At 60.1% G+C, this 113,936-nt stretch carries 108 protein-coding genes (2 of these 108 cut by a window edge); 85 read left to right on the top strand and 23 right to left on the bottom strand.

What is annotated here, in order from left to right; translation table 11 throughout:
- The 17 genes from ACFFT4_RS09170 to glnA form a co-directional block, all read left to right on the top strand.
- Positions 1-469: the 3' portion of an outer spore coat protein CotE gene (locus tag ACFFT4_RS09170; protein WP_378046959.1), read on the top strand. The gene continues 95 nt to the left of window position 1, outside the view; the window shows 469 of its 564 coding nt (coding positions 96-564); the start codon falls outside the window, past its left edge; the stop codon is at positions 467-469.
- A gap of 195 nt (positions 470-664) precedes the next feature.
- Positions 665-2,272: a putative amidoligase domain-containing protein gene (locus ACFFT4_RS09165; RefSeq protein WP_378046957.1), complete on the top strand. Its 1,608-nt coding sequence runs from the start codon at positions 665-667 to the stop codon at positions 2,270-2,272.
- A 287-nt stretch (positions 2,273-2,559) separates the two neighbouring features.
- Entirely contained in the window at positions 2,560-3,627 is a 1,068-nt protein-coding gene (gene fni, locus ACFFT4_RS09160; protein WP_378046955.1) for a type 2 isopentenyl-diphosphate Delta-isomerase, read from the top strand.
- Positions 3,628-3,939: 312 nt separating this feature from the next.
- Positions 3,940-6,612, top strand: a complete 2,673-nt coding sequence (gene mutS, locus ACFFT4_RS09155) for a DNA mismatch repair protein MutS (protein WP_378046953.1) — start codon at positions 3,940-3,942, stop codon at positions 6,610-6,612.
- Positions 6,609-8,036 (top strand): S41 family peptidase, encoded by a 1,428-nt coding sequence (locus ACFFT4_RS09150; protein ID WP_378046951.1) that lies wholly within the window; start codon positions 6,609-6,611, stop codon positions 8,034-8,036. The genes mutS and ACFFT4_RS09150 overlap by 4 nt, the downstream gene beginning before the upstream one ends.
- A 40-nt stretch (positions 8,037-8,076) precedes the next feature.
- Positions 8,077-10,032, top strand: a complete 1,956-nt coding sequence (mutL, locus tag ACFFT4_RS09145; protein ID WP_378046948.1) for a DNA mismatch repair endonuclease MutL — start codon at positions 8,077-8,079, stop codon at positions 10,030-10,032.
- Complete coding sequence (locus ACFFT4_RS09140; protein WP_378046946.1) at positions 10,029-10,805, top strand: class I SAM-dependent methyltransferase; 777 nt, start codon at positions 10,029-10,031, stop codon at positions 10,803-10,805. Before mutL ends, ACFFT4_RS09140 begins: the two co-directional genes overlap by 4 nt.
- The gene (gene miaA, locus ACFFT4_RS09135) at positions 10,798-11,787 is read left to right on the top strand and encodes a tRNA (adenosine(37)-N6)-dimethylallyltransferase MiaA (protein ID WP_378046944.1); all 990 of its coding nucleotides are present in this window, start codon (positions 10,798-10,800) and stop codon (positions 11,785-11,787) included. Before ACFFT4_RS09140 ends, miaA begins: the two co-directional genes overlap by 8 nt.
- A 29-nt stretch (positions 11,788-11,816) precedes the next feature.
- Positions 11,817-12,059: an RNA chaperone Hfq gene (gene hfq, locus ACFFT4_RS09130; protein ID WP_378046942.1), complete on the top strand. Its 243-nt coding sequence runs from the start codon at positions 11,817-11,819 to the stop codon at positions 12,057-12,059.
- A gap of 216 nt (positions 12,060-12,275) precedes the next feature.
- On the top strand, positions 12,276-14,801 hold the full coding sequence (locus tag ACFFT4_RS09125; protein WP_378046940.1) for a transglycosylase domain-containing protein: 2,526 nt from the start codon (positions 12,276-12,278) through the stop codon (positions 14,799-14,801).
- A 405-nt stretch (positions 14,802-15,206) separates the two neighbouring features.
- The gene (locus tag ACFFT4_RS09120) at positions 15,207-15,767 is read left to right on the top strand and encodes a ribonuclease FAU-1 family protein (protein WP_378046939.1); all 561 of its coding nucleotides are present in this window, start codon (positions 15,207-15,209) and stop codon (positions 15,765-15,767) included.
- Between the two features lie 28 nt (positions 15,768-15,795).
- On the top strand, positions 15,796-16,428 hold the full coding sequence (locus ACFFT4_RS09115; protein WP_378046938.1) for a YdcF family protein: 633 nt from the start codon (positions 15,796-15,798) through the stop codon (positions 16,426-16,428).
- A gap of 71 nt (positions 16,429-16,499) precedes the next feature.
- Complete coding sequence (locus ACFFT4_RS09110) at positions 16,500-17,486, top strand: AAA family ATPase (RefSeq protein ID WP_378046936.1); 987 nt, start codon at positions 16,500-16,502, stop codon at positions 17,484-17,486.
- Positions 17,487-17,504: 18 nt separating this feature from the next.
- The gene (hflX, locus tag ACFFT4_RS09105) at positions 17,505-18,800 is read left to right on the top strand and encodes a GTPase HflX (protein WP_378046934.1); all 1,296 of its coding nucleotides are present in this window, start codon (positions 17,505-17,507) and stop codon (positions 18,798-18,800) included.
- 43 nt (positions 18,801-18,843) lie between these two features.
- The gene (locus tag ACFFT4_RS09100; protein ID WP_378046932.1) at positions 18,844-20,112 is read left to right on the top strand and encodes a methionine gamma-lyase family protein; all 1,269 of its coding nucleotides are present in this window, start codon (positions 18,844-18,846) and stop codon (positions 20,110-20,112) included.
- 104 nt (positions 20,113-20,216) lie between these two features.
- Positions 20,217-20,630, top strand: coding sequence for a MerR family transcriptional regulator (locus ACFFT4_RS09095; RefSeq protein WP_378046930.1), 414 nt, complete (start codon positions 20,217-20,219; stop codon positions 20,628-20,630).
- Positions 20,631-20,658: 28 nt separating this feature from the next.
- Entirely contained in the window at positions 20,659-21,987 is a 1,329-nt protein-coding gene (gene glnA / locus ACFFT4_RS09090) for a type I glutamate--ammonia ligase (protein ID WP_378046928.1), read from the top strand.
- A 105-nt stretch (positions 21,988-22,092) separates the two neighbouring features.
- Here the strand turns inward: glnA and ACFFT4_RS09085 are convergent, their stop codons facing one another.
- The 3 genes from ACFFT4_RS09085 to lexA all read right to left on the bottom strand — a co-directional run bounded on the left by ACFFT4_RS09085 (position 22,093) and on the right by lexA (position 23,713).
- Positions 22,093-22,422 carry a type II toxin-antitoxin system HicA family toxin gene (locus ACFFT4_RS09085; protein WP_378046926.1) on the bottom strand — a complete coding sequence of 110 codons (330 nt, stop codon included), beginning with the start codon at positions 22,420-22,422 and terminating at the stop codon, positions 22,093-22,095.
- On the bottom strand, positions 22,419-22,634 hold the full coding sequence (locus tag ACFFT4_RS09080) for a type II toxin-antitoxin system HicB family antitoxin (protein WP_378046924.1): 216 nt from the start codon (positions 22,632-22,634) through the stop codon (positions 22,419-22,421). The genes ACFFT4_RS09085 and ACFFT4_RS09080 overlap by 4 nt, the downstream gene beginning before the upstream one ends.
- Before the next feature lie 455 nt (positions 22,635-23,089).
- Complete coding sequence (gene lexA / locus ACFFT4_RS09075) at positions 23,090-23,713, bottom strand: transcriptional repressor LexA (RefSeq protein ID WP_378046922.1); 624 nt, start codon at positions 23,711-23,713, stop codon at positions 23,090-23,092.
- A 172-nt stretch (positions 23,714-23,885) separates the two neighbouring features.
- Here lexA and ACFFT4_RS09070 point away from each other — a divergent pair, with 172 nt between their 5' ends.
- From ACFFT4_RS09070 to ACFFT4_RS09055, 4 genes are all read left to right on the top strand, one after another.
- The gene (locus ACFFT4_RS09070) at positions 23,886-24,281 is read left to right on the top strand and encodes a LysM peptidoglycan-binding domain-containing protein (protein ID WP_378046920.1); all 396 of its coding nucleotides are present in this window, start codon (positions 23,886-23,888) and stop codon (positions 24,279-24,281) included.
- A gap of 189 nt (positions 24,282-24,470) precedes the next feature.
- Positions 24,471-24,659, top strand: coding sequence for a DUF896 domain-containing protein (locus ACFFT4_RS09065; RefSeq protein WP_378046919.1), 189 nt, complete (start codon positions 24,471-24,473; stop codon positions 24,657-24,659).
- 102 nt (positions 24,660-24,761) lie between these two features.
- Positions 24,762-25,280 (top strand): hypothetical protein, encoded by a 519-nt coding sequence (locus ACFFT4_RS09060; protein ID WP_378046918.1) that lies wholly within the window; start codon positions 24,762-24,764, stop codon positions 25,278-25,280.
- Between the two features lie 11 nt (positions 25,281-25,291).
- Positions 25,292-26,092, top strand: a complete 801-nt coding sequence (locus ACFFT4_RS09055) for an HAD family hydrolase (protein WP_378046916.1) — start codon at positions 25,292-25,294, stop codon at positions 26,090-26,092.
- Between the two features lie 110 nt (positions 26,093-26,202).
- Here the strand turns inward: ACFFT4_RS09055 and mtnD are convergent, their stop codons facing one another.
- Positions 26,203-26,742 (bottom strand): acireductone dioxygenase, encoded by a 540-nt coding sequence (mtnD, locus tag ACFFT4_RS09050; RefSeq protein WP_378046914.1) that lies wholly within the window; start codon positions 26,740-26,742, stop codon positions 26,203-26,205.
- Positions 26,743-26,885: 143 nt separating this feature from the next.
- Here mtnD and metH point away from each other — a divergent pair, with 143 nt between their 5' ends.
- Positions 26,886-30,341: a methionine synthase gene (gene metH, locus ACFFT4_RS09045; protein ID WP_378046913.1), complete on the top strand. Its 3,456-nt coding sequence runs from the start codon at positions 26,886-26,888 to the stop codon at positions 30,339-30,341.
- A 79-nt stretch (positions 30,342-30,420) separates the two neighbouring features.
- Here the strand turns inward: metH and tlp are convergent, their stop codons facing one another.
- Positions 30,421-30,642: a small acid-soluble spore protein Tlp gene (gene tlp / locus ACFFT4_RS09040; RefSeq protein ID WP_378046911.1), complete on the bottom strand. Its 222-nt coding sequence runs from the start codon at positions 30,640-30,642 to the stop codon at positions 30,421-30,423.
- A 199-nt stretch (positions 30,643-30,841) separates the two neighbouring features.
- Here tlp and ACFFT4_RS09035 point away from each other — a divergent pair, with 199 nt between their 5' ends.
- The 13 genes from ACFFT4_RS09035 (at position 30,842) to ACFFT4_RS08975 (ending at position 44,574) form a co-directional block, all read left to right on the top strand.
- The gene (locus tag ACFFT4_RS09035; protein WP_378046909.1) at positions 30,842-31,810 is read left to right on the top strand and encodes a metal-dependent hydrolase; all 969 of its coding nucleotides are present in this window, start codon (positions 30,842-30,844) and stop codon (positions 31,808-31,810) included.
- A gap of 340 nt (positions 31,811-32,150) precedes the next feature.
- Entirely contained in the window at positions 32,151-34,430 is a 2,280-nt protein-coding gene (locus ACFFT4_RS09030; protein WP_378046908.1) for a DEAD/DEAH box helicase, read from the top strand.
- A complete protein-coding gene (locus ACFFT4_RS09025) occupies positions 34,427-35,722 on the top strand; it encodes a ribonuclease H-like domain-containing protein (protein ID WP_378046906.1) in 1,296 nt (431 codons plus the stop codon). Before ACFFT4_RS09030 ends, ACFFT4_RS09025 begins: the two co-directional genes overlap by 4 nt.
- Positions 35,719-36,555: an HAD-IIA family hydrolase gene (locus ACFFT4_RS09020; protein WP_378046905.1), complete on the top strand. Its 837-nt coding sequence runs from the start codon at positions 35,719-35,721 to the stop codon at positions 36,553-36,555. Before ACFFT4_RS09025 ends, ACFFT4_RS09020 begins: the two co-directional genes overlap by 4 nt.
- Before the next feature lie 56 nt (positions 36,556-36,611).
- Complete coding sequence (gene mutM / locus ACFFT4_RS09015; RefSeq protein ID WP_378046904.1) at positions 36,612-37,430, top strand: bifunctional DNA-formamidopyrimidine glycosylase/DNA-(apurinic or apyrimidinic site) lyase; 819 nt, start codon at positions 36,612-36,614, stop codon at positions 37,428-37,430.
- Positions 37,431-38,273, top strand: a complete 843-nt coding sequence (locus ACFFT4_RS09010) for a deoxyribonuclease IV (RefSeq protein WP_378046903.1) — start codon at positions 37,431-37,433, stop codon at positions 38,271-38,273. It begins immediately after the preceding gene.
- The gene (locus ACFFT4_RS09005; RefSeq protein WP_378046902.1) at positions 38,270-38,614 is read left to right on the top strand and encodes a cyclic-phosphate processing receiver domain-containing protein; all 345 of its coding nucleotides are present in this window, start codon (positions 38,270-38,272) and stop codon (positions 38,612-38,614) included. Before ACFFT4_RS09010 ends, ACFFT4_RS09005 begins: the two co-directional genes overlap by 4 nt.
- Entirely contained in the window at positions 38,607-38,927 is a 321-nt protein-coding gene (locus ACFFT4_RS09000) for a thioredoxin family protein (protein WP_378046901.1), read from the top strand. The genes ACFFT4_RS09005 and ACFFT4_RS09000 overlap by 8 nt, the downstream gene beginning before the upstream one ends.
- Positions 38,924-39,703 carry an ABC transporter ATP-binding protein gene (locus ACFFT4_RS08995; protein WP_378046900.1) on the top strand — a complete coding sequence of 260 codons (780 nt, stop codon included), beginning with the start codon at positions 38,924-38,926 and terminating at the stop codon, positions 39,701-39,703. Before ACFFT4_RS09000 ends, ACFFT4_RS08995 begins: the two co-directional genes overlap by 4 nt.
- Entirely contained in the window at positions 39,700-40,722 is a 1,023-nt protein-coding gene (locus tag ACFFT4_RS08990; RefSeq protein WP_378046898.1) for a 23S rRNA (cytidine(2498)-2'-O)-methyltransferase RlmM, read from the top strand. Before ACFFT4_RS08995 ends, ACFFT4_RS08990 begins: the two co-directional genes overlap by 4 nt.
- Positions 40,723-40,845: 123 nt before the next feature.
- A complete protein-coding gene (locus tag ACFFT4_RS08985; RefSeq protein ID WP_378046896.1) occupies positions 40,846-42,483 on the top strand; it encodes a serine/threonine-protein kinase in 1,638 nt (545 codons plus the stop codon).
- Between the two features lie 40 nt (positions 42,484-42,523).
- Positions 42,524-43,225 carry a response regulator transcription factor gene (locus ACFFT4_RS08980; protein WP_378047182.1) on the top strand — a complete coding sequence of 234 codons (702 nt, stop codon included), beginning with the start codon at positions 42,524-42,526 and terminating at the stop codon, positions 43,223-43,225.
- The gene (locus ACFFT4_RS08975) at positions 43,222-44,574 is read left to right on the top strand and encodes a sensor histidine kinase (protein ID WP_378046894.1); all 1,353 of its coding nucleotides are present in this window, start codon (positions 43,222-43,224) and stop codon (positions 44,572-44,574) included. The genes ACFFT4_RS08980 and ACFFT4_RS08975 overlap by 4 nt, the downstream gene beginning before the upstream one ends.
- 321 nt (positions 44,575-44,895) lie before the next feature.
- Here ACFFT4_RS08975 and ACFFT4_RS08970 read toward each other — a convergent pair whose 3' ends face one another.
- Positions 44,896-45,381, bottom strand: a complete 486-nt coding sequence (locus ACFFT4_RS08970; RefSeq protein ID WP_378046892.1) for a C40 family peptidase — start codon at positions 45,379-45,381, stop codon at positions 44,896-44,898.
- 288 nt (positions 45,382-45,669) lie between these two features.
- Here ACFFT4_RS08970 and ACFFT4_RS08965 point away from each other — a divergent pair, with 288 nt between their 5' ends.
- Positions 45,670-46,335, top strand: coding sequence for a GNAT family N-acetyltransferase (locus ACFFT4_RS08965; protein WP_378046890.1), 666 nt, complete (start codon positions 45,670-45,672; stop codon positions 46,333-46,335).
- Position 46,336: 1 nt separating this feature from the next.
- Positions 46,337-47,008 (top strand): GNAT family N-acetyltransferase, encoded by a 672-nt coding sequence (locus tag ACFFT4_RS08960; protein ID WP_378046889.1) that lies wholly within the window; start codon positions 46,337-46,339, stop codon positions 47,006-47,008.
- Here ACFFT4_RS08960 and ACFFT4_RS08955 read toward each other — a convergent pair.
- From ACFFT4_RS08955 to ACFFT4_RS08945, 3 genes are read right to left on the bottom strand one after another with little or no spacing between them, the layout of a single operon-like run.
- Positions 47,003-48,160 carry a Ger(x)C family spore germination protein gene (locus ACFFT4_RS08955; RefSeq protein ID WP_378046887.1) on the bottom strand — a complete coding sequence of 386 codons (1,158 nt, stop codon included), beginning with the start codon at positions 48,158-48,160 and terminating at the stop codon, positions 47,003-47,005. The genes ACFFT4_RS08960 and ACFFT4_RS08955 overlap by 6 nt on opposite strands.
- A gap of 14 nt (positions 48,161-48,174) precedes the next feature.
- Complete coding sequence (locus ACFFT4_RS08950) at positions 48,175-49,599, bottom strand: spore germination protein (RefSeq protein WP_378046886.1); 1,425 nt, start codon at positions 49,597-49,599, stop codon at positions 48,175-48,177.
- The gene (locus ACFFT4_RS08945; RefSeq protein ID WP_378046885.1) at positions 49,596-50,672 is read right to left on the bottom strand and encodes a GerAB/ArcD/ProY family transporter; all 1,077 of its coding nucleotides are present in this window, start codon (positions 50,670-50,672) and stop codon (positions 49,596-49,598) included. Before ACFFT4_RS08945 ends, ACFFT4_RS08950 begins: the two co-directional genes overlap by 4 nt.
- Positions 50,673-50,754: 82 nt before the next feature.
- On the opposite strand from ACFFT4_RS08945, the gene ACFFT4_RS08940 reads away from it, so the two are divergent.
- Entirely contained in the window at positions 50,755-51,528 is a 774-nt protein-coding gene (locus ACFFT4_RS08940) for an MBL fold metallo-hydrolase (RefSeq protein ID WP_378046883.1), read from the top strand.
- On the opposite strand, the gene ACFFT4_RS08935 is transcribed toward ACFFT4_RS08940, so the two are convergent.
- Positions 51,525-52,178, bottom strand: coding sequence for a thiamine diphosphokinase (locus tag ACFFT4_RS08935; RefSeq protein WP_378046882.1), 654 nt, complete (start codon positions 52,176-52,178; stop codon positions 51,525-51,527). The genes ACFFT4_RS08940 and ACFFT4_RS08935 overlap by 4 nt on opposite strands.
- Positions 52,179-52,332: 154 nt before the next feature.
- Here ACFFT4_RS08935 and ACFFT4_RS08930 point away from each other — a divergent pair, with 154 nt between their 5' ends.
- The gene (locus ACFFT4_RS08930; RefSeq protein ID WP_378046881.1) at positions 52,333-52,968 is read left to right on the top strand and encodes a trimeric intracellular cation channel family protein; all 636 of its coding nucleotides are present in this window, start codon (positions 52,333-52,335) and stop codon (positions 52,966-52,968) included.
- Positions 52,965-53,441, top strand: coding sequence for a low molecular weight protein-tyrosine-phosphatase (locus tag ACFFT4_RS08925; protein WP_378046879.1), 477 nt, complete (start codon positions 52,965-52,967; stop codon positions 53,439-53,441). Before ACFFT4_RS08930 ends, ACFFT4_RS08925 begins: the two co-directional genes overlap by 4 nt.
- On the opposite strand, the gene ACFFT4_RS08920 is transcribed toward ACFFT4_RS08925, so the two are convergent.
- Positions 53,442-54,194, bottom strand: coding sequence for an alpha/beta hydrolase (locus tag ACFFT4_RS08920; RefSeq protein WP_378046877.1), 753 nt, complete (start codon positions 54,192-54,194; stop codon positions 53,442-53,444).
- 243 nt (positions 54,195-54,437) lie between these two features.
- Between ACFFT4_RS08920 and pdhA the strand changes: the two genes are divergently transcribed.
- The 10 genes from pdhA to ACFFT4_RS08870 all read left to right on the top strand — a co-directional run bounded on the left by pdhA (position 54,438) and on the right by ACFFT4_RS08870 (position 64,966).
- Complete coding sequence (pdhA, locus tag ACFFT4_RS08915) at positions 54,438-55,541, top strand: pyruvate dehydrogenase (acetyl-transferring) E1 component subunit alpha (RefSeq protein WP_378046875.1); 1,104 nt, start codon at positions 54,438-54,440, stop codon at positions 55,539-55,541.
- Between the two features lie 62 nt (positions 55,542-55,603).
- Positions 55,604-56,581, top strand: coding sequence for an alpha-ketoacid dehydrogenase subunit beta (locus ACFFT4_RS08910; RefSeq protein WP_378046873.1), 978 nt, complete (start codon positions 55,604-55,606; stop codon positions 56,579-56,581).
- Between the two features lie 85 nt (positions 56,582-56,666).
- The gene (locus ACFFT4_RS08905; protein ID WP_378046871.1) at positions 56,667-57,995 is read left to right on the top strand and encodes a dihydrolipoamide acetyltransferase family protein; all 1,329 of its coding nucleotides are present in this window, start codon (positions 56,667-56,669) and stop codon (positions 57,993-57,995) included.
- 3 nt (positions 57,996-57,998) lie between these two features.
- The gene (lpdA, locus tag ACFFT4_RS08900; protein WP_378046869.1) at positions 57,999-59,420 is read left to right on the top strand and encodes a dihydrolipoyl dehydrogenase; all 1,422 of its coding nucleotides are present in this window, start codon (positions 57,999-58,001) and stop codon (positions 59,418-59,420) included.
- 174 nt (positions 59,421-59,594) lie between these two features.
- The gene (locus ACFFT4_RS08895; RefSeq protein ID WP_378046867.1) at positions 59,595-60,089 is read left to right on the top strand and encodes an acyl-CoA thioesterase; all 495 of its coding nucleotides are present in this window, start codon (positions 59,595-59,597) and stop codon (positions 60,087-60,089) included.
- A gap of 203 nt (positions 60,090-60,292) precedes the next feature.
- Positions 60,293-61,087 (top strand): thymidylate synthase, encoded by a 795-nt coding sequence (gene thyA, locus ACFFT4_RS08890; RefSeq protein WP_378046866.1) that lies wholly within the window; start codon positions 60,293-60,295, stop codon positions 61,085-61,087.
- Between the two features lie 27 nt (positions 61,088-61,114).
- Entirely contained in the window at positions 61,115-61,606 is a 492-nt protein-coding gene (locus ACFFT4_RS08885; protein ID WP_378046864.1) for a dihydrofolate reductase, read from the top strand.
- A 130-nt stretch (positions 61,607-61,736) separates the two neighbouring features.
- The gene (locus tag ACFFT4_RS08880) at positions 61,737-63,227 is read left to right on the top strand and encodes a glutamate synthase subunit beta (RefSeq protein WP_378046862.1); all 1,491 of its coding nucleotides are present in this window, start codon (positions 61,737-61,739) and stop codon (positions 63,225-63,227) included.
- A gap of 80 nt (positions 63,228-63,307) precedes the next feature.
- Positions 63,308-63,634 carry a hypothetical protein gene (locus ACFFT4_RS08875; protein WP_378046861.1) on the top strand — a complete coding sequence of 109 codons (327 nt, stop codon included), beginning with the start codon at positions 63,308-63,310 and terminating at the stop codon, positions 63,632-63,634.
- Positions 63,635-63,865: 231 nt separating this feature from the next.
- Positions 63,866-64,966, top strand: a complete 1,101-nt coding sequence (locus tag ACFFT4_RS08870) for a serine/threonine-protein kinase (protein WP_378046859.1) — start codon at positions 63,866-63,868, stop codon at positions 64,964-64,966.
- A gap of 114 nt (positions 64,967-65,080) precedes the next feature.
- Here ACFFT4_RS08870 and ACFFT4_RS08865 read toward each other — a convergent pair whose 3' ends face one another.
- Positions 65,081-65,833, bottom strand: a complete 753-nt coding sequence (locus tag ACFFT4_RS08865) for an HAD family hydrolase (RefSeq protein ID WP_378046857.1) — start codon at positions 65,831-65,833, stop codon at positions 65,081-65,083.
- Positions 65,834-65,968: 135 nt separating this feature from the next.
- On the opposite strand from ACFFT4_RS08865, the gene ACFFT4_RS08860 reads away from it, so the two are divergent.
- Complete coding sequence (locus ACFFT4_RS08860) at positions 65,969-66,106, top strand: hypothetical protein (protein ID WP_378046856.1); 138 nt, start codon at positions 65,969-65,971, stop codon at positions 66,104-66,106.
- Positions 66,107-66,138: 32 nt separating this feature from the next.
- Here the strand turns inward: ACFFT4_RS08860 and ACFFT4_RS08855 are convergent, their stop codons facing one another.
- Positions 66,139-66,369 carry a hypothetical protein gene (locus ACFFT4_RS08855; protein ID WP_378046854.1) on the bottom strand — a complete coding sequence of 77 codons (231 nt, stop codon included), beginning with the start codon at positions 66,367-66,369 and terminating at the stop codon, positions 66,139-66,141.
- Positions 66,370-66,503: 134 nt separating this feature from the next.
- Here ACFFT4_RS08855 and ACFFT4_RS08850 point away from each other — a divergent pair, with 134 nt between their 5' ends.
- Complete coding sequence (locus tag ACFFT4_RS08850) at positions 66,504-67,232, top strand: phosphonate ABC transporter ATP-binding protein (RefSeq protein WP_378046853.1); 729 nt, start codon at positions 66,504-66,506, stop codon at positions 67,230-67,232.
- A gap of 223 nt (positions 67,233-67,455) precedes the next feature.
- Here ACFFT4_RS08850 and ACFFT4_RS08845 read toward each other — a convergent pair whose 3' ends face one another.
- Positions 67,456-67,593: a DUF6254 family protein gene (locus tag ACFFT4_RS08845; RefSeq protein ID WP_378046851.1), complete on the bottom strand. Its 138-nt coding sequence runs from the start codon at positions 67,591-67,593 to the stop codon at positions 67,456-67,458.
- 112 nt (positions 67,594-67,705) lie between these two features.
- Between ACFFT4_RS08845 and ACFFT4_RS08840 the strand changes: the two genes are divergently transcribed.
- The 5 genes from ACFFT4_RS08840 to ACFFT4_RS08820 all read left to right on the top strand — a co-directional run bounded on the left by ACFFT4_RS08840 (position 67,706) and on the right by ACFFT4_RS08820 (position 74,033).
- Positions 67,706-68,395, top strand: a complete 690-nt coding sequence (locus ACFFT4_RS08840; RefSeq protein ID WP_378046850.1) for an MOSC domain-containing protein — start codon at positions 67,706-67,708, stop codon at positions 68,393-68,395.
- Between the two features lie 875 nt (positions 68,396-69,270).
- Positions 69,271-70,188 carry a polysaccharide deacetylase family protein gene (locus ACFFT4_RS08835; RefSeq protein ID WP_378046848.1) on the top strand — a complete coding sequence of 306 codons (918 nt, stop codon included), beginning with the start codon at positions 69,271-69,273 and terminating at the stop codon, positions 70,186-70,188.
- 140 nt (positions 70,189-70,328) lie between these two features.
- On the top strand, positions 70,329-71,333 hold the full coding sequence (locus tag ACFFT4_RS08830) for a 2-oxoacid:acceptor oxidoreductase family protein (RefSeq protein ID WP_378046846.1): 1,005 nt from the start codon (positions 70,329-70,331) through the stop codon (positions 71,331-71,333).
- Between the two features lie 59 nt (positions 71,334-71,392).
- The gene (locus tag ACFFT4_RS08825; protein WP_378046844.1) at positions 71,393-73,702 is read left to right on the top strand and encodes a thiamine pyrophosphate-dependent enzyme; all 2,310 of its coding nucleotides are present in this window, start codon (positions 71,393-71,395) and stop codon (positions 73,700-73,702) included.
- Positions 73,703-73,724: 22 nt separating this feature from the next.
- Positions 73,725-74,033, top strand: a complete 309-nt coding sequence (locus ACFFT4_RS08820; RefSeq protein WP_378046842.1) for a hypothetical protein — start codon at positions 73,725-73,727, stop codon at positions 74,031-74,033.
- 143 nt (positions 74,034-74,176) lie between these two features.
- On the opposite strand, the gene ACFFT4_RS08815 is transcribed toward ACFFT4_RS08820, so the two are convergent.
- Positions 74,177-74,689 carry a hypothetical protein gene (locus tag ACFFT4_RS08815; protein WP_378046840.1) on the bottom strand — a complete coding sequence of 171 codons (513 nt, stop codon included), beginning with the start codon at positions 74,687-74,689 and terminating at the stop codon, positions 74,177-74,179.
- Positions 74,690-74,848: 159 nt separating this feature from the next.
- On the opposite strand from ACFFT4_RS08815, the gene ACFFT4_RS08810 reads away from it, so the two are divergent.
- From ACFFT4_RS08810 to ACFFT4_RS08800, 3 genes are read left to right on the top strand one after another with little or no spacing between them, the layout of a single operon-like run.
- Positions 74,849-75,373, top strand: a complete 525-nt coding sequence (locus ACFFT4_RS08810) for an ADP-heptose synthase (protein WP_378046838.1) — start codon at positions 74,849-74,851, stop codon at positions 75,371-75,373.
- 57 nt (positions 75,374-75,430) lie between these two features.
- A complete protein-coding gene (locus tag ACFFT4_RS08805; protein WP_378046836.1) occupies positions 75,431-77,395 on the top strand; it encodes a tetratricopeptide repeat protein in 1,965 nt (654 codons plus the stop codon).
- A gap of 25 nt (positions 77,396-77,420) precedes the next feature.
- The gene (locus ACFFT4_RS08800; RefSeq protein WP_378046834.1) at positions 77,421-78,428 is read left to right on the top strand and encodes a CobW family GTP-binding protein; all 1,008 of its coding nucleotides are present in this window, start codon (positions 77,421-77,423) and stop codon (positions 78,426-78,428) included.
- On the opposite strand, the gene ACFFT4_RS08795 is transcribed toward ACFFT4_RS08800, so the two are convergent.
- From ACFFT4_RS08795 to ACFFT4_RS08785, 3 genes are read right to left on the bottom strand one after another with little or no spacing between them, the layout of a single operon-like run.
- Positions 78,422-79,582 carry a Ger(x)C family spore germination protein gene (locus tag ACFFT4_RS08795; protein WP_378046832.1) on the bottom strand — a complete coding sequence of 387 codons (1,161 nt, stop codon included), beginning with the start codon at positions 79,580-79,582 and terminating at the stop codon, positions 78,422-78,424. The genes ACFFT4_RS08800 and ACFFT4_RS08795 overlap by 7 nt on opposite strands.
- 1 nt (position 79,583) lies before the next feature.
- A complete protein-coding gene (locus tag ACFFT4_RS08790) occupies positions 79,584-81,131 on the bottom strand; it encodes a spore germination protein (RefSeq protein WP_378046830.1) in 1,548 nt (515 codons plus the stop codon).
- The gene (locus tag ACFFT4_RS08785) at positions 81,094-82,209 is read right to left on the bottom strand and encodes an endospore germination permease (RefSeq protein WP_378046828.1); all 1,116 of its coding nucleotides are present in this window, start codon (positions 82,207-82,209) and stop codon (positions 81,094-81,096) included. Before ACFFT4_RS08785 ends, ACFFT4_RS08790 begins: the two co-directional genes overlap by 38 nt.
- A gap of 186 nt (positions 82,210-82,395) precedes the next feature.
- On the opposite strand from ACFFT4_RS08785, the gene ACFFT4_RS08780 reads away from it, so the two are divergent.
- The 3 genes from ACFFT4_RS08780 (at position 82,396) to ACFFT4_RS08770 (ending at position 85,980) form a co-directional block, all read left to right on the top strand.
- A complete protein-coding gene (locus ACFFT4_RS08780) occupies positions 82,396-82,839 on the top strand; it encodes a GNAT family N-acetyltransferase (protein WP_378046826.1) in 444 nt (147 codons plus the stop codon).
- 332 nt (positions 82,840-83,171) lie between these two features.
- Positions 83,172-85,001 (top strand): copper amine oxidase N-terminal domain-containing protein, encoded by a 1,830-nt coding sequence (locus ACFFT4_RS08775; protein ID WP_378046824.1) that lies wholly within the window; start codon positions 83,172-83,174, stop codon positions 84,999-85,001.
- Between the two features lie 178 nt (positions 85,002-85,179).
- Positions 85,180-85,980 (top strand): hypothetical protein, encoded by an 801-nt coding sequence (locus tag ACFFT4_RS08770; protein ID WP_378046823.1) that lies wholly within the window; start codon positions 85,180-85,182, stop codon positions 85,978-85,980.
- Here the strand turns inward: ACFFT4_RS08770 and ACFFT4_RS08765 are convergent.
- Positions 85,977-87,512, bottom strand: coding sequence for a sensor histidine kinase (locus tag ACFFT4_RS08765; protein ID WP_378046822.1), 1,536 nt, complete (start codon positions 87,510-87,512; stop codon positions 85,977-85,979). The two genes, ACFFT4_RS08770 and ACFFT4_RS08765, sit on opposite strands and share 4 nt — an antisense overlap.
- Positions 87,509-88,195, bottom strand: a complete 687-nt coding sequence (locus tag ACFFT4_RS08760; protein ID WP_378046820.1) for a response regulator transcription factor — start codon at positions 88,193-88,195, stop codon at positions 87,509-87,511. The genes ACFFT4_RS08765 and ACFFT4_RS08760 overlap by 4 nt, the downstream gene beginning before the upstream one ends.
- Positions 88,196-88,389: 194 nt before the next feature.
- Here ACFFT4_RS08760 and ACFFT4_RS08755 point away from each other — a divergent pair, with 194 nt between their 5' ends.
- From ACFFT4_RS08755 to ACFFT4_RS08695, 13 genes are all read left to right on the top strand, one after another.
- A complete protein-coding gene (locus ACFFT4_RS08755) occupies positions 88,390-90,039 on the top strand; it encodes an efflux RND transporter periplasmic adaptor subunit (RefSeq protein WP_378046818.1) in 1,650 nt (549 codons plus the stop codon).
- Positions 90,039-90,752 carry an ABC transporter ATP-binding protein gene (locus ACFFT4_RS08750; RefSeq protein ID WP_378046816.1) on the top strand — a complete coding sequence of 238 codons (714 nt, stop codon included), beginning with the start codon at positions 90,039-90,041 and terminating at the stop codon, positions 90,750-90,752. Before ACFFT4_RS08755 ends, ACFFT4_RS08750 begins: the two co-directional genes overlap by 1 nt.
- Complete coding sequence (locus tag ACFFT4_RS08745) at positions 90,749-91,924, top strand: ABC transporter permease (protein WP_378046814.1); 1,176 nt, start codon at positions 90,749-90,751, stop codon at positions 91,922-91,924. The genes ACFFT4_RS08750 and ACFFT4_RS08745 overlap by 4 nt, the downstream gene beginning before the upstream one ends.
- Before the next feature lie 32 nt (positions 91,925-91,956).
- Entirely contained in the window at positions 91,957-92,529 is a 573-nt protein-coding gene (locus ACFFT4_RS08740; RefSeq protein WP_378046812.1) for an RNA polymerase sigma factor, read from the top strand.
- Between the two features lie 117 nt (positions 92,530-92,646).
- The gene (locus tag ACFFT4_RS08735; RefSeq protein WP_378046810.1) at positions 92,647-93,804 is read left to right on the top strand and encodes a metallophosphoesterase; all 1,158 of its coding nucleotides are present in this window, start codon (positions 92,647-92,649) and stop codon (positions 93,802-93,804) included.
- Between the two features lie 513 nt (positions 93,805-94,317).
- Positions 94,318-94,782 carry a GNAT family N-acetyltransferase gene (locus ACFFT4_RS08730; RefSeq protein WP_378046808.1) on the top strand — a complete coding sequence of 155 codons (465 nt, stop codon included), beginning with the start codon at positions 94,318-94,320 and terminating at the stop codon, positions 94,780-94,782.
- A gap of 35 nt (positions 94,783-94,817) precedes the next feature.
- Positions 94,818-95,420: a hypothetical protein gene (locus tag ACFFT4_RS08725; protein ID WP_378046807.1), complete on the top strand. Its 603-nt coding sequence runs from the start codon at positions 94,818-94,820 to the stop codon at positions 95,418-95,420.
- A gap of 43 nt (positions 95,421-95,463) precedes the next feature.
- Positions 95,464-96,255 (top strand): lipid II flippase Amj family protein, encoded by a 792-nt coding sequence (locus ACFFT4_RS08720; RefSeq protein WP_378046806.1) that lies wholly within the window; start codon positions 95,464-95,466, stop codon positions 96,253-96,255.
- 35 nt (positions 96,256-96,290) lie between these two features.
- On the top strand, positions 96,291-96,842 hold the full coding sequence (locus tag ACFFT4_RS08715) for a YfiT family bacillithiol transferase (RefSeq protein ID WP_378046804.1): 552 nt from the start codon (positions 96,291-96,293) through the stop codon (positions 96,840-96,842).
- Complete coding sequence (locus tag ACFFT4_RS08710) at positions 96,839-97,345, top strand: metallophosphoesterase family protein (protein ID WP_378046802.1); 507 nt, start codon at positions 96,839-96,841, stop codon at positions 97,343-97,345. Before ACFFT4_RS08715 ends, ACFFT4_RS08710 begins: the two co-directional genes overlap by 4 nt.
- Positions 97,346-97,438: 93 nt before the next feature.
- Positions 97,439-98,317, top strand: a complete 879-nt coding sequence (locus ACFFT4_RS08705) for a radical SAM/SPASM domain-containing protein (RefSeq protein ID WP_378046800.1) — start codon at positions 97,439-97,441, stop codon at positions 98,315-98,317.
- A gap of 57 nt (positions 98,318-98,374) precedes the next feature.
- Positions 98,375-99,445 (top strand): M42 family metallopeptidase, encoded by a 1,071-nt coding sequence (locus tag ACFFT4_RS08700; RefSeq protein WP_378046798.1) that lies wholly within the window; start codon positions 98,375-98,377, stop codon positions 99,443-99,445.
- Positions 99,446-99,453: 8 nt separating this feature from the next.
- On the top strand, positions 99,454-99,969 hold the full coding sequence (locus ACFFT4_RS08695) for a DinB family protein (RefSeq protein WP_378047181.1): 516 nt from the start codon (positions 99,454-99,456) through the stop codon (positions 99,967-99,969).
- A gap of 172 nt (positions 99,970-100,141) precedes the next feature.
- Here the strand turns inward: ACFFT4_RS08695 and rsgA are convergent, their stop codons facing one another.
- On the bottom strand, positions 100,142-101,260 hold the full coding sequence (gene rsgA, locus ACFFT4_RS08690) for a ribosome small subunit-dependent GTPase A (protein WP_378046797.1): 1,119 nt from the start codon (positions 101,258-101,260) through the stop codon (positions 100,142-100,144).
- A 537-nt stretch (positions 101,261-101,797) separates the two neighbouring features.
- Between rsgA and ACFFT4_RS08685 the strand changes: the two genes are divergently transcribed.
- Together ACFFT4_RS08685 and ACFFT4_RS08680 are read left to right on the top strand one after the other, a co-directional pair.
- Positions 101,798-103,282: an MDR family MFS transporter gene (locus ACFFT4_RS08685; protein ID WP_378046796.1), complete on the top strand. Its 1,485-nt coding sequence runs from the start codon at positions 101,798-101,800 to the stop codon at positions 103,280-103,282.
- Between the two features lie 161 nt (positions 103,283-103,443).
- The gene (locus ACFFT4_RS08680; RefSeq protein ID WP_378046794.1) at positions 103,444-104,697 is read left to right on the top strand and encodes a DUF445 domain-containing protein; all 1,254 of its coding nucleotides are present in this window, start codon (positions 103,444-103,446) and stop codon (positions 104,695-104,697) included.
- On the opposite strand, the gene ACFFT4_RS08675 is transcribed toward ACFFT4_RS08680, so the two are convergent.
- Positions 104,682-105,557, bottom strand: a complete 876-nt coding sequence (locus tag ACFFT4_RS08675; protein ID WP_378046793.1) for an alpha/beta fold hydrolase — start codon at positions 105,555-105,557, stop codon at positions 104,682-104,684. The genes ACFFT4_RS08680 and ACFFT4_RS08675 overlap by 16 nt on opposite strands.
- Positions 105,558-105,723: 166 nt before the next feature.
- Here ACFFT4_RS08675 and ACFFT4_RS08670 point away from each other — a divergent pair, with 166 nt between their 5' ends.
- A complete protein-coding gene (locus tag ACFFT4_RS08670) occupies positions 105,724-106,674 on the top strand; it encodes a helix-turn-helix transcriptional regulator (RefSeq protein ID WP_378046791.1) in 951 nt (316 codons plus the stop codon).
- A gap of 121 nt (positions 106,675-106,795) precedes the next feature.
- On the top strand, positions 106,796-107,980 hold the full coding sequence (locus tag ACFFT4_RS08665; RefSeq protein ID WP_378046789.1) for an MFS transporter: 1,185 nt from the start codon (positions 106,796-106,798) through the stop codon (positions 107,978-107,980).
- Here the strand turns inward: ACFFT4_RS08665 and ACFFT4_RS08660 are convergent.
- Positions 107,977-108,834 carry a helix-turn-helix domain-containing protein gene (locus ACFFT4_RS08660; protein ID WP_378046787.1) on the bottom strand — a complete coding sequence of 286 codons (858 nt, stop codon included), beginning with the start codon at positions 108,832-108,834 and terminating at the stop codon, positions 107,977-107,979. The genes ACFFT4_RS08665 and ACFFT4_RS08660 overlap by 4 nt on opposite strands.
- 171 nt (positions 108,835-109,005) lie before the next feature.
- Between ACFFT4_RS08660 and ACFFT4_RS08655 the strand changes: the two genes are divergently transcribed.
- The 5 genes in view from ACFFT4_RS08655 to ACFFT4_RS08635 are tightly spaced (at most 14 nt apart) and all read left to right on the top strand, a layout consistent with a single transcriptional unit that may run on beyond the window.
- Positions 109,006-109,836, top strand: coding sequence for an amidohydrolase family protein (locus tag ACFFT4_RS08655; RefSeq protein ID WP_378046786.1), 831 nt, complete (start codon positions 109,006-109,008; stop codon positions 109,834-109,836).
- On the top strand, positions 109,833-111,323 hold the full coding sequence (locus ACFFT4_RS08650; protein WP_378046785.1) for a tagaturonate reductase: 1,491 nt from the start codon (positions 109,833-109,835) through the stop codon (positions 111,321-111,323). Before ACFFT4_RS08655 ends, ACFFT4_RS08650 begins: the two co-directional genes overlap by 4 nt.
- A complete protein-coding gene (locus ACFFT4_RS08645; RefSeq protein ID WP_378046783.1) occupies positions 111,320-112,813 on the top strand; it encodes a UxaA family hydrolase in 1,494 nt (497 codons plus the stop codon). Before ACFFT4_RS08650 ends, ACFFT4_RS08645 begins: the two co-directional genes overlap by 4 nt.
- Positions 112,813-113,757, top strand: coding sequence for an aldo/keto reductase (locus tag ACFFT4_RS08640; protein WP_378046781.1), 945 nt, complete (start codon positions 112,813-112,815; stop codon positions 113,755-113,757). Before ACFFT4_RS08645 ends, ACFFT4_RS08640 begins: the two co-directional genes overlap by 1 nt.
- A 14-nt stretch (positions 113,758-113,771) precedes the next feature.
- Positions 113,772-113,936, top strand: the start of a protein-coding gene (locus ACFFT4_RS08635) for a zinc-binding alcohol dehydrogenase family protein (protein ID WP_378046779.1). It continues 849 nt past the right edge of the window; 165 of the gene's 1,014 nt are visible here — the first part of the coding sequence; it begins with the start codon at positions 113,772-113,774; its stop codon lies beyond the right edge, outside the window.

Raw genomic sequence — 113,936 nt, 5'->3', positions numbered from 1 at the left:
AACGCCGCCGCATCATCCGACCAGCATTCTGGGCGCGTGGATCATCAACCACCAGTATGAGGCGGTGAAATCGGGGAACGGAATCGAAGTCATCGGGTCTTACGATATCAACATCTGGTATTCGTACAGCAAAAACTCGCAAACCGACGTAGCGAAAGAGACGATCTCCTACGTGGAGCACGTCCCTTTGTCTTACGTCGATCCGAGGCACCGCGCCTCCACCGAAGAGGTCTCCGCGGACGCGACCCAGGAGCCCAATTGCGTGGAAGCGACGGTCAGCTCGAACGGCACCTCCGTCCTGATCCGCGTCGAACGGGAATTCGCCGTGGAAATGGTGGCGGAGACGAAAGTGTACGTCATCGTCGATCCGGTCGGGGGCGAGGATGACGGCAAAGACGTCGATTTCGGCGTGGGCGAAGATGCGGATTATGAGGATCTCGATTCCGATCTCCTGGAAGACGATTTGTGATCGGTTCGGTCATCGGCCGGTACTTAAGTCTATGCAGACGCGGATCAAAAGTCGAGGGCGGATGCCCTGTCGAATCAACGGGATAAGCCTGATTGCAGCAGGGGCGAACATGGGGAAGGGTCATTCGGCTTCGGCGTTTACGCGCCGCCTGCGGGACGGCCCTTCCCGTGTTTGGCTGCGGATGGAGGGAGCCGTATGACAGGCGGGGCCGGAGCGTTGAAAATGTGGATCGCCGGAGGCGCCGGAGCGGGCGCCTGGCAGGAGCTTGCTCGCGAGGCGGGCATTCCGCTGCTGCGGTCTTTGGCGGACGCCGGGCCGAACGATTGCGTGATCGTTGGCGGGGCCCCTGCCGGAGGCTGGAGGGCGGCGGGTTATCCCGTCGGGTCAGTGGAGGCTGCGAGCGGGAGCGGGGACAAATCTGGCGGGCTTACGCAGCAGGAACGGGCGGGTTATCCCGTTCGGTCAGGAGCGGTCGGGCGGGCGGTACAGTCAGCAGAGTCGGTACAGGCGAAACAGTCGGAACAGTCGGAGAAATTGCCGCTTTTGCCGGTATCCCCTTGGCTCATGAACGCCGCGGCGTCGGAGGTGGCGGCGCTGAGCGATCAGGAGCTGGAGCGACGGCTGCGGCGCGAAGGCGTATCGGCGCGGATCGGAGAGCAAGGCGGCATGAAGCTTACCACTGCCGTGTGGGGCTTCGGGGCGCTGGAGATGCGCAGGGCTGCGGTGGGCGAAGGAGCCATTCGCGGCACAAATCGGATGAGGAGCGCCGCCGGTCAATCCGCAATTTCGGACGAGCATGCGCTGTGGAAGCCTGCGCAGAAACTCGCTGTTCGCGCCGTCTATGCGTTGGGACTCGATTTCGGACAAGTCGAGCTGCGGGTAAGCGATCAGGGCCGGCTTGCCGTCACGGCGGTCGATTCGCGGCTTCGGCTACAGACGCCGGAAGGCAGGCGGAGGTGGCGGGAGGCGGCGAAAGCCTTCGCGGCCGAATGGGCCGCCGAGACTGCATCGGACGCTAGCGTACGGACGCTGCTCGGGGCGGACCCGGAGTTTGTGCTGGTCTCTTCCGCCGGTCGGGTCGTTCCGGCATCGCGCTATTTTCCTTACGAAGGGGAGGCGGGCTGCGACTCGATGCGCGTGCGGGGCGAGAAAATATGGCCGCTTGTCGAGCTGCGGCCTCGCCCGTGCCCGGAGCCGGCGCAGCTGACGGCCGAGCTGCACGCTCTGCTGCGCGAGGCGGCCGGACGCACCGCCGGCGTCGAGCTGTCCTGGCGCGCCGGCGCCCTTCCCGTGCGGGGCGTGCCGCTCGGCGGGCACGTGCACGTGAGCGGCGCCGCACTGCATGGCGAGCGGCTGCGCGCGCTCGACAACGCCGTGGCGCTGCCGCTCCGGCTGCTCGAGCCGCCGGGAGCGGGGAGCCGCCGCCCGCGGTACGGCGCGCTCGGCGACGTGCGGCGTCAGCCTCACGGCGGCTTCGAATACCGTACGCCGCCGAGCTGGCTTGTCTCCCCGAGGCTTGCGCTCGGGGTATTCGCGCTGGCGAAGACGGCGGTCGAGCATGCGCGCGAGCTGGCGGCCTGCGGTCGTCCTCTGGACGAGGAGCGAGCTCGCGAGGCGTTCTACTCGGGCGACCGCCGGACGCTGCTGGCCGCGGCCGGACGGGTGCGCCGCGCGCTTGCGGGAACGGCGGGCTATAAGGCGTACCGGGAAGCGATCGATTTCGTATTCGATGCGATCGAGCGGGGCAGAAGCTGGAACGAAAATGCGGATATTCGCGCGAAATGGCGGATTCCCGTTCGCTGATCGGGAGTTCGCCGGCGTCTGTCCGAGTAAAGAGGGCGGTATTTGGGTTAACCTAACTCCATTCGCGTGGTTACGTACATAAAGAAGGTTCGATTGATTTTTAGCGGCGGGTGCCGCTGGAAAGAAACTTACATCGGCGCCCGGACGGGACGCGGACGGATGGAGCAGCTCGAAAAAACCGGGCAAATGAGTCGCAATTCAGTATAGAAAACGTGTAGTATGAGGGTAGACGGTCGTTTTTTAATCGATAGCAGGAAATCTTACAAGACGGTTGGAGGTTCCGGGACATGGACGATGGGAAAGTCGAAGCGGCAGATCAGAACCCGGAGACGGAAATTAAACGCAGAAAACAAGAACATATCGAAATTTGTCTGCGCGAGGATGTGGACGGCTGGGGCGAAGGGACGGGCTTTGATCGTTACCGCTTCCGCCATCTGGCGCTGCCGGAGCTCGATTTTGCGGACATTCGGTTGAATTCTTCCTTTTTGGGGCGCAACTTGAAGGCCCCGTTCGTCGTAAGTTCAATGACGGGCGGGACGGACGAAGCGGGCCGCATCAATTTGCGGCTGGCGGAGGCGGCGCAGCGGCACGGCTGGGCGATGGGACTCGGCTCGCTGCGAGCGGCGATCGAAGCTCCGGACTCGGCGGCGTCCTATCGGGTGAGACAAGTCGCCCCCGACGTGCCTTTGCTGGCCAACCTGGGCGCGGTGCAGTTGAACTACGGCTACGGAATCGCGGAATGCCGCAGAGCGGTGGAGATGACGGGCGCGGATGCGCTCGTTCTGCATCTTAACGGGATGCAGGAGGTGTTTCAGGACGGAGGGAACACCGCTTTTCGCGGACTGGCGCGGCGGATTTCCGAATTGTGCAGGGAGGCCGACTTCCCGGTCGGCGTAAAAGAGGTCGGCATGGGAATTGACGGCGATACGGTGCGGACGCTCGCCGATCTCGGCGTGGCGTTCGTGGACGTGGCGGGAGCGGGCGGCACCTCCTGGATCAAAGTGGAGAAATACCGGACGAAGGACCGGCTTCGGGAAACGGCGGCGGATGCGTTCGAGGAGTGGGGTAATCCGACGGCGGAGTGCATCCGCGAGGCGCGAGAGGCAGCACCGGACATGACGATAGTCGCCAGCGGCGGCATGACGAACGGCGTAGAGGCGGCCAAAGCGCTGGCGCTCGGAGCCGACGCCGTCGCGTTCGGAAAAGCGCTGCTGGCGCCCGCGCTCGATTCCGCCGACAAACTGGACGAGCTGTTCGCAAGATTAGAGTTTGAACTGAAAGCGGCTATGTTCGGCATCGGGGCCGGAAGCTTGGCGGAGCTTCGAGGCACGCGGCGTCTCATCCGGCGGAACTGAGGCTTGGGGAGTGGCGGAAGGCGTGGAGGCGGCGTGCTATTGCCTCGTCAGACGGCTCCATTGGCGTGAAAGATGGCAGTATGGCAGACTTAAGCCCGTGTGACGGCTCTATCGGCGTGAAAGTTGGCAGTATGGCAGACTTAAGCTCGCGAGATGGCTCTATTGGCGGGGGAACCGCTGAAAGATATCCGGCATATAGACGCGTCACACGAGACGATGGAGGGAATCGGCCGCAGGGTGTCCCGGTCGGATACGATTTGATATAATGAGATATTGAACCTTGCACTGTTGCAAAATACCGGGAGGAAGACCATGGCTGGATATACCCCCATGATGGAGCAGTATTTATCCGTCAAAGCGACGGCGAAGGACGCTTTGCTGTTTTTCCGGTTGGGCGACTTCTATGAAATGTTTTTCGAAGACGCGATCACGGCGTCGAGAGAGTTGGAGATTACGCTGACGGGGCGGGGAGCGGGCCTGGAGGAGCGGGTTCCGATGTGCGGGGTGCCGCACCACTCGGCGGAAGGATACATAGCGAGATTGGTTGAAAAAGGCTACAAAGTCGCCGTCTGCGAGCAGGTCGAGGATCCGGCCAGCACGAAAGGCGTCGTCCGGCGCGAGATCGTTCGCATCGTGACGCCGGGAACGGTAATGGACGCCAAGCTGGTCGGCGACGCTTCGAACAACTTTATCGTCGGCGCGGCGTCCCGGGGAGGACGGATCGGCATCGCGGCGTGCGATCTGACGACGGGCGAGCTCTATTTGACCTCGTTCGCGCTGTCGCCGGAAGCGATCAACAATGTGCTTAACGTCTACCGGCCGTCGGAAGCGGTCGGGGACGAAGCGGCGATCGCGGCGATCCAGGAGACGCTGCGGCCCGCCGGACGCGCCTTGACGGCGACGGTGCGCGACGAAGCCGGGACGGACAAGCTGGCGGAGCAATTTCCGGACGAGCCGTGGAACGCGCACGAGCCGGTGCGGCAGCTGGCGGTGTCGCGTCTCGTCTCCTATCTGGAGGAGACGCAGAAGCGTTCGCTCGCGCATCTGCGCTCCGTCAAGGCGTACGATACGGAAGCTTACATGTCGCTCGACGCGTTTACCCGGCGCAATCTGGAGCTGACGGAGACGATCCGCGACCGTTCCCGCAAAGGATCGCTGCTCGGCCTGCTCGACCGGACGCGCACGGCGATGGGCGCGCGCCTGCTCAAGCGCTGGATCGACCAGCCGCTGCTCAGCCGCGAGGAGGCCGAACGCAGGCTCGACGCGGTCGAAGCGCTGAACCGCGACTGGATCAAGCGCAAGGAGCTGAGGGACGAGCTCGGCGAAGTGTACGACCTGGAGCGGCTGGCCGGACGCATCGCCTACGGGACGGCCAACGGGCGCGATCTGAACGCGCTCAAAAGCTCGCTCAGGCGCATCCCCGCCATCCAGGAGCTGTGCGAGAGCATGGGAGCCGCCCCTCTCGATTCTCTGGCGCGGGGCTTGGACGCCTGCGAGGATATCGCGTCGGCCATCGAGGCGGCCATCGCCGACGATCCGCCGACAACGCTGAAGGACGGCGGCCTCATCCGCTCCGGCTACGACGCGAAGCTCGACGAGCTGCGGGAGGCGAGCCAGAACGGCAAGCAGTGGATCGCCGAGCTGGAACGGCGCGAGCGCGAGGCGACGGGCATCAAATCGCTGAAAATCGGCTTTAACAAAGTGTTCGGCTACTATCTGGAAGTGACCCGCGCCAATCTGGCGAGCCTGCCGGAGGGCCGCTACGAGAGGAAGCAGACGCTGGCCAACGCCGAGCGCTTCGTCACGCCGGAGCTGAAGGAGAAGGAAGCGCTCATCCTCGAAGCGGAGGACCGGATGTTCGATCTCGAATACGAGACGTTTATCGCCCTCCGCGACCGGATCGCGGAACAGATGTCGCGGCTGCAGCGGCTGGCGGAGAGCGTCGCCGCGCTCGACGTGCTGCAATCGTTCGCCGAAGCCAGCGCCGAGCGGCGCTACACGCGCCCGGGCTGGACCGACGGCGACGGCTACGATCTGATCATCGAAGAGGGACGGCACCCGGTCGTGGAGTCGGTGAACGAGAACGGCGTGTTCATCGCCAACGACACATCGCTGACGTCGGAGGGCGGCCCGATTCTGCTCATCACGGGACCGAATATGGCCGGGAAGAGCACGTACATGCGCCAGGTGGCGATGATCTGCCTGATGGCGCAGATCGGCTGCTTCGTTCCGGCGAGCCGGGCGGTGCTGCCGTTCGTCGACCGGATTTTCACGCGGATCGGGGCCGCGGACGATCTCGTCGGAGGGCAGAGCACGTTTATGGTCGAGATGAAGGACATTCAGATCATGACCGAGCAAGCGACGTCGCGAAGCCTGATCATTATCGACGAGCTGGGACGGGGCACGTCGACGGACGAAGGCATGGCGATCGCCCAGGCGGTCATCGAATACGTTCATCATCATATCGGCTGCAAGGCGCTTGTCTCGACGCATTTTCACGAGCTGGCGCATCTCGAATCGTCGTTGTCCGGCCTGCGCAACGGCTGCATGGCGGTGCGGGAGAGCGCGGACGGCGTGACGTTCCTGCGTAAGCTGGTGCCCGGCGCGGCGGATTCCAGCTACGGCATCTACTGCGCGCAGCTCGCCGGACTGCCGGAGACGATCGTCTCCAGAGCGTATTCGCTGCTGAACGATCGCGGCGACGGGGCACCGGCCCTGCCGCTGCCCGAACGGCCCGCCGCGCCGCGAACCGAGGCGGTGCAGGAAGCGGCGGCGGCTTATAGCGAACCGTCCGCGCTGCCGATCGTGCAGCTCAGCCTGTTCGCGGAGGAAGCCCCTCCGGCCAAACCGGCCAAGCCGGCGGCCGCAGACAAGGTGCTGGACAAGCTCCGGAAGCTCGACGTCATGCGCATGACGCCGATGCAGGCGCTGGAATGGCTGAACGACGCAAGAAACCAATTGACGGAAGGCGGGGGAGCGTCATGAACCTGATCAGAAGAATCAAGCATTCCATCGTACTGCTGCTTACATTTTCGTTATTTTTCGCATACGTACCGGCGGCTCTTGGCGCAAGCGCCCAGCAGACCGAGGAAGTTCGGGAGCTGCTCGAGCACTATCACCTGAAAAGCCCGGAAGATTCGGAGCTCGCGGACAAGGAAATCGACGAGATGGTCGACTCCCTGGGCGATCCGTACACGCAATATTTCGACGACCAGGAGTGGAAGGCGTACAGCTCCGAGCTGGAGCAGACGTTCGTCGGCGTCGGCATCGTCATGATGGAAGAGAAGGGCAAAGTTTACGTCGAGGACGTCATCGCGGACAGCCCGGCGGCGGAGGCCGGCATTCTGGCGGGCGACCTGCTCGTCTCTGCGGACGGCAAATCGTTCGCGGGCAAATCGATGGCGGACATTCAGAAAATCATCCGCGGCGAGGAAGGCACGGTCGTCGCGTTGACCGTCTCGCGCAGCGGCAAATCGCTCAAATTCAAAATTACGCGCAAATCGGTTCACGTGCCGGTCGTCTCCGCCAAAATGCTAGAGCAGGGCATCGGTTATCTCGCGCTGTCCAGCTTCACGTCGGATGCGGCCAAGGAGGTCAAGCGCGAGCTTGAAAAGCTCGAGAAGAACGACTTGATCTCCCTGGTGCTCGACCTGCGCAACAACGGCGGCGGCTACGTCAATTCCGCGCAGGAGATCGCCGGGCTGTTTATTAAAGAAGGCGTGCTGGCGCACATGCGGGACCGCGACGGGAACGACGAACCGCTCTCCATCTCGGGAACGGAGCGGCCGTATGAATACGAGGTCGTCATTCTCGTCAACGGCAATACGGCGAGCGCGTCGGAGCTGCTGTCGGGAGCGCTGCGGGATTACGGGGTGGCGAAGCTGGTCGGCACGAAAACGTACGGCAAAGGCGTCGTCCAGTCGCTGATCTCGCTCAAGAGCGGCGGCGTGCTGAAGGTTACGATCCAGGAATATTACACCCCGAAGGGGAAAAAGGTGGACCAGGTCGGCCTGGCGCCGGATCTGGCGCGCAGCGGAGCCGCGGAGCAGCTGATCGGCGCGTTCCGTCTTGCGGGCGGGAAGAAGCTGATCGTAAGCTGGCAGGACGGCGTCCTGACGGTGAACGGCATTCGGATGTCGCAGCCGGACGCCGCGCGGCAGGAAGGCAAGCTGTGGTACTTCAACTTGAAGCTGGGCGCCGAGCTGGCCGGAGCCAAGCTGACGTACGACGCGAAGAACCGTTCGTATACGCTGACCAAGGGCAGCCAGAAAGAGACGATCCAGGCGAGCGACCCGCGCGTGACCGTCAAAGACGGACGGACGAGCATCGATGTCCGTCTGCTGGCCAAATGGTTCAAAGACGTCACGTTCTCGACTTCGGGCGACACGCTGAAGCTGGGCTCGCGATAATCGGCGGCGCACGCCGGGATAGGGGAAGGAGGAGAACGGCATGGGAATCATTCGCCCGCTCGACGAGCATCTGGCGAACCAGATCGCCGCGGGAGAGGTCGTCGAACGGCCGGCTTCCGTCCTGAAGGAGCTGATCGAGAACGCCGTCGACGCCGGCGCGAGCCGAATCGACGTGTCCGCCGAGGAAGGCGGCTTGCAGCTGCTCAGGGTGGCGGACAACGGTGGCGGCATCCAGCCGGACGATATGCTGATCGCTTTCCAGCGTCACGCGACGAGCAAAATTTCGACGGACAAGGATCTGTTCCAGATCGCGACGCTCGGTTTTCGCGGCGAGGCGCTGCCGAGCATCGCGGCGGTCGCCAAAGTCAAATGCGTCAGCGCGACGGACGACAGCGGGCTGGGCAGCCTGCTGGAGATCGAAGGCGGAGCGATCGTCGCCAACCGCGAGACGAACGCGCCCAAGGGCACGGAGATGATCGTCAAGGAGATTTTCTACAATACGCCGGCGCGCCTGAAATATATGAAGACGATCCAGACCGAGCTGAGCCACTTGTCCGATATCGTCTATCGGCAAGCGCTCGCCCGGCCGGACATCGCCTTTACTTTCTCGCACAACGGCAGCATGCTGCTGCGGACGCCCGGCACCGGCGATCTTCGTCAGGTTGTGGCGGCGATCTACGGAACGGCGTCGGCGAAAGCGATGATCGAGCTGCAGGAGGAAAATCCGGACTACGCGGTCTCCGGGCTGGTCGCGATGCCGTCGGAGACGAGGGCGAACCGCAACGCGCTGACCTCCCTCGTCAACGGGCGTTACGTCCGCAGCCAGGCGATCATGCAGCCGCTGCTGCAGGCATACCATACGCTGCTGCCGCTGCATCGCTATCCGCTGGCCGTGCTTAACCTGCGCATGCATCCGACGCTCGTGGACGTTAACGTCCACCCGGCCAAGCTGGAGGTTCGCTTCAGCAAGGAAGCCGAGCTGCGCGCTTTCGTGGAAAGCTCGGTCAAGAAGGCGCTGAGCGCCCGATCGTATATTCCGTCGGGAACGGCCGTGCGGACTCCGAAGACGAGTTCCTGGGTGCAGGAGCAGATCCGGTTTCAGCTTCCGCCGGCAAGAGAGGAAGCCGACCGGGAGCAGGCGCCGCTGCCGGAACCGCCGGCAGCGCCGGACGAGGCCGCGCGGGAGCCTGCAGATCGGGTCCGGACGGAAGCCGTCAAGGAAACGGCCGCGGCTTACGACTGGCGGACGTCCCGGACGGCGGCGACCGGGAGCGGGAGATCCGAGCCGAACGCTCCTGCTCGGACCTCGGCCCAGCCGCAGTTCCGTTCGGCCTCCTTGCCCGCGGACGCGATTCCGTCCGAGGTATGGAAGAGCGCGTTCGCCGCTCCGTCCGTTCCGGCCGGCGTTCCGGAGTTTCCCGAGCTCGTCTGGATCGGGCAGCTTCACGGCACGTATATTGTCGCGCAGAACGAAAACGGCCTGTATTTGATCGACCAGCATGCGGCGCACGAACGCGTCCATTACGAATATTATTACGAGAAGTTCGGACGTCCGGAGGAAGCGAGCCAGGAGCTGCTGCTGCCGATGACGCTGGAATTCGCCCCGGACGAATGCGCCGTTCTGCGCGGCCGGCTTGCGGCTTTCGAGAGCGCGGGGGTATATATGGAGGATTTCGGGGGCAATACCTTTATCATAAGGGCGGTGCCCCACTGGTTCCCGTCCGGCGACGAAGCGGCGATCGTACGGGAGATGGCGGAGTGGATCATCCGGGAGAAAAACGTCGACCTGCGCGTGCTGCGGGAGCAGGCTTCGATCATGTGCTCGTGCAAGGCGTCGATCAAGGCGAACCAGGCGCTGACGCGCGAGTCCGGGGAGAAGCTGCTGGAGCGGCTGGCCGCCTGCAAGCAGCCGTACACCTGTCCGCACGGCAGGCCGATCGTCGTCAGCTTCAGCACGTACGAGCTCGAGAAAATGTTTAAGCGGGTGACGTCTTGATCGTCACGACCTCGCAGCGGCCGACCGGCCCGGAGGTCGAGCGAGCCCTCCGTCTTGCCGACGAGCTCGGCGCCGTCTACGTTCCAAGAGGGACCCGGACGATCCGCGCCCTGCAAGCCGCGGCGAACGACGCGCAGACGCTTGTCGTCGGTCCGCGGGACATTCGGTTGACGGAGGGAGCGGGGCAGCCGTTTTATTTTCACCCGAGCATGGCGCTTGTCCGAATCAAGGGCTTGCTGGCGGGAGGCCGGGACTCGCTGCTGGAGGTATCGGGCGCGAAGCCGGGAGACACGGTGATCGACTGCACGGCGGGGCTGTGCTCGGATTCTCTCGTGTTCAGCCATGCGGTCGGAGAACGAGGCCAAGTCGTGGCGCTGGAAGCGGCGCGGACGGTGCATGTCATCGTGCGCGAGGGGCTCCGGACGTACGAATCGGGGCTCCCCGAAGCCGACAAGGCGATGCGGACGATCGAAGCCGTGCACGCCGATTGCGAGCGGTGGCTGCCCCGCATGCCGGACGACAGCGCCGACATCGTCTACTTCGATCCGATGTTCGAGAAGCCGGTGACCTCCTCCAGCGCGATCGCCCCGCTGCGCGCATGGGCGGCCGACGGCCCGCTTGCGGAGGAAGCCGTTCGCGAAGCGATCCGGGTAGCCCGCAGGAAAGTCGTCCTTAAAGACCATCGCGACAGCGGAAGGTTCGAGCGGCTCGGCTTCCGGCTGGCCAAATCGTCCTCCTCCGCCGTCGCTTACGGAGTGATAGACGTTGAGTAACGAAGAAGCAGACAAGCGGCCGCCGCTGCTCGTGCTTGTCGGGCCGACGGCGGTCGGCAAAACCGCGCTCAGCCTGAAGCTGGCCAAGGCGTTCGACGCGGAAATCATCAGCGGCGATTCGATGCAGGTGTATCGCGGGATGGATATCGGAACGGCCAAGCTGAGGCCGGAGGAGATGGAGGGCGTGCCGCATCATCTCATCGACATTCGCGAGCCGGACCATCCTTTTTCCGTATCGGAGTTCCAAAGCCTGTGCACCGAGACGATCCGGGAGATCCATCAACGCGGCAGGCTGCCGTTTATTGTGGGGGGGACGGGATTATATGTGGAATCCGTCTGCTACGGCTTTCGCTTCCAGGAGATCGGGGCGGACGAAGCGTATCGGGCGGAGATGAGGGCGTACGCCGCGGAGAAGGGTGCGCAGGCGCTGCACGACAAGCTGGCGGAGGTCGATCCGGTTACGGCCGCCAAGCTGCACCCGAACGACGAGGGGCGGATTATCCGCGCGCTCGAGGTGTTCCGGCTGACCGGCAAGCCGCTCTCCGCAGCGCAGAGCCAGTCAAGGGGCGACGAGAAGCGCTCGCCCTACAGGCTGTGCCTGATCGGCCTGACGATGGAGCGGGACGCGCTGTATCGCCGGATCGAGGAGCGGGTCGATCTGATGCTCGAGGCCGGACTGGTTGGAGAGGTGCGCGGCCTGCTGGAGACGGGGGTTCCGCGGAGCGCCGTCGCGATGCGCGGACTCGGCTACAAGGAGATCGCCGCTTACCTGGAGGGAGAAACTTCCTACGAGGAAGCGGTGGCGATTCTTAAGCGGGACACGCGGCATTTTGCCAAGCGGCAGTTAAGCTGGTTTCGCCATATGCGGGGGCTCGAATGGGCGGATGCGGACGGCGATGCAAAAAACAGCGCCCTTTTCGAGAGGATCTGTGCTATAATAGCAGGAAAGTTTCAGATTGATACCGAATATATTTCTTCATAAATATTTGTGGCAATGGGGGTTTTCGGCCAATGAACAAGTCCATTAACATTCAGGATACCTTTCTCAATCAACTTCGCAAAGACAGCATTCCGGTCACTGTTTATTTGACCAACGGATTTCAAATCCGCGGCATCGTCCGCGCGTTTGACAACTTCACCATCGTGATCGACAGCGAGGGGCGCCAGCAGATGGTGTATAAGCATGCGATCAGCACGTTTATGCCTCAGCGCAACGTCTCCCTCATGCAGCAGGACGGCGGAACGGATAACTGAACCGTCGTTCCCGCGTCGCGGTCGAGTGAAACTTTTCCCCAGCCATGAGCGTCTAAGAGAATAGGCCGGCACTTGGGCAACCCGCTACCGGGTTGTTCTTTCTTTAAAAGAACCTGTCGAAGCCGGCACGGCCGGCCCTCGCGGAGAAGTAATGAACGGCTCGTTACAGGCGCAACTTATGTAGAGAGAGACACACGGATAGAGGGGGAGACACAGATGAACCAACCTACAGTTCCAAGCCGCTCCGGCAGCGCGGAGAGAGGCGGCAAGAGCGGCGGCAAAGGCAAGGGCGGCGGGAGCGGCAAAGGCAAGCGTCCCCGCAAGGGCAGGAAAAAGCTCGTTCTCATATGGCTGTTCTTCGTCGCGCTGATCGCGCTTGTGTGCGCGGTCGTCGGTTATTTGCTCGTTATTTTGAACGGGGAACGCATTCTTAACGCCAATATCAACAAATTGAATCTGGATAAAGCATCGATCGTCGTTGACCGCAACGGCAACGAAGTGGCAAAGCTGTACAACCACGAAGGCAACCGCGAATTCGCGCCGATCGCGGAAATTCCGAAGCTGGTGCAGGACGCGTTCGTGGCGACGGAAGACAAGCGCTTCTACGAGCATAACGGCGTCGACTTGCTCGGCATCGGGCGCGCGCTCGTCAAGGACGTTATCGCCCGCAGCGCGGTCGAGGGCGCCAGCACGATTACGCAGCAGCTGGCCAAAAACCTGTTCCTGAACGCGGACAAGACGATATTCCGCAAAGGCACGGAAGCATCCATCGCGCTCGCGCTGGAGCAGAAGATGACCAAACCCGAAATTTTGGAGCTGTACTTGAACCGGATTTATTTCGGCAAAGGGCAGTACGGCATCAAGACGGCGGCGAAATATTATTTCGACGTGGAGAATCTGGAGGATTTGAAGCTGTGGCAGGTTGCGACGCTCGCCGGCATACCGAAGGCGCCGAATACGTACAACCCGATCCGCAATCCGGAGAAGTCGATGGAGCGGCGCGGGGTCGTGCTGAAGCTGATGTACGATCAAGGGCTGATTACGGAGAAGGAAAAGAACGACGCGGCCAAGGTCGAGTACAAGCCGTCCAAGGCCAGCAAGGTCGACGACAAGTATTTGGCGTTCCTGGACTATGTGCTCGACGAGGCTCAGGAGAAAACGAAGCTGACCGAGGAAGAGCTGCGCAGCGCGGGTTACGTCATTACGACGACGCTCGATACGAAGGCGCAGTCGATTGCCGAGAAGGAATTCGCCAACGACGAGCGGTTCGAGAAAAGCGTGGACGATCAGCAGGTTCAGGGCGCGATGGTCATTCTGAACCAGCACGACGGGTCGCTCGTCGCGATGATCGGCGGCAGGGATTACCAGGCCCAGGGCTGGAACCGCGCGGTCAAGCAGCGTCAGCCGGGCTCGTCCTTCAAGCCGATTATCGATTACGGTCCGGCGCTCGAGAGCGGGAACTTCTTCCCCTGGACGACCGTGCAGGACGTGAAGCAGTGCTTCGGCGACTACTGTCCGTCCAACACCAACCAGTACAAGGGCACGATTCCGATGAGCCAGGCGATCAAGGAATCGCGCAACGTCTCGGCCGTCTGGCTGCTTAACGAGATCGGCATCGGCAAAGGGCTGGAGTTCGCCAAGCGGCTCGGCATCGACCTCGGCCCGGAGGACCGCAACCTGTCGATCGCGCTCGGAGGCCTTACGAACGGCGTAACGCCGCTGCAGATGGCCAGAGCTTATTCGGCGTTCGCCAACGGCGGCAAGCTGTACGAACCGCACAGCATCTTGAAGATCGTGGACGTTAACGGCAAGCCGATATACGAATTCGGCGAGAAGCCGGAGCAGGTGATGAAGGAAAATACCGCCTATTACATGACGGAGCTGCTTAAGGGCGTCGTTCAGAAGGGCGGGACCGGCACGAGGGCGGCCGTCAGCGGACGCACCGTCGTCGGCAAGACGGGCACGACGCAAGCCGGCATTCCGAACTTCAAAACGAACAAAAACCGCGACGTCTGGTTCGTCGGCTATACGCCGGAGCTGACGGCCGCCGTCTGGTTCGGCTACGACAAGACCGACAAGAACCATCTGCTCGACGGCAGCAGCGGTCAAGCGGCTTCGATGTTCTCCGCGGTCATGTCCAAGGTGCTGGAAAACTACAAGCAAAAGAGCTTCCCTACCCCTTCGGACGTGCAGGAGGAAGAGGAGGAGCAGACGCTGGATGCGGTAAGCGGCTTGATGGTCGCCTACTCTCCCGAAGCGGTCAGCGTCGAGCTGATGTGGTCGGCCGTGCAGGGGGAAGGGATCATCTACCGGATCTATCGCCAGGAGGAAGGAGAAGCGGAATTCAAGCTGCTGACCCAGATCGCCGACGGCACGGCGTACGACGACATGGCGATTCTGCCGGATCGGACGTACACTTATTACGTGACGGCGTATCTGCCCGACAAGGAGCTGGAGAGCGAGCCTTCCGAGCAGCAGACGATTACGGTGACCTCCGGCATGGAGGTGACGCCTCCCCCGGAGGAAGGGGGCGAAGAGACGCTTCCGCCGGAAGAAACCGGAGAGCCGATCGAGACGGCGGAGCCGCCGATCGAGAGTCCCGGGGAATCGTCCTCCCCGCCTCCGTCTTCGGAAGAAACTCCACCTCCGGTTCCGTCCGACGAAAGTCCGAGCCCGGACATTCCGGCCGCCGGAGACGAAGGAGAAACCGTTCCGCTGATCGGGACGTTCTCGACTGAATAACGGCATCCGACAAGAGGTTGTTCCGTAAGCAGGGTCGTACAAGATGATCGATCAAGAAAAAGTGCATATATCTCCTGGAGCCTGCCTCATACGTTCCTGAAATGACCCTGCCACGGGTTAACCTTTTCAAATTTCAGGATCGTATAGCAGCGGAAGGAGATATATGCACGACAACATTCTCTATCGATTATCTTTTCGTACGACCCTTTTTGCTTACGGGACAGCCTCTTTCTGTATTGCAGTTTCGATCCCTGTCAAGGCGCAAACTGGTTCGCGAAGGCAACTTGTGGTAAGCTTTTCTTATGTAGAGTTGCCGCAGGGCAACGCGGTCAGGACAGAGGCCTGACGGCAAAGGCTGGCGAAGATAAGCTTACTAACGTTGAACGGACGGAAAGGAAAGTCGCGATGAAGCGTAAATTTTCGGATCGGGCCAATTGGCGGCGGATTTTGAAGAAGAGCTATGCGTGCATTCCGATGGACGAACCGCAATTCAGAGGGTTCGTGACGCTGTACCGGATTCACGAGCTGCGCGACCCGTTGTGGAAGGAATACAACGGGAGAAGAATGTGCCTGGCGGACCGCGGATATTTGTGGATGCAGCATTTTCCCAAGGGCGAGCATTTCGTCGTGACGACGATGTTCGACGACCGGGGCCAGGTCGTGCAGTGGTACATCGACATTTGCAAGGTGCAGGGCTTGACGGACCAGCAGGTGCCGTGGTTCGACGATCTGTTTCTGGACATCGTGGTGCTGCCCACGGGAGAGAAGCTGCTGCTGGACGAGGATGAGCTGGAGGAGGCGCTGGACGAAGGGGAAATTACTCCCCGCGACTCGGCAATGGCCCGCAAAACGGCGGCGCGGCTGATGAGCTTGATCCAGCAAAACAAGTTTCCTTATTTCGACCTGAGCAAGCAGCACAGAAGGCTGCTGCTGAACAAGCTGGGCTGGGACAAAGCCAAGGGATAACGCGAGCAGGGAGGGGGGGACGCGCGACATGACGCCGGTCGTTACGTTGGCCAAGCGGGGCAAGTGGAAGAAAAGGGTGCTGCGGCTGGCGATATTCGGGATAGCCGCGCTGCTCGTCTGGTGCCTGGCGCTCTATGTCCTCGTCGTGCGGTTCGAGGGCCGGCCGAAGGACGGCAAGCCGGCGCCCTCGGACGTCGGCATCGTGCTCGGCGCAAGGCTGTGGAACGACGAGCCGAGTCCGGGGCTGAAGGAGAGGCTCGATTTGGCGCTGGAGCTGTATCGCGGGGGCGTTTTCTCGAATTTCATCGTCACCGGCGGACTGGACGCCCGCGACGCGACGATTACCGAAGCGGAAGGGATGCGCAACTATCTCGTCGCCCAGGGCGTGCCCGAGTCGGCCGTCGAGATGGACGAGCTGTCGCGCAGCACGTACGAGAATTTGCAGTTCGCGCAGGATATTATGGACAGCAACGACTGGCACACCGCCGTTATCGTCACGCACAGCTACCATGGCTCCAGAGCCGCGGATATCGCCGGGAAGGTCGGGTTTTCCCCGGTCCAGGTGAGCGTGACGGATTCCAAGGTGCTGAACGTGCCGTACCATCAAGCGCGCGAGGTGCTCGCCTATACGAAGTGGCTCGGCATGAAGCTGTTCCTATGACTAGGGATCGGACGAACGGAATACATTGATATTGCGGCTAATCGTCGACTCGAGTTCAGGGGTGAAGCTTGATGAACGCTAAAGCGGGCGCATCGGAGGCCAAGGCGGCGGTCGCCTCTTCCCGTCCGTCCCGGCAGATCAACATCGTTCTGCGCAATGCGGACCAGGAAGCGACGGCCGGCTATGCAAGCGCGGCCGATCATTCGGGCAGTCTAAAAACGCTGCCCCAGTCCGGCCCGTGGGCCGATTGGCAGAAGGAACTGGACCGTCTGGTCGGGCTGGACAACATCAAGGAACTCGTCTACGAAATCTATGCGCTGCTGCAGATTATGCAGTATCGCAGCGAAGCGAGCCTGCAGGCGCAGGCGCACGTGTATCACATGATTTTCAAGGGCAATCCCGGGACGGGCAAGACGACGGTAGCGCGGTTGCTGGCGAAGTTGTTCCAGAGCATGGGGCTGCTCGCCAAGGGCCATCTCGTGGAAGTGGAACGCGCCGATCTGGTCGGCGAATACATCGGACATACGGCGCAGAAAACCCGGGACCTGGTGAAAAAGGCGCTGGGAGGCGTGCTGTTCGTGGACGAAGCGTACAGTCTGGCGCGCGGCGGCGAGAAGGATTTCGGAAAAGAGGCCATCGATACGCTGGTGAAGGCGATGGAGGATTACAAAAACCAGTTCGTGCTCATTCTCGCCGGCTATACGCTGGAGATCGAAACCTTCTTGATGACGAACCCCGGTTTGCCTTCCCGTTTTCCGATTCAGATGACGTTCCCGGACTATTCCGTAGACCAGCTCATTCAGATCGCCGAAGGCATGGCCAAGGACAGAGACTATACGCTGCTGCCGCAAACGGTCTACAAGCTAAGGCAGCTGCTCGTTCAGGAGAAGTCGGAAGCAATCTACGATTTCAGCAACGCGAGGTTCGTCCGGAACGTGCTGGAGCGGGCGATCCGCTATCAAGCCGTGCGGCTGCTGTCGCAGTATCCGGGCGCTTCTCCGGGCCGCCAGGAGCTGATGGCGCTGCGGCCCGAGGACATTCGCGGCCTGCAACAATAAACGGAATGAGGGACAGGGATGAGACAAAGCGCATACGAGACGGAAACGACGGGGCAGGAGAGAGCTTTGCTCGTCAGCTTGGTCACGGACGAGGCGAGAAGATCCGGCGCCGACCCCGAGCATTCGCTCGGGGAGCTGGCCTCCTTGGCCGAGACGGCCGGAGTGACGGTCATCGGCTCCGTGATGCAGAATCTGGATGCGCCGGACAACAGGTATTACGTCGGCAAAGGAAAGGCGCAGGAAATTCGGGACATCGCGCTGCGCGACGGCGCGACGACGGCGATCTTCGATCAGGAGTTGACCGGAACCCAGGTCCGCAACCTGGAGGAGACGCTGGACGTGAAGATCATCGACCGTACGCAGCTGATTCTCGACATCTTCGCCGGCCGGGCCAAGACGCGGGAAGGGATTTTGCAGGTCGAGCTCGCCCAGCTGACCTATTTGCTGCCGCGGCTGTCCGGGCACGGAAAGAACCTGTCCCGTCTCGGCGGCGGGATCGGTACGCGGGGCCCCGGCGAGACGAAGCTGGAGACGGACCGCCGCCATATTCGGCGGCGGATTACCGAGCTTAAGCGGCAGCTGGAGGCGGTCACGGCGCATCGCAATCTGCACCGCGAGCGCAGACGCAAGGTCGGAGCCGTGCAGGTGGCGCTTGTCGGCTATACGAACGCGGGCAAGTCGAGCCTGCTGCGCCAGCTCACGGACGCGGACGTGCTGGCGGAGAACAAGCTGTTCGCGACGCTCGATCCGACCTCGCGCAGCCTGGAGCTGCCGAGCGGCAAGCAGATCGTACTGACCGACACGGTCGGCTTTATCCAGAATCTCCCGCACGATCTGGTCGCCGCGTTCCGCGCGACGCTGGAGGAGGCGGCGCAGGCCGACCTGCTGCTGCATGTCGTCGATTCGGCTTCCCCGATGCGCGAACGGCAGATCGCCGTCGTCGAGGACGTGCTGCGGGAGCTTGGAGCGGGCGGCAAGCCGACGCTGACCGTGTTCAACAAGATCGACCTGCTGACCGAGCAGGCCGACCGGGCGCTTGTCGGGGGCGGCGACGCGATTCGCGTCAGCGCCTACGACAAGGAGGATATGGCGCGGCTGCGCGCGGCGATCGAAGACCGGATTCTGGGAGAGATCGCAACGTTCCGGATTCCGGCGTCGAGAGGCGATCTGGCTTCGCTGGCGTATCGGGTCGGGGAAGTGACGGGGCGGGAGACGGACGAGGAGCATCTGCTGCTGTCCGTTCGGCTTAATCCGGCGGATATGCAGAAATCGGGACACGATTTGGAAGAATACCGCGTACCGGATACGCAATAGACGGATACGCGGGCAGAACATCGGCTTAGATAAGGGGAGCGGCATGCAAGCATCGGATATCGCGGATTTTGAACGGCAATGGGAGCAATGGGAGGAAGCGGCGGAGGAGCTGGCGCAGAGCCGGTTCCGCAAGCTGGACCGCATTGCCGAAAACAACCAATGGAAAGTGATTCGGGCGTTCCAGAAGCATCGGGTGAGCGATTTTCACTTCGCTTCGTCCACCGGCTACGGATACAACGACAGCGGCAGGGAAGTGCTGGACCTTGTGTACGCGGACGTCTTCGGAGCCGAGGCCGCCATCGTCAGGCCCCATCTCGTATCGGGAACGCATACGATTTCGGCGGCCTTGTTCGGCTGCCTGCGCCCGGGAGACGAACTGCTGTTCGTCACCGGGCGGCCGTACGATACGCTGCATAAAGTGATCGGCCAGCCGGGAGACGGACTCGGCTCGTTGGCCGACTGGGGCGTGACGACGAAGATCGTGCCGCTGCTGCAGGATGGCGGCGTGGATTGGGAGGGCGTCGCCGCGGCGGCGACCGAGCGGACGAAGGTGTTCGCCATTCAGCGCTCGCGCGGCTACGATTGGCGTCCGTCGTTTACGATCGAGCAAATCGCCGCGATGGTGACGCGCATTAAGGCGCTTCATCCGCAAGCGATCGTGTTCGCGGACAACTGCTACGGGGAATTCACCGAAGAGCGGGAGCCGACGGACGTCGGCGTCGATCTGATTGCCGGCTCGCTGATCAAAAATCCCGGAGGCGGCCTGGCCGCCAGCGGAGGGTATATCGCCGGCAGCAAAAGGCTGGTGGAATTGGCCGCATACCGGATGACCGCTCCGGGCATCGGCGGCGAGGTCGGAGCGATGCTCGGGACGACAAGAGCGATCTACCAAGGGCTGTTCCTCGCGCCGCTGCTGGTCGGACAAGCCGTCAAAGGCAGCGTGTTCGCCTCGGCGATTTTTGCCCGGCAGGGCTTCGAGACGCATCCGCGCTGGGACGACCCGCGCACCGATCTGATTCAAGCGATCCGTTTTGCCGGGGCGGAGCCTCTCGTTCATTTCGTCCAGGCGATTCAGAAGGCGGCGGCCGTCGACGCCCATGTCGTGCCCGAGCCTTGGGATATGCCGGGTTACGAGCATCCCGTCATTATGGCGGCCGGCACGTTCATCCAGGGGGGGAGTCTGGAGCTATCCGCCGACGCTCCGGTACGGGAGCCGTACATCGCTTACATGCAGGGCGGGTTGACCTATGCTCATGTGAAGTTTGCCGTCAAGCTGGCGCTGAAGGAATTGTGGTCGCGCGGATTTTTGTAAATGAATGCTTCCAAAAACCTGACATTCCTTGACACGTTTTAGGGGGGCGGGTACAATGAAAGTGATTTCAATTACAACAAGTCATTGGGAAGGTTGGTATGGGGATGGGCGACGAGATTCGCAGAAATATGGCGTTGTTTCCGATTGGCATCGTAATGAAGCTGACCGACCTGACCGCCCGGCAAATTCGCTATTATGAGCAGCACGAACTGATTCAGCCCGCCCGTACGGACGGCAACCAGCGTTTGTTTTCTTTTAACGACGTGGAGCGTCTAATGGAAATCAAGTCGCTGATTGAGAAGGGCGTCAATATTGCGGGCATCAAGCAGGTGATGAATCCTGTCGGGCAGGACGAGAACGAAGGCACGATCATTAACGAAGTGTCCGAGGTGAAACGGCGCGAAATGAGCGATTCCCAGCTTCATAGAATGCTGAAGCAGCAGTTGATGCAGGGCAAGCGTCCCGGCCAAGTGTCGTTGATTCAGGGAGAGCTTTCCCGTTTTTTCAAGAACAGATAATTCATTCTTTACGCTTTAGGAGGCTGTCATGACTTACACACGCGAAGATATTACCCGGATCGCCAAGGAACAGAACGTCAGGTTTATTCGACTGCAATTCACGGACTTGCTCGGTTCGATCAAGAACGTAGAAATCCCGGTCAGCCAGCTGGAGAAAGCGCTCGACAACAAAATGATGTTCGACGGGTCCTCCATCGAAGGATATGTCCGCATCGAGGAGTCGGACATGTATCTGTACCCGGATCTCAGCACATGGGTCGTGTTCCCGTGGGTGACCGAGAACAAGGTCGCTCGTCTGATCTGCGACATTTACATGCCGGACGGCACTCCGTTCGCGGGCGATCCGCGGGGCATCCTCAAGCGCGCGCTGGAAGAAGCCGAGCAGATGGGCTATACGACGATGAACGTCGGACCGGAGCCGGAATTTTTCCTATTCCAGACTGACGAACAGGGCAATCCGACGACGGAGCTGAACGATCAGGGCGGCTATTTCGACCTGGCTCCGACGGATTTGGGCGAGAACTGCCGCCGCGACATCGTGTTGACGCTGGAGGAGATGGGCTTCGAGATCGAGGCGTCCCACCACGAGGTGGCTCCGGGACAGCACGAGATCGATTTCAAATACGCGTCCGCGGTTAAAGCGGCCGACCAGATTCAGACGTTTAAGCTTGTCGTCAAGACGATTGCGCGGCAGCACGGCTTGCATGCGACGTTTATGCCCAAGCCGCTGTTCGGAATGAACGGCTCCGGCATGCACTGCCACCTGTCGCTGTTCAAGGGCGGCGAGAACGTTTTTTATGATCCGAGCGACAAGCTGGGACTGAGCCCGGTAGCTCTCCAGTTCATGACCGGCATTCTGAAGCACGCGAGAGGAATCGCGGCGATTACGAATCCGACGGTCAACTCGTACAAGCGTCTCGTACCGGGATATGAAGCGCCGTGTTACGTCGCCTGGTCGGCGAGCAACCGCAGCCCGATGATCCGCATTCCGGCTTCCCGGGGCCTCAGCACGCGCGTTGAAGTGCGCAATCCCGACCCGGCCGCGAATCCTTACCTGACGCTGGCCGTCATGCTGAAGGCGGGACTGGACGGCATCAGCAACAAGATGCAGACTCCGCCGCCCGTCGACCGCAACATCTACGTGATGAGCGAGGAAGAACGGATCGAGGAAGGAATCCCGAGCCTGCCGATCAACCTGAAGGAGGCCCTCTCGGAGCTGCTGCGCGACGATGTCGTCTGCGATGCTCTCGGGGACCATGCGCTCAGCCATTTCTACGAGCTGAAGGAAATCGAGTGGGACATGTACCGCACGCAGGTCCACCAATGGGAACGCGATCAGTATTTGACGAATTATTAATCGGGAAGTTGTTGTCTTATTAGGAGTATAGGGGATTAAGATTCGGGGGCGAGAAGGGGAGCTTGGACGGTTATTCCGTCGGCTCTTCTTTCTCGCCTCCTTAATTTATTTGTGGTCCTCTACGACGATTGGCGAGGGGCAGATTTTCTTGTTCGTCAGCTTGGGCAATTTTTTCATCGCTTCGGCCTCGGTCAGCTGTGTCTCAGTTATTGAGAAATCAAGTGTATAAAATTCATCAGCATCAATGCCGGCTTGACGAATAATTGACTTTAAGGTCCCGATTGCAAGCTCATCATGCATCGGGACAATGGCGGTCTTGCCGCTCGGATGGCGCATCTTCTTATGGCAGCCGCGTTGACTGACAGCGACAAAGCCAATCGACTCAAGTGCGGACGCAGCTTCTTTACCCGAAACCACGGGAAACTTCGGACTCATGCTCGTATCTCTACGTCGAGCGGAGCGATAATCGGAGAGACAAGCGGCTCAATTGGCATATCCTCATCAAAATACAGCTCCAGCGCTTCACGCAGGTTGTATAGAGCTTCGTCCATCGTCTCGCCCTGACTGGTCACCTCTACCTCAAGACATCTTGCCACATACCATTTGCCTTCCTTGGTTACTGCGGCTGTTAGACGCATACTGATCATCCTTTCGATTCACCTCGACGTTTTGCAGCGGATCGTCATCATCTAGTATGGCTTAATCAGAAATTGTGTCAGTTCTGCACTGAAATTCCCGTTATCACTACTACTATCATATTCTACCTTTCAGTGCTGTTGCAAATTAAAGGCGGAACTGGCAGGAGCACACGTGGCGCTACTCCTGTGGGTACCGACATATAAGCCCGCGCTACGGCACAATAGTACCGTTGCCGAGAAAACAAGGGAGCCTTGCAGATAGATATCTATCCGCGAGGCTCCCTTGCGTGTAGGGCCTGTCCAACTGGGACGTGTAAAACCCGCTCAGGGGCATCTTTCACCGCCTTTTCGCCCCCTGCTTCGTCACTTTTGCTTGACGTACCTCCGGTACGCCTTCACAAAAGTTCCTTGCATGGAACAAAAATTCGGCAAAATCTGCTGTCCTCGGAGTAGGCATACACGCCCTAGTGAATGGAGCGAATCAAGCCGATGACTTTGCCCAGGATGCTGACGTTGGAAAGCCGGAGCGGCTCCATGCTGGCGTTCTCGGGCTGGAGGCGAATGTGGTCACGCTCCTTGTAGAAGGTTTTGACCGTCGCTTCGTTGTCTTCGGTCATAGCGACGACGATGTCGCCGTTTACCGCAGTAGGCTGCTGACGAACGATGACATAATCGCCGTCATGGATGCCGGCTTCGATCATGCTCTCTCCCATGACGGACAGCATGAACACCGGCTGTTCGCCGACCATGGAGGAAGGGAGCGGGTAATATTCCTCGATATTCTCGGTTGCGGTGATCGGGACGCCCGCGGTGACTTTGCCGACGAGCGGAACGGGACGCACCGAAGAGGAGAGCTTGTGGTTCGGATCGTCTTCGTCGCCGAGAATCTCGATGGCGCGAGGCTTGGTCGGGTCGCGCCGGATCAGCCCTTTCTTCTCCAGGCGGTCGAGATGACCGTGCACGGTCGAGCTGGAAGCGAGCCCTACGGCCTCTCCGATCTCGCGAACGGAAGGGGGATAGCCCTTGTCGCGGACTTCGTTCTTAATGAATTCAAGTATGGAATTCTGACGGCTGGACATTTTGGTCACGCCAAACCCTCCCTATTATAATGGCTCATGATGACAAATTATAACACAGAACCCGAGTTCGCACAAACATTCGTTCTAGAGAACGGGCGTTCCTAAAAACTGTTGACATGAACATGTGTTCGTGTTAGGATGAAATCAGATCGAACCAGAACAAACGTTTGGGGTGGACGGAATGGTGCACACTTGGGTAGCGGCAGGGACGACGCCGGCATCGAAGCCGCAGGATACGACTCGGACGACCTATTCTCACGAGGCGAAGCGCGATGACTCCGTGAATTGGAAAGCGGCCAGAGGCCTGTTTACGATATTGGCTTTCCTTGTTCTTTTCAGCGGCTTTACGTTGATGCGTTCGTTTGCTTCCACCGGGGAGCAAGCTCCCGCCACGGGAGAAGAGATCGTGGTCTCCGTCGACAGCGGCGATACGCTGTGGGCGCTTGCCAGAGCGTACAAGAACCCTGCCATCGATACGCGCCAAGCCGTGCACGTTCTGATGGAGAGGAACGGCCTCTCCGGTCCCGACTTGAAGAGCGGGCAAAGCCTTATATTTCCCGCGAAAATTTTGCCCTGAATATATTGTCCTCCCGAGACTCTATCGGAGTTCTGTTCCAGACCGGTGCATCCGGTCTTTTTTCTGTTTGCTCCGACAGCGATTTTTTCCGTTTCCGGGGTCCGGAGCCGATTGCGGCGCGGAATTCTTGACAAGCCGTCCGCGAAAATGGCAAAGTAGAGAAGATGCGAAATAGGGAGTGTGACAACGATGGAGATGGATCAGTTGATTAACCGGATTAACGAATTATCCCGGAAAAGCAAAGCCGAGGGGTTAAGCGAGCAAGAAATTGCCGAGCGTGACCGCCTTCGCCAACAATATTTGACGATATTCAAGCGCAACTTCCGGCAGGAGCTGGATCGGATCGAAGTCGTGGATCAAGCCCCGACCAAGCATTAACGATAAAAGGGAAACCGGACGACATCGCAAGAGAAGAAGAGAGACGGAGAAAGGCTGGGAGCGTCCGCGAGCGCCGGCCGTTATGTGACGAGGAGGAAGGCTATGTCCCGATCTTGGGAACGAATGGTGACGAAGAACACGAAACAGATCAACAAACGGCGTAAAAAGGAAGGCAAGAAGAGCATCGCTCCGAACGCGCCGCAGATCGACCGGTTTCGGGGACGGAATTACGTGGTTCCGTCGCTGCTTGTTTTGTTGATTTTATTTTACATCTTGTTGTCGCAGCCTTGGTCGGACAGGTTCCTGCAGGATCCGACGCTGTTTTGGGTGACGATCGGGTGTTACGTTCTGCTCGCGGTTTTCTATTATTTCAGACGACCTTATTTGGCCGTCAGCCGGGACACGCTGGAGACGCGCAAGTTTACGGGCTACAAAACGCTGAGACCTTCGCAAATCCGCAAGATCGTCGTTCAACCCGGATACGTTCTGATTGAGTCCGTCAAAGGCACGAACTGGGTGTTCTCCAAGCTCATGAATCGTTATCCGATCGCCCGGATGGCCGAGCGGCTGAAGGTTTACGCGGAAGTGAATCAAGTCGAATACGAAGCGAAGACAAAGTGAGGAGCGGGAAAATGCCGGTTAAAGCGGTGCTGTTTGATTTGGACGATACGCTGCTGTGGGACGACAGAAGCGTAAGCGAGGCTTTCCAGGCGACGTGCCGGTACGCGTCCGAAGCGACGGGAGTCGACGAGAAGGAGCTTGAGGCGGCCGTTCGCCGCGAAGCGAGGGCGCTGTACGAAACGTACGAGACTTACGGATTTACGCAGATGATCGGCATTAATCCGTTCGAAGCGCTGTGGGGCAAGTTCGAGCGCGGAGAGCATTCGATGTTCCGCAAGCTTCAGGAGCTTGCGCCCGGCTATCGGCAGAGCGCCTGGACGAAAGGATTGGCGGCGTTGGGCGTGGACAGCCCCGGGCTTGGGGTTCAGCTAGCCGAGATGTTTCCCGCCCAGAGAAGGAAGCTGAAGTACGTATACGACGAGACGTTCGCCGTGCTGGACGAGCTGAAGCAATCGTACAAGCTGCTGCTGCTGACGAACGGTTCCCCGGATCTACAGCAGGAGAAGCTTGACGGCATGCCCGAGCTGATTCCCTACTTCGACGCGATCGTCATTTCCGGCAGCTTCGGCGAAGGCAAGCCGTCCTCCAAGCTGTTCGCCCATGCGTTGGAGCAAGTGGGCGTTACGGCGGAAGAGGGCGTCATGATCGGGGACAAGCTGACGACCGACATTCTCGGCGCGAACCGGATCGGCATGACGTCGGTATGGATCAACCGGCACGGCGCAATCCGTAACGACGAGATCGTGCCTTCGTATGAGATCGAGAGTTTGACCGAGCTTCCCGCATTGATTCGTGCTATCGAGAAAGCTTAAATCGTACGTAAATGGGCGCGCTGCCGCCCGCATAATACGAAGGGCTATCCCCGTCGACCGTTCGCCTGCCGAACGCGATGGGGATAGCCCTTTTTATCGCTGCTTGCGCTTTACTTGACGAATGCCGGATCTTCAAACGGTTCGGCGACCCAGCCGGCCGGCTCGATGAACAAACGCACGGCTACGATCGCTTTGTTTTCCATCAGCGTAAAGAAATGCGGTTGGCCTTCCGGAACGGAGATGACGTCGCCGGCGCTCAGCTCGACATCGAAATATCCGGTCTCGTCGTCGCCTTTGATGATGAAGATGCCGCGTCCGGCCGTAATGGCGCGAACTTCGTCTTCCGTATGCGTGTGCACCTGTTCGAACTTCTTAAGCAATTCGGGCAGGTTTGGCGTCGATTCGGAGAGGGCGATGATATCCCAAACCTTGTATCCGCGTCTGCCGGCCAGATCGCGGATTTCCGCGTCATAGGCAGCCAGAAGCTGAGCTTTCTCGTCGTCGGACAGCACGAATTTCTCGTGCAGCTCTGCCGGAAGCTTGCTTGTATTCCAGTGCTCGTACAGGACGTTCTGTTTCGTCAGGAACGCGCGAACTTCTTCTTCGCCGGAAATTCTTTCGTCGGTGTTGCGGATGCGAATCTCTGCCATGGTTAAATCCCTCTTTTCCCAATGTGAATTAATGCCTTTATTATAGTCCAATTCCTGAAACCTGTCGATGTGTATCTTTCCGTCCTCAACGGATTCTGTTACTATAGAATTTAATGATTTGACAGACAGGGGAAGACTTTAATATGACTTTAACGCAAACCAAACCGTCTCTGCAAGAGGTTTTGGACGCCAGAATTCTCGTTTTGGACGGCGCGATGGGCACGATGATCCAGCAAGCGGACCTGACGGCCGAGGATTTCGGGGGAGAAGAGTTCGAAGGCTGCAACGAACTGCTGGTGCTGACGAGGCCCGACGTCATCCGCTCGATTCATGAAGCTTATCTGGCGGCGGGAGCGGATATTATCGAAACGAACACGTTCGGCTCGACCGCCGTCGTGCTGGCCGAGTACGATATTCCCGACAAGGCTCGCGAGATCAATCTGGCCGCGGCCCGGCTTGCGAGGGAAGCCTGCGATAAATATTCGACCCCGGACAAGCCGAGATATGCCGCCGGCGCGCTGGGCCCGACGACGAAAACGTTGTCCGTGACGGGCGGCGTCACCTTCGACCAATTGGTCCGGGATTATCTGGATCAAGTCGTTGCCCTGATGGAAGGCGGAGTCGATTGCATTCTTATCGAGACTTGCCAGGATACGCTTAACGTGAAAGCGGCGAGCATCGGCGTGCGCGAAGCGTTCAAAAAAACGGGCCGCGAGCTGCCGATCATGATCAGCGGCACGATCGAGCCGATGGGGACGACGCTGGCCGGTCAGAGCATCGAGTCGTTTTACATTTCGCTGGAGCATCTGAAGCCGGTGTCGATGGGGTTGAACTGCGCCACGGGCCCGGAATTCATGCGCGACCATATCCGGACGCTGTCCTCGGTCGCCAAGACGGCCGTCAGCTGTTATCCGAACGCGGGGCTGCCCGACGAGAACGGACATTACCACGAATCTCCGGATTCGCTGGCCAAGAAGCTGCGCGGCTTTGCCGAGCAAGGCTGGCTTAACGTGGCCGGAGGCTGCTGCGGCACGACGCCCGCGCACATCGCGGCGATCGTCGAGGCGATGAAGGACGTCGCTCCGCGTAAAATCGCGGGCGAGCATCCGCCGGCGGTATCCGGCATCGATACGGTTTACATCGAGAACGACAGCCGTCCCTATATGGTCGGCGAGCGGACGAATGTGCTCGGCTCCCGCAAGTTCAAACGGCTGATCGCCGAAGGCAAATACGAGGAGGCCTCGGAAGTCGCCAGGGCGCAGGTGAAGACGGGGGCTCACGTCATCGATATTTGCGTGCAGGACCCGGACCGGGACGAAGCGGTCGACATGAAGCAGTTTCTGGATTTCGTGACGAAGAAGGTCAAAGTGCCGTTCATGGTCGATACGACCGACGCCGCGGTGATCGACCTGGCGCTGAAGTATATTCAAGGCAAATCAATCATTAACTCCATTAATCTCGAGGACGGGGAAGAGAAGTTCGAGAAGGTCGTCCCGATTCTCCACAAGTACGGAGCCGCCGTGGTCGTCGGCACGATCGACGAGCGGGGCCAGGCGATCTCACGCGAAGACAAGCGGGACGTGGCCGTTCGCTCGCATGATCTGCTCGTGAACAAGTATGGCTTAAAGGCGGAGGACATCGTCTTCGATCCGCTCGTTTTCCCGGTCGGGACCGGAGACGAGCAATATATCGGGTCCGCCAAGGAAACGATCGAAGGCATCCGCCTGATCAAGCAGGCGCTGCCCGCCTGCCAGACGATTCTCGGGATCAGCAACATCTCGTTCGGCCTGCCCGAAGCGGGACGGGAGGTGCTCAATTCCGTCTTTCTGTACGAATGCACGAAGGCCGGGCTCGATTACGCGATCGTCAACACCGAGAAGCTGGAGCGCTACGCCTCGATTCCGGAGCACGAGCGCAACTTGGCCGAGCAGCTGCTGTACAACACGAACGACGATACGCTGGCCGCGTTCGTCGCCGCCTTTCGCGACAAGAAGGTAGAGAAGAAGGTCAAGGCGGAAAATCTGACGCTGGAGGAACGGCTGGCCAACTACGTCGTGGAGGGCAGCAAGGACGGCCTTGCGCCGGACCTGGACGAAGCGCTCAAGAAATACGCGCCGCTGGACATCATTAACGGTCCGCTGATGGCCGGCATGACGGAAGTAGGGCGTCTGTTCAACAACAACGAGCTGATCGTGGCGGAGGTACTGCAGAGCGCGGAAGTGATGAAGGCTTCGGTGGCGCAGCTCGAGCCGCATATGGAGAAGGCCGATTCCGCCGTCAAAGGCAAAATTCTGCTGGCCACCGTCAAGGGCGACGTGCACGATATCGGCAAAAACCTCGTGGAGATCATTCTGTCCAACAACGGCTACCGGATTGTCAATTTGGGCATCAAGGTGCCGCCGGATCAGATTATCGAAGCGGCTCGCAGGGAAAATCCGGACGCCATCGGATTGTCCGGCCTGCTCGTCAAATCCGCGCAGCAGATGGTCGTCACCGCGCAGGACTTGCGCAGCGCCGGCATCGACGCTCCGATTCTCGTCGGCGGCGCCGCGCTGACGCGCAAGTTCACGAAAAACCGGATCGCGCCGGAATACGAGGGCGTCGTGCTCTACGCGAAGGATGCCATGGAAGGGCTCGATCTGGCGAACCAACTGAGCGATCCCGGACAACGGGCGCGCATCGTCGAGGAGCACCGGGCCGCCCAGGAGAAGCTGGCGGAGGAAGCCGACAAGCCGGCCAAGGAGCTGCCCGAAGCGTCGCGCACCCGGCGCTCCAGCATTTCGCAGGACGCTCCGGTATTCGCGCCGCCGGACTACGACCGCCACGTGCTGCGGGATTATCCGATCTCGCACGTTATGCCGTATGTCAACATGCAGATGCTGCTCGGTCATCACCTCGGCTTGAAGGGCAACGTCGAAGAGCTGCTTGCCGCAGGGGACGAGAGGACCGTCAACCTGAAGGCGACGGTGGACGATATTATGAAGCAATCGCTGGAGAAGGGCTGGCTGAAGCCGCAGGCGATGTACCGGTTCTTCCCGGCGCAGTCGGACGGCAACGACATTCTCGTCTACGATCCCGCGGATACGGGCCGCGTGCTGCACCGCTTCTCGTTCCCGCGGCAGCAGGTGGAGCCGTTCCTCTGCCTGGCGGATTTCCTCAAATCCGTCGACAGCGGTGTCATGGACAATGTCGGCTTCCTCGTCGTAACCGCAGGCCAGGGGGCCCGCGAACAGGCCGAGGAGTGGAAAGAGAGCGGCGATTACCTGCGCTCCCACGCGCTTCTGGCGACCGCGCTCGAAGTGGCGGAGGGGATGGCCGAACGGGTGCATCATATGATGAGAGACATCTGGGGCTTCCCCGATCCGGCCGACATGACGATGAAGAAGCGCTTCGGCGCCCGCTATCAGGGCATTCGGGTCTCGTTCGGTTATCCGGCCTGTCCCGATCTGGAGGATCAAGGCCCGCTGTTCGCGCTGATGAAGCCCGAGGATATCGGCGTCCATCTGACCGAAGGCTTCATGATGGATCCGGAGGCCAGCGTATCGGCGATGGTATTCGCCCATCCGGAGGCGCAATACTTCAACGTCGAGAAAACCTGATCGTGCGGCGCCGTAACGAAAAACCCCGATAGGATTCGGCCGCGAAGGCGGATCCTATCGGGGTTTGACGTCGTCTTCGCTATTCCGCGTATTCCTGCTCGTCTTGAATTTCGCTGCTCAGGCTGTCGATCGCCTCGCGGCGATTTTCGTTTTTTTGCCGCAGCGCGGAGGACTCTTCCGGAGACAGCTCTACGGAATGCTCGTCCAGGTAATGCTCGGATTGCTCGAGGTTCTCTCTCGTATTCTGCACGGCTGCCTGCAGCTTCTCCGCGTTGTCCGAACGGTCGTCGGGTTTGGCCATCGCTCTTCGCTCCCTTGTCTGTACGATGCGGGCGGTCGCCCATGGAATAGTATGGGTGCCTGGCAGTGCCGTTATTCGCTCCGGTCCGAAAATAATCCGCTGCTTACGCCGCGCTGACTTCTCGCTAATTTCTCGCTAACAGAACTGCTGTAACCTGAAGCCGTACCAAGAAAAAAGTCATTCGAGAGGAGACATCGGCTTGGATACGGGGACGCACGTTTTGTTTGGCGTTACGCTCGCGGGCACAGCTCTGTTTTTTCCGTCCGTCGCCGCCGATTCGGGCCTGGCGGCAGCCGCGCTGGCCGTCTCGGTGCTCGGTTCCCTGGCGCCCGACTTCGACGCGGTCGTTCGCTTAAAGGGCAAGGACGCTTATTTGAAGCATCACCGGGGCATTAGCCATGCGCTTCCGGCATGGCCGGTATGGGCCGGCGCGATCGCCGCTCTGGTTGCGTGGATAGGAGGGATGTGGGCGCATGCGCCGCTGCTGTTCGCCTATGCTTTGCTGGGCGTGGCGATCCATGTGCTGTCCGATTGGACGAACGCGTACGGGGTGCAATTTCTGCTGCCCTTTCGCCGGGAGTGGCTTCATCTGGACGCCATATGCCTGACCGATCCGTTCCTTGCCGCCGTCCACGTCGCAGCGATTCTGGGCGCGCTGGCTGGCGGTACCGCGGCGGCGCCCTGGTTTTTTGCGGGAGCATGGGCGGTTACGGCGGCGTATGCCGGATGGCGGATCGCCCATCATGCGGTCGTGGCTCGCCGGGTTAGAAGGAGATACCGCAGGGCGCTGGCCGTGCACGTGCTTCCGGGTCTGTGGTGGTTCCGTTGGCAGTTTCTCGCGCAGACCGACTCCGGCTACGAGATGGGGAGCCTCGCGGGGAAGCGCTGGCTGCCGTGCAAGCATCTGCCGCATGCCGATTCCCACGCATGCATCGAAGCCAGCCGCCGCTCTTCCGCGGTGCAGACGCTGCGAGGCTTCGCCAAACGGGCTTATGCGAGCTGGAAGGAAGAGGCTAACGGAGATTACCTCGTCACCTGGACGGATTTGCGCTTTTGGAGAGAGCGGGACTGGCCTTACCGCGCCGAGGTGAGGCTGGACCGCCAGCTTAACGTCGTCGCGGAAGACATCGGCTGGCACAAGAAAGCCTGGGAAGCTCCGTACGTGTAAAGGGGCGGCCGGCTGATGCAGCGTTCGCAAGCTCCCCGAGCCGCCTCGCCCGAGGCCGCCCGGGGAGCTTGCGCTTTTGCCGGGCGGGGAAATAAATACTTTCCCGGGAAAGCGCAGGAGCCGACACGAAATGTCGCAACAAGCCCGATCGTTGCGAATCGGGTAACCTCGTCCGGCGGATCGCGGATCGATTTGTCGAACGATGACCGGATCGGGGCATTGCCGTACGAACATGTATTCTGTACAATAGAAGGATACAACGTACTCGCGCAGCTTGGACTGCGTTGAGCGATCGCTTCCTCATCACTCGTCTTCATTTAATCTACATAGGAGAAATGCCATGAATCCGTATACGCAAAAAGCGGAGTCCGTGGACGAATGGCTGGAGCTGCTCAGAAGCAAGCCGGAGCTGATGGAGAACGTTACGTTCTGGCACACCGAGGCGGCGAAACCCGCCCGCACGGCCGAGCTGCCCGCCGCCGTTCATCCGAAGCTGGCCGAAGCGCTGGGCCGCAAAGGCATAACCCAGCTCTATACGCATCAGGCCGCGTCGTTCCGGGAGGTGGCGGCCGGCCGCCACGTCGTGACCGTTACGCCGACCGCTTCGGGCAAGACGCTCTGCTACAATCTGCCCGTCGTGCAGCGGCTGCTGGAGGACGACAGCGCCCGGGCGCTGTATTTGTTCCCGACGAAGGCGCTCGCCCAGGACCAGGTGGCCGAGCTCCAAGAGCTCGCCAACCTGATGGAGGCGGACATCAAGACGCATACGTACGACGGCGACACGCCGCCGACGGTGCGGCAGGCGATCCGCAACGCCGGCCACATCGTCGTGACGAATCCGGACATGCTGCATTCGGCGATCTTGCCGCATCATACGAAATGGGTTAAGCTATTCGAAAATATCAAATACATCGTCATCGACGAGTTGCATGCGTATCGCGGCGTGTTCGGCAGCCATGTGGCCAACGTGATTCGGCGGCTGAAGCGGATCTGCCGGTTTTACGGCAGCGATCCGCAGTTTCTGTGCGCTTCGGCGACGATCCGCAATCCGCGCGAGCACGCGGAGCGGCTGATCGGCGAGCCCGTATCGCTCGTGGACGACAACGGCGCGCCTACCGGCGAGAAGCATATGGTGTTCTACAACCCGCCCGTCGTCAACAAGCAGCTCGGCATCCGCAGAAGCAGCGTGCTGGAATCGCAGAAGCTGGCCGCGCTGCTGCTGAAGAGCGGCATCCAGACGATCGTGTTCGCGCGCAGCCGCGTGCGCGTCGAAATCTTGCTCACCTATCTTCAGGAGACGGTGAAGCGCGAACTGGGCACGAAGACGATCCGCGGTTATCGCGGCGGCTATCTGCCCAAGCTGCGCCGGGAGATCGAGCGCGGGCTGCGCAGCGGCGAGATTCGCGGCGTCGTCAGCACGAACGCGCTGGAGCTGGGCATCGACATCGGGCAGCTGCAGGCGTGCGTGCTGAACGGGTATCCCGGCACGATCGCCAGCACCTGGCAGCAGTCCGGACGGGCGGGCAGACGGCAGACGAGCTCGGTAACGTTCCTCGTCGCCAGCAGCAATCCGCTCGACCAATACCTGATTCAGAATCCCGACTATTTTCTCGGGCGTCCGCCGGAGGAGGCCCGTATTCATCCCGATAATTTGCTCATTTTGCTGGATCATCTGAAATGCGCCGCCTACGAGCTTCCGTTTGAGGAAGGGGACACGTTCGGCGGCGAGAAGCTGACGGACCTGCTGGAGTTTCTGACCGAGGAGAAGGTGCTGCACAAGGTCGGCACGCGCTGGTACTGGATGGAGCAGGCTTTTCCGGCGCACAACATCTCGCTTCGGTCGGCGGCCCAGGAGAACTTCGTGATCATCGACCAGACGGAGGGGCACCGCGTTATCGGCGAGGTCGACCGCTTCAGCGCGCCGACGCTCATCCACGAGGAAGCGATTTATTTGCACGAAGGGGTGCAGTATCAGGTCGAGAAGCTGGACTATCCGGAGAAAAAGGCTTACGTGCGCGAGGTGAACGTAGACTACTTTACGGATGCGAGCATGGCGGTGGAGCTGAAGGTGCTGCACGTCGATCTCGAGGCGACGACCGGTCCGCTGCAGCGGCAGTTCGGCGAAGTGACGGTGATGGCCAAGCCGACGATCTTCAAGAAGATCCGGCTGCGCACGCACGAGAACGTCGGCTCGGGGCCGATTCATCTGCCGGAGGAAATTTTGCATACGAGCGGCTATTGGTTTTCGTTCTCGGAGGAGGAGTCGGCCAAGCGCAGCGCCAACGACATGCAGATGGCGCTGCTCGGATTGGCCAACGTGCTGATCCACCTCGCGCCGCTCCATCTGATGTGCGATCCGCTGGACATTCGCGTCGTGCCGCAGGTCAAGGCGACGCACACGAAGCGGCCGACGATTTATTTCTACGACCGCTACCCCGGCGGCATCGGGCTCAGCCAGCGCCTGTACGAGAAGCACGGCGAGCTGCTGGAGGAGGCGGAGCGGCTTATTCGCGGCTGCGGCTGTCTGAGCGGCTGCCCGGCCTGCGTCGGACCGATCGAGGAGGTCGGGCTGCTCGGCAAGGAGCTGGCGATGTCGCTGCTCCAGGGGATGAAAGCATGAGCGGGCTGCGGGACAGGCTGAACCGTCTGCGCGGCGCGCCGGAGGCGGCCCCTCCGCGGAGCGAGCCGCCGGCTCCGGCCGAGACGGAGCGGCCCGCGCTGCCCGCGGGCTTCGCCGCCATCGATGTCGGGCTGGAGGAGAACGAGGCCGGTCCTTTCCTGCTGCGCCGGATCGCTTATCCGCTGCCTTATCGGCACGGCCGCCACGAGCTCGGCGAGCTGCTGGCCCGGGCGGGCAGCCTGCAGCCGATCGCCGCGCGCCAGAACGGCGGCAGCGGGCCGATCGAGCCGGGCCGGCTGCTGTTTCTCGACACCGAGACGACCGGCTTGGGCGTCGGGGCCGGCAACGTGCCGTTTATGGTCGGCTTCGGTTACTACGAAGGCGGCGCCTTTATCGTCGAGCAGACGCTGATTCGCCATCCGGGCGAGGAGCGGGCGATGCTGACCTATTTGCTCGGCCGGCTGCAGGACAAGACGCATGTCGTCTCCTACAACGGACGCACGTTCGACTGGCCGGTGCTGGCCAACCGTTTCATCCTGAACGGCTGGCGTTCAAGCGGTCCCGGCCCCGGTCATCTCGACTTTCTGCATCCTTCCCGCGCGCTGTGGCGCAACACGCTTCCGTCATGCCGGCTGAGCGCGGTGGAGGAAGGGCGGCTGGGCATCCGCAGGGAAGAGGACGTGCCGGGCTCGCTTGCGCCCGCGCTGTATTTTCAATATTTGAGCGACGGCAATCCGGAGCACCTTCATGGCGTATACGCGCACAACGAGAAGGATATTTTGACGCTGGCGTCGCTCGCCGTTCATTTTGGCCGGCTGCTGGACGGGGACGGCGACGAAGAAGCGACGCTCGGCAGCGAGGAGCTGTTCCGCACCGCGGGCTGGCTGGAGCAGCACGGCCTGTCGGAGGTCGCCGAGCGGCTGTTCGAACGGCTGGCGGAGCGGGAGGAAGCCGGAGAGGCGGGCTGGAGTCTGCCGCTGGCGGCCAGGTACAAGAAGATCGGCCGTTACGAACGCGCGCTGCCGCTGTGGCGGAGGTTCGCCGAGGCTGCGAACAACGTCTCCGCGCCCCGAGTGGAAGCGCATATCGAGCTGGCCATGCATTACGAGCATCGGGACAAGCAGCTGTTAACGGCGCTAACCTATGCCGAGAAAGCGCTGGAGCTGGCCGTCAGACGCGGCGTTCTGGCGCGCGACAAGGCCAAGCGCGATGCGGAGAGAGCGGCATTGCAGCATAGAATAGCGAGACTGAGAGACAAGGTGTCGCGCGAAAGGAAGTCGGCAAAGCCGTGATACGAATACTTAAACCGATAGAGAACGGTCCCGAGGCGCTGCTGTTCGATCTCGACGGCACGCTGTATCGCGGACACGAACCGGTGCCCGGAGCCGGCCGGCTCATCTCCGGATTGCAAAGTCGGGGCATGCTAAGCTTGTTCGTGACGAACAACTCGACGCGCACGCCCGGAGAACTGGCGGAGCATTTAAGGGAAATGGGCATCGAAGCGCCGGAGGACAAAATCGTCACCTCGGCGATGGCGGCCGCCGATTACGCCGGAACAAACTTTCCGGGCGCGGCCGCGTACGCGATCGGCGAGAGAGGGCTGAAAGAGGCGCTGCTGGGCGCCGGTCTCCGCCTGGCCGGAGAGGGCGAGCCGGCGGATCTCGTCGTGCAGGGACTCGACCGTCAGCTTACATACGGTCATCTCACCGCGGCTGTCCGGCATCTGTTAAGCGGAGCGGCGTTCGTGCAGACGAATCCCGACCTTCTACTGCCCACGGAGGGCGGCTTTCTGCCCGGCGCGGGCAGCATCGGGGCGCCCCTGCAGGCGGCGACCGGCGCAGAACCGATCGTCATCGGCAAGCCTTCGCGCATATTGATGGATTATTCGTTGCGAATTTCCGGCACTTCGCCGGAAGGAACCTGGGTGGTCGGAGACAATCCTTACACCGATCTGGCCGCCGCCCGCAGCGCGGGCTGTCCGGCGATTCTCGTGCTGACCGGACTGTGCGACGCGGACAATTGGGAGACGCACTGCGCCAAGGCCGGCGTGCTTCCGGACGTCGTATGCGCGGGACCGGAGGCGCTAGAGCAGTATCTGTACGACCATATGGGGATAAAGAGATAGGCGCAGGCCGCGCCCCGCAGCGACAACCCTAAGCGGAAAGAAAGGATGTTAACATCATGCCGGAATACCCGGAAATGGAGCACTACCGCACGCGGCTTTCGCCGCTGCTCGGCGGCCGCAAAATCGCGAAGGCGACCGTCAATCGCGCCGCTACGGTCAACGAGCCGGCGGACGAATTCGCCGCGGCGCTTGCCGAACGCACGATTTTATTCGTCGAGCGCAGAGGCAAGCATCTGCTTTTTCACCTCGACGACGGCAACCGTCTGCTGCTGCATCTGATGCTGGGCGGTTGGATGGCGTACGGGGAGGAGGGGCCCAAGCCGGACAGCCATTTTCAGGTCATCCTGACGTTCGACGACGGCCATTCGCTCTATTTCGGCGGGCTGCGCCTCGGTTATTTGCACCGGATTTCGGCCAAAACGGCCCTCGAGCGCATGAAGGAGCTCGGGCCGGAGCCGTTCGATCCGCGTCTGACGCCGGAGGCGTTCCGCAAGCTGCTGGCCTCCAAGCGAAGCAGGCTGAAGTCGGCGCTTACGGACCAGCATTTCATCGCCGGCATCGGGAACTGCTACAGCGACGAAATCTGCTTCGAAGCGAAGCTTCATCCGGCGTCCGCCGCGAACAAATTAAGCGAAGAGCAGGCGGAACGGCTGTATCGCGCCATGCACAAGGTGCTCAGCGAGGCGAAGGAAGCGGGCGGTTACATGGAGCATCCGCTGACGCCGGACGACCGGCTGACGGGAGGCTATAACGAGCGCTGCCTCGTATACGACCGGCCGGACGAACCGTGCGACGTATGCGGAACTCCGATTCGGCAGGAGACGCTTGGCGGGCGCAAAATGTTTTATTGCCCGAACTGCCAACGGGAAGCTTGAATGAGCAGGGTCGGGAGCCACGTCAGCACGCGCGGAGGTTATCGGGCGGCCGCCCAGCACGCGGCGGCGATCGGAGGAGACTGCTTTCAGTATTTTCCGAAAAACCCGAGAACGCTGCAGCCCAAGGCGTTCGAGCGCGGCGACGCTGCAAGGTGCGCCGCCTGGTGCCGGGAGCGCGGCATCGTCTCGATCGCGCACGGCCCGTATCCCGTCAATCCCGCGTCCGAGGACGAGGCGGCCCGCCGGATGGCGCTCTGCACGCTGAACGATCTGCAGATCGCGGAAGCTTGCGGCTCGATCGGCGTGGTTGTGCATTTCGGCGTTTACAAGGGAGAGGACCGGTTGCAAGGCTACCGGAATGTTATACAATGGATCAATAGCGTAACGGCGCTCTGGCAGGGCAGCGCGCAGATTTTGCTGGAGAATCAGGCCGGCGATCACGGTCCGATGGGCACGACGCCGGAGGAGCTGGCGCAGATTCGCTCGCTCGTCGAGCATCCCGAGCGGATCGGCTTCTGCCTCGACACGTGCCACCTGTTCGCCAGCGGCGAATGGAAGCCCGGGCGTTGGGACGCTTTCGCGGAGCGGGCCAGAGGGCTCGGGCTGTGGGAGCACGTGCGGGCGATTCATCTGAACGATTCGCGCTATCCGTCCGGCTCCCGGAAGGATCGGCACGCGGCGATCGGCGAAGGCTGGATCGGCCGGGAGCAATTCGCGGAGCTGCTCGGCACCCCCGAGCTGGAATCCGTTCCGCTCATTATGGAAACGCCTGCAGGCGCAGACGGCACGCATCGGGAGCAGGTGAAGCTGGTCAGACGATGGTCTGGGGAGGCAGAAGGATGATCAACGTTTATTTGGACGATGTTCGGCCTTGTCCGCGCGGCTTTGTCGCGGCGCGCTCGGCTCAGGAGTGCCTGCTGCTGCTGGCGGAATGCGAGGTCGACATCTTGTCGCTCGACTACGAGCTCGGCTTCGGCCAGCCGAACGGGCTGGCGGTCGTGCACGGTTTGATCGCTTCGGATAAATATCCGAAGCGCATTTACGTTCATTCGTCCAGCATGCTGGGCCGGGCGAACATGGTTCGGGATTTGCGGGCGGCGGGTCCGGCGGACGTCGAGATTAACGACGGGCCGATGCCGCCGTCCGTGCTGCGGGAAGCGGCGGAGGAACGGCGGGATGCGTGATTGGGAGCCGGCAAGCTGGAAGCGGGAGTGGACGTTCTCGCCGGCTCCGTTGGCGCTGTTCGTTCACACGCCGCTGTGCGGCACCTGCCAGGCGGCGGGACGCATGCTCGAGGTGGCGACGGAGCTCGTGCCCGAGACGCCCGTCGCCCGGGCGAATCTGAACCTGATGCCCGAGATGGCGCAGCTGTTCAAGATCGAGAGCGTGCCCTGTCTGATCGTTAAGCGTAAAAACGGCTCATGGAGCAAACATTACCGTTTTCCCTCCGTTGTGGAGCTGGTGGAGCGGCTAAGGAAAGCGAGAGAGAACTTATGATTCATCTGCAAGGCTTGACATTCCGGCGCGAGGGACGGGACATTCTCCGCGGCGTCGACCTGAAGGTTAATCCCGGGGAGCACTGGGCGATTCTCGGCCGCAACGGCTGCGGCAAATCGACGATACTGGAGATGGTGACCGCTTACCAATTCCCGACCTCGGGCACCGTCGACGTGCTCGGCAACCGTTACGGGACCGTGGACGTGCGGGAGGTGCGCCGCCGGATCGGCTATATCAGTCCGGCTCTGATCGAGAAAATGGAGCTGGGCGACCCGCTGTGGGAGATCGTCGCCAGCGGGGCTTTCGCTTTTCTCCGCTTCTACGAGGAAGTGCCGGAGGAAGTGAAGACGAGAGCCTATGAGGAATTAAAGCGGGTCGGGCTGGGCGATTACGCCGAGCATCCGTTCGGCACATTGTCGCAGGGCGAGCGCAAGAAGGCGCTGCTCGCGCGCACGATGATGGCTTCTCCGCGCCTGCTGATTCTGGACGAGCCGTGCGCGGGGCTGGACCTGTACGAACGGGAGAAGTTTTTGCAGTCGCTGACGGAGCTGGCCGAGAGCGACGTGTCCCTGCTCTACGTTACGCATCATATCGAAGAGATTATTCCCGTCATTACGCACGTGGCGCTGATGGCCGAAGGCCGATTCGTCTCCTCCGGTCCGAAGAAGGACGTGCTGACGCCGGACAAGCTGAGAGAAGCCTACGATCTGCCGATCGACGTTCGCTGGACGCACGACCGGCCCTGGATCGAAGTCCGGAAGGAGAGCGGACAATGACCGAGTTCGTCTGTACCGCCAATCCGGGCTTCGCTCCCTATGCGATGGAGGAATTAAGACGCCGCTTCCCCGGCTGCAAGGTGTCCGGCCTCGCTCCGGGCGAGACGTTCCTGTTCGCGATCGCCGAGCGGGAGACGGAGCGGACGCTGAAGGAGCTGCGCCGCGAGGAGCCGGTATTTCTGCGCCATCTCTTCCCGGTCGAAGCCGAGTGCGAGACGACCGGCGATCCGGAGGCGACGGCCGAGCGCATGAGGGCGTTCGCCTCCGCGCTCGGGGAGCGGCTGAAGGGCGCCAAAGCGGCGATCCAGGTTCGCAAGGAGCAGAACAGCCCGTTCCCGTTCACGTCGGCGGAAGGACGGGATGCGATCGCGCCGGTCGTGGCCGAGCTCGGCGGGGAGGTCGTGCCTCGCGAAGCCGACTGGATCGTCTCGATCTATGCCGCGAAGAAAAAGCTGTTCATGGGCTGCTCCAGGCCGCGCGACAACCTGTCCGATTGGCCGGGCGGAGCGGTCCGGTTCCGCCGGGACGACAGTCTGATTTCACGCGCGGCCTTTAAGCTGCTGGAAGCGGAGAAGGCGTTTAACCTGCCGTTCGACCGGTTCACGAACGCGCTCGATCTCGGGGCCGCGCCCGGCGGGTGGACGTCCGTGCTGCTGGACCGCGGTCTTAAGGTTACCGCGGTCGATCCGGCCGAGATGGACGGCTCGCTCGTCACGCATCCGAACTTGCGGCATCTGCGCCGCAACGCCGCCGACGTGTCGTTCTCTCCGGGAACGTTCGACCTGTTCGTCTGCGATATGAGCTGGGACCCGCACCATACGTGCCGGATCGTCTCGGAGCTGGCTCCCGCGATTGCGGCCGGAGGCTCGGGCATCATCACGCTGAAGCTGATGTACCGCAAGCCGCTGCAGACGATCGACGATTTGACGGAGGAATACGGCCGTCTGTTCGACGTGCGGCGGATTAAGCAGTTGTTTCACAACCGCGAAGAAGTTACAATATGGGTGAAAAGAAAATAAGGTCCGCAACGGGAAAGCATCCCGCATCCGGACGGAGTTTCGAACATTGCGTTCGAGCTCCGTAACCAGATGCGGTTTTTTGCGTTTAACGTTATGCGCGGACATGCGAGGAGAGGACAAGCGATGGACAATCCACATAGGGACGAGCTTATCTTGACGCCGGGACAGCTGTTCGGCGAACGTTACCGGATCGCGATGGCGATCGGCAAAGGAGGCATGGGCCGGGTTTACTTGGCCGAGGATACGCGGCTCGGCGGGAAGCCGCGGGCGCTTAAGCTGACCCGTCCGCTTCCCGAGGAGCGCCGCTCGTTCCTGCCCGAAGCGCAGCTGCTGAGCGAGCTGGACCATCCCCATCTGCCGGCTATCGTCGATTATTATCCGCCGGATGCGGACGGCGTCGCCTGCATCGTCATGGATTACATCGCCGGAGATACGCTGGCCGACCGCTTCGAACGGTACGGGCTGCGGCTCGGCTTTCCGTTCGTGCTCGACGTGCTGATCGATCTGACGAACGTGCTGACCTACCTGCACGCGCAGACGCCCGCCGTCGTCTTCCGCGACTTGAAGCCGGCGAACGTCCTGCTCGGGCACGGCGACAAAGCGGTGCTCGTCGATTTCGGCATCGCCCGGCGTTACCGCGAGCATAAGACGAGCGACACGCTGCAGCTCGGCACGCCGGGCTTCGCGGCGCCCGAGCAGCTGCGCGGCGAGCAGTCCGACGAGCGCACCGATCTGTACGGGCTGGGGGCGCTGGCCTACTTTCTGTTATCCGGCGGCCGCTTCGCCATGCGTCATCGCGGTACGATCGCGCAGGCGCTGCAGGAGGACGTTCCGGTCGACTTCGCCCATCTGCTCGGCCGCATGCTGGCCGCGGAGCCGGCGGATCGGCCGCGCTCCGCGGACGAGCTGCTGGAGGAGCTGCACCGGATCAAGCTGGACCTCGTCGGGACGGATGGCCTGCCGCCGCCGTCTCGCGAGGCGGAGCGGCACCGCTCCGATACGCGCGTCGTCGCGATGCTGTCCGCTTATCCGGGAGCGGGCGCAACGTTCGCCGCGCTGGCGCTGTCGGCGGCGCTTAACCGGCAGGGCAAGGCACATGCGCTGGTCGAATGTCCGGGCGGCGAAGCGGAGCTCTACGCTCTGCTGAACGGCGAGCGAAGGATGCCCAGGAACGCCGTGTTCGCCAGGGCCGACGGGAGACAGGCGGCCGCTCCCGCCTGGCGGGAAGGGGCGGCGGCCTATTATCCGCTGCATCCGGGCGAGGAGACGGCCGTGAACCGCACGCCGGGCAAAGAGCTGGCCAAGTGGATCAGGCGGCTCGGCGCGCCGCTCGCGCTGCTGGACGTCTCCAGCCGCTGGGATCATCCCGAGGTGGCGGACTTCGTGCTGCGCGCCGCGGACGTTCTCGTGCTGACGGCCGATTGTTATCCGGCCAAGTGGTCCGCCCGCAGGCAGGCGGCCTGCGCCGAGCTGCACGCGCAAGCCGAGCGGCGGTCGATTCGCTGCGTATGGATCGCGAACCGGGATCAGCCTTTTCGCGACCGCGGCGGCTGGCTGAGCCTGTTCCCGGAATCTCCGGAGGCCTGTCTGCCGGAGCTGCCGTCGGACGTCATGCTGAACGCGTTATGGCGGGGCCGGGGATTTCCGGGAGACGAACGGACGGCCCGCGCGATGGAGCGGGCGTTCCGGCGCCTGCCGATCGCCGCGGAACGGCGTTCGCCGGGCCAATCGCGGCCCGCGGCCGATTTCTCATCGCTTTGACAGGCATGGTACAATAGAGAGGTGAAAACGCGAGGTGAAGATGATGAAAAATGAAAATATATTGATTATCGAAGACGAGGATTCGATCGCGAGAATTTTGGAGCTTGAGCTGGAGCACGAAGGCTACGGCGTCGGCAGGGCGGCCGACGGACGCAAAGGTCTGGAGATGGCCGTGTCCGGGGAATGGGACCTTGTGCTGCTGGACGTCATGCTGCCCGAGCTGAACGGAATCGAAGTGCTGCGCCGGCTGCGCCAGAACGACGCCGCCGTCCCGGTCATTTTGCTGACGGCGAGAGATACGGTTCCCGACAAGGTGAGCGGCTTCGAGCACGGCGCGAACGACTATATTACGAAGCCGTTTGCGATGGAGGAATTGCTGGCCAGGGTCCGCAACCTGCTGCGGATTTTCAAGGCGTCGCGGGAAGGCGAGAGCGAGGACGTGCTCAAGATCGGCGATCTGACGATCGAGCTGCTGACGCGCAAAGTGTATCGCAAGGACCATTCCATCGACCTGACGCCCCGCGAATTCGAGCTGCTGCTGTATTTGGCGCGCAACAAGAACGAGGAGAAGACGCGCGATGAAATATTGTCCGACGTCTGGGGCTACGAATATATCGGCGACACGAACGTCGTCGACGTTTACATTCGGTACTTGCGCCAGAAGATGGACAAGGGTTACCGGCATAAGCTGCTGCACACGGTGCGCGGAGTCGGATATATGCTGAAGGAGCCCGATGCATGACCCTTAGATCCAGATTTACCCTGTTCACGGTTTTCTGGTTGATTTTTATTTTGATTCTGTACAATATTTTCGTTTATTTCTTCGTTATCCGGGTGACGACGCGGGGCGAGCAGCAGCTGCTTACGAGCAAAGCCGATCTGGTCATCGAGTCGCTGCGCAAGCGGGGCATGCAGGGGCTCGACGAGCCCAAGCTGCTCAGCGATATGTACAATTACAACGAGATGATGAGAATCATCGTCGGCGAACAGGTTGTCAACAAGGTCGGAACGGACGAGGAGCTGCTCTCGATCCCTTCGCAGTCCCAAGTGTACAACTACTCGGATACGATGCAGATCAACGGCCAGCGCGTGCTGTTTCTGTCCAAGCCGATCTTCGATCAAGGCCGAATGGTCGGCACGATAGAGGCGGCCCGCCGGCTGACGGTGCTGGACAGCTACTTGCAGATTCTGGTCGGCGCCCTGACCGTAACGAGCATCGGGGCGGTCGTGTTCGCCATTTTCGGCACGTATTGGTTTACGTCGCGTCTGACGGGGCCGATCGGCCAGATGGTGCAGACGATGCGGGAGATCGACCGGAGCGGCAAGCTCTATCGCGTCAAGCTGAACGGCCGGGAGGAATCGGTCGAGCTGCAGCAGATGGTGCGGGCCTTTAACCAGATGATCGACCGGCTCGATCGGACGATCGAGAGCCAGAAGCACTTCGTCGCCGACGCCTCGCACGAATTGAAGACGCCGCTTACGGTCATTTCCAGCTATGCGGATATGATGAAGCGTTGGGGCAGGGATAACGCCGCGATTCGGGACGAAGCGATCGAGGCGATCGCGAGGGAAACCGAGCGGCTGCAAAATTTGATCCGTTCGATGCTGACGCTGGCCGAGGCGGAGCAGGACAACTGGCTGAACGTGTCGCGCTTCGACGTCGTGAGTGTCGTCCGGGAGCTGTCCGAGGTGCTGGGCAAGACGTTCGAGCGCAATATCCGGGTGCATTCGGATCAGCATTTCGTCTATATGCGGGGAGATAAGGAGAAGATCAGGCAGCTGCTGCTCATTCTGATCGACAATGCGTTGAAATACAGCAAGGAGCCGATCGACGTGCGGGTTCGCAATCAGAAGAACGGCATCAAGCTGGAGGTGACCGATTACGGCATCGGCGTTCCCGAGAGCGAGATTCCGAACATGTTCCAGCGTTTCTACCGGGTGGACGAGGCGCGCCATCGTTCGACGGGGGGAAGCGGCCTCGGTCTGTCGATCGCCAAAAAAATCATCGACGTCCACGAGGGCAGCGTAGAGGTTTACAGCAAGCCGGGGAACGGCACGACAATATCGATCCAGCTTCCGCGCAAAATTTGACCGGGAGAAGGAGCGGATCTGCAAAGCAAAAGAGACGTACCGAACGATAATCGATGGAATGTTGCAAGTCGCATCTATCTCCTTCCGCTGCTATACGATCCTGAAATTTTGAACTGGCAAACCCGTAAATGGGTCATTTCAGGAACGTATAAGGCAGTCTCCAGGAGATAGATGCTTCTTCTTTACCATCTACCATCTACCATCTTGTACGTCTCTTTTTATTGAAATAGCTCCGCAACCGTCTTCCAACCATTTCCGGCTCTCGACCGGAGATTAAGCGCAACCTTGCGCCCCGGCAGCGCGTCTATGGAGATAGAACCGTTAAAGCACGCGGCGGGCGGTGACGTAGGCTTGCTTCCAGTGGCTCGTGTTCAGGGAGGAATAGGTGACTCCCGGCTTGCCGTACGTGTGGAGCATTTTGTTGTTGCCTACGTATACGCCGACGTGGCCGATTTTCTTGCCCGTGCGGGAGGTCGTGAAGAATACGAGATCCCCGCGCTTCAGATTGCTTTTGGCCACCTTGACGCCTTTCTTGGCTTGGTCGCTGGAGACGCGCGGCAGCTTGATGCCGTACTTGCCGTAAATGTATTGCGTAAAGCTCGAGCAGTCGAAGGCGGAGGTCGAGCCGGAAGGCGCTCCGAAACGATACTTCACGCCGAGATATTTTTGTCCAAGAGATATAATTTTGTCCGCTTTCGTCGCGGCCGACGCTTGCGGGGCTTGTCCGAAGGCGAGTCCGGCAAACCCGATCGCCGCGCACAGGCTGACGCCGATCGCTTGGCGGACGAGCTTTTGCTTCAAATTCATGCTGATTCCTCCAATGTGTCCGAATTTCATAACTCCCGAGATTGAGTATAGCAGAGCCGGGTTTCCCTAAGCTTTTCCAAGGAGAGGGAATAAACGGGCATCTGAACGGTTTGAATCGCATTCTTAGAAAACCATGAGAATTTTCTCATGGCTTGTTTGGCGTCGGCGCTTCTTCTCGAAGCGTTGGCGATAACCTGAAAATGGCTTGCTCCTTGTCGCCGGCTTCCTATACTATAAGAAGAGGGTTCGGGAGGAACCGGACCTTGATCGGCAGGTGGAGGTGAAGACATGCTCAAACAGTTGATATTACCCGACGACCGCCGAATGCTGCCGCTCACGATTCGCAATTACGGGAGGGGGGACTTCGCGAATTTGATCGCCCTGCAGGAGCGGTGCTTTCCGCCGCCTTTTCCGTCCGAGCTGTGGTGGAACGAGGAGCAGCTGACGGAGCATGCGTCCCGGTTTCCGGAAGGCGCGCTGTGCGCCGAAGCGGGAGGGGAGATCGTAGGGTCGATGACGGCGCTGCGGGTGACGGTTCCGCGCGATCGGCCGCACGATTGGGCCGAGATGACAGACAACGGTTACATACGCAATCACGAGCCGGACGGCGATACGATCTACGTCGTCGATCTGTGCGTCGATCCGCGCTGCCGCAAGCTGGGGCTGGGAAAATGGCTGATGCAATCGATGTACGAGACAGTCGTTCATCTGGGCTGCAGACGATTGCTCGGAGGGGGGCGCATGCCCGGGTACAAGACGCATGCGGACAAGCTGGGACCCGAAGAATACGTGCGCAAGGTATGCGAAGGCGAGTTGCGCGACCCGGTCCTTACGTTTATGCTGCGCTGCGGCCGGCTGCCGGCCGGAATCGCCGCCGATTACCTGGAGGACGAGCAATCGTTGAATTACGCGGCGTTAATGGAGTGGCGAAATCCTTTTATAATGGAGAGATAATATGGAGTATATACGCGTTCGTTCAATTGAAGATCCGAAGTTTGCGGACATGCACCGCCTGATGAGCGCCATCTTTCCGCCCGAGGAAGTGCTGGCGTTCGAGCTCTGGAAGGAGCCGATCGAAGATCCCGACATTCACGTGTACGTCGCGGTTCACGAAGGCGCCGTCGTGGGGGCTACGGAGTATCGCTACTATCCGGAGCTGCGCGTGGCGATGACCGATTTTACGATTATCGGCACGGCGGGACTCGGCATCGGCCGGTTCCTCTACGTGGAGCGTTCGAGAGACGTCGAGCGGCTGCAGAAGGAGAGCGGTACGGAGTCGCTTGGGATGTTCGCGGAAATCTATCGTCCGCATTCGGTGTCTTCGCTGAAGTTCGGCAACGTGCTGCCGATGCATCCGGCCGTCAGGCGCGAGGTGCTGTCCCATATCGGCTATCGGAAGCTCGATCTGGCCTACGTCCATCCGTCGTGGGATCACGAGGGCAAGGCGGTCGCCGAGCTCGATCTCGGTTTTTTCCCGCAGGACGAGACGCGACGCACGCTGCCGGCGGCACTGATCGTCCGCTTCCTCCGCCAATATTATTCGGCGCTGCCGAACAAACCGGCGGAGTGGGAGGACATGATCCGCGAGCTGGAAACGCGAGGCGAGGTCGAGCTGCTGCCGCTATAAACCGGCGATCCGCGCTTTATATTTGCCGGAGTGCAGGATGTTCGCTTGAACGCGGACCGAGTCGAGCTCGGAGTTCAGAAACTCTTCTTCGCGCAGATAGGTTTTCCAGTCCGAATAATGGTATTTGAAAATCGGGTAGCTCAGGTTCAGCACGTCCGAGCGGATGCGCTTGCCCGTGTCATAGGTTTTTCTCACGTCCTGCTCGATCTGCCGCTCCAGCATTTGCTTCATTTCCGATTCGTCGATATTTTCCAGCATTTCGTCGATAAAGGATTTGACCTTAATGTCGACGGAGAAGCGAAGCCGGCCGTCCCGGATCGCGTAACGAACCTTGAAATCCTTCGTACGGACGACGAAAATGACGGAGGGCTTGTTTTCGGATTCAATCGCAAGCGGTACCCGGAACATTTTTTTGTCCAGGTACCGCTTGCCTTTTAGCTGATCCATGCTCAGTTCGCCCAAGTAATCGGTTCCCTTGAAGAAATAGGCGCCTTTGAGCGTCAGCAGAGGCACTTCCTTGCCGCCCTCCAGCCATTCCGAATGTTCGAGCGCAAGGTTGGGCAGCACGGCGGTTTTTCCTTTTTCGTAGGTGTCGGACAGAAAACGATACAGGTAGACCGGCTGGATCGAGGAAAACTGTCGGTACGATTCGTCCGGCTTCATCAGCAGCGATTCGTACATGGAACGGTTGTAAAAAGGCAGCGCGTTCAGCAGCTTCTCGATCCGCTCCTCCGTGCCGAACACCCACAGGTTGTAGCGAACTTCCCGATAACGGTTGATCAGGTCGGTCAGATCGACGATGCCGATGCTGCGCAGCGCCCGCTTTGTAAAGATCATCGCCTTCAGATGTCCCCAGTAAATCGGGATTTGCTCGGACCGGTATACCTTGAAGATCGCATCGGTGAGCGATTCGCCTCTGCCGATGGCGACGACGTCCTTCTGCTTGGATTCGATCGGCGCTCCTTCCCGCTTGGCGATTCCGGAAAATTGGGAGGACTGGAGATAAACGACGAATTGTCCGTTCTCGTGATCGATGCTCATTGAAGTCAAATAGTTCATCCTGTCGACGTTCTTGTAATCCCAGCAGCCGGAGATCGCGGCCGTCAGAAGAACGACCGGCAGCAGAGCGGCCAGCTTCAATAGTTTCGACACAGCGGCTCATTCCTTTACGATCGCTTTTTTAAGTATCCGGGAACGAAAGCGCCCAGCTTGCGCGGGTACATGAGCAGCGCTCGGCCGATATCCTTCGCCGAGATCGGAGCCAGCGGGGCGAGGAAGGAAACTCCGAACGACGTCAGGCTCGTCATGTAGACAAGCAGGAACAGGACGGACAGCATAAACCCGTACGCGCCCAGGGTCGCGCTGATAAAGACCGAGGAGTAGCGCAAAATGCTGACGGTGCCGCTAAGCGTCTGGCTGATGAGCGTGGAACCGGCCACGGTCGAGATGGCGGCGACGACGACCATCGAAGGGGAGATCAGCCCGGCCCGGATAGCCGCGTCTCCGATAATAAGGCCGCCGACGACCGTCAGCGTCTGGCCGATCATCGCCGGCAGTCGATAGCCCGCCTCCTTGAACATTTCCAGAAGCGTCAGCACGAGCACCATCTCCATCGGGGTGCTCAGCGGAATGCCGATTCTCGTCGTCACGATGGTGGCGAGCAGCGGAAACGGAATTTGATCCTGATGGTAACCCGTGAGCGCGATGTAAAAGCCGGGCAGGAAAATGGCGACGAGCAGGCTGAACAGGCGCAGCAGCTGTCCGAAGGAGGCGGAGAGAAAGTTGAAATGCGCATCCTCCGGGGTTTTGAGCAGCATGGAGAGCGAGATCGGGGCGATCATCGCTCCGGGAACGCCGTCAATGACAATCGCGAACCGTCCTCTGAGCACGCAGGACGTGACGAAATCCGGCCTTCCGGTATAGACCGTAAGCGGGAACAGGCTGAAGGGAGTGTCGGAGATCACTTCCTCCAGCTGCGAGGCGCTGATCAGCTCCTCGATCCGGTCGCCGATCTTGTTGAGCCGTTCGCGAATGTCCGCGAGCAGGCCGGGGCCGATTTTCTCCGAATCGAACACAAGTCCCACCTTCGTCGCCGTTTTCGTGCCGATCTCGTACGTCTCGAACGAGACGGTATGAACGGGCATATAACGTCTGAGCAGGCCGAAGTTCGTCTCAATCGATTCCACCAGCCCGTTCTTGGGACCGCGAATGGACACCTCGATATTCGATTCCTCGGTATTTCGTTCGGGAAATCGGGCCGCATGGAACGAATAGAACGCGCCAAGCCGAGGGAATCCGATCAGCACCTCGCCGCCGAACAGATGGGCGTCCGTCTTCGAGGGGGCCAGATCGCTCAGCCTCTCCAGGAGGATCGAGGCGCGATCCATATCTTCCGGCTTCCCGAGCCTGGTCTGGCGATAAAGCTTCCGAATTTCCGGCAGCAGCAGCCGATTGATCAATTGGATGTCGCATAACGCCGGACAGAAGATCAAGGTTGCGCGCTCGCGGGTGTCCAAAGGCACGACGTCGAAGAAAACGTCCGCGTTGCCGCGATATCTGCGGGCGATCGTTTCGAGGGCATCGGTAGTCATGGAAGCGCTCCTTGGCTTTTTTTGGGAGGGAGGGCGAACAGCACGAGAAGAACCGCTCCCATCGCGATCAAGGCGTAGAAATCCGTCGGAAAGTAATACTTGCTCAGCAGCGCGATGAAGGCGATATCTCCGATCGGATAGAGGGTCAAGCCCAGAATCGCCAGGAAAGCGATAGGAAGCGCGTATTTATGGTGATTGAAAAAGTGGTCGATCAGCCACAAAATAAAGCTTAGCCGCACGAACGCTCCGCTTACCCATTGAAAGATGGACAGGAAGTCGACATGCTCGATGAAGGAGCCGATTTTGACGAGCCGCCATTCCTCGAAGGACGGGTAACGCTGCATCGCGCCTTCGACCGGACCAAACTCCGAGATGCTGCCCATGAGCGGGCCCAGGGTCAGGCCCGCCAGCAGCGCCGCAAGCAGCAGCAAATGCCGGTATTTGATCGGGGTGGAGACGCGATGCTGGACGAACACGAGCAGCAGAATTTCCACAAGACCGGCGCCGGCATAGGGAATGCCTTGCGCGAAGGCGCCCGTCCCGCGCTCGAAGACCGGGAACAGCAGGCCGTAGTCCTTGTGCGGCCAATTAGCCGCCATGACGAATTCGCCGAAAGCCACGATAAACGGAAGCAGGATGCCGGCGGACAGGGCGACGGTGCGCAGTCCCCTCGAGGCCGTGAACGTGCAGATCAGCAGAAAGGACGCGGCGACGACGTAGGGGGGCGTAAGCGGCAGGTAGGAGGACGTCGTCCACGTGGTCATGTCTTTGAGCGTAACGACGGAGGACAAGGTCAGGAAGATCGCGAACAGAATCGCGATCGTCCGGGAGACGACCGGACCGAAACGCTCGCCGAGATAGGCCAAGGCCGACCGCCGGTTCAACAGCTTGGCGGAGCGGGCGACCAGCAGGAAGAACGGGATAAGGATCAGGAACGTCGCGAGGGCCGCAATCCAGGCATCCCGGCCGGAGGCGTCCAGCAGCAAGGGAATGACGAGCACGTGATTGACAAGTCCGATCGATTGAATGAAAATCAGGCTGATCTGCAGCAGGGAGAAGGACGGGGTTTTCACAAGACAGCCTCCTCGCGGGAATAAACTTCCTTGTCATTGTTTGTCTTTCCCGCCTGGAAATATACGAGAATGGAGTCAAGGAATGCAGCTTACGTTTCTGGGAACCGGCGATTCCATGGGAACGCCGAGAGTGTATTGCGATTGCGGAGTGTGCGGGGAAGCGCGAACCGGCGGGTTGAACCGCCGCCTCCGTTCCTCGCTCTTGCTGGAGGAACGCGGGGAGCGTCCGCTGCTTCTGGATTGCGGTCCGGATTGGCGCGGGCAGATGGAAGCGGCTCATCTGCGCGGCCTCTCGCAGGCGCTGATCACCCATGCGCACTTCGATCATATCGGAGGTCTGACGGAGTGGGCGGATGCCTGCAGATGGCGCGAAGAGAGAGGCGAGCTGTACGCACCGAAGGAAGTGATACGGGAAATCGCCGCGCGCTTCCCCTGGATCGGCGGCCAGCTGGCGATGACCCCCAACGATGAGGGCATGAACTACGGGGAGTGGCGGATAACGCCATGGCGGGTGAATCACGGCAAGAACGGATACGCCTATGCTTATCGCTTCGAGAGCAGGGAGGACGGGCGGGCTTGGGCGTATTGCTCGGACTCGATCCATCTGGACGCGAAGCAGAAAGCGCCGCTCGGGGGCTTGTCGCTGCTCGTGCTGGGAACAAGCTTTGTCGTGGAAAATTATCCGGTCGAAACGCGGTCGGTCTACGATATGAGAGAGGGCTTGGAGCTGGTGAGGGAAGTGAAGGCGGAGCGGGCCGTCTTCACCCACTTGTCTCACGACGTCGACGTCCGGGCGGATTACGCTCTGCCGGTTAACGTAACGCTTGCGTTAACCGGCATGACCGCCTCCGTCTAGTCCCGGCTGCGAATGACGAGCAGCAGCCCGTCCGCAAGCTCGATCGTGCCGGATTCGGCCTCGAGCACATTGCTGATGCCCAGCGACCAGCCGAGCTTGAGCGTGGCGTCCTGCAGCGGGTAGCGGAAGCCGCGGAGCGTGACGCCGGCAGCCTCCATCGTCAGCGGCAGCAGCGAGACGTAGGGAAAACGGGCGTCCGCTTCGAGCTGGAGCCGATCGGCGCAGAGCCGGATTTCGTTGAATTCGTCGACGAGGGTCAGCGAGGCTCCACGCTCGTGCGCCTGCCGCAGCAGGTGCACGTTGCCGAGCGTGTGATCCAACCGCGTTCCCAGCGCTCCGGCGGCGACGATCCGCTTGAATCCGCGGTCCAGCGCTTCGCGCAGGGCCAGCTCGGTGTCGGTCCAATCCTTATCGAAGGCGTCGCAGGCGAGCAGCTGCTTGGCTTCGCTCGCGATCTGCCGCAGCTCTTCTTCGGTGACGGAATCGAAGTCTCCGAGCGCGAGATCGGGCTTCCGTCCGTGGCGGACAAGAAATTCGGCGCCGCGATCGGCGCCGATCAGATAGTCTCCGGGAGCCGCAAGCTCCAAAGCCCAGCCGCCCAGGCGGCCTCCGGCGAAAATAAACGCGCGCTCGTTATTCAAACGGGACATGGACAGCTCCTCCAGCAATTGGTTTTCGAAAGGATTCATTTATTTTAGCACAGACCGTTGCGGAACTGCAGAGCTTCCCGCTACAATGGGTAACGAAGCGCCCGCTTGTCCGCGGACGCGCATTGAATCGGACGCTTGCGAAGGAGAGTTGGAGTTGGAATTGGACGACGTGTTTCAAATATTCAGCTTGATCGGAACGATCGCGTTTGCGGTCAGCGGCTCGATCGTGGCGATGGAAGAGGATTACGACATTCTGGGCGTGTTCGTGCTCGGCCTCGTCACCGCGTTCGGGGGAGGCGTCATCCGCAATTTGCTGATCGGCGTTCCGGTCACGACGCTGTGGAGCCAGGGGCTGTTCCTGAAGACGGCGGGCATCTCGATTCTGATCGTATTCGTGCTGCCGATCGCCTGGATTCACCATTGGAAGCGAAGCGAAGCGTTCTTCGACGCGATCGGCCTGTCGGCCTTTGCGATCCAGGGGGCGCTGTACGCGGTGAAGGCGAACCTGCCGCTCAGCGCGGTCATGGTGGCGGCGATGCTGACCGGAATCGGCGGAGGGATGGTTCGGGACATTATGGCCGGCAGGAAACCGCTTGTGCTCCGGGACGAAATTTACGCCGTCTGGGCGCTGGCCGCCGGACTCGTCATCGGGCTGTCGAAGCTGCAGGCGCCCTGGTTTTTATTCGTTCTATTCTTGTTCGTCGTTGCGTTCCGCATGCTGTCCGTACATTATAAATGGAAGCTGCCGCGCCGTTCGCTGGGCGCGGCGTCAGGAGGTACGTCCGTATGAGTTATTCCGTGCTGTTCGTCTGTTTGGGAAATATATGCCGTTCTCCGATGGCGGAGGCGGTTATGCGTCATCTGATCGAGCGGGAAGGGTTAAGCGGCCGGGTAACGGTCGATTCGGCCGGCACGGGCGATTGGCATGTCGGCCGGCCGCCTCACGAAGGGACGCGCGGTCTGCTCGACCGCTACGGCATCTCCTATCAAGGCATGAAGGCTCGCCAGCTGTCCGTGCGGGACGGCGGAGACTTCGATCTGATCGTGGCGATGGATACGCAGAACGAGAAGGACATCCGGGCAAGGCTCGGCGCTTCGTCCAAGGCGGAAGTCGTCCGCTTCTTGTCCTTGCTGCCGGAGCGCGGCCTGACGGATGTGCCCGACCCGTACTATACGGGCAACTTCGACGAAGTGTACGAGCTGATCGGCGAAGGCTGCGAGAAGCTGCTGGCCCGCATCAGGGAGCGGCTCCCGCAGCGCTGATCAGCCGAGCGGCCGAGGCTCCGGTCCCAGGAAAGCGGACAGGGCCTCCGGCAGCTCGCGCTGCCAAAATCCCCATTTATGTTCCCCGTCTTTCTCCGAGTAGAGTACTTGGGCCCCTTTTTCCCGCAGCAGCTTCTCCGCCTTGCGATTCAATTCCACGAAATCGAACGTCCCGCGGTCGGTGGCGAATTCCGTTTCCTGCAGGCCGACGATCATCCATACGCTCAGCCGCTCCAGCGAAGGAGCGCTGCGGATCTGCTCCATATACGGGTCGTAGAAAGCGCCCGAGAGCGACAGAATCCGGCTGAACAAATCCGGGTAGGCCAGCGCCAGCGACACCGACACGGCTCCGCCGAGAGAATCGCCGGCGAGCAGGCGCTGTTCCGGCACGTCCCGTACGGGATATTGCGATTCCGCCCACGGGATGAGTTCCTCCGCGAAAAAACGGGTATAAGGAACATAGCGTTCTCCGTCCGGAACATATTCCGACGTGCGCACCTTTACGTTCACGTCGACTCCGACAACGATAAAAGGATCCCAATCTTCTTCCAATATCAGTCTTTGTGCATGCGTGGCGATTCGGCCGAAATTGAAAAATTCTTCTCCATCCTGACAATAAACGACAGGATAGCTCATCCAGGGCTGATAGCCGGGGGGCAAATAGACCCGGACCGGGCGGCTGCCTTCCGGAAGCCAGCGGCTGGGGACATCGTGTCTATGGATCGTTCTCTTGAATAACGGATTGTCGCTCATGGGGCAACCTCCTTGGCAGGTATGGGATTTGGCGGGCATGGGCAAACCAATTGAGGGCGCGATCGGTAAATTGTACTACACTGTATCACGGTATTTTAAACCCTGTTATATGAACATGAATAGGAGAAAAGCTTTATAAAATAAGGATTTTACGACTTTTTCTTTGACCAATTCACTTAAACAGGGATATAATAATTCTATAACAGAAAGCCCTCTTCCACAATCAAAGATGAGGTGAACCCAATGAGCAAAGTATCCACGGAAGCTCCGGAGGTTAAATCCGGCGCTCTACCGCACGTCGTTCAATCCGAAGATGTCAAGCCGCTGCAGATTCTGTCTGTCGACGGCGAAGTGATCAATCCGGAGCATATGCCCAAGCTCTCGGACGATCAATTAAAAGAAGTTATGTACCGCATGGTATTTACGCGCACGTGGGACGACCGCGCCGTCAACCTCGGCCGTCAAGGCCGCCTGGGCTTCTACGCTCCGGTATCCGGACAGGAAGCGACGATGGTCGGCAGCGAATATGCGCTTACGAAGGACGATTTCGTCTGCCCGGGCTACCGCGACATGCCGCAGATCGTATGGCACGGCTTGCCGCTCTATCAAGCTTTCCTGTATTCCCGCGGCCATCAGCACGGAGGCCAGATTCCCGAAGGCGTGAACGTTCTGATGCCGCAGATTATTATCGGCGCCCAGATCTTGCACGCGACGGGCATCGGCATGGGCTTCAAGCTGAAAGGCGAGAAGCGCGTCGCCATTACGTATACCGGAGACGGCGGCTCCTCCGAGGGCGATTTCTACGAAGGCATGAACTTCGCGGGCTCCTTTAAGCTGCCGGTGATCTATTTCGTGCAAAACAACGGCTATGCGATTACGACCCCGTACGCGAAGCAGACGGGCGCGCAATCGATCGCGCATAAAGCGCTGGCCGCCGGCATCCGCGGCGTGCAGGTCGACGGAATGGACGTGCTGGCTGTCATCTCCGCCGTGCAGGAAGCGGCCGAAATCGGACGCAGCGGCGGCGGCGCGACGCTGATCGAAGGGCTGACCTACCGTTTCCGTCCTCACTCGATGGCGGACGACGCGACGAAATATCGCACGAAGGAAGAAGAGCAGGAGTGGAACGAGAAGGACCCGATCGTTCGCTTCGGCAAGTTTCTGGCGAAGAAGGGGCTGTGGTCGGAAGAGGACACGGCTCGCGTGAAGGAAGAAGCCAAGGCCGCGGTGAACGAGCACATCAAGAAGGCGGAGCAAACCGAGAAGATGACGGTTGCCGGCCTGATCGACTCGATGTTCGAACAAACTCCGCCGCATCTGGAAGAGCAGAAGGCGGATTTCCAATAAACGCAATCCATTCCTAAACGGCCGCTGTCGGCCTTAACTTAGATGACGGGGGAGTATACAGCATGGCGCAAATGACAATGATTGACGCGATCCGCGACGCGATGCGGGTTGAGCTCGCGCGCGATTCCAGCGTGCTTGTGTTCGGGGAAGACGTCGGCCACGTCGGCGGCGTATTCCGCGCGACGGAAGGGCTGCAGAAGGAATTCGGCGAACAGCGCGTATTCGATACGCCGTTGGCCGAGTCCGCCATCGGCGGCCTCGCGGTCGGCCTGGGAACGCAGGGCTTCCGTCCGATCGCGGAAATTCAATTCGTAGGCTTCATCTATGAAGCGCTCGACCAGATGTTCGTTCAAGCCGCGCGCATGCGCTACCGTTCGGGCGGACGCTATCACGCGCCGATCGTCTTCCGCACGCCGTTCGGCGGCGGCGTCAAAGCGGCCGAGCTGCACACGGATTCGCTGGAAGGGCTTGCGCTCCAGACGCCGGGCATCAAGGTCATCGTTCCTTCCAATCCATACGACGCGAAGGGCCTGCTGATCTCGGCGATTCGCGACAACGATCCGGTCTTTTTCATGGAACATCTTAACCTGTATCGCGCGTTCCGCGCCGAGGTGCCGGAAGGCGAATATACGGTGCCGATCGGCAAAGCCAACGTCGTTCGCGAGGGCAAGGACATTACGATCATCGCTTACGGCCTGATGGTTCATACGGCCGTGAAGGCGGCGGAAGAACTGGAGAAGAACGGCGTATCCGCGGAAGTTATCGACCTGCGCACGCTGATGCCGCTCGATATCGACACGATCGTCGCTTCGATCCAGAAGACGAATCGGGCGATCGTCGTGCAGGAGGCGCAGAAAACTTCCGGCGCCGCGGCGGAAATCATCGCCCAGATCAACGAAAAGGCGATTTTGCACCTGGAGGCTCCGGTGCTGCGCTGCGCGGGTCCCGACACGGTGTATCCGTACGCGCAGATCGAAGACGCATGGCTGCCGACTCCGGCGCGCATCGTGAAAACCGCCAATCAAGTGCTGCAGTTCTAATCAGACAAATTCGGGGTCCCCAAAAAGGTATCGGAACGGCTGCAAGGCCGCGTCGCTTTGCGGGGTAAGATGAGGAGGGTTCCAGGTGACGAGATTCGAATATCGGTTCCCGGAACTCGGCGAAGGGATGCACGAGGGCGAAATCGTCAAAGTGCTCATCGCGCCGGGACAGACGGTAACGGACGAAGATATTATTATGGAAGTGCAGAACGACAAGGCGGTCGTGGAAGTTCCGTGTCCGGTCAACGGCAAAGTGCTTGAAGTGCTGGCCAAAGACGGACAAGTTATGCATATCGGCGAAGTGGTCGCCGTGATCGAAGCGGAAGGCGACGTGCCCGACCAGGTTCCGGCGGCGGACAGCCACGCCCAGCCTGCCGGCGACAACAGCGCGACCGGCGGCGCGGATACGAAGGGCGAGCCCGCGCAGCAGCCGGCAGCGGAAGCCGCTGCGGCGCCTGCTGCTCCTGCGGCGGCGGCTCAGCCGGCGTCGAACGCGCTCGTGCTGGCGACGCCTAGCGTGCGCAAGCTGGCGCGCGAGAAGGGCGTTGCGATCGCGGAAGTGTCCGGCAGCGGCAAGAACGGCCGCATTACCCGCGAGGACGTGCTCGGCTACGCCTCCGGCGGCGCTCCGAAGGCTGCGGAAGAGGCAGCGGAAGCTCCGGCGGCAGCAGCGGCTGCGGCTCCGAAAGCGGCGGCCGTCGTAAGCGGACCGGGCGTCGAAGAGCGTGTGCCGTTCAAGGGCATCCGCAAGGCAATCGCCAATGCGATGGTTAAATCCGTCTATACGGCGCCGCACGTGACGCTGATGGACGAGATCGACGTATCCGCGCTTGTGGCGCTGCGCACCAAAGCGAAGCCCGTCGCCGAGAAGAAGGGCGTCAAGCTGACCTACTTGCCGTTTATCGTGAAGGCGCTCGTCGCCGCTTGCCGCGAATTCCCGGCCTTGAACGCGATGATCGACGAAGCGGCCAACGAAATCGTGTACAAGAAATATTACAATATCGGCATCGCGACGGATACGGACAACGGCTTGCTCGTTCCGGTCGTGTTCGACGCCGATCGCAAGAACATCTGGACGATCGCCAACGAGATTCGCGATCTGGCGACCCGCGGCCGCGACGGCAAGCTGGGCGCAGGCGAGCTGAAGGGCAGCACGATCTCGATTACGAACATCGGCTCCGCCGGCGGCATGTTCTTCACGCCGGTCATCAACTTCCCGGAGGTGGCGATTCTCGGCACGGGACGCATCTCGGAGAAAGCCGTCGTCAGGAACGGCGAGATTGTCGCCGCTCCGGTCATGGCTCTGTCGCTCAGCTTCGATCACCGCATTATCGACGGCGCAACGGCGCAAAACTTCTTAAATTACATCAAGCAGCTGCTTAACGATCCGGAACTGCTTGTCATGGAGGTGTAATTCATGGTCGTAGGAGATGCTTCCCTAGACATTGATTTGCTCGTTATCGGTGCCGGCCCCGGCGGTTACGTCGCGGCCATCCGCGCCGCCCAACTGGGACAGAAGGTTATTATCGCGGACAAGGCCAAATTCGGCGGCGTCTGTCTAAACGTCGGCTGTATCCCGTCCAAGGCGCTGATCAATTCCGCGCACCACTTCGAGGCTATGCAGCATGCGACGGACTACGGTCTGTCCGCGGACAACGTCAACGTCGATTTCGGCAAAGTGCAGGACTACAAAAACTCGGTCGTGAACAAAATGACGAGCGGCGTGGAAATGCTGCTGAAGGCGAACAAGGTGCAAATGTTCCAGGGCGAGGTTATGTTCATTAACGAGAACGAAGCCCGTCTGTTCAACGATCAGGAGGCGCCGCGCTACCGCTTCAAAAACTGCATCATCGCGACCGGCTCCCGTCCGATCGAGCTGAAGCCGTTCCCGTTCGGCGGACGCATTCTGTCTTCGACCGAAGCGCTGTCCCTGCCCGAGCTGCCGAAGAGCCTCGTCGTCATCGGCGGCGGCTACATCGGCATCGAGCTGGGTCAAATGTACGCCAAGTTCGGCACGAAGGTAACGGTGCTCGAGGGCGCGGATACGATCCTTCCGGGCTTCGACAAGGATATGAGCCAACTGGTCGTCAAGAAGCTGAAGAAATCCGGCGTCGAGATCGTTAACGGCGCGCTGGCCAAGGGCGCGGAGCAGACCGACAAGGACGTAACGGTAACGTACGAAGTCGGCGGCGAGCAGAAGACGGTAACGGCCGACTACCTGCTCGTAACCGTTGGCCGTCGTCCGAACACCGACGGCGAGCTTGGTCTCGACTTGATCGGCGTAAACGTCGGCGAACGCGGACTGATCGAAGTCGACGAGCAGTGCCGCACAAACATCAAGCACATCTTCGCAATCGGCGACATCGTGCCGGGCGCGGCTCTGGCGCATAAAGCGTCCTACGAAGCGAAGGTGGCCGCGGAAGCGATCGCCGGACTGCCTTCGAAGGTCGACTATAAGTGCATTCCCGCCGTCGCGTTCTCCGATCCCGAATGCGCAAGCGTCGGCTACACGGAGAAGGAAGCGAAGGAAAAGGGCCACAACGCCAAATCCAGCAAGTTCCCGTTCGGCGGCAACGGCCGCGCGGTAACGTTGAACGGTGCGGACGGCTTCATGAAGCTCGTTCACGATGCGGACACGGGCCTTGTGCTGGGCGCGCAAATCGCGGGCGTCGAAGCCTCGAACATGATCGCCGAGCTCGGCCTGGCGATCGAGATGGGCGCGACGATCGAGGATATCGCGCTGACGATTCACGCGCACCCGACGCTGGGCGAAATTACGATGGATACGGCGGAGCTCGCTATGGGCCATCCGATCCATACGCTTGCGCCCAAAGCTTAATTTACAGATAACGAAGCACGGCTTATCCTGCGCTGGCGACAGTGCGGAGGTAAGCCGTGCTTGTTTTTATGCGTCCGGAGGAAGACGCTCTATCCGGGCGGCGGGCGGCGATTGTTTTAATCCTGCGCTTCGGCATAAAATAATAAGCATAACGAGGAGGAGGCGGCGAACGCGATGAATGAAGGGACGGCCAGACCGGTCGGAAGATCCCGATCGGTTATGACGGAGCTTGTCTTTCCGACGGATACGAATCATCACGGCACGATGTTCGGCGGCACGCTGATGAAGTATATCGATAAAATATCGGCGATTGCCGCGATGCGCCATTGCGGGAAGACGGTTGTGACGGCATCGTCGGACAGTCTGGATTTCCTGGCGCCGATTCGGATGGGCGAGGCGGTCGAGCTGGAAGCGTTCGTCACCTGGACGAACCGCAGCTCGATGGAGGTGTACGTTGTCGTGCGGGCGGAAAATCTGTTTACCGGAGACCGCCGGGTGACCTGCACCGCTTTCTCGACGTTCGTCGCGCTGGGAGACGACGGCAAGCCGACGCCGGTTCCCGCCGTCGTTCCGGAGAACGAGGCCGAGCGCAAGCTGCACGAAAGCGCCCCGGAGCGCTACGAGCAGCGCAAGAAGCGGCGTTCCCAGCGGTTTTCCGTAACGGAATGAGACGGCGATAACGGCCTTACGTACGAGCGAGACTTGAGCTTGAACGCCCTGCATTGGAGCGGCGTGCCTGGCGTATGCAAGGCTGAGCGAAGAGTGACAGCCGTCGGGGCGAGTGGTACAATTTGAGTCTAAGATGAATTAAAATATCTCTCATTTCGCGTAGCTCCTTATCCACAAAAATTCGGTGTCGAGGTGTGTATTCGTTGCGTAATTACTTGGATTTGCTGCAGGATGTGCTGGATCATGGCGTGAAGAAGGAGGACCGCACGGGAACGGGGACGCTGTCCGTATTCGGCCGTCAGCTTCGCTTTGATTTGTCCGAAGGTTTTCCCCTCGTGACGACCAAACGCATTCATCTGAAATCGGTCGTTCACGAGCTGCTGTGGTTTCTGAAAGGCGAGACGAACGTTCGTTATTTGAAGGAAAACGGGGTCAGCATCTGGGACGAATGGGCTGACGAGAACGGCGACTTGGGCCCCGTCTATGGCTCGCAGTGGCGCGCCTGGGAGACGCCGGACGGCCGGACGATCGACCAGATTCAGCAGGTGGTGGAGGCCATCAAGCGCAATCCCGACTCGCGCCGCCATCTGGTCAGCGCCTGGAACGTGGCCGTCATTGACGAGATGAAGCTGCCGCCCTGCCATTTCGTGTTCCAGTTTTACGTTGCCGCTGGCAAACTGAGCTGCATGCTGACGATGCGTTCGGTCGATACGTTCCTGGGTCTGCCGTTCAACATCGCGTCGTATGCGCTGCTTACCCATATGGTCGCGCAGCAGTGCGGGCTGGAGGTCGGAGAGTTCATCTGGTCCGGCGGCGACGTTCACATTTACAGCAATCATCTGGAGCAGGTCAAGCTTCAGCTCGGCAGGGAGCCGCTTCCGCTTCCGAAGCTGAACATTTTGCGCAAGCCGGATTCGATTTTCGACTATGTGTATGAGGATTTCGAATTTGTCGGGTACGAGCATCATCCGGGGATCAAGGCGCCGGTAGCGGTATAAAAAGAAATTGAGCAGAGGAGGCTGGCGATGACGGTTACTTTAATAGCCGCGGTTGCGTCCAACGGGGTCATCGGCCGCGACAACGAGCTGCCGTGGCGGCTTCCCGCCGACATGGCGTACTTTAAGAGGCAGACGATGGGCAAGCCGGTATTGATGGGGCGCAAAACCTTCGAATCGCTGAGACGGCCGCTGAAGGAGCGGACAAACGTCGTTCTGTCGCGGACGCTCCGGGAGGCTCCCGAAGGCTGCGAACTGGTCGCGAAGATCGACGAAGCGCTGACGAAGTATCGGGATGAGGAATTGATGGTTATCGGCGGAGCCGAGATTTACCGGGCGACGCTGGAGGCGGCGGATCGACTGCTGCTGACGGAGCTGGCGGAGCCGTTCGAAGGGGACGCCGTCTTCCCCGAATTCGATCGCGCAGAGTGGCGGCTTGTCTCGCGGGAGGAGGGCGTTGTGGACGAGCGGAATCCGATTCCGCACGCCTACTGCGTCTATGAACGGGCCGGCAGCAAATAAGTGCAAACATTGCGACGGATAATCCATTGTGAGGATAAGCCCCATTTGTTAGGATGATCTATCATCGGCATACAAATGTTGCAAGGGGACGAACTCACAAAGATACCGACGGATATGGAGGTTTTGCACGATGTCGACACCTACGGGATTTATGGAATATAAGCGCGAGCTGCCGGCCGATCGCGACCCGCTTGCGCGCATTCAGGACTGGAACGAATTTCACCGGATGTTCTCCGAAGAGCAGCTTCGCACGCAAGGGGCGCGCTGCATGGATTGCGGAACTCCTTTCTGCCATACGGGCTTCGAGCTGGCCGGGAACGTCTCGGGCTGCCCGATCAACAACCTGATACCGGAGTGGAACAGCCTGGTTTACCGGGGGCTTTGGAGAGAGGCTTACGAGCGGCTGTCGAAGACGAACAACTTTCCGGAATTTACCGGGCGCGTCTGTCCGGCGCCGTGCGAAGGCTCCTGCACGGTCGGCCTGATCGGCGAATCGGTGACGATCAAGACGATCGAACAGGCGATTATCGACAAGGCGTTCGAGGAGGGCTGGGTCGTTCCGGAGCCGCCGAAGACGCGCACGGGCAAGAAGGTCGCCGTCGTCGGTTCCGGTCCGGCCGGACTGGCCGCCGCCGCGCAGCTGAACAAGGCCGGCCATACCGTCACGGTGTACGAGCGCGCGGATCGTCCGGGCGGGCTGCTGACGTACGGCATTCCGACGATGAAGCTGGAGAAGCACATCGTGCAGCGGCGCGTCGATCTGCTGGCCGCGGAAGGCATCCGGTTCGTCGTCAATACGGAGATCGGCAAGGATATTTCCGCGGCGGAGCTGACGGAGCAGTACGATGCGGTCGTGCTGTGCGGAGGCGCTACGAAAGCGCGTCCGATCGGCAACGTGGAAGGGCGCGACCTGAAGGGCATCTACCCGGCAATGGAGTATTTGAACAGCACGATCAAGAGCTATCTCGACAACGGCCTGCAGGAAGGCACGTACATTTCCGGCAAGGACAAGAACGTCATCGTCATCGGCGGCGGGGACACGGGCACGGACTGCGTCGCTACGGCGCTGCGCCACGGCTGTTCGAGCATTACGCAGTTCGGCACGCATGCGAAGGCGCCGCTTGAGCGCGATTCGCTCAACAACCCGTGGCCGGAATATCCGAACGTGTACACGCTCGACTACGCTCACGAGGAAGCGAAAGCTCTGTACGGCCAAGATCCCCGTGCGTTCTCGGTGCTGACGAAGAAATTCACGGGCGACGAGGACGGCAACGTGAAGGAGCTTCACACCGTGCAGATCCGCCGCTATGTGGACGAGCAAGGCCGCAAAATCTACGAGGAAATCCCCGGCACCGAGCAAGTATGGCCGGCGGATCTCGTGCTTGTCGCCGTCGGCTTCGAAGGACCGGAGCGTACGCTGATCGACCAGCTCGGCCTGGAGACGGACCGCCGCTCGAACGTGAAAGCCCCGTACGGCAAATATACGACAAACGTGGACAAAGTATTCGCGGCCGGAGATATGAGGCGCGGACAGAGCCTGATCGTCTGGGCGATCAACGAAGGCCGCGAAGCGGCCCGGGAAGTCGACGGTTACTTGATGGGAAGCACGTTGCTCCCGTAACGAATATCGGTTATCTTAAAGAGGTCGTTCCGGTTGCGGGGACGGCCTCTTTTTCACGGACAGACGGGGAGGAAAAAGCAATGATTCGGTACGGAGACGAGATGTGGTCCGAGCTGCGGTTCACGGGCTTTCAATATCGGGCGGAACGCAGGGACGGACAGTGGGTCGACGTTGCCTTGCGGCCGGAGACGGAGGAAGGGACGCCGCTGCCGGAGGAGCTGGACGACTTGGAAATTATCGCGGTATGCACCCATGACGGTCACCCGATTCAGCTCGTGACGCAGGACGGAGGCGTCGATTGCGAATATCAGCTTTCGGAGTGGGAACAGGAGCAGGTCAACGCGTTTATCCGCACCGAGACGGTCAGGCTCGCGATTGTCGAAGCGGCTTCGGCGGGCGGAGAGTAACGGCGGACGAACCTCGGCAGAAGCGCTAACGACTGACGAGCCTCGAACGAAGCAGTCAATGGCCGATGGCCCTCGAACAGAGTCGATAATGACCGACGGACCCGAACGGAGTCGAGAACGGCCGATCATTCGTCCAGAGCTGGTTCCGAAGACAGGGCTTCCCCCAAATCTTTCCTGTATGATACACTTGTGACTGGCGAGGATCGATTCAGGACGGGGGAGGGGCCTATTATGGAAAGTGCGGCTTTGCTGTCGCCTACGGATATCCATACGATTCGCAGATACGTGCAGACCAAATATGCTCCGCTGCCCGACGGACGACGCGCCGAGATCGTTGCCGACGCGATTCGCCGGGCGCTCGCACGGAGAATGCCGGACGTGCCGGAGGATTTGAAGCGCCGCATGATCGACCGGTTGATCAGCCGCTGTCTGGTCGGGGAGAAACGGGATATCCGGCCCGACGACGTGCTTGATTTGTTCGCGGAGCTCGGGCAGGACGACGAACGGCTCGCGGATCGTTTGCTGGAACCGATTCTGGAGTGGGCGAACGCGCGGACGCAGAGAAGATGGAGCCCGGAGCAGCTGTCCACCCGGTTGGAGCGGCACAGGGGACAGGCCCCTCTCGCGGCGGCAGAACCGTTTGCCGGAGACGAGCCGCAGGAGGAAGAACTGCTCGTCCGTAACGGCTGGAGAGCGTCGGCCTGGGCGGCCGTAAGAAGCTTGGCCAAGCCTGCACCTGCCGTCGTATTGGCGTCCGTCCTGACGCTGGGAACGGCGGGAACGCTGATCGCGCTGAACGCGGAGCGTCCCGCGCCCGCAGCCCGGACGGCCGAGTCGGAACCTGCCTCGCCAGTGGAAGTCCCGGCGCCGGTACCCGACAAGGGCATGCCGCAAACACTCAAATACGCGGACATCGACGAAGCGGCGCTTGTCGCCTATTTGAACAGCAGAGATTCCCTGCTCGCGGAGGAGCCCTATTTCGATGCGATTATGGCAACCGCTCGCGAGTACGATCTTCATCCGCACCTTCTGTTCGCCATTACCGGCCAGGAACAAGGCTTTGTGCCCAAGACGGCCAAGCAGGCGCGGCAGATCGCGAACAATCCTTTTAACGTCGGACACAGCTGGATGGAATACAATACGGATATCGCCAATTCGGCGGGGATCGCCGCCAGGCTGCTCGTCAAGCTGGGCGATAGCCGGCCGGAAAATCAAGATCCGTTCGAGTGGTTTAACCGGACGTATGCCGAGGACCCGCTCTGGTCGGTCGGCGTTCGCAAAATTTTCGACAAGCTGAATGGGTTGAGCGAGGAGAGACAGGCGTCCCGTTAGCGTTAAGTTCAGAGGCGATTAATTTTCAACTATAAAAACGGGGCTGTTCCGGGTTCCAGGTCGTGTGACGACCGTTCCGGAGCAGCCCCGTTTCGTAGATGCGGAGGGAGGCGTTTACCCCGATTCCCGCATCAGAAGATCGTCGAGGTATTGGCGGATGGCGGGCGGGACCTGGGGCAGCTCCGAAAGAGTGAGCAGCGCTCCCCGGGGCATGGCGTCGATCGGAATGACGTTGTACGCCCATTCGGCTTCCTGCTTCAGGTAGACGGCGTTGATCCCGCAGTGCAGGGCCGGCAGCACGTCGGTTCTGACCGAGTTGCCGATCATCCACGTATTGCCGCGATCGAAGCCGCCGCTGGACAGGATTTGTTCCAGCGCATCCGTGTTTTTGTGCTGCCGGATGTAGATCCGGTCCTTGAAATAGCGTTCCAGGCGCATGCTCTCAATTTTGCGCAATTGGATCTCCGAGTCGCCCCCGGTATACAGATGAAGCTCATGGCCGCTGGCGGAGAGCGATTCGAGCGTTTCGTCCATCATCGGATAGGGCTCGATCTCGAGCGCGTAGACGCTGTTGCCGAGCTTCCACAGCTGATCCTCCTCCAAGGCCGAGCGAGCTCGTCCCGTGACGCGCTGGAAGTAACGATACGTATCGATCATCGATTGGGGAAAATGCTCGCTCTTGAAGCCGAGCACTTGAACGCCGGCGATATCGATCTCCGTCTGCTTGGCCGCGATCTCTTCCTTTCGAACGCCCGCGGGTCCGAACCATTCGGCCAGCCGGTCGGCGAAGCGATCCAGGGTATCGTGAAAATATTTGTTGCAGTACACCAACGTATCGTCAAGGTCGAATAAAATTTGTTGCTTCATAAGATGCAGATCTCCTTAAATCCTTTTCATTCCGTTTTTCTCATTATGGCTTGCGGCGCAGGGTTTGTAAATGAGTGAAAAGAGGAAAACTAGAAGTAACCCTTCCGGACGATCGAAGGGCAAGGGGTGAGTTCTATGGCGCAAAAAATGTCCCGAAGCTCGAACGAGCCGATGAAGCCCTCCGGAGTGAAGGAGCACAAGGAAGAGCTGGAGATCAGAAAAATGAGGCGGCTCCCGCCCAGCTTGAACGGAATCAACAAAAACCTGCCCTGATCAAGCCGGGGGGAAACAGCGTCTCGCTTGCGTCAAGCGTATTTGATAATCTTCTCCGCCAAGTCGCGCTTAATCAAGCGAATGCGCTGACGGACGTAGAAGTCGTAGCTGCCCCCGCTGAGCTCGCGGGGGCTCATCGTGTTGCCCGTGTCGTTATCAACGATGACCAGCTTCCCGTCGTCGTAAAATTTGAAGGTCAAGTCTCTAGACGGTCTGGCGCCTCTGGGAGGCTCCAAGTAACGGAGATGTTCGCAGTTCACCATCCATTATCCCACCTTGGAAACAGTGTGGGGAACTTATGTTCCCTTTTTCATTATAGCAAACGTTTGTTCGTATGGCAAGGGATGGGATTATACCGTACACTAGATGAATCAAGGATTGAAGGGACAGGACAGCCATGATCGTAATTTCTGGATTGACTCGCACGATACCCGATGGAAAAACGATACTTAAAGATGTGGACGCGCGGCTGGAGCCCGGGACGTTCATCGCCGTCGTCGGCTCGAGCGGCAGCGGCAAATCGGCGCTGCTGAGAGCGCTTGCGCTAAAGGAAGTTTGGACTTCAGGGGAATATAAAATAGACGGAACGGATTTGATGGAAGCCAGCTTCCTCGCGAGGATGCGATTTAAACGGCAGATTGCTTATTTGGAGCAGAAGCCGATTTTGTACGAGAAAAAGACGGCGCTCAAAAACGTGCTGATCGGCGCGTCCGAGCAGACGCCGATATGGCGCAGAATTACCGGCATGGTTCGCAGCGACGACTATATGGGCGCAATGGACATGCTGGAGCATGTCGGCCTGATGGAGCGGTCGAAGCAGATCGTGGAGCGGATGAGCGGGGGTGAACGGCAGCGGATCGCGATCGCGCGGGCGCTCGTGCACGGCGCGCGCCTCGTGCTGGCGGACGAGCCCGTCTCCGGGCTGGACCCTCATACGTCCGAGGAGATGATGGCTACGCTTAAGAAACTCTGCAAGGAGAAGGGAACGACGATTGTCGCCGCCTTGCACCGGGTGGAGCTGGCGGAGAAATTCGCCGACGAGATCTGGGGCATGCAGGACGGCCGGCTGGTCATGACGGCAAGAGGCCGCCGTTTGACGGCGGCCGAGAAGATGCGGCTGACGTAGCAATAGAAAGCCGCAGCCGTCGTGCACCCCAGACCCTCGGTCGTAGGGCGGCAACGGCTGTTCGTAGGGTTGCTCGGTTGCGTCGACGGATCGTTCTGCTGGCTGTTGTCCCGTGGTCGCAGATCGGCTCGGGCTGTTCGCATGGTCCGCTTACGTCGATGGATCAATTTTGCCGTCTGTTGTTCGTGGTTGCAGGTTGGCTCTGAATGTTCGCATGGTTCGATTACGTCGACGGATCGTCCTTGCTGTCGGTGTCCGCTGCGCCGGACAGCTTGTGAAGCGAAGAGATTTTGCCGTGGGGATGCTGGTTTTGCTTGCGGCTTTTCCAGTTGCTTTCCCGACGACGTTTGGAAGTGGTCATGCCGTTCCCGCCTTTCGTTCGTGCATCGTATGGTGGTACATGAGTTATCGTGGCGTATGCGGCCGGAGGTTATTCACGTGTGACGTTCTTCCGGAAAGAGAGGAGCAGATCGATGACGAGCGGTCATGCTGCTGTGGCGGTTTATCCGTTGCTGTCGCTTAATATTGGCAAAGTCCAAACCTCCATCTATAAAGGCAAAGAAGCGAAGTCCGGTATAATGAAGACCTCTGTCCAGCAGACGCTGCGGCTGACCAGGCTCGGATTCGAAGGGGACGAACAAGCCGATCTGGAGAATCACGGGGGGCCCGACAAGGCGATATGCGTGTATAGCTTCGACCATTATCGGCATTGGGAAGAGGTGCTGAGGCGTTCGCTCGATTACGGGGCCTTCGGAGAAAACTTTACTGTCGAACGAATCGGCGAGCAAGAGGTGCGTATCGGCGATATTTTTCGCGTCGGCTCGGCAGTCGTGCAAGTAAGCCAACCCCGGCAGCCCTGCTGGAAGCTTGCCATGAAGTGGGGCTTGGACGAGCTGCCGCTGCTCGTCACGAACAGCGGTGCGACCGGTTTTTATTTTCGCGTGCTGGAGACCGGAGAAGTGCGGGCGGGAGACGAGCTGTCGCTGCTGCAGCCCCACTTCGACGGCGTCACGGTAACCGAGGCCAACCGCGTTATGCACCGGGACCGCGACGACGCGGCAGGCATACGCCGATTGCTCGCGGTGGATGCCTTGTCCGAGAGCTGGACGACCACATTGACCAAGCGACTCAACCGGCTGGAGAGCCAAAGCGGCGGTCCGTGAGGGCTGGGTGCTGTTTGCTCATGAGAGCTGGATGCAGATGGACCAGGGCTAATATTGGCTCGCTTTGCCCTTAGCGACGCCCTGATCGTGAAAGGGAGGGTATTAAGCTCGCGGGACGGACCTATCGCTGGCGAAGATGGCTGTGGCGATGGATAAGCACGTGGGACGGACCTATTGCTGGTAAAAATGGCTGTGGACGATGGATAAGCTCGCGAGACGGACCTATTGTTGGTGAAGACGGCTGTGTGCGATGGATAAGCTCGCGGGACGGATCTATTGCTGGTGAAGATGGTGACGAATGGTTCATAGATACACGAAACGGTTCTATCGCTCCTACTGGGCACCTTGCTCGCTAGTCTCCCAAATAATACACATTAGATGCTCGAAGAAACCTGCTATTCCCCCTCCAAAAAGCTCCCAAGTAGCTTAAGATGCTCGAAGAAACCTGCTATTCCCCCTCCAAAAAGCTCCCAAATAGCTTAAGATGCTCGAAGAAACCTGCTATTCCCCCTCCAAAAAGCTCTCAAGTAGCTTAAGATGCTCGAAGAAACCTGCTATTCCCTCTCTAAAAAGCCTCCTGCGTGCTCCAAGATACTCAACATACTCAACACACAACCAGTTAATACCTCCCGAAAAACTCCGCCGGACCCAAGATGCCGCCAAACCCATGAAGTTACCAAACCCAAGACGATGCCAGACCCTTATCCAACTTAAGACGTTGCCAACCCCAAGACATCACCTGCCTCGAAACGCTCAATAAACTCCGGAAATGCGCATAAAGCGGCCGGGGAGGATGTTGGAATGGGACACGAGACAACTGTAAGCAATGAGTGCGGGGCGCGAACATATAATGGAGAGGAGGGAGGGGATGGAAGGTGAACACGGCTCAGCGGTTAGGGTACGGGAAAGAGGAAAAGTTGCTGATCGTTAACGCGGACGATTTTGGGCTGTGCGGCAGCGTCAACGAGACGATCGTCGAGCTGCTGGCATCCGGGGCGGTCTGCTCGGCTACGGTGATGATGTGCTGCTCCTGGTCCGCGGACGCGATCGCCCGGGTGCTGGGAACCGTCCCGAACGCGGACGTCGGCGTTCACTGGACGCTTACGAGCGAGTGGCCGGGCTACAAGTGGGGACCGGTATGCCGGACCCGGCCGATGATCACGCTTGCGGCGCGCGGAGGCTGGTTCCCCGGAACGGTCGCGGAAATCGAGCGCACGGCCGACCCCGAGGAGGTACGCTGCGAGCTGATTGCGCAGACGGAAGCGGCCATCGCATCGGGCCTGTCGCCGACGCACGCCGACAACCATATGGCAAGTCTGTACGGATTGTATTCCGGGAAGGATCTGCTCTCGGTCGTCTTCGACATTTGCGCGAAATACGGGCTGCCTTTCCGGCTGCCCCGCACCCTGATTCCCGTCGGAGGGCGGACGATTCCCGCGGAGCTGCAAGAGCGGGCGAAACGAAGGGTTCGTCAGGCGGACGATCGGGGGATTGTGCTGCCCGACTACATTGTCGGTCCGGAATACGGACTGAACGAAGGGGATACCTACGAAGCCGTCAAACGGGAGGGCATCGCCTTGCTGCGCGGACTGCTGCCCGGCGTGACGGAATGGATCGCGCATCCCGCCAAATCCGCGCCCGAATTGACCGCGTTCCACGGCCAACCGGCCAAGAGGGAGATGGAGCGGCGGTTCTGGCTCGACGAGGACGTCCGGAGGATCACGGCCGAGGAACGGATTCGCTTTATCGGCTGGAGGGAGCTACAGCTGCTGCAGAAGGAGCTGTCGGCCTGACGAACAAAGTTGGCTTTGTTTGACGCTTTATCGCATCGAAAGGAGGAATTCGGATTTTAAAGGCGAAATAATTAATATTTGTATATTTTAAATTTTCTGAATGTTCCTTCACCTCACGCGAAAGGGGATTGCAGAAAAACATGGTGACACTGCCTAAGGTCAACGAGCTCGGTTTTTTTGAAATTCGATTGGAGTCGATCGGCGGGCTGGGCGCCAACCTGGCCGGCAAAATGCTGGCGGAAGCCGGGGTGATGGGCGTCGGACTCAACGGCGTCAGCTTCAGCTCTTACGGATCGGAGAAGAAAGGATCGGCGGTCAAGGCCCACATCCGGTTTTGCGACATCAACACGCGCATTCGGGATACGTCTCCGGTGGAACGTCCGCATGTGATCGGAGTGTTTCACGAGAACCTCTCGAAGACGATCAACGTCGTATCGGGCATGCACGAGGACAGCATCGTGCTGGTCAACTCCAAGAAGTCGCCCGAGCAGCTCAAGAGCCAGCTTAAGCTGAAGGCCGGCATTATCGCGGTTGTGGACGCCACCGGCATCTCTTTGCAGGAGAACAACCGCGTCAACATGGCAATGCTCGGCGGATTGTTCCGGCTGTGCGAGTTTCTCGATGCGGAATTCATGAAGGGGGTCATTCGCAAGTCTCTGGAAAAAAAATATCCCGCCGCCGTGCAGCCCGCGTTAAACACGTTCCAGCGGGGGTACGACGAAATGAGCTTTCAGACGTTCGGTCTGGAGGCGGGGGAACGGATGCCCGACTTCGTCCGCATGGACACGCCGGTGCTCGGCTACGAGACGCAGCCGATCGGCGGCGTGATTACGAATCCCGGCAACAGCATTCTGAAGGACTTGAGCATCTCCCGCGCGGGCAAAATGCCGCATTTCGCCGACGACAAATGCATTCATTGCGCGGCATGCGACAACGTCTGCCCCGACTTCTGCTTCGTCTGGGAGGAGCAACCCGACAAGAAGGGGCGTCCGCAGATGTTCCTGCAGGGCATCGATTACCAGTACTGCAAAGGCTGCCTGAAATGCGTGCAGGCCTGTCCGACGGACGCGCTCTCCTCCGAGCTGGAGGAGGACGGCTACGCGGATGGACACCGAGTCGCCCACAAGTTTCATTTGGCTATGTAAAAGAGAAAGCGCCTTGTGATCCTTCAACAAGAACCCGATAGGAAAGGTGGAGTCTGAAAATGTCGATCGACATTCGCCAAGAAACGGTCAAGCAAGGAACCGTGGAGCAGAGGATCGTCTACGAATCAGGCAACGAGATGGCCGCATACGCCGCACACCAGATCAACTATCATATTATGGGTTATTTTCCGATCTCTCCGTCTACGGAGGTCGCGCAATTTCTCGACTTGATGAAAGCGAACGGACAGCACGATATCGTGCTCATTCCCGCGGACGGGGAGCACGGCTCGGCAGGGGTATGCTACGGCGCTTCGGCCGCGGGCGGCCGGGTGTTCAACGCCACGTCGGCCAACGGTTATCTCTACATGCTGGAGCAGATGCCGGTGCAGTCGGGCACGCGATTCCCGATGGTGCTCAATCTCGTGTGCCGTTCGGTCTCCGGGCCGCTGGACATTCACGGCGACCACTCGGATTTGTATTTCGCGCTGAACACGGGCTGGCCGATCGTGCTGTGCCGCGATCCGCAAGCCGTCTACGATATGAACATTATCGCGCTCAGGCTGGCGGAAGATCCGGAGGTCCGCCTGCCGGTCATCGTCGCTTCGGACGGTTATTTCACGAGCCACCAGAAGCGCCGGGTCATGACGTTCACGCACCGCGAGGACGTGCAGAAGTTCGTCGGCGAGCATCCGCCGGAAGGCTTCCAGCACGTGCTGGACCGGAACAATCCGATTACGGTCGGACCGTATATGAACGAACCGGATTACATCAATAACTGCTACCAGCAGAGCATGGCGATGTATCGGGCCGAGGAGGTTTTCGAGCGCATCCAGAAGGAATACGCCGAGCTGACCGGCCGCGAGTATCCGATATTGGAGCTGTACCGGATGGAGGACGCCGACGTCGCCGTCTTCCTGCTCAATTCGTCGGCGGAGATCATCAAGGACGTCGTCGACCAGCTCCGCGGAAAAGGCATCAAGGCCGGCGCGATCTCGCCGAACATCATCCGTCCGTTCCCGGCGAAGCGGATCGCGGAGGCGCTCAGGCACGTCAAGGCGGTCACGGTCGGCGATCGCGCCGACTCTTACGGCGGCCACGGCGGCAACATGGTGATGGAGGTCCGCGCCGCGCTTCAGCAGTACGGCAATTCCTCCACGCTTGTCATCAGCCGGATCTACGGCCTCGGGGGCAAGGATTTCTACGCCGAGGACGGTCTGGCGCTGTTCGAATTCGCCATCGACGCGATGAACAAAGGATATGTGGAGAAGCCGTTCGACTACCACGGCGCGACTCCGGGTGATCCGGCGAAAGCGCCGAAACGCGTGCTGGAGCCGATGAAGTACGAGGATCTGAAGACGGGGCTCATTACCGTGACCCCGAACGAGGAGACCGGCAAGATCAACGTGCGCATTCCGCCTCTGCGTTCCTTGACGAAGAAGCCGAAGCGGATCGCTCCGGGGCACGGCGCTTGTCCGGGATGCGGCATTTTCTCGGGGCTCGAGCTGTTCTTCAAAGGCATCGAAGGCGATATCGTCGCGCTGTTCCATACCGGCTGCGCGATGGTCGTTACGACGGGATATCCGTATTCGGCCCATAAGGCGACGTACATTCATAACTTGTTCCAGAACGGGGCGGCCACGCTGTCCGGCGTCGTCGAGATGTTCCACGAGCGCAAGCGCCGGGGCGAGCTCGATCAATACGGGCTCAAGGACGATTTTACGTTCGTCATGATCACGGGAGACGGCGGCATGGACATCGGCATGGGTCCGGCAATCGGGGCCGCGCTTCGCAATCATAAAATGATCATCCTCGAATACGACAACGAAGGCTATATGAACACGGGCGCGCAGCTCTCGTATTCGACGCCGATGGGGCACCGGACCTCGACGTCCAACGTCGGCAAGTTCCAGGGCGGCAAAGTGTTCCACCATAAGGACACCGCGCAAATCATGGCCGCCACGAACATTCCTTACGTCTTCACCGGCAGCGAAGCGAATCCGCAGGATCTCGTGCGCAAAGGGGCCAAGGCGCAGTGGTACGCGCAGAACGTCGGTCTCGTATACGGCAAAATCCTGATCACCTGTCCGCTCAACTGGCTGTCCGAGGACAAGGACGGCTCCGACATTATCGATTATGCGGTCAACAGCTGCTTCTTCCCGCTCTACGAGGTCGAACGCGGCATTACGGCGATTACCTACAATCCCGAAGAGAAGGGGAAGCGGATTCCGGTCGGCGATTGGCTGAAAATGATGGGCAAGACGAGACATCTGAACAAGCCGGAGTACGCGGAGACGCTGCGGGAATTCGAGGGCGAGATCGAACGGCGCTGGAACGCGCTGAAGGCGAAGCACGAAAATCCGTATCTCTGAGCGGACGAAGGAGGCGGGGAGCATGCCGTACGCGCTTCGTCATGCGGAGACGGGAACGCTGCTGGCCGGTTGGCAGAGGAACGGCTACAAGCTGGATTATTACGGGATCGTACAGTGGGACGACGAGCCTGTGGCCGAAGCTGTCGCGGAGGCGCTGGCGCAGGCCGGAGTTCCGCCGGAGGACGAGGCCGGAAATCCCGAAGCTTGGGAGGCGGTGCGGTTGACCGAGCATGAGGCGAAAATGGCCAACGTGAAGCTGCGCAACGATGCGGGACGGGTCGTCCATTATCGGGACGGCGCGCTGGGCGTCGGCGCGGCCCGCGACCATTAACGACATGAAACAAGCGTCCTTCTCGCGATGAGGGACGCTTGTTTCGTGTCGACGCCGAGCCGGACCGACGGATGCGTTGCGTGCGGGTTCACGTCCATTCTCGCGGCCCGGAGACTCGCGTTCGTATCCGGTTCCGCAGAACCTCAAGCCTCCGGAAGCAAAGAGGCGGCCTTGCTCCCGGAGACGGACAGAAGGTCCGCAACCTTTTGCAGCCGCAGCAGTTCGTTGGGTTTCAGCTCCCGTTGGAAATAGCCGTACAAGTAAGCCGCTTCCAGGAACGGAAGACCGGGGTAACAGACGACCTGCTGGTGCGAATACGGGTTGTCGAGCAGAATTTGCCATTCTCCGCCCCGATCCGGAAGCGGGATGGCGGCCAATACGTCGTTTTTGACGGCGAAGATGAGGTCGAACTCGTCCCATAAGGCGCTCCAGGAAGGGCTGAACCGCTCCGGGTCGGGGAACAGCTCGCGAGCCCGGGACAGCTTGCGGCGCAGGAGCGGAATTTCGTCGTCGGCATAGGTTCGCAGTCCTTCGCGAAAGTCTTCGATAAACCGGTAAAAGGAAAAATACCCTTCCCGCGCGATCCGTTCGGTATGCGTTTGCTCTAATTCCTTCGGTTCGGCGCGCATATACTGGTGAAAGGCAGACATCGACATCTCCGACAGCCCCTTAACGGCAGGAATAGGAAAAACTTCATGAAATATTATACCGCAGCCGCGCCTGCATTCAAAGAACGGCGACAGCCGTTTAGGCTTGTGATATAATGTAAAACAATGCGCGAGGCGCGGTAAGAGTTGTGGGAGGGAAATGCAGAGATGAGTCGGCGTTTTGTCATCGAGGCCGTCATGATCGCCATTTACGGTCAACTGCTTCTGCCGAAACGTCCTGTCGAGTACAGGATACCTTATACTTCGGTAATGGAGCTCTACGATATGAAAGACAGCCCGGAGCCCGTCATGCCGGAAGCGGAAGACGATGCTTACGTGAAGACGAAGATCGGAGAGATGATTGCCTACTTCGAAGATTCGTTTAATAAAAAGAAGATCGAACGCGCGCTGATGGCCCCTTGGCGGGAAAGTCCGCCTCTGCCGATCAACGACAACGTCTCGCTCGTCATCGTAAACGCGGCCGAGAACATGCAGTACGGCGAGGCGTTCGACCCGATCGAGACGGAAGTCATCTTGATGGGGCTTAAGCTGCAGTGTCCGATTCTCACCGACCAGATCGAGTTCCAGGACAAAGTCGTCCAGAACTCGGTTCCCGTTCAACTGTTCGACATCGACGATTTCGAATACGCGGTCGAGGAAGGCACGGAGACCGCCGACGAGTCCAAAGAATAAGAAAGCTGCCGAGTCGCTCGGCAGCTTTTGCGTCAAGCCGGAAGGAGGACGAAGCTCATGCTGCATGTCATTGCCCGCTGGATGGCCAAGAAGCGGAGAAAGCAGCAGAAGCTGCGGCAGTCGATCCGCTGGCACGAACGCTGGGGAACCGCCAGAATGACCTTGGAGGAGCGCGTCGACTACGCGGGCCTGCTTCACGAAGTCGGGAAATCCGAGCAAGCGGTCGGGCTGCTGACGGCAATGTTGGAGCGGAACCGGCACGCGCAAGCCTATGAAAGACGAGCCCATATTTTCAATGAAATGGGGCAGGAGGAGCAGGCGATCGCGGATCTGGACGCGGCGATCGAGCTCGCTCCGGAATCGTATATGGTCTGGTATACGAGAGCGATCTCGCATAACAACCGGGGAGAATACGAGCAGGCGGTGCGGGATTTCCGCCAGGTGCTGCGCAGACGGGAAGATTCCAAAGCTTCCACGCATTACGAGCTCGGCAACGTCTATATGAAGATGGGCCGTTACGAGGAAGCGGAAGCCAGCTACGCGAGCGCGTGCGAGAACGAAGAGCTGGCGATTCCCCATTACTATTTCCGGCGCGCGCAGGCGCTGGAGATGCTCGAGCGGATGGACGACGCCCGAAGCTCGCTGAGCCGGGCGATCCGAATGCAGCGGGAATGGCGCGCGCAAGACAGGAGAGGGCTCGCGAATTATCAGGCGCGAACGAGGTATTCCCCCGCCGCGATCGGCACGTTTATCCAGGGAGCCGAGGAGGAGTACGGCTTCCTGCATTACGAATCGAAGCTGCGGGAAGCCGCGGGCGATCTGACGGGGGCTCTCGCTTCGATCCGCGAGGCGTTGGAAAGCTATCCGGACGAAGCGGATCTGCGGCTGCGCTGCGGGCAGCTGCTGCGCCGGCTGGAACGGCCGCGGGAAGCGGAGGAGGCGCTGACCGGCCTGGTCTCGGCGAATCCGAAATGGCTGCCGGGATACATGGAGCTGAGCGCCCTGTATCGGTCGGAGGAGCGGATGGAGGAGATGGTGCGCCTCCTGAACGAGGCCAAAGGACGCTTCCCCGGGCATATGGTCGTTCGTTATTGGCTGGCCGATGCGTACCGGGAATCGGGCCGGGGAGACGAGGCGCTTCGGGAAAACGCGGAGCTGACGGAGCTGGAGCCGGGCGATCCGCTGAACTGGAAGCAGCGCGCGGAAATTTTGATCGACGCCGCCGAGTACGGAGCCGCCGGCGAAGCTTATACGAAGGCTCTGGCGCTGGAGCAATCGGCGGAGAGCTATATGCGCCGCAGCTATTCCCGTTATATGGAAGACAGGTACGAGGAGGCCATGCTCGATATCCAGGACGCGATCCGGCTGGATGCCGGTCTGCTAAAGGAAAGCAAGACGGCTTACGCGATGGCGGAGCTGTACATGGGAATGCGGAACTACGAGCTCGCGGACGCCGAATATTCCCGCGCGCTGGCGCTGGAGCCGGACAATCCGCAGATTTACGACCGGCGCGCGCGCTGCCGGTTTGCGGCGGAACGATGGAGCGGGGCGCTGGACGACTGCAACCGGGGGCTGCAGCTGACGGGAACGAATCCCCGGCTGACCTGGCTGCGAGGTCTGATCCAGTATCGCATGGAAGATCTGCACGGAGCTGTGCTGGATATGTCCTCCTACACGGAGCAGGTGCCGGACGATGCGCAGGGATTCTACAACCTGGGCCATCTGTACAATCGGCTGGATCGGCACGACGAAGCGATTGCGGCGTTCTCGAAGGCGATCGAATTGAATCCGTTCGACGCCCAGGCTTATCTCGAGCGCGCGTCGGCGTGGTATCACCATTACTTCGACCGCACGCGCGCGGCCGTCGATCTGGCGCAATGGCTGCTTTATACGGAAGCGGGGACTCATGAGGGCGATCGGCTCGAGCTGCTCGACGAAATCCGCGGATTCGACGATGAGATGAGAGAGCTGGCCAGAGATCAGTTCCAGCGCCTGTACGGCGGTTCAAGATATTTATCTTAGCAGTTGCAAAGGAGCTTTACCCGCAATGGAGCATATTGTTCCCGTATATGTACTGACCGGTTTTCTCGGCAGCGGCAAGACGACGCTGCTGAATCGCTTATTGGACGAGGCCCGCGCTTCGGGGCGCAAGGTGGCCGTGCTGCTTAACGAAGCCGGCGACGCCAATGTGGAAGGCTTTATGCTGGGCAGCGACGTGCCGATGGCGGAATTGCTGGGCGGCTGCATCTGCTGCACGATCCGCGCGGATCTCGGCATGGAGCTGACGAAGCTTGCCCGCGAGCACCGTCCGGACGCCATATGGATCGAGACGACCGGAATCGCCCGGCCGCTCGAGGTTCTGGATTCGGTGACGGAAGCGTCCATGTACGAGAAGCTGGAGCTGCGGGGCGTCGTCGCGGTAGCCGACGCGCGTCATCTGCTCGACCGGGTTCGGATCGGCGCCGGCAAAACCTACAAGCTGATGAGGGAGCAGATCGCCGCGGCAAGCTTCGTCGTGCTGAACAAAACCGATCTCGTCGGGGCCGCCGAGCTGGCCGAACTGGAAGCGCTGATCGCCGATTGGAACCCGCGGGCGCGGCTTGTCTCGACGGTGAGAACGCAGCTCGAGCCCGACTCGATCTACGGAAGCGACCGAAGCTTCGCCGCAACCGGAATCGGGGCTCCCGAGACAGGCTCTGCGGACTGCGACCACGGCCATGATCCGCATCCTCATGCGCATTCCCATTCACACGGCGACCCTTCCGCCCACGAGCACATCAACGCTTTGACGTATTATTTGCCCGGCCCGATCGACAGCCGCGCTTTCGAGGAATGGGTCGGCAGCCTGCCGGACAGCGTCTACCGGGGCAAAGGAGTCGTCACTTTCCGGGATACGGCCAGCCGTTTTTTGTTTCAATACGCCTACCGGGAGAGCGATTTTCTCAAGATTACGCCGCAAGGCACGGTGCACGATGTCCTCGTGCTGATCGGCGAGCAGTTTCCCCGCGAAGAGCTGCTTAAGCAGCTGGAACGTTTGGCGGCTCCGTCTCAATAAGCCGTCATTCTCCGGTTCAGCTTGTACATGCCGCTGTTGGCGAGCTTGACGGTCGCCCTCACTTCGCCGAGACGGGGAGATGCGAGCGGCGTGCGGCCGTCCGAGGTCAGACGTTTCCATGCCGCATAATTTCGGCGATAGAGACGATGCTCCAGATCAAGAATGTCGATATGCGTCTCCTGACCGAGACGATGGGTCGTCCGGATCTGTTCCTCGATTTGCGCCCCGGCCATTCGCTCCAATTCCTTTTCCGATTCCGGTCTCCACAATTCCAACAACGCGGCGGCGGCCTCGAGCTCCACGTTAAATACGGGTTCTCCGTTTTTCAGCAGGACGCTTACTTTCGTTCTCGGCTTGGTGAGCCGAAGGGTCCCTACGCGTTCGCCGCCGTCGGTCAGAATGATCCTCGCGCCCTGCTTCCTGTGGTCGAGCCAACGGATGCCGAGCAGCTGCTCGGCAGGCAGCCGACCCAGGAAGCGGGTGTTCCGCAGGGCGTATACGCCGTTGATCTCCAGCTTCGGGTCTGGCTTGCGGTTTCGCATCCACGTATGGCTGGACACGGACAGGGCGGGGAGCAGCGCCGTCTTGCCCGGTTCCCGTACTTCCCGGATAAAGCTCGAAAGCCGCAGCGGCGCTATGATCGGCCGTTGGCTGTAGTTCGTCTCGGGCGCGTACAGAATGGAGTTCATGGGCGACAGGTTAAAAAAGGGCCTGGTCGTGAAAACCTCTTTCATATTTTCGTCCGAACCGTAGATCCAGGGCGTGTAGCGAATTTCGGGATAACGGATCAGGGAATCGAACACTCCAAGCAAATCTCCGTGCTCCAGGGCGCTCCTCGAGAGAACGATCGAATTGAGATGGCCCCAGAACACCGTCTGCTGCGTCGTCTGGTACAGCTCGACGATAGCCTCCGACAACGTTGCGCCGCTCGCTTGGCCTACCCAGACGACAGCCGGCTTGTCGCTCTTGCCGCTTTCGCTTCTGGCGACGCTGGAGAAATCGAGCTGCTGGATATACACGACGTAGCGTTCGTCCTTGAAATCGATGCCGATGCCGGTGAAATAATTGACGTCCTGCAGCGATTTAATGTCCCAGCACCCGCCGAGCAGGCAGGAGAAGCCGATCGTCCAGGCGCACAGCAGCCATCTTTTCATTTCACGAATTCTCTCCTTGGCGGGTACCGTCGATCGGACCGTTCATGCCGGGCCTTGTTTTGTACCGGTTTTTAGGGAATTTCAGCAGAGCGAACATCGCTTCCTTGAAGCGAAACGGAGAGATCGGAGACAGAAACGGGATGCCGAACGAGGTCAGCGAGGACAGGTATACGACGAGTAGAAAGACGGACAGGAAAAAGCCCAGCATGCCGAAGAGGCAGCTGACGGTCAGCACGAACAAGCGAATGCACGTAACCGCTCCGCTCAGGGACTGATTAACGAGCGTGAAGGTCGCCACCGCCGTTATCGCAGTCACAACAAGCGTGGTCGGGCTGGTCAGCCCCGCGCTGATTGCGGCCTCGCCGACGATTAGCCCACCGACGACCGCGACGGTCTGCCCGACCGCTTTCGGCAGACGCATGCCCGCCTCCCGGAACAGCTCGAACAGGGCGATCATCAGAAACAGGTCCACGGGACCCGACAGAGGCAGTCCCAGTCGGGATACGACGATGGTGGCCAGCAGCGGGAACGGGATCTGATCGAGATTATAGGCGGAGATCGCCACCCAAAATCCGGGAAAGAAAATCGCTATAATCAAGCCGATGAGGCGAAGCAGCCGTTCGAGCGCGACATAATAAAAGGGAAGATGCATATCTTCGGGAGATTTAAGCAAGATCATGATGTTCGACGGAGCCATCAGCACCATGGGCGACCCGTCAACAACGATCGCGAAGCGGCCCCGCAGCAGCCCGGCGGCGATGTAATCCGGACGGCCCATGTATTCGATAAGCGGGAACAGCGAATAGGAGGAATCCGCCAACGCTTCCTCGAACAGTTGGCTGGACAGGACGCCGTCGATTTCGATTTTGGAAAGCCGTCTTCGCGCTTCGTCCAGCAAATCCGCATTCGTAATGTCCGTCATATAGAGAAGGGCGACGGAGGTGACGCTGCGCGCGCCGATATGGAAGTAATTCACGCCCATGGTCGGCGACTTCAACCGTTTGCGGACGAGAGCGATATTCGTCTCGATCGCTTCGGTAAAGCCGTCTCGCGGTCCTTTGATCGAAATTTCGGTATTGGATTCGTCCGTCCCGCGCTGGGGCGGAGCGGCCATGTGGATGACGTGGATCTCTTGGGTTTCTTCGAAGAAAAGCGCGAGATTGCCGGAAAATACTTGTTGAATCAGGTTATCGACCGCATCGCGTCCTTCAATCCGGTGCAGGTTGCGCGGGCGCAAGGGCAGCTTTGCATTCGATGCCTTGCCTTGATCGGAATCGCCCGCCAGCAGGCAAGGGAGCTCGCGGAACATAAAGTCGTTGAGCTGCGCGGAATCGATCATGCCGTCGCAGTAGATCAGCAGAGGATTCGGGCCGGACGGAGCGTCGTCTTGATCATAGAACAGATGAAGGTTCACGTCGCCCGAAGCTGCGAACAGCTCCTTCAGCGCTTCGCGGTTCAGCTCGTTCGGACGAAGCTTCGCGTGTTCGGGACGTTCGCCGGAGCTGAGGTCCTCATGCGAGATTCCGCGCGGCGGATGTTTCGGTTCCATGGGCTTTCCTCCGTTTCGGAATAATGAGCAGCAGCAGGAGAAACGGAAAGGCGTAGAAGATCAGCATCACGTTCGGAAAATAATATTGGCCGATAAAACGCAAGAAGACCGAATCGCTGATTCTCGCATCCGAGGAGACGGCCACGAGCGCGACGCCGGACAGCGCCATGAGCGGCAGCTTGAATTTGCTGCGCGTAAGCTGCAGCAGATCGAATAAAAGATAGTAGGCGAGCGCGACCCGAATCAAGGAGCCGGACAGCCATTGGTAGATAGACAGAAAGTCCAGGTGAGAGATAAACTTGCCGATCATGACCATTCGCCACTGCTCGAAAGCCGGATAGCGCTGATCCGCGGCTTCGAAGGGACCGAATATCGTGATCGCGGCGATCAGGGGCCCGAACACCAGGCCGGTTACGGCCAAGGTCAGAACGAGAAACGCGCTCAGTTTGAACCTTCTGCTGAGGTGGTGCTGCAGGCCGATCAGCAAAATAAACTCGACCAGGCCGCTCAGCGTGTACTGTGTTCCGCGCGCGATTTCCGCGGCGTTATGGGTCAGCATCGGCAGCAGATAGCTGTAATCCTTGAATTGGAAGTTAACGCTCATGACGAACAGGCCGAAGGCGACGACCGCCGGCAGCAGGATGCCCGCCGCGATTGCGGTCGTGCGCAGTCCGGCGGCCGCCGCGGCCATGCCGGAGAAGACAAACAGAACGACGGTGACGGGGTAAGGCGTCTTCTGCAGATACGTAACCTTTGTCCAGATCGTTGTATCTCTTATGGTGACGAACAAAATCATCATGCACAGCAGGACGAGAGGAAGGACGACAAGCCAGGCGATAACGGAATTGTAATGGGCTTTGAACCAATGGAACAGCGATTGCTGCCCGGTAAGCTTCATGACCCAATGGACGACGATTGTCCAGACCACGACCGCCGGTAAGGCCAGAAGCGCGCTAATCCAAGAGTCCCGAAAGGCGGTTTGCAGGATGAGCGGCACGATGATGACGTGGTTCGTAATTCCGATCGCCAGGCTGAACATCAGCATCGCCTGGAAAGTGCCGATTTTAATCCGGGGCATGACGAAAACTCCCTTCACCTGTACCGGTTAGTATGAGCGCGGAATTGGCATCGTATGCAAATAATGGAACGGTCGTTGCCGTTGATCATTGCGACAGGCTCGGTTATGCTGTAGAAATGCGGGCAAAACGCCGGAAGGCGCCAAATGCCCGAAGGGACGACGGTTTGTCGGGGGGAGAGGGATACGATGGAATGGATACGCGTGGAAACGGAGGAGCAGCTGCGGGAAGCGCTTGCGGTCCGTATGGAAGTGTTCGTGAAGGAGCAGGGCGTGCCGGCGGATATCGAGGTGGACGAGCATGACGCGTCTCCGTCGGCTTGCCGGCATTATATCGTCCAATCCGACAGCGCGACGATTGCCGCAGGCAGGTATCGGACTTACGAGCCGGGGGTCGCCAAGCTGCAGCGGTTCGCCGTGCTTAAGCCTTGGCGCGGCGCGGGCGTCGGAACGTTCCTGCTGCGGGCGATGGAGGAAGAGGCGAAGCGGGAAGGCTATCGCGCCGTCATTCTCGACGCGCAGTGCTCCGCCGAAGCGTTCTACCGCAGGCTGGGCTACGAGCTCATCTCAAGCGAACCGTTCCTGGATGCGGGGATTTTGCATGTCCGTATGCGCAAAAACGGGTTGGCGTAGCGGGCCTGTTCGGCGCCGAAGCATTGGAAAAACGTTCTTTCCCGGACGGATTTTTCGGCTTTGTTTACCTTTCCCAAATTTAGGAGCGCGGTTCCGTATATTTTTTCGCGAAATCCAGCAACCTTTATCCGTTTTTGGCGTTATATCATATGATCCGATAAACGGGAGTGGTTACCCAACTAGACTAGAAGGAGCAGAGTATGAAGAAGAGTTTTGCGCTAATATTGCTTTCGGCACTCATGTTGTTATCGTTTCAAATGCCCCGGCCGGCCTATGCCGAAGAAAACGCGGGCGGCCTGGAAAGACTTGTTCTCGTCCGGGATTCCAACGAAATGCGGCACAACGACGTTTCCGTCAAGGCCCCGCAGCCTCTGACCCAGGTCAAAGGCGTAACCTACGTTGCGGCAAGAACGTTCATGAATGAAATCTACGGCACGATCGCTTACGATTCCAAGAGCAAGAAGTATACGCTGACCAGCGGCGACAACGTGCTGCAGCTTGCCGCGAACAAGTCGGCCTACACGCTTAACGGCGCGTCGAAGAGCATGACGGGCGCTCCTTACGTGTTGAAGGGAACGCTGATGCTGCCCGTTCGGATAGCCGCTCAAAGCTTCGGCCTGACGATGAAAACTCTGCCCGAGACGCAGCAGATCGAATTGACGTGGTCCAACGCGCCAATCGCCAGGTTCTCCGTATCGGATCTGAATCCATACGCCCAGCAGACGCAAGTTCATTACGTCAACGAATCCTATCATCCCAGCGGCCTGGCGATTGTCGAAGAGCGCTGGGAGAACAACAATGAAGTGTTCGATCAGCCGGGAAGCTACGTCGTGACCCTCTGGGTCAAGGACGTATCCGGCAGATGGAGCGAGCCCTATTCGGTAACCGTGACGGTCAAGCCGGCCAACCAGCCTCCGGTAGCGAGCTTTACGACCGATAAGTCTACGTACAAGATGGGCGAATTCATTACTTACACCGACTACAGCACCGATGACGAGAATCGGATCGCCAGCCGCGTCTGGACGAACGCGCAGCGCGGATTTTTCGAGCCGGGCGAGCAGACCGTTACGCTGAAAGTAACGGACGCGCTCGGCGAGACGGACGAAGTGACCAAGACGATTACGATTCTCGACGAGACGCTGTACACGAAGGAAGAGTTCGATCTCCTGTACACGGAGGTCGGAGAGAAGTTCGAGATGAACGGCTCCTCGGTGCTCCAGTGGCCGACGATGAGCTACAACATCAACGACCGCGAGCAGACGTTGATCCGCGCCAACAGCCCGGAGACGATCCGGGAGGAAGGCATTTATTACGAAGACATCGTATCCGGCGACGTTCGCTTCCTGCTTCACAATCAGAATGGCCGCTCCAAGCCGGTTAAAATCTATGTGATTCTGACGAATAACAATGCGGAGTCGGCAACGGTGCGAATGGGAGCCAAAGGCATGGCCGGCCCTAATCCGATCGTATCGACGGTAGGACGCGCGGTGACGGGAAGATTCCTCGAATCGCTGCTTGCGCCGCAATACTCTTATGTGCAAATTCCTGCGGGAGAAAGCCGGATGATTTTCCAAGAGTACAGCGATAAACCGGTTAAGCCGGGCGATGTATACTCGATGTTCGCGGATGTGTGGATGAGCACTGCTTTGGATTTCAAAGTCGTGGTTGTGGATGCTGAACGCGACGTCATAAGCGCGCTGCCGAGCCTGAGCATTCTGGCAAGCGATGGCCAGCACGTTCGCGGCACGTTCGACAATGCCAACCGCATTATGTACGTGAACCAGATGGTCGGCGATGTGAAGAGCCGCATGGTGCTCGCCGACAATGTCATCGATACGAGAATCTCGGGCATCGACAAGACGATCGGCAATCCCGTGCTGAATGCTGGCAACTACGGCGTGCTGTACACGATTCAGCTGAACAACGTCCAGCCGCATACGGCGATCGTGCTCAGTCCGCGCGGAGGCCACTATGCGGGGGCGTTCACGGTGAACGGCCAAGTCGTCTACACGACGAACACGAGCATTCTCCGCAACACGAACGAGTTGGGCATGCTGTACAAGACGGGAGATACGGCCGAATCGGTGTCGATTACGTTTACGCCGGCGAACGGCAGCATGCTGCCTATCAATCTCTTGTTTATGCCGATGCCGACTCACTAGACCGAAAGACGAACCAAGCTGTCCCTGCCGGGGAATTCCTCTCGCCGTATCGACGAGACGGGCTTTCCGGCGGGGGCGGTTCTTTTTTTTGCAAGAAAGTTGCCCGGATCGAGTTGACACTGATAATCATTATCACATAGACTGGGAGTAGGTGGCGAAAAGGAGCTGTGAATTGGCGATGCAAATATCGACGAACCCGGGAGGACTGGTGTTTCATTTCTCCTCGGTCAAAAGGTTATCGGAGGACGAACTGGTTGCCGCCCCGTTGGGGAAAGGCATTGTCTATAAAAAGGAAGCGGCGGAGGAATGGGTCGAGATCAGCGAGGGGCTGACGGACCAGACGCATATCAACCGTCTGCAAGCGTACGACGATCAGCTCTACGCTTGCTCCAACAAAGGCTTGTTTATTTGCTCCGAGGGGATGTGGTACACCGCCGGCCTGTCTCTCGGCTGTTATCAGTACAAGCAGTTCGGCGAAGTCGGGTTGGCGTCTACGGTGTGCGGCCTGTGGTATACGGAAGGCGAAGAATGGCGCGTGATGATGCGCTCCGACGTAACCGTCTACGACTTTATGTATTTGCCTCAATATGTCGTGCTCGGTACGAACGAAGGCGTATCGATTCTCGACCGGATGACGACGAGCTGGATCAACTGCAAGCTGGATACGGCCGTGACGAGCCTGGCCGTGCACCGCGGCACGATCATCGGCGCCACGGAGCACGGGGAGCTGCTGTGCGGCAACCGGCGCGGAGGATTCGACCGCTGCCGGATGGCCGGCATCTTTATTTTCTCCATCGTGGCGCGGGGGCAGGAGATTTTCGCGTGCACCGATCGGGGGCTGTACCGCGTCAGCTCGATCGGCGGCCGCATTTCGCTGATGGCGTTAAAAATCGGCTGCCAGGTGACCGATGTCGACGTGGACGACCGGAAGTATTATATGGCGACCTTGTTCGAGGGCATTCAGTGCATGGACCGTTAATCTTCGGACCCGGCTTCAGGAGGCGTTCCGCCGGTTCTGCCGCCGTCCGCCGGGTCCGTTTCCCGCCGTCCATGGGGGAAGAATACGATAAACTCGCTCCCTTCGTCCAAGCGGCTCTCGGCCCGAATCGATCCGCCGTGCACCTCGGCCAGCGAGCGGCTGATCGAGAGGCCCAATCCCGCGCCGCCAAGCTTCCTGGCCCGGGAATCGTCGATTCTGTAGAACCTCTCGAACAGGCGGGGCAGATGCTCCGGCGCGATGCCCGGTCCGTTGTCCGCGACCGTCAGCTCCGCGCCTCGCGGATGCGGCCGCACCGATACCGCAATGACGCCGCTCGCCGCATCGGTATGCTGGATCGCGTTCTGGAACAGATTCAGCGCGATCTGCTTCACCTTGTCGGCATCCAGCGGAAGCTCTTCCGTCTCGCGCAGGTCAAATCGGACCTGGCGCTCGCCGGCCAACAGCTTGAATTGGGGCTCCATCTCGCTCAGGATGGGGCCCAGCTGCGTTGGCTCGAGCCGCGCGTCGAAGGCGCGGTCGGCCTTGGCGAGCAGCAGCAGGTCTCCGACGAGCTTGTTGATGCGCTCGGATTCTCCGTGCATGCTGCGCAGTGCTTTGCCGAGCTGGTCGGGGTCCGCTGCGGCGCCCCGCAGCAGCACTTCGAGGAAGCCGTGGATCGACGTCAGCGGCGTCCGCAGCTCGTGCGAGGCGTCCGATACGAAGCGCCGCATGCGCTCGCGGCTTTCCTGCTCGGCGCGGAACGAGCGTTCGAGGCGCTCCAGCATCCGGTTGAAGGAGTGGGACAGCCGATCGATCTCCATCGGACCGGCAGGCTCGGGCAGCCTCTCGCTGAGCTTGCCGGAATCGATCCGTTCGACCGTCTCGACCATGCGGGAGAGCGGCGTCAGCGTGCGCCGAATGGCGGGCAGGAACACGAGCAGCGCGCAGACGAGAGCGGCGAAGGCCAGCGCCAGATACAGCCTCAGCTGCCGGTACAGCTCGGACTTCAGGGGCGCCGTTCCCGTAGCGATCTGGACGACGCCGCCCGTTCCCTGGAACGAGCGGACGGCTTGCAGGACAACAAGCTGCTCCCCGCTTGCCCCGTTTACGACGCGATAGAGCGGCTTGTCCCTGCGCGTCCGCTTCGCCGCGTTTCCGTAATCCTCGTCGGACAGTCTGGGAACGGCGCTCTCGGCCTCGGCTCCGTTCGTGGTCAAGACGGCGAAGCGTCCCTGTTTGTTCAAATAGGCGACGGACGAGGAAGGGAAAAAGACGAACGCTTCGGCCGGACCGCGACGATTGGAGGAGGTGAGTCTCTCCCAGATGTCTCCCGGCACCGAGAGCACCTGTCTCTGAACGGCGGCCGCCCGGTTCTGGTAGAGAAAACGTTCCAAGAAGACGTACTGGGACAGCCCGAGGACGAGCAGCAGCCCCGCAAGGATCAGCAGGATGCGGGACAGCAGCTGGTAACGAAGCGAGCGGGGGAACAGAATGGGACGTACGCCTTGCAGCCAGGCCGCAAGCCGGTTCATATCGGATCCACCCGGTAGCCCGCTCCTCTGATCGTCCGGATCACCTTGTGCTCCCGATCCTGAAGCTTGTCCCGAAGCGATCGGATATACACCTCCACGATGTTGTCCTCTCCGCCGAAATCGTATCCCCATACGCGATCGAGAATCGCGCTTTTGCTCCACACGTGTCCGTGATGGATCACGAGATGCTTCAACAGCTCGAATTCGGTCGGCGACAGATCGAGCAGGCGTTCGCGGTAGCGGAATTCCTTGCGCGCCGCATCGATCGCGAACGGGCCGATCGTCACCTCCTCCAGCAGATGGGGGAACTGGTTGCGCACTCTCGCCTGAATGCGGGCGAGGAGCTCCGCGAAGCTGAACGGCTTGGGCATGTAGTCGTCCGCCCCGATCGACAGCCCCTTAACCCGGTCCTCGACTTCCTCTCTCGCCGTAAGCATGATGACGGCTACCGGCCTCGCGCTTTTCAGCTCGCGGCACACCTCGAAGCCGTCTATCCCCGGCATCATCACATCGAGAACGACGACGTGAGGCTCGAAGCTTTCCGCGAGGGAGAGCGCTTCCCGTCCGTCCTGCGCCGCTGCAACCTTATAGCCTTCGTTGCCAAGTCCCAGCTCCAGAAACTGCAAAATATTCGGCTCGTCGTCGACGAGCATCACTTTGATGCCTTGCGCTTGCTTGGCCATATGTAGTCGTCCTCCTGGCGGCGTTTGCGTCGTTCCTCCATTATGAGCGATGCAGCTTAACTTGTGCTGAGAGAAAACTGAAAGAATGCTGAAAAAAGACGTTCAGCAAACATTCAGCCCGCGCTCATGTGGAACTAAGGTTCCCCTCTCATAATAGGCGGCAAGATCAGATAAAGCGAAGGTGAACGAGTCGGATGAAAAGGAACTGGCTAAGGTGGTTGGGCTGGACGCTCGCGATCGTCGTCATCGCGGGGGGCGCTTGGGCGGGCTACCGGTATTTCGACGGGAAGAAGGAAGCGCCGCTTGCGGCCGCTCAGGCGACAACGCAAGTCCGCAAAGGAACGATCGAGGTGAAAGTGAGCGGAACGGGCAACATTCAGCCCTCCGCCAGAGAGACGGTTACGGCCGGCAGCTCCGGTACCGTCGAGAAAGTGCATGCGAAAAAAGGAGATACGGTCAAGAAAGGCGATGTGCTTGTTACATACGAGGAAGAGGATAACTCGAGTCAGCTGCGGAGCAAGGAAATCGATTTGAAGAAGAAAAAGCTGGAGCTGCAGGACTTGCAGACGAAGTTCAAGTCCGCCGCCGACGACGAGAGCCGCGATGCGGTCGCTCTAAGCATCCAGAAGCAGGAGCTGGATATCGAAAGCGTGCAGGCGGATATCGCCTCGCTGAAGACGGATAACGGCACCGAGCCGGTTCTTGCTCCGATCGACGGCGTTCTGACGTCGTTCGAGGTTAAGGCGGGAGATACCGTCAATCCGAATACGACCGTCGGAGAAATCGTCAATTACGCGCAGCTCCAGATGGTCGTCGGCATCGACGAGCTGGACATTCCGAAGGTGAAGCTTGACCAGGAGGCGTCGATACTCGTCGAAGCGCTGCCCGATCAGACGTTCACGGGCAAAGTGGTGACGATCGCCGACGAAGGCACGTCCAGCAACGGCGTCGCTTCCTTCGACGTGACGATCGCCCTGGCGGCGGCCGACAATCTGAAGGTCGGCATGTCGGCCGAGGCGAGCATTCTGACGGCGCAGAAGACGGATGCGCTCTATGTGCCGGTGGAGGCGGTCCAATCGTCGCAGGGCAAATATTTCGTCCTGGTGCCGGCGAGCGCTTCGGAAGGCGCGGTCGGGGCGGGGGCGCCTTCTTCGGAGGCAACTTCTCCGGCTCGAACGGACGGAGCGCAAGGCGGACAAGCCCGGCAAGGACAACGGGGAACGGGGCAAGCCCGGGAAGGTCAAGAGGGGACGGCGGAAGCTCAGCAGGGTCAAGAGGAGACAGGGCAAGCTCAACAGGGGGCGGGGCAGGCTCAGCAAGGACAAGAGGAGACAGGGCAAGCTCAACAGGGGACGGGGCAGGCTCAGCAAGGCCAAAAAGGAACGGGGCAAGCCCAAGCCGGCCCGGGTGCCGGCGGTGAGACGCTGCCGGGCGGTTTCGCTCCCGGCGGAGAAGGGGGAACCGAGCGGTTCGGCAACCTGTCCGAAGAGGAGCGGGAGGCGATGCGCGAGCGCTTTATGGCCGAGCGCGGCCAAGGCGGCGGCGCGGCAGCAGCGGGAGGCGGAGCGTTCGCCACGGCCCGGGTGGAGGTCCAGGTCGGCGTCAATAACGAGGACAACATCGAGATCGTATCCGGCCTGAAGGAAGGAGATCTTGTCGTGCTGCCGACGACTTCAAGCTCCGGCGCGAACAGAACGAACATGCAGAGCGGCTTCCCGGGCCTGGGAGGCGGAGCCTTCCCCGCAGGAGGGGGCGGCGGAAGCTTCTCCGGAGGAGGCGGCATGGGTGCCGGAGCCAACCGCCAATTCGCCGGCGGGGGAGCAGGGGCAGGCGGTGGACGCTGATGAGCAAATCGCATGTCTCCACGGCCGGAGAGCTGATACGGATCCGCAATCTGAACAAAATATACCGCATGGGCGGAGAAACGCTGAACGCGCTCGACAACGTCAGCTTAACGGTCAACGAAGGAGATTTCGTGGCCATCGTCGGCCCGTCGGGCTCCGGCAAGTCGACGCTGATGAACGTGATCGGCTGTCTGGACACGCCTTCCTCCGGAGAATATTGGCTGGACGGAGAGGAGATCAGCCGGCTGCGCGAGAACAAGCTCGCGGAAATCCGCAATCGTAAAATCGGCTTTATTTTTCAGGGCTTTAATCTGCTGCCCAAGCTGACCGCGATCGAGAACGTGGAGCTTCCGCTCGTCTACCGCGGAGTTCCCGCGAAGCAGCGCCGGCAGCATGCCGTCGACGCGCTGGGCAAGGTCGGACTGGGCGAACGGATTCACCACCGTCCGGTCGAGCTGTCCGGGGGCCAGCAGCAGCGCGTGGCGATCGCCCGCGCGCTGGCCGGCAATCCGCCGATTCTGCTGGCGGACGAGCCGACGGGCGCGCTGGATACGAGGACGGGCGTCGAAGTCATGGGGTTCATCCGGGAGCTGAATGCGCTCGGACACACGATCGTGCTGATTACGCACGATCCCGGCATATCGCAGCAGGCGAAAAGGATCGTCCGCATTCAGGACGGGCGGCTGCACGAAGAGGAGGCGGTGCCGGGATGAGCGTTATGCAGGCTTTCAAGATGGCGATCAAGAGCATTCTGTCCAACAAGCTGAGATCGCTGCTGACGATGCTGGGCATCATCATCGGCGTAACGGCGGTGATCTCGCTCGTCGCCCTTGGCCAGGGCGCGACGAAATCCGTCACCGAGCAGGTGCAGAGCCTGGGCACGAACCTGCTGACGGTGAACGTTCTCGGGCGCGGGTCGGCCAATTCGATGGATGCGGGCGAAGCGGCCTCCCTCGGGGAGGAAGTCGAGGGCATCCAGTATATCGCGCCGGCGAACACGCAGAATGCGACGGTCAAATTCGGATCGTCGAGCGAGAGCGTCAGCGTCGTCGGCACGAACGCCGATTACGCCAACGTGAGGGAATACGAAGTGGCGTCGGGGCGTTTCGTCGCCCAGATCGATCTGGACGTGTACCAGAAAGTCGCCGTGCTCGGCTATACGACCGCCTCCGATCTGTTCGGCTTCGCCGACCCGGTGGGGGAATACGTGCTCATTCAGGGCACGCGCTACAAGGTGGTCGGCGTGCTGGCCGAGAAGGGCAGCACGATGACGGGATCGAACGACGAGGTCGTCATCATTCCGGAAACCTCGTTCGAGCGGCTGTTCAAGACGAAGGGCGTGCGGACGATCTACGTGCAGGTCGCGTCGACCGAGCAGATGGATGCGGTCGTGGCCGGTCTGGAGCAATCGCTCAGCAGCCGTTTTCGCGGCAACACGGACAGCTACCGGGTGTTCAACCAGAGCGACGCCTTGTCGGCGCTGACCTCGGTGTCCGACACGCTGACGCTGGCCTTGGCCGGCATTGCCGGCATCTCCCTGCTCGTCGGCGGCATCGGCATTATGAACATCATGCTCGTGTCGGTCACCGAGCGGACGAGGGAAATCGGCATTCGCAAGGCGATCGGCGCCAAGAAACGGGATATTCTGATCCAGTTTCTGATCGAATCGATGGTGCTGAGCGGGCTCGGCGGCTTGCTCGGCATTGGCATCGGCATCGGAGCGGCCAAGGGCGCTTCGTCCGCCTTTAATATGGATATCGCCTTTTCGGCGAACGTCATTCTGATCGCCTTCGCGTTCTCCGTCTGCATCGGCGTCGTGTTCGGCATGTTCCCGGCGAACAAGGCGGCCAAGCTGAAGCCGATCGAAGCGCTGAGATTCGAATAAGGGTCCCCGGGCGGGAAAGGAGGGAGACGGGCATGGGCGCGTACTCCGAATATGAAGTCAGGGTGCTGCCGCATCTTCGCGAGCTGCAAAATTACTGCTGGTACTTAACGAAATCGAAGTGGGACGCGGAGGATTTGCTTCAGGAGACGCTGCTGAAAGCGCTCGTGTTCTTCCTTCACGCGGAGCCTTACGTGGACGTCAAGCCCTTCCTGATCCGCGTGGCGAGAAATTTATGGATCGACGCCTGCCGCAAGAGACAGAGACGGCGCCTTTCCGCCGCGCACCACGACCGGCAAAACGCCGTGTTCGAGGACAGCGATTACGCCGAGGTGCGGGGCACGATCGAATGGCTGGCGGAGCGGCTTCCCCGGCGCAACATCGAAATCTGGCTGCTGTTTCATTTCTTCGGATACTCGATGCAAGAGATTGCGCTGGCGACGGACGTCTCCGTCTCCGCGGTCAAATCGCTGCTCCACCGCACGCGCGAAACGCTGCGCGGACGCGGCGAAGCTTCCGCCCGCCGGGCCGTCATTCGGCGGGACGTCGAGCGCTGGTCGCGGGCGGTCATGCAGGAACGGCCGCAAGCCGTCTTGTCGGAACGCTAAATCTGGGACCGATTGCGAATACGAAAGGAACAAGCCTTGAGCGGTTTTAGTTCAAGGCTTGTTCTATGCTATAATCTCCTCATAACTAGATAGGGAAAGTAGGGAGTCCGTTCACAGATGAAAATCCAACCTCGGTTTGTCGTCCTCGTTTCTTTGCTGCTTACCGTGTACGCGGCTCTTAATTTCTACATTGGCTGGCATGTCGCGGAATGGTCCACGGCGGTCGGTCTCGGCTACTCGCCGTACGGCTTCTGGATTCCGTTCGCGCTGCTCGCTTACGGTTTCGTGTTGGGAAGGATTCCGCTTCCGGGTCCGCTCAAGCCGATCGGCCGCCTGCTGAAGGTGGCGGGATCGGTGTATATTTTCGTCATGGAGATCGGCTTGCTGCTGTTTATTGCGGCGGACATCGTCCGCTTGGCGCTGTGGCTGACGGCGGGAGTGACGGAAGAATATATCGTCGTCTCGGGCAGCGTCGCGCTTGGTCTGATCGCCATCCTGCTGCTCGTCGGCTCGCGCAACGCCTGGAGTCCCGTCGTTCGCATGCACGAGCTGCGGATTGACAAGCCGGCGGCCGGAGGGAAGGCGGAATGGACGGTTGCCGTCGCCTCGGACATTCACCTGGGCAATCTCGTGGGCCGCAAGCATCTGCGCCGCCTCATCGAACGCGTCAATGCGATGAAGCCCGATCTGATTCTGCTTCCCGGAGACGTCATCGACGATTCGATCGAGCCGTTTCTGCGCAACCGGATGGGCGAGCTGCTCGGCCGGCTCCAGGCCGCCCACGGCGTCTACGCGGTGCTCGGGAACCACGAATACTACGGCGGGCATACGGATCGTTACGTGGAGGAGATGAAGGCGCTCGGCATTCGGGTGCTGCGCGACGAGACGGTCGACATCGAGGGCCGGCTTTATGTCGCGGGCCGCAAGGATAAAACCGCCGAAGCGTCCGGACCGGACGGCAGATTGGCGGTGCGGGAGCTGCTTGACGGTCTGGAGCCGGACAAGCCGCTGCTGCTGATGGACCATCAGCCGACGCAATTCGCGAAAGCGGAGGAAGCCGGAGCGGACGTGCTGCTTAGCGGTCACACGCATCGCGGACAGTTCTGGCCGAACTACCTGTTCACGAGGCGGTTGTTCGAGCTGGACTGGGGCTACATGCGCAAGGGCGCGATGCACGTAGTCGTCTCCTCCGGCTTCGGGTCATGGGGCCCGCCGATCCGTCTCGGCAGCCGGAGCGAGATCATTCGTTTGAAGCTGGTGCTGCAGGGGACTTGAAATGAGGGGAATGAACGATCTGAAAAAACGCCGTAAGGCGTTTTTTTTCTGCGGTTGGCATCGGGCAGGAGAGGTGGGCGCGCAGCGTTTGGGCAATAACCGGATCTGTCGAACATCGTGGGCCAGAACTAGGATTTTCGAGGGACAATAACCGAATCTGTCGAGTATCGTGAGCCAGAACTGGGATTTTCGAGGGACAATAACCGAATCTGTCGAGTATCGTGGCCTAGAAGTGGGATTTTCGAGGGACAATAACCTGATCTGTCGAGTATCGTGGGCCAGAAGTGGGGTTTTTCGAGAGGCAATAACCGAATTTGTCGAGTATCGTGGGCCAGAAGTGGGGTTTTCGAGGAGAGAAATCTGCCGAGGTTGGTGCCAGGCTGCGTAAAGAACGGGTACTCGTCCGAGGAAGGTTTTGCTATAATCGTATCTATGTCCAATGTTTGGAAGGTGGGAGGATCTTTGGCGGTCAAGATTTCGCTAAAGCGGCTATATACTAGGGAAGAGGCCCGTTTGCTGGATGAACGGTTTACGGACACCTATCCCTGGTACAAGCGGGGAGATTACTTTGCCCGATGTCTTGACGAGAACCGGGAGGGAGGCCGCGTGACGTTGATGGCCTACGGCGGAGAGGAGCTGGCGGGCTGCTGCCATTTGCTTTACCGCTCGGGCTACCCTTATTTTCGCGAAAACGGGATTCCGGAAATTAACGATCTGAACGTATTTCCCGATAAGCGGAGGATGGGAATCGCGGGGGCGCTGCTGGACGAGCTGGAGGCGATTGCGGCCCGAACGTCCAGGGCGGTCGGTCTCGGCGTCGGATTGTATGCGGATTACGGGAACGCCCAGCGCCTCTATGGAAAACGCGGTTACGTCATGGACGGAAGGGGACTGACCTATGCCAACGAAGTCGTCCGACCGGGGCAGACGGTAACCGCGGACGATGAGTTGCTGCTGTACATGATCAAAAGATTATAGAAAACGAAAGATTGCCGCAGGGGGCTGAAAACCAAGTGAAAGCTTATTCGAACGGACTGATCGTGCTGCTGTTTTTTCTTCTGAGCCTCGGTCGGGACGAGCCTGAACTTCCCGATCCGAATCGCGGCTATGCGCCCAACGCGTATAGCGCCGAGGATTTGACGATCGTGGATTCGATTACGGGAGCGACGTTAAAGCTGGGGATGACGAGAGAGGAGATTGAGCGGCTGTACGAGAAAGACGAGGAGCCGACCTTCCCCTATGAAAATTACGAAGGTCTGGGCGTATTCTTCAGGGACGACGTCGCGGCCTCTTTCCGAATCGCAGCCGACGACAATGCGAGCAGCCGGTTCAAAACAGCCAGAGGGATCGGCTTGGGCAGCGGCAAGAAGGACGTCGCGGAAAGGTACGGACTTCAATACGCGTTCGACGACGAGTTGAGCGGCGGATCTACGAGTCTGACCTATCGGCTGGCGGAAACGGAAGACGCGATGGAGGCATTGGACGAGAAAGCTCAATTATGGAATTACGATCAGGAACACCTGTATGCGATCAGTTTCGGCTTTTTCGATTCGAAGAACGAGCCGATATTCATCATTTTGATCGGGGACTGGAAAAGCATCTTCCAAATGTCCTGAGCCGCGGGAAGACGTTTCCCGGATTCGGAGTTGATCTGAGCGAATGGAACAACAGCTGCTGATTGTATTCGCGATGACGATGATTATTCACGCCGCCGAGACGCTGTCCTACTCCATCCGATTAGCCGGCGTAAGACTGAACAAGATCGCCGTCGCATTGTCGCTTACCGGCATTATCGTGCTTGTATCCCGGACGGCGAATCTCATCCAGGCGCCGCTGACCGCCAAATTCGTGGATTTCGCGCGAGACCATGCGACGTTCGATCTGCTTCGCTACTTGCGCGTCATTTTGCTGGCATCGTCCGTCGGCACGCTCGTGGCGATCGTTCTTTTTCCCAGCTTTGTCGGATTGTTCGCGATCGTCATCCGCAGATTGGAAGTGACCGGTTCGATCCCGAGGCTGATTTCCAGCGTAACGCTCGGCCAACTGCGCAACACCAAGCGGTATTTGCGAGTGCCGCGGCTGCGGATCAGCCAATACCGCTATTTGGGCATATCCAAAAAGTTCATTTTGCTCAATATGGTCGTCACCTCCTTCTACACCGTCGGAGTTCTCGCGTCGCTCTATGCCGCACATCTTCTGCCGCAGTTCAGCACGACCGCCTCGCAGGCGTCGGGCATCATTAACGGGATGGCGACCATTTTGCTCACCGTATTCATCGATCCTCAGCTCGGCCTGATTACGGACAAAGCGTTAACCGACCCGCAGCGGCGGGAGCAGCTCGGCAAAATCTACGTACTGATGATGACGACGCGGTTTTTCGGCACGATGCTTGCGCAGCTGGTGCTCGTTCCGGCGGCTTATTTTATCGGCACGGTCGTAAAATGGATTTGAGGTCTGCTATCGCCGGTCACTGGAGGAATGGAGCTATGAACGATATTCGATTTCCCATCGGGCGTTTCGAGCCGATTGGCGATCAGACGGATGAGGGACGCCGCGCCCTGATCGGGGAAATTCCCGGCCTGGCCGACCAGCTTCGCAAGCTGATCGCCGGCCTGCCGCCAGAGCGGCTGCTTATTCCTTATCGGGAAGGCGGGTGGACGATCGCGCAGATCGTTCATCATCTGGCGGACAACGATATGAACGCTTATTTGCGCTTTAAGCGGGCGTTGACGGAGGAGGAGCCGCTGGCCGGCTCTTATCGGGAGGATCTGTGGGCGGAATTGCCGGATTACGGAAAGCTGCCGCCCGAGCATTCGCTGCTGCTTCTGGAGACGCTGCATACCCGCTTCGCTATACTGCTGAAGAATTTGAAACCGGCGGATTTTAAGCGCAAGCTGCGCACGCAGGCGCTGGGCAGCGTGACGCTGGATGTCGCCCTGCAGCGGTTCGTCTGGCATAATCGGCACCACCGCTCGCAGATCGAGACATTTTTAGTTAGGGCGATATCATCGCAAGGGAAAAGAGGTCGGAGCGGATGAGAATCGTCGTCGTATCCGATACGCATATGCCGAGAATGGCGAAGAAGCTGCCGGACAGACTGCTGAAAGAGCTGGAGAAGGCGGACGCGATCGTGCACGCCGGGGACTGGACGAAGCCGTCGGTCTATGAGCAGCTTGCCGCGTTCGGTCCGGTCTACGGCGTGGCGGGCAATAACGACGGAGCCGAGCTGCAGGCCCGATTCGGGCTTCGCAAGCTGCTGAAGTTCGAGCAATGCCGGATCGGGCTCGTTCACGGCCACGGCGCGGCCAAGCGCGCATCGACGGAAGCGTATGCGCTCGAAGCGTTCAAGGGGACGAAGCTGGACGCGCTCGTCTACGGGCATTCGCACATTCCCGTTCGCAAGACGGCCGGAGGCATGCTCGTGTTCAACCCCGGCTCTCCTACGGACAAACGAAAGCAGCCGCTGTATTCGTTCGGTATTTTCGAGATCGTCGGGAACGCGTTGAGAGCAAAGCATGTCTTTTACGAGGATAAAGCTTAAGCGGATATCCCGGGAATGCCGCAGGAGGGATGCCGGGAGGTATGCTATAATGAAGAAACGATCGAATAAGCAGACCAGATTGGAGCGCCGGACTTGAAGAAATTCAAAAAGTTTTATATCGAAATCACGAGCATTTGCAATCTTGCGTGCAGCTTCTGTCCTCCGACGAAACGTCAGGCGAACTTCATTAAAATCGACGCCTTCAAGCATACGCTCGATCAGATTCGGGGGCATGCCGAATATATTTATTTCCATGTGAAGGGCGAGCCGCTGCTTCATCCGAAGATCGACGAGCTGCTCGACATCAGCCATGACAAAGGCTTCAAGGTCAACCTGACGACCAACGGCACGCTTCTCGGCAAGAACCGGCATAAGCTGCTCGGCAAGCCCGCGCTCAGGCAGATGAATTTCTCGCTGCACAGCTTCGACGGGCATGAAGGCTCGGTCGACAAGGAAGGCTATGTGGGAAGCGTGCTCGATTTTGTCAAAGAGGCGGTCGCCACGACCGATATGATCGCCTCCTTGCGTTTGTGGAATTTGACGCCGGATAACGAGACGAACGTGAAGAACGACCGCAACCGCGAAATTCTGGAGCAGATTCAGCAGACGTTTAACCTGGATTTCCGGATCGAGGAACGTTTTGTGAGAGGCCAGGGCCTAAAAATCGCCGAGCGCGTATACTTGAATCACGAGGAAGAGTTCAAGTGGCCGGACTTGAAGGAGAAGGAAGACGAAGGGCGGGGCTTCTGCCACGCATTGCGCAACCAGGCGGGCGTCCTGGTCGACGGCACGGTCATTCCTTGCTGCCTCGACGGGGAAGGCGTCATCAATTTGGGCAACTTGCACGCCAAGCCGTTCTCGGAAATCATTGAGGACGAACGCGCGACCCGGCTGTACGATGGCTTCTCCCGCAGGGAAGTCGTCGAGGAGTTGTGCCGCAAATGCGGTTACCGTCAAAGATTCAGCGTTTAAAGTCCAATCAAAAAGTCGCGGAAACGCGGCTTTTTACACAGAAAGGGGTGGGAAAACATGACAAAAGCACTACAGCCTGCGCTCGACCGGGCATATATAATGAGAATACTCGAAGCTCTGTTGGCGACGCCGAGCCCCAGCGGCTTCTGCATGGAAGTGATGAAGCTTGTACGCGCCGAGACGGAGAAGCTGGGCTTCGCCCTGGAGATGACGCCGAAGGGCAATGCCGTCATTACGCTTCCCGGAGCGGATGACGAAGCGGGCGGCACGCTGGCGCTGACCGCTCATGTGGACACGCTCGGCGCGATGGTCCGCTCGATCAAGCCGAACGGAATGCTGCGGTTTACGCCCGTAGGCGGATACGCGATGCAGACCGTAGAGGGAGAATACTGCCTCGTACATACCCGGGACGGCAGAACGTACGAGGGCACGGTGCTGTCGACGCAGCCCTCCGTGCACGTCTATGCCGACGTGCGGGACCAGAAGCGGGAAGAGGCGAACATGGAAATCCGCCTCGACGAGCTTGTCCGGACGAAGGAGGAGACGGAGAGGCTGGGCATCGCTCCGGGAGATTACGTCTCCTGGGACCCCCGAACCCGGATTTTGCCGAACGGATGGATCAAATCCCGGCATCTGGACGACAAAGCAAGCGTCGCGGCGCTGTTCGGCGTCATGGAGTGGCTGAAGCGCGAGGGCGTCCGGCCCGCCGGAACCGTTAAGATCATCCTGTCGACCTATGAAGAGGTCGGCCACGGCAGCTCCTACGTTCCGCCGGACATTACGGAGCTGATCGCCGTCGACATGGGGGCGATCGGGGACGACCTGTCGACGACGGAACGGGACGTCTCGATCTGTGCCAAGGATTCTTCGGGACCGTACGATTACGGCATGACTTCGCGGCTGATCGGGCTCGCGCGCCGGGAGGGACTGCCCCATGCCGTCGATATCTACCCGTATTACGGCTCGGACGCTTCCGCCGCTCTGCGCGGAGGCGGCAACATTCGCGCGGCGCTGATCGGCCCCGGCGTGCATGCTTCGCACGGAATGGAGCGAACGCATGCGGACGCCGTCATGAACACCGCCGCGCTGCTGATTGCCTATATGATGGACAAAGGAGAAGATGACTGATGAGCAGCTTGACTCAACGTCCGGCGAAGGAAGAATACGGCGGACATTTCGGAACCTATATCGATCTCGTTCCGGATGGCAGCATTGTCGATATTTTGACGGACGATTTGAAGGCGACTTCCGAATTTCTATCCGATCTTCCGTTGGACAAGGCGGAGCACCGCTACGCGCCGGGCAAGTGGAGCATTAAAGAAGTGATCGGCCACATCGCCGACACGGAGCGAATCATGAGCTACCGGCTGCTGCGCATCGCGCGGGGAGACGCCACGCCGCTCCCGGGCTTCGAGCAGGACGAGTATATGAAATACGTCGATTTCGACGCCTATTCCCTGGCCGACCTGATCGAGAACTTCATCTCCGTGCGCAGAGCGACGTTAACGCTCGTCCGGGGACTGACGGAAGAGGCGTGGGCCAGAACCGGCACGGCCAGCAATACCGTCATGAGCGTTAAAGCTCTGGCCTACGTCGTTGCCGGCCACGGAATGCACCATCTTCGCATCGTGAAAAACAAGTATTTGGCCTAGGGCCGTGTATGCAACCTCCGAGGATAGCAGATATTGCCGAATTTTCGTTCCATGCAAGGAACTTTTGCGAAGGCGTACCGGGGGTACGTCAAAGGGACGCAGCAGGGGGCGAAAAGGCGGTGAAAGATGCCCCTGAGCGGGTTTGCATACACGCCCTAGCGCTTCCGAGATCCTACTCGTCGTCCCTATCGTCAAGCAGCCTGTTCGGCCGCCGTTCCGCCCTTCCGGCGGAGGGCGGCCGTTTGCCTTTGGAGCTTCCTTTGGCTTTGGCGGCGGCCGTCCGCTCTTTGCGGGCCAGATGCGCAAGCTCCTTCTCGGTTTTGCGGTAATTGGCGTACCGTTTCGGGTCGAGCTCGCCGGAGCCCAAGGCCCGGAGCATCGCGCAGCCGGCTTCGCCGTCATGCTTGCAATCGCGGAAACGGCAGCTTGCGGCAAGCCGTTCGATGTCCGCGAAAGCCTGCTGCCAGCCATCCTGCGCATCCCATAGCTGCAATTCCCGCATGCCGGGCGTATCCATGACGAGCGCCCCGCAGTCGAGCAGGAACAGCTCCCGATGGGTCGTCGTATGGCGGCCGCGGGCGTCGTCCTCGCGAATGCCTTGGGTCGACTGGAGGTTTCGTCCGGCCAGCCAGTTCAGCAGCGTGGACTTGCCGACTCCGGAGGAGCCCGTGATGCCGATCGTCGCTCCGGGCTTCAGGTAGGCGTCAAGCGCTTCCTTGCCTGCGCCCGTCAGCGCGCTGACGCAGTGAACCGGCACGCCGGGAGCGACGCTCCCGACTTGCTCGACGAACGCTTCCGGATCGGCGCACAGATCCGCTTTCGTGAGCAGAACGACCGGAGCGGCTCCGCTGTCCCAGGCGGCGATCATGTAGCGTTCGATTTTGCGCAGGTTGAAGTCCTGGTTCAAGGCGTTCACGATAAACAAATAATCGAGATTGGCGCCGACAATCTGGTCCTCGACGGCGGCTCCGGCGACTTTGCGAACCATCGCGGAGCGGCGGGGCAGGACGGCATGGATGACGGAACGCCTCTCCCCGGGCAGGGGCTCCGCGAGCACCCAGTCTCCGACGGCGGGGTAGTCGCCGCGCTTGGTGGCAAGAAATTCGAATTTTCCGGTGACGGACGCGCTGTGCGAACCGTCCGCGGTCATCAGGTTGTACGAGTGCGAGAATTGAGCGACGACACGCGCGGGCGCATAGTCGCGCAGAGGCTGCTCCAGCGCTGCAAGCGCCTGCCGCCAATGCTCGTTCCAGCCGTAAGCGGCGAGCAGTTCGTTGGTTATCGGATTCATCGTTGGAAAACCCCTTATGATTTGATTTTTTTAAAACGAACGGGGCTGTCCATAAGCGGAGCCGCTCGGGATAATCGATAGACCAGGAACAGGGGATGTCCCCCTTGCACCTTTATCGTCGATTATTTTTCAGAGCAGCTTGCTTGGCTTATGGGACAGCCCCGGCTTCGCGCCGAGCGAATCGGCGCGCAAAAAAACCGCTCAGAAACCGGAGGGTCTCTGGCGGTCGGCATATGCAACTCGGGTAAGCAAACGTCGATCCCGCTTGCTTAAGCGAAAAGCATTACAGCGCAACATTCCGTAGAGACCGGGGGCTATGCCCGAGAACAACCGACGCGGCAACCCATTCGTTCGCGATGTTAAGCATATTCCTCAGCCTCCTTGCGTGTAATATGGTGCTATTATAGACAGCCGTTATTTTCCTTGTCAAGCCGTAAAAAGGCTGGAAATCAACGTTTGAAGATTTACTTAGCGGATGGTATAGTAGGAAAGCTGGACATAATAATCCATCATTGGATATGGAGGAAACAGAGAAAAATGAATACCGCAGACAACGCGGCGGGGCCGCAGTACAAGGAGCTGGAGAACATCAAGCGCCTGCCGATCCTGATCACGCTGATCATCGGCGCGTTCTTCTCCATCTTGAACGAAACCCTGCTCAATATCGCTTTTGTCGACCTGACAATCGACCTTAACGTGCCGTATACGACCATTCAATGGCTGTCCACCAGCTATATGCTCGTCGTCGGCATACTTATTCCGGTGTCCGCCTTGCTCGTGCAATGGTTCACGACCCGGCAGATGTTCATCGGCGCGATGGTGCTCTTCTCCATCGGAACGCTGGTGTGCGCCATCGCTCCGGGCTTCCCCGTCCTGCTTCTGGGCCGGATTATTCAAGCGTTCGGTACCGGTCTGATGCTGCCGGTCATGATGAACACCATTCTCGTGCTGTATCCGCCGGAGAAGCGCGGCGCGGCGATGGGGAGCATGGGCCTCGTCATCATGTTCGCTCCGGCAATCGGACCGACGCTGTCCGGGCTTATTCTCGAATCGCTCGACTGGCGCTGGCTGTTCTACCTGGTGCTGCCGTTTGGCATTTTGTCCGTTGTCATCGCTTCGCTCTATCTGAAGAACGTGACGGACGTGACCAAACCGAAGGTCGACGTTCTGTCGATCATCCTGTCCACCATCGGCTTTGGCGGCATCGTCTACGGCTTCAGCAACGTGGGCGATACCGAGGGGGCCGGCTGGGCCGAGCCGAAGGTGTATTGGACGCTTATCATCGGAGGCATAGCCCTCATCCTGTTCGTATGGAGGCAGCTGGTGTCCAAGCAGCCGATGCTTAACCTGCGCGCCTTCCTGTCGCCGATGTTCTCGCTCAGCACCGTGCTGCTCATCATCGTCATGATGTCGCTGTTCTCGACGCTGATGCTGCTGCCGATTTTCCTGCAGCAGGGTCTGCTCATGACGGCTTTCGCCGCGGGTCTCGTCCTGCTGCCGGGCGGTATTCTGAACGGCTTCCTGTCCCCGGTGACCGGCAAGCTGTTCGACAAGTTCGGTCCGCGCGTGCTGGCCCTTCCGGGCGCGATCATTCTCGTCATCGTCATGTACCTGTTCACGACGGTCGACCTGGAGACGACGAAGGGCACGCTTATTTTGTACCACTGCATTATGATGGTCGCCATCTCGATGATCATGATGCCGGTGCAGACGAACGGCCTCAACCAGCTGCCGCGCGCCTACTATCCGCACGGCACGGCGATTCTCAATACGCTGCAGCAGGTGTCCGGCGCAATCGGCGTCGCGTTCTTCATCAGTATCATGACCAACGGAACGAAGGACTTCTTCACCAGCCCGCCTGCCGACGCTTCTCCCGAGCAGCTTCCGGCGCTGGCGCTGAACGCGGGCATTCACAACTCGTTCAAGGTCGGGATGATCTTCGCGATCGTAGCGGTCGTGCTCGCGCTGTTCGTCAAGAAGACGAAGGCGCCGGAGGCCGAGTCGCAGAAGCAAGCCGCTTAAATACGGACGCGGACTTGTCGAATATCCGTACTAAAAACCGCGCGAATCTGCGCGGTTTTTTGTTGGCGCGCAGGCGATCCGACAATCCCGTTTCGGTTTGGCGGCCCGGATAGGTTATACTAGAAGCTGACGCCTAATCTTTCCATACGAGGTCATCATCCATGAAAACAATGAAAACAAGGTATATCGCGCTGCTGTCGTTAATTGCGATGGGAGCCGGCTTTATCGTCACGCTGCTGCTGCCTTATCATCCGGTGACGGAGCTGCTCAAGGGCGGCTTCGAGGCGGGGCTCGTCGGAGGCTTCGCGGACTGGTTCGCCGTAACGGCGTTGTTCCGCCATCCTTTGGGCATCCCCATCCCGCATACGTCGCTGCTGCTCAAAAATCGCGATAAAATCGCCCGTTCGCTCGTGTCCGCGCTGGAAAACGAGCTGTTGAACAAAGAGAGCATCAAGGAGAAGCTGAAGCAGTTTCAGCTGATGAAGACGGCGGGCTCGGCCCTGACCCGGCTGGCGGCGAAGCGGAGCAACCGCGTAGGCGTCCTGAAGCTGGCGCACGGCCTGGTCGCCCGGCTGCCCTTGGAGACGTTCGCGCCTTATCTTCAGCGCGCGATCGCCGAAGCGATCCGGAGTACCGACATGCAGCCGCTAGCCGGCAAAGCGGCGCAAGCCGTCGTGCGCGAACGTTTGGACGAGCGGGCGCTCGATTACGCGCTCAGGCAGGGCGGGGCATGGGCCGGCAAGCCTGAGACGGCCTACATGCTCGGCTCGATCGCCATGCAGAAAGTGTCCGAAGCCAAGGTTGGCGGATTTATGGGCTTTGCGGTGCAGGCGTTCGCGGGTTTTATGAACGAGGACAAGCTGGGCGGGATGATCCAGCAGCTGCTGCTGTCGGGCATTCGGGATTTGCTCATGCCGGGCAACGAAAACCGGGAGAAGCTGCTGGCGGAAATCCGCCGTCAGATCGGCCAGGCGGCGGAGAACGAGGAGCTGCTGGAGCGCGGCAAAAGCTGGGTCGTGGACAAAATCGAGCATCCGGACAGCGGGCGGTTTTTGCTGGAGCGGATGGAATCGCTGTGCGGCTCGATTCTCTCCGCGTTGGAAGGGGAGATGGAGCGGGGGGGACGCCGGGTCGTGTCCGCGCTTCGCTACATCGTGCGCAAGCTTCAAGCCGAGCCCGAGACGGTCGAAGGCATCGAGCGCAAAGTGCTCGCCTTCGTCGCGGACACCGTGGAAGCGAACCACTACCGCATCGGGCTGCTGATCCGGGACAATATCGACAAGATGAACGACAAGGAGCTCGTCGCCATGCTGGAGGAGAAAATCGGCGGAGACCTCCAGTGGATACGCGTCAACGGCGCCTTGTGCGGTTTCCTTATCGGCCTCGTTCTATCGGGGATTCAACTGCTTGCCTGATCGAGCAAACGCATAATCTCCGCGACGATCAGCTCCGGCTCGGTGAACGGCACCAGGTGCGCGGAATTCGCGGCTTCTACCCAACGGGCGCGCTCTAACGAGGCGGCCGTTTTTTGATGGGCCTCGACGAGGGCCGGGCGAATTTTGCGCTCCTGGCGATTCACTTGCGTGCCGGAGATGACGCTGACCTCCAGGCTGCCCAGCGCCGGCGGACGCTCGCGCAGTGCGGCCAACTCCGGCAAAAACGTCTTCAGCTCCGCTCCCGCCGTGCGGGCGGCCCTTGGCGTGAAATCCTCTTCGCGGTGGTCTCTGGCGATATCGGGAGGCTGGACGCTGCCGTATTTGCTCCCGAGCAGGCGGTAGAGTCCCAAACGCGCAAGTACCGGATACAGAATGCGGGAAAAGGCAAACCATCTCGCCGTTCCGGGCTTGAAATACAGATCGGCGTTCTCGTCGCTCGGATCGACCAGCACGATGCCGCGAATCCGCTCGGGAACGGCCGCGGCGGCGGCGCGGACGATCGGGCCGCCCCAGCTGTGGCCGACCAGCACGAACGGGCCCGGACCGAGCTCGTCGAGCAGCAGCAGCAGGTCGTCGACGATTCGCCGCAGCGTTCTCGGACCCGGGGCCTCGCCGCTTCGTCCCGTTCCGGCGCGATCGTATACGACGGCTCGCGTATGCTTGGCGACGGCGGGTTGAACCAGACCCCAAGTGGAACGGGAAAAGCCCATGCCCGATTCGAAAACGACGGTCGGCCGTCCCGCGCCGTTCGTCATATAATGCAGCTTGCGGCCGTCCGGGGCGGTCAGGTAATGCGATTCTCCGTAAGCATGGGGAACACGGTCTTTGGCATCGTTCACAGGCTGCACTCCTTCGATAGAGTTATAGATGATAATCATTCTCATTCACAATTATGAACAACCGCGAAAAGATTGGCAATACCCGATTCGGGCCAGGGGCTGGAAAAAGGAAGAGAACTGGGTTACACTCTACTGAGAATGATTCTCATGTTAGGAGGGAACGGGCATGGACGCCTCCTTGGACGCCATTTATCAGCTTTATTTCGACACCGCGCCGGTTTCCCGCGTCGGTCCGACGACTTATGCCGTCGCCCCGTCGGCGGGGAGCGGAAGCATTCACCGGATGAGCACTTACAGCGGAATCGAGATCGTCTATTCGGAATATCGCCTGCATTCGCGGCAGTTGAATCGCTTCGCTACGAGGGAACGGATGATCGAGCTGCAATTCGCCCTGTCCGGCCGGCGTTCCGCTTGCGTCTCCGGGCTGGATTTTACGCTGGAGAGCGGCAAGGGCGCTCTGCTGCTGATGCAGGACTTCGACGTCGAATTCGACATCGGCTGCGAAGAAACGTTCCGTTCGTTTACGCTGGGAATACCGGTGGAATTGTTCGAGTACGCGGCGGCGCGCGATCGTCAAGGCGACTCGCATTTCGAGCGGCTGACGAAAGGCCTCGCCTTCCGGACGCTTGAGTTCGTGCCGGACGAACGGGGCTTAATGCTGGTTCGGAGGCTGATCGAGGACGCGCAAGGGGCGTCGCGCGCTCCGCTGTTGATGGAATCCGCCGCTTACGAGCTGCTTAATCTTTATCTGACGCAGCTGTTCGAGCCGACGCCCGTCCGGGAGGGACTTTCGCGGGAAGACGTTCGCAGGCTGCGGCGGGCGGCGGAAATTCTCGAAGCGCAGATGAGAAATCCGCCGTCGCTGCTGGCGTTGGCCAGATTGGCTTGCATTAACGATTACAAGCTCAAGAAGGGCTTCAAAGCGCTTTACGGCACAACCGTCTACGAGTATTTGCGGCAAACGCGGATGAAGCACGCGATGAATTTGCTGCGTACGGGAGCGTCCAACGTAACGGAGGCGGCGATCGAGACGGGCTACTGCAATGTTAGCGCGTTCGCCGAGCAGTTCCGTAAAACGTACGGCATCAATCCGTCCGCGGTCAAACGAATCTACTGATCGCTCCGGAGGGCGAATTAATCCGTGCGGAGGGAGGAAACTCCGTACGAAGGCGGCAGCCGGTTCTTCTCTCCTGTAACGTAAAGTTCCGAGACAGGAGAAGGAGAGGAGAACGATTCGCATGTTCCGAATCAAAGCAAGCATTTTTTTCAGCGTATTCGCCGCCATGCTCGGCTTGATGCTGATCGCTCCGATTATGCCGCCGCTCATCCGCGAGCTGGGTTTAAGCGAAAGCCATTCCGGCTGGATCATCTCGCTGGGCTCCGTCACGATGGCCGTTATGGCGCCGGTCTGGGGCCGCCTAAGCGATACGCGAGGACGGAAAGCCGTTATTTTGACGGGGTTTGTCGGGATGGGGATCAGCTGTCTGCTGTTCGCCCTGGCGCTGTACGCCGGACTGCACGACTGGATTTCCGGCGGGCCGCTCGTTGCGCTGCTCATTGCGACGCGCGGCATGATCGGTCTGTTTATTCCGGCTGTTCTGTCCTCGGCGCAGGCGTATATGGGAGACGTTACCGAAGGGCGGGAGCGAACGGCCGGCATGGCCGTCATTAGCGCGGCGAACGGGATGGGGCTGGTGTTCGGCCCGGCGATCGCGGGAGTTTTCGCCGGAATCGGTCTGCTGTGGCCGCTGTATTTCGGCACGGCGCTGTCCTTTGCGGCATTCGCCGTCGCGCTGCTGTTTATTCCTCCGGCCAAGCCGGTCGCCAGGGAGAGGCCGGCCAAGGTGAATCCGTTCCGTCCGGGCTTGCGGGTGTATTTGCTGGCGGGGTTCGCCACGATGACCGGAGTGATCGGCATCCAGGTCGTCGGCGGATTTTATTTTCAGGACATGCTGCATTTGACCGGTCAAGGAACGGCGCGTATGGTATCCGTCGGACTGATGCTGTCCGGCTTCGCGATGCTGGCCGTGCAAGCCGTTCAGATGAAGGGGCCGAAGCTGCAGCCGAAAACGATGATGCTGGCAGGCGCTCTGTTCGTCGTGCTCGGCCTGCTCGTATTCCTCTACTCGGACAGTCAGGCTTTCTATTATTTCGCCTTTATCCTGTTCGGAGTCGGCGCCGGCTTGTCGATGCCGGGCTTTATGTCGGCCGCGTCGCTCGCGGTCTCCAAGGAGCAGCAGGGCGGGGTAGCCGGCCTCGTCGCCTCGGTGCAAGGCATCGCCGCCATCGTAACCCCGATTGTCGCGACAACCCTGTACCAGTCGCACATGAGCCTGCCTTTCTGGTTCATTATCGCGCTGACCGCAGCCGTCGCTCCGGTGCTTCTGTCCGTTAGGGGGAAAGCTGCGGTTGAATCGAACTAGCCCCGCCGATAGCCGGCAGGGGTTGTGCCGGTGAGTTTCTTGAATACGCGGTGAAAATGGGGCAGGCTCTCGAAGCCGCAGCGCTCGGCGATCAGGCTGACGTTGTCGTCGGTGCCGAGCAGCTGCTCCTTGGCCAGCACGATGCGTTTGGCGTTGACGTAGTCGGTGACGTTCATGCCGGTAATCTGCTTGAACACCCGGGAGAAGTGCGCGGCCGTGACGGAGGCGTGCCTGGCCAGCGCGGCCAGCCCGAGATCGGCGTCGGGATGCGTCGCGATATAGTGAAGGATGTCCTTCATCCACTGCGGGCCGATGCCCGATTCGTTCGCATCCTTGTCCATCGCGCTGTTCACGTGGCGGTTGATCAGAAGAAGCCATTGCTGGAGCAGCAGGCTGACGGCGTGGCGATAGCCGACCGCTTGGTTTGCCAGCTCGTCGCGGATCCGCTCCATCGCTTCCTCCGTAGCCAGGCGGAGCGGCTCGTCCAGCTCCAGCCGGTAATGCTTGCGTTTGCGGGCCAGCTCGAAGCAGCGCAAGCTGTTGTACGGCTCGCCGATGTCGCCCGAGGAGGCGAAGCCCGGGGCGAAAAAAACGGCCGTCGACGTCACCGGGTCCTGCGGGTCCTGGAACGAGCGGTGAATCGAATTGCCCGGCACGAGCAGCAGGTCGCCGGCCTTAATGTCGTACAGCTTCTGATCGATGAAGAACGCCGCCTTGCCCATGTAGACGTAAAAAAACTCATATTGATCGTGCAGATGGTCCGGAAGCTCCCGCTCCGGGCTTTTTTTATCTCGATAGACGAATTCGAACGGAAACAGCGGCTCGCTCGCGAACGGTTTGCGGTAAATTTTCATCGGATGCATCTCCCTAAAGTGCGGTATACGTATAAAATATCAAAATAGAGTACATTTCCGCAAGGATTAAGCCTTTTTACACCGCTTGCAGCTGATACAATAAAAACAATAGGACAATATTGAGCAGCCCCGAAATCGGGAGCCGCTTGGGCACGCAGGGGGAGAGGTTATATGAGAATCGACGCGCATCAGCATTTCTGGAAAATCGAACGGGGCGATTACGGCTGGATTACGCCGGAGCTGCCCGTGCTGTATCGCGACTATCTTCCCGAGCATCTGAAGCCCTCGCTCGACAAGCATCGCCTCGACGGCACGATTGCCGTGCAGGCGGCGCCGACGCTGGCGGAGACGGACTATCTGCTTGCGCTTGCGGAGCGCGAGCCTTCGATCCTGGGCGTGGTCGGATGGCTCGACCTGCACGATCCGAACCATCGCGAGCATTACCGGCGAATAGCAGCCCATCCGAAATTCGTCGGCTTCCGGACGATGATCCAGGAAATGCCCGACGCCGCCCGCATATTGGAGCCGGCGTTCGTGGAAGCGCTTTGCTTCTACTCCGACGAGGACGTGCCGGTCGATTTGCTTGTCCGCTCGGATCAGCTGGAGTATCTCGCGCGTTTGCTGGAGCTCGTTCCGAATTTGCGCGGAGTCGTCGATCATCTCGGCAAGCCCGCTATCGCTAACGGCCGTCTGGAGCCTTGGCTCTCGCAGATGAGCAGGATCGCCGGACATCCCGGCATCTCCTGCAAGCTGTCGGGTATGGTGACGGAAGCCGATCATGCGGCATGGCAGTATGATCAGTTTCAGCCGTATGTTCGCCATGCGAGCGAGCTGTTCGGTTCCGGGCGCGTCCTCTTCGGAAGCGATTGGCCGGTCTGCCTGCTGGCGGCAAGCTACGATCAAGTCGTCGAGGCAATCGAGAGCAACCTGCCCGAAGACTGGGGAGAAGCGGAACGCGCCCGTCTATACGGACTTAATGCAAAGGAGTTTTATAAGCTATGAACAAGCTGAATCGACAACAATTAACAGCCGCGGGGGCGGCGGAGCAGGGCCGGACCGACGCGCCGATTACGGTGCTGCAGATCGGGGAAGGCAACTTTCTGCGCGGATTTTTCGATTGGATGGTGCACGAGAGCCGCAAGCAGGGGCTGTTTCGCGGCGGGGTGGCGGTCACGCAGCCGCGTCCGTCGGGCAAGCCGAAGATTGAGGCGCTGAACGGGCAGGATCGTCTGTATACGCTGGTTATCCGGGGGCTCGACAACGGGGAGCCGGTCGAACGGAGGGAGATCGTCTCCGTATTCGCGGAAGCATTCGACCCGTACGGGGAATGGCAGCGAATGATCGAGCTGGCGGTCAGCCCGGATCTGCGATTCGTCGTCTCGAACACGACGGAAGCCGGCATCGTCTATCGTCCGGAGACGCTGACGGAAGGCGAGCCGATCGTTTCTTTTCCGGGTAAAATCGCTTACCTGCTGTACCGCAGATATTTGGCGTTCGACGGCGCGTCCGACCGCGGGCTGCTGTTCCTGCCGTGCGAGCTGGTGGAGCGCAACGGCGACGCGCTGCGGGAGAGCGTGCTGCAATACGCGGCGGATTGGGGACTGCCGGAAGCGTTCCGCGAGTGGGTGACGACGGCCAACCGCTTCCTGAATTCGCTTGTGGACCGAATCGTCGCCGGCTACCCGGATCAAGAGCAGGCCGAGGCGTGGTTCGCGGAATGGGGCTATCGCGACGATCTGCTATGCGTGGCCGAGCCGTACCATCTGTGGGCGATCGAAGGGGAGCCGGAGCTTGGGGAGCAGCTGCCTTTTGCGCAGGCCGGCCTGAACGTCGTATGGACGGACAGTCTCGAGCCTTACCGGGAACGCAAGGTGCGCATCCTGAACGGCGCCCATACGCTGATGACGCCGCTCGGCATTCTTGGCGGAGTCGAACATGTGCGCGAGCTGATGGAGCATGAGACGCTGGGAGCGTTCGTCAGGTCGACGGTGCGCGAAGAGATTGTCCCGACGCTGCCCTATCCGCAGGAAGAGATGGAGGCGTATGCGGACGAGGTGTTCGATCGGTATTTGAACCCGTTCGTCCGCCACCGGCTGTACGATATCGCGATGAACAGCGTCAGCAAGTTCAAGGTGCGGCTGCTTCCTTCGCTCGAGCACTATGCGCGCAAGGGCGAGCGGGTCCCGGACGGATTGGCGAAAGGCTTGGCCGCTCTGCTGCGTTACTATCGGGTTAAAAAAGACGGAGCGGAATACCGGGGAACGGCGTTCGACGGGCGGGCTTATACGGTGCGCGACGACGCGGAGGCGCTGGAGAAGCTGGCGGCCGTTTGGGACGAAGCCGGGCGGACGGGAGAGTCGCCGGAGCGGACGGCGGGCAGATTGCTGGCCTGCGAGCCGCTGTGGGGGCAGGATCTGTCGCAATGGCCGGGACTGGCGGCGCAGGTGGCGCAAATCTGGGCGGAATGGACGAAGGGGGAACGGGCATGAGAGAATGGCTTCGCGTCTCGGAGCGCGACCAGGTGGTCATCGCGCTGCGAGCTTTTACGGCGGGAGAGACGATCGTTCTGGAAGACGGAACGACGCTGACGGTAACCGAGGACGTGCCCGCAGGGCACAAAATATTGACGAGACCGGTCGCGGAAGGGGACGACGTGCTCAAATTCGGCTATTCCATCGGGAAGGCGAAGGCCGACTTGCAGCCGGGCGTCTGGGTGCATACGCACAATTTGCGCACGGGATTGAAAGGGCTGCTCGACTACCGGTACGAGCCCGCCCCTCCGGCCGCAAGCGTCAAGACGCCGCGGAGACAGACGTTCCAGGGCTATGTCCGGCCCAGCGGCGAAGTCGGCATTCGCAACGAGATTTGGGTCATCAACACGGTCGGCTGCATCAACAAGACGTGTGAGATTATCGCCAACCGGGCGAACGCGATGTATCGCGGGCGCGTGGAGGGCGTGTATCATTTTGCCCATCCGTTCGGCTGCTCGCAGCTTGGCGACGATCTTCTCTTTACGCAGAAGCTGCTGGCGTCGCTCGCCAATCATCCGAACGCCGCGGGCGTGCTCGTCGTCGGACTCGGCTGCGAGAACAACCAGATCGAGCAGTTCAAGGAAACGATCGGCGAGGCCGATTCGCGCAGAATCAAGTTCATGAAGTCTCAGGAAGCCGAGGACGAATTGGAGGAGGGGCTGGCGCTGATCGAAGAGCTGGTCGAGTACGCCGAGACGTTCGAGCGGGAGACGGTGCCGGTATCGAAGCTGAAAATCGGCCTGAAATGCGGCGGCTCGGACGGCTTCTCGGGCCTGACGGCCAATCCGCTCGTCGGCTCGCTGTCGGACCGGCTGATCGGTCTCGGAGGCACGGCGATCCTGACCGAGGTGCCGGAAATGTTCGGCGCGGAGACGATTCTGATGAATCGTGCGGCCGACGAGGCGGTGTTCGGGCGGATCGTATCGCTCGTGAACGACTTTAAGCACTATTTTATCCGGCATAACCAGGAAATCTACGAGAATCCTTCGCCCGGCAACAAGGCCGGAGGCATCACGACGCTGGAGGAGAAGTCGCTTGGCTGCACGCAGAAGGGCGGGCATTCTACCGTCACCGACGTCGTGCCTTACGGCGAGCGGGTGCGCGGGCCAGGGCTGAATTTGCTGGAAGCGCCCGGCAACGATCTCGTATCCGTTACGGCGCTGACGGCGGGCGGCGCGCATATCGTGTTTTTCACGACCGGGAGGGGAACGCCGTTCGGCGGACCGGCGCCTACCGTGAAGCTGTCGACGAACAGCGAGCTGGCCCGGCGGAAGAAAAACTGGATCGATTTCGACGCCGGCCGCCTGCTGCAGGACAAGAGCATGGACGAATTGACCGACGAGCTGTGGGACAAAATGCTGGACATCGCTTCCGGAGAAGCCCATACGCACAGCGAAGTGAACGGCTTCCGGGAAATCGCGATTTTCAAGGACGGAGTGATCCTCTAATGAAGAAGCGCAAGCTGGGCGGAACCGGGTTGGACGTGTCCGTGCTGAGCTTCGGAGCGTCCTCGCTCGGCTCCGTGTTCCGCGAGACGGACGACGCCGAAGCGATTCGTGCCGTGCACGCCGCGCTCGACAGCGGCATCAATTATATCGACGTGTCGCCCTATTACGGGCAGACGAAAGCCGAGACAGTGCTCGGCAGAGCGCTCAAGAACATTCCGCGCGATCGATACCTGCTGTCGACCAAGGCGGGCAGATACGGCGCCGACGAGTTCGACTTCAGCGCTCGCCGCATCCGGCAGAGCCTGGAGGAGAGCTTCGGCAGGCTGCATACCGACTACGCGGATATTTTGTTTCTGCACGATATCGAATTCGTTCCCGCGGACATCATTCTCGAGGAAGCCGTGCCGACGCTGCGGGAGCTGAAGCGGGAAGGGAAAATCCGCAATTACGGCATTTGCGGCCTGCCGCTTCCGCTGTTCGGGAAGCTGCTGCCGCAGATCGACGCGGACGCGATCATTTCTTATTGCCATTATTCGCTTAACGACACTTCTCTGCTCGGCCTGCTGCCGCTGCTGGAGAGCAGGGACGTCGGCCTGGTTAACGCCTCTCCGCTGTCGATGGGCCTGCTCAGCCTGCGGGGAACGCCGGATTGGCATCCCGCGAGCTCAGAGCTGAAAGCCGCGTGCCGCAGGGCGGCGGAGCATTGCGCGAGCCGGGGAGAAAATATCGCCAAGCTGGCCGTGCAGTTCTCGACGGCCAACGAGCGCATCCCGACGACGCTCGTCAGCACGGCCAGCCCGGACAACATCCGCGATAACGCGAGATGGACGGAAGAGCCGATGGATTCGGCGCTGCTGCGGGAAGTGCTGGACATTCTTGAGCCGGTGCTTGACTTGACGTGGACAAGCGGCAGACCGGAATATAACGAAGGCATTAAAGTTTAAGGAGACGGAAGACGATGAGGGGAATTGTGTGCGCGGAGATCGGCCGTTTCGAGCGGATCGAGCTTCCCGAACCCGTCGCCGGGGAAGGCGAAGCGATTGTCAGCGTCAAGAGAGTCGGCATATGCGGCACGGATTTGCATGCGTTTAAGGGGAATCAGCCCTTCTTCGATTATCCGCGG

The organism is Cohnella cellulosilytica (assembly GCF_042431195.1).
GTDB lineage: Bacteria > Bacillota > Bacilli > Paenibacillales > Paenibacillaceae > Cohnella > Cohnella cellulosilytica.
The sequence above is the reverse complement of the archived record's forward strand: the minus strand, read 5'-3'. Positions and strand labels throughout refer to the sequence as shown.

Excerpts from the sequence above, each read along its gene's own strand:
- ACFFT4_RS09165 (WP_378046957.1), top strand. The coding sequence starts at position 665 with ATGACAGGCGGGGCCGGAGCGTTGAAAATGTGGATCGCCGGAGGCGCC.
- fni (WP_378046955.1), top strand. The coding sequence starts at position 2,560 with ATGGACGATGGGAAAGTCGAAGCGGCAGATCAGAACCCGGAGACGGAA.
- mutS (WP_378046953.1), top strand. The coding sequence starts at position 3,940 with ATGGCTGGATATACCCCCATGATGGAGCAGTATTTATCCGTCAAAGCG.
- ACFFT4_RS09150 (WP_378046951.1), top strand. The coding sequence starts at position 6,609 with ATGAACCTGATCAGAAGAATCAAGCATTCCATCGTACTGCTGCTTACA.
- mutL (WP_378046948.1), top strand. The coding sequence starts at position 8,077 with ATGGGAATCATTCGCCCGCTCGACGAGCATCTGGCGAACCAGATCGCC.
- hfq (WP_378046942.1), top strand. The coding sequence starts at position 11,817 with ATGAACAAGTCCATTAACATTCAGGATACCTTTCTCAATCAACTTCGC.
- ACFFT4_RS09125 (WP_378046940.1), top strand. The coding sequence starts at position 12,276 with ATGAACCAACCTACAGTTCCAAGCCGCTCCGGCAGCGCGGAGAGAGGC.
- ACFFT4_RS09120 (WP_378046939.1), top strand. The coding sequence starts at position 15,207 with ATGAAGCGTAAATTTTCGGATCGGGCCAATTGGCGGCGGATTTTGAAG.
- ACFFT4_RS09115 (WP_378046938.1), top strand. The coding sequence starts at position 15,796 with ATGACGCCGGTCGTTACGTTGGCCAAGCGGGGCAAGTGGAAGAAAAGG.
- ACFFT4_RS09110 (WP_378046936.1), top strand. The coding sequence starts at position 16,500 with ATGAACGCTAAAGCGGGCGCATCGGAGGCCAAGGCGGCGGTCGCCTCT.
- hflX (WP_378046934.1), top strand. The coding sequence starts at position 17,505 with ATGAGACAAAGCGCATACGAGACGGAAACGACGGGGCAGGAGAGAGCT.
- ACFFT4_RS09100 (WP_378046932.1), top strand. The coding sequence starts at position 18,844 with ATGCAAGCATCGGATATCGCGGATTTTGAACGGCAATGGGAGCAATGG.
- ACFFT4_RS09095 (WP_378046930.1), top strand. The coding sequence starts at position 20,217 with ATGGGCGACGAGATTCGCAGAAATATGGCGTTGTTTCCGATTGGCATC.
- glnA (WP_378046928.1), top strand. The coding sequence starts at position 20,659 with ATGACTTACACACGCGAAGATATTACCCGGATCGCCAAGGAACAGAAC.
- ACFFT4_RS09085 (WP_378046926.1), bottom strand. The coding sequence starts at position 22,422 with ATGAGTCCGAAGTTTCCCGTGGTTTCGGGTAAAGAAGCTGCGTCCGCA.
- ACFFT4_RS09080 (WP_378046924.1), bottom strand. The coding sequence starts at position 22,634 with ATGATCAGTATGCGTCTAACAGCCGCAGTAACCAAGGAAGGCAAATGG.
- ACFFT4_RS09070 (WP_378046920.1), top strand. The coding sequence starts at position 23,886 with ATGGTGCACACTTGGGTAGCGGCAGGGACGACGCCGGCATCGAAGCCG.
- ACFFT4_RS09065 (WP_378046919.1), top strand. The coding sequence starts at position 24,471 with ATGGAGATGGATCAGTTGATTAACCGGATTAACGAATTATCCCGGAAA.
- ACFFT4_RS09060 (WP_378046918.1), top strand. The coding sequence starts at position 24,762 with ATGTCCCGATCTTGGGAACGAATGGTGACGAAGAACACGAAACAGATC.
- ACFFT4_RS09055 (WP_378046916.1), top strand. The coding sequence starts at position 25,292 with ATGCCGGTTAAAGCGGTGCTGTTTGATTTGGACGATACGCTGCTGTGG.
- mtnD (WP_378046914.1), bottom strand. The coding sequence starts at position 26,742 with ATGGCAGAGATTCGCATCCGCAACACCGACGAAAGAATTTCCGGCGAA.
- metH (WP_378046913.1), top strand. The coding sequence starts at position 26,886 with ATGACTTTAACGCAAACCAAACCGTCTCTGCAAGAGGTTTTGGACGCC.
- tlp (WP_378046911.1), bottom strand. The coding sequence starts at position 30,642 with ATGGCCAAACCCGACGACCGTTCGGACAACGCGGAGAAGCTGCAGGCA.
- ACFFT4_RS09030 (WP_378046908.1), top strand. The coding sequence starts at position 32,151 with ATGAATCCGTATACGCAAAAAGCGGAGTCCGTGGACGAATGGCTGGAG.
- ACFFT4_RS09025 (WP_378046906.1), top strand. The coding sequence starts at position 34,427 with ATGAGCGGGCTGCGGGACAGGCTGAACCGTCTGCGCGGCGCGCCGGAG.
- mutM (WP_378046904.1), top strand. The coding sequence starts at position 36,612 with ATGCCGGAATACCCGGAAATGGAGCACTACCGCACGCGGCTTTCGCCG.
- ACFFT4_RS09010 (WP_378046903.1), top strand. The coding sequence starts at position 37,431 with ATGAGCAGGGTCGGGAGCCACGTCAGCACGCGCGGAGGTTATCGGGCG.
- ACFFT4_RS09005 (WP_378046902.1), top strand. The coding sequence starts at position 38,270 with ATGATCAACGTTTATTTGGACGATGTTCGGCCTTGTCCGCGCGGCTTT.
- ACFFT4_RS09000 (WP_378046901.1), top strand. The coding sequence starts at position 38,607 with ATGCGTGATTGGGAGCCGGCAAGCTGGAAGCGGGAGTGGACGTTCTCG.
- ACFFT4_RS08995 (WP_378046900.1), top strand. The coding sequence starts at position 38,924 with ATGATTCATCTGCAAGGCTTGACATTCCGGCGCGAGGGACGGGACATT.
- ACFFT4_RS08990 (WP_378046898.1), top strand. The coding sequence starts at position 39,700 with ATGACCGAGTTCGTCTGTACCGCCAATCCGGGCTTCGCTCCCTATGCG.
- ACFFT4_RS08985 (WP_378046896.1), top strand. The coding sequence starts at position 40,846 with ATGGACAATCCACATAGGGACGAGCTTATCTTGACGCCGGGACAGCTG.
- ACFFT4_RS08980 (WP_378047182.1), top strand. The coding sequence starts at position 42,524 with ATGATGAAAAATGAAAATATATTGATTATCGAAGACGAGGATTCGATC.
- ACFFT4_RS08975 (WP_378046894.1), top strand. The coding sequence starts at position 43,222 with ATGACCCTTAGATCCAGATTTACCCTGTTCACGGTTTTCTGGTTGATT.
- ACFFT4_RS08970 (WP_378046892.1), bottom strand. The coding sequence starts at position 45,381 with ATGAATTTGAAGCAAAAGCTCGTCCGCCAAGCGATCGGCGTCAGCCTG.
- ACFFT4_RS08965 (WP_378046890.1), top strand. The coding sequence starts at position 45,670 with ATGCTCAAACAGTTGATATTACCCGACGACCGCCGAATGCTGCCGCTC.
- ACFFT4_RS08960 (WP_378046889.1), top strand. The coding sequence starts at position 46,337 with ATGGAGTATATACGCGTTCGTTCAATTGAAGATCCGAAGTTTGCGGAC.
- ACFFT4_RS08950 (WP_378046886.1), bottom strand. The coding sequence starts at position 49,599 with ATGACTACCGATGCCCTCGAAACGATCGCCCGCAGATATCGCGGCAAC.
- ACFFT4_RS08940 (WP_378046883.1), top strand. The coding sequence starts at position 50,755 with ATGCAGCTTACGTTTCTGGGAACCGGCGATTCCATGGGAACGCCGAGA.
- ACFFT4_RS08935 (WP_378046882.1), bottom strand. The coding sequence starts at position 52,178 with ATGTCCCGTTTGAATAACGAGCGCGCGTTTATTTTCGCCGGAGGCCGC.
- ACFFT4_RS08925 (WP_378046879.1), top strand. The coding sequence starts at position 52,965 with ATGAGTTATTCCGTGCTGTTCGTCTGTTTGGGAAATATATGCCGTTCT.
- ACFFT4_RS08920 (WP_378046877.1), bottom strand. The coding sequence starts at position 54,194 with ATGAGCGACAATCCGTTATTCAAGAGAACGATCCATAGACACGATGTC.
- pdhA (WP_378046875.1), top strand. The coding sequence starts at position 54,438 with ATGAGCAAAGTATCCACGGAAGCTCCGGAGGTTAAATCCGGCGCTCTA.
- ACFFT4_RS08910 (WP_378046873.1), top strand. The coding sequence starts at position 55,604 with ATGGCGCAAATGACAATGATTGACGCGATCCGCGACGCGATGCGGGTT.
- lpdA (WP_378046869.1), top strand. The coding sequence starts at position 57,999 with ATGGTCGTAGGAGATGCTTCCCTAGACATTGATTTGCTCGTTATCGGT.
- ACFFT4_RS08895 (WP_378046867.1), top strand. The coding sequence starts at position 59,595 with ATGAATGAAGGGACGGCCAGACCGGTCGGAAGATCCCGATCGGTTATG.
- ACFFT4_RS08885 (WP_378046864.1), top strand. The coding sequence starts at position 61,115 with ATGACGGTTACTTTAATAGCCGCGGTTGCGTCCAACGGGGTCATCGGC.
- ACFFT4_RS08880 (WP_378046862.1), top strand. The coding sequence starts at position 61,737 with ATGTCGACACCTACGGGATTTATGGAATATAAGCGCGAGCTGCCGGCC.
- ACFFT4_RS08875 (WP_378046861.1), top strand. The coding sequence starts at position 63,308 with ATGATTCGGTACGGAGACGAGATGTGGTCCGAGCTGCGGTTCACGGGC.
- ACFFT4_RS08870 (WP_378046859.1), top strand. The coding sequence starts at position 63,866 with ATGGAAAGTGCGGCTTTGCTGTCGCCTACGGATATCCATACGATTCGC.
- ACFFT4_RS08865 (WP_378046857.1), bottom strand. The coding sequence starts at position 65,833 with ATGAAGCAACAAATTTTATTCGACCTTGACGATACGTTGGTGTACTGC.
- ACFFT4_RS08860 (WP_378046856.1), top strand. The coding sequence starts at position 65,969 with ATGGCGCAAAAAATGTCCCGAAGCTCGAACGAGCCGATGAAGCCCTCC.
- ACFFT4_RS08855 (WP_378046854.1), bottom strand. The coding sequence starts at position 66,369 with ATGGTGAACTGCGAACATCTCCGTTACTTGGAGCCTCCCAGAGGCGCC.
- ACFFT4_RS08850 (WP_378046853.1), top strand. The coding sequence starts at position 66,504 with ATGATCGTAATTTCTGGATTGACTCGCACGATACCCGATGGAAAAACG.
- ACFFT4_RS08845 (WP_378046851.1), bottom strand. The coding sequence starts at position 67,593 with ATGACCACTTCCAAACGTCGTCGGGAAAGCAACTGGAAAAGCCGCAAG.
- ACFFT4_RS08840 (WP_378046850.1), top strand. The coding sequence starts at position 67,706 with ATGACGAGCGGTCATGCTGCTGTGGCGGTTTATCCGTTGCTGTCGCTT.
- ACFFT4_RS08830 (WP_378046846.1), top strand. The coding sequence starts at position 70,329 with ATGGTGACACTGCCTAAGGTCAACGAGCTCGGTTTTTTTGAAATTCGA.
- ACFFT4_RS08825 (WP_378046844.1), top strand. The coding sequence starts at position 71,393 with ATGTCGATCGACATTCGCCAAGAAACGGTCAAGCAAGGAACCGTGGAG.
- ACFFT4_RS08820 (WP_378046842.1), top strand. The coding sequence starts at position 73,725 with ATGCCGTACGCGCTTCGTCATGCGGAGACGGGAACGCTGCTGGCCGGT.
- ACFFT4_RS08815 (WP_378046840.1), bottom strand. The coding sequence starts at position 74,689 with ATGTCGATGTCTGCCTTTCACCAGTATATGCGCGCCGAACCGAAGGAA.
- ACFFT4_RS08810 (WP_378046838.1), top strand. The coding sequence starts at position 74,849 with ATGAGTCGGCGTTTTGTCATCGAGGCCGTCATGATCGCCATTTACGGT.
- ACFFT4_RS08805 (WP_378046836.1), top strand. The coding sequence starts at position 75,431 with ATGCTGCATGTCATTGCCCGCTGGATGGCCAAGAAGCGGAGAAAGCAG.
- ACFFT4_RS08800 (WP_378046834.1), top strand. The coding sequence starts at position 77,421 with ATGGAGCATATTGTTCCCGTATATGTACTGACCGGTTTTCTCGGCAGC.
- ACFFT4_RS08795 (WP_378046832.1), bottom strand. The coding sequence starts at position 79,582 with ATGAAAAGATGGCTGCTGTGCGCCTGGACGATCGGCTTCTCCTGCCTG.
- ACFFT4_RS08790 (WP_378046830.1), bottom strand. The coding sequence starts at position 81,131 with ATGGAACCGAAACATCCGCCGCGCGGAATCTCGCATGAGGACCTCAGC.
- ACFFT4_RS08785 (WP_378046828.1), bottom strand. The coding sequence starts at position 82,209 with ATGCCCCGGATTAAAATCGGCACTTTCCAGGCGATGCTGATGTTCAGC.
- ACFFT4_RS08780 (WP_378046826.1), top strand. The coding sequence starts at position 82,396 with ATGGAATGGATACGCGTGGAAACGGAGGAGCAGCTGCGGGAAGCGCTT.
- ACFFT4_RS08775 (WP_378046824.1), top strand. The coding sequence starts at position 83,172 with ATGCGGCACAACGACGTTTCCGTCAAGGCCCCGCAGCCTCTGACCCAG.
- ACFFT4_RS08770 (WP_378046823.1), top strand. The coding sequence starts at position 85,180 with ATGCAAATATCGACGAACCCGGGAGGACTGGTGTTTCATTTCTCCTCG.
- ACFFT4_RS08765 (WP_378046822.1), bottom strand. The coding sequence starts at position 87,512 with ATGAACCGGCTTGCGGCCTGGCTGCAAGGCGTACGTCCCATTCTGTTC.
- ACFFT4_RS08760 (WP_378046820.1), bottom strand. The coding sequence starts at position 88,195 with ATGGCCAAGCAAGCGCAAGGCATCAAAGTGATGCTCGTCGACGACGAG.
- ACFFT4_RS08755 (WP_378046818.1), top strand. The coding sequence starts at position 88,390 with ATGAAAAGGAACTGGCTAAGGTGGTTGGGCTGGACGCTCGCGATCGTC.
- ACFFT4_RS08750 (WP_378046816.1), top strand. The coding sequence starts at position 90,039 with ATGAGCAAATCGCATGTCTCCACGGCCGGAGAGCTGATACGGATCCGC.
- ACFFT4_RS08745 (WP_378046814.1), top strand. The coding sequence starts at position 90,749 with ATGAGCGTTATGCAGGCTTTCAAGATGGCGATCAAGAGCATTCTGTCC.
- ACFFT4_RS08740 (WP_378046812.1), top strand. The coding sequence starts at position 91,957 with ATGGGCGCGTACTCCGAATATGAAGTCAGGGTGCTGCCGCATCTTCGC.
- ACFFT4_RS08735 (WP_378046810.1), top strand. The coding sequence starts at position 92,647 with ATGAAAATCCAACCTCGGTTTGTCGTCCTCGTTTCTTTGCTGCTTACC.
- ACFFT4_RS08720 (WP_378046806.1), top strand. The coding sequence starts at position 95,464 with ATGGAACAACAGCTGCTGATTGTATTCGCGATGACGATGATTATTCAC.
- ACFFT4_RS08715 (WP_378046804.1), top strand. The coding sequence starts at position 96,291 with ATGAACGATATTCGATTTCCCATCGGGCGTTTCGAGCCGATTGGCGAT.
- ACFFT4_RS08710 (WP_378046802.1), top strand. The coding sequence starts at position 96,839 with ATGAGAATCGTCGTCGTATCCGATACGCATATGCCGAGAATGGCGAAG.
- ACFFT4_RS08700 (WP_378046798.1), top strand. The coding sequence starts at position 98,375 with ATGACAAAAGCACTACAGCCTGCGCTCGACCGGGCATATATAATGAGA.
- rsgA (WP_378046797.1), bottom strand. The coding sequence starts at position 101,260 with ATGAATCCGATAACCAACGAACTGCTCGCCGCTTACGGCTGGAACGAG.
- ACFFT4_RS08685 (WP_378046796.1), top strand. The coding sequence starts at position 101,798 with ATGAATACCGCAGACAACGCGGCGGGGCCGCAGTACAAGGAGCTGGAG.
- ACFFT4_RS08680 (WP_378046794.1), top strand. The coding sequence starts at position 103,444 with ATGAAAACAATGAAAACAAGGTATATCGCGCTGCTGTCGTTAATTGCG.
- ACFFT4_RS08670 (WP_378046791.1), top strand. The coding sequence starts at position 105,724 with ATGGACGCCTCCTTGGACGCCATTTATCAGCTTTATTTCGACACCGCG.
- ACFFT4_RS08665 (WP_378046789.1), top strand. The coding sequence starts at position 106,796 with ATGTTCCGAATCAAAGCAAGCATTTTTTTCAGCGTATTCGCCGCCATG.
- ACFFT4_RS08660 (WP_378046787.1), bottom strand. The coding sequence starts at position 108,834 with ATGAAAATTTACCGCAAACCGTTCGCGAGCGAGCCGCTGTTTCCGTTC.
- ACFFT4_RS08655 (WP_378046786.1), top strand. The coding sequence starts at position 109,006 with ATGAGAATCGACGCGCATCAGCATTTCTGGAAAATCGAACGGGGCGAT.
- ACFFT4_RS08650 (WP_378046785.1), top strand. The coding sequence starts at position 109,833 with ATGAACAAGCTGAATCGACAACAATTAACAGCCGCGGGGGCGGCGGAG.
- ACFFT4_RS08645 (WP_378046783.1), top strand. The coding sequence starts at position 111,320 with ATGAGAGAATGGCTTCGCGTCTCGGAGCGCGACCAGGTGGTCATCGCG.
- ACFFT4_RS08640 (WP_378046781.1), top strand. The coding sequence starts at position 112,813 with ATGAAGAAGCGCAAGCTGGGCGGAACCGGGTTGGACGTGTCCGTGCTG.